109 protein-coding genes (2 of these 109 only partly in view) are annotated in these 115,343 nt (G+C 35.4%); 32 read left to right on the forward strand and 77 right to left on the reverse strand.

The genetic code is table 11. The features are described 5' to 3' along the window. The 4 genes from BLT48_RS06945 to BLT48_RS06960 form a co-directional block, all read right to left on the reverse strand. Positions 1 to 89, reverse strand: the 5' end (the start) of a protein-coding gene (locus BLT48_RS06945; RefSeq protein ID WP_035020381.1) for a MurR/RpiR family transcriptional regulator. The gene continues 691 nt to the left of window position 1, outside the view; the window shows 89 of its 780 coding nt (coding positions 1-89); it begins with the start codon at positions 87 to 89; its stop codon lies beyond the left edge, outside the window. A gap of 89 nt (positions 90 to 178) precedes the next feature. Beyond that, positions 179 to 1,522: a 6-phospho-alpha-glucosidase gene (locus BLT48_RS06950; protein WP_035020383.1), complete on the reverse strand. Its 1,344-nt coding sequence runs from the start codon at positions 1,520 to 1,522 to the stop codon at positions 179 to 181. 29 nt (positions 1,523 to 1,551) lie between these two features. Next, a complete protein-coding gene (locus tag BLT48_RS06955; protein ID WP_089976541.1) occupies positions 1,552 to 3,177 on the reverse strand; it encodes an alpha-glucoside-specific PTS transporter subunit IIBC in 1,626 nt (541 codons plus the stop codon). A gap of 338 nt (positions 3,178 to 3,515) precedes the next feature. Continuing rightward, on the reverse strand, positions 3,516 to 4,952 hold the full coding sequence (locus BLT48_RS06960) for an MDR family MFS transporter (RefSeq protein WP_089976545.1): 1,437 nt from the start codon (positions 4,950 to 4,952) through the stop codon (positions 3,516 to 3,518). 202 nt (positions 4,953 to 5,154) lie between these two features. On the opposite strand from BLT48_RS06960, the gene BLT48_RS06965 reads away from it, so the two are divergent. After that, positions 5,155 to 6,042 carry a fructose bisphosphate aldolase gene (locus BLT48_RS06965; protein WP_035020387.1) on the forward strand — a complete coding sequence of 296 codons (888 nt, stop codon included), beginning with the start codon at positions 5,155 to 5,157 and terminating at the stop codon, positions 6,040 to 6,042. Positions 6,043 to 6,210: 168 nt separating this feature from the next. On the opposite strand, the gene BLT48_RS06970 is transcribed toward BLT48_RS06965, so the two are convergent. The 3 genes from BLT48_RS06970 to gnd all read right to left on the reverse strand — a co-directional run bounded on the left by BLT48_RS06970 (position 6,211) and on the right by gnd (position 9,820). Then, positions 6,211 to 7,164 (reverse strand): metallophosphoesterase, encoded by a 954-nt coding sequence (locus tag BLT48_RS06970; protein ID WP_244885812.1) that lies wholly within the window; start codon positions 7,162 to 7,164, stop codon positions 6,211 to 6,213. Between the two features lie 448 nt (positions 7,165 to 7,612). Next, positions 7,613 to 8,686 carry an SDR family oxidoreductase gene (locus tag BLT48_RS06975; protein WP_089976548.1) on the reverse strand — a complete coding sequence of 358 codons (1,074 nt, stop codon included), beginning with the start codon at positions 8,684 to 8,686 and terminating at the stop codon, positions 7,613 to 7,615. Between the two features lie 237 nt (positions 8,687 to 8,923). Next, on the reverse strand, positions 8,924 to 9,820 hold the full coding sequence (gnd, locus tag BLT48_RS06980; RefSeq protein WP_089976553.1) for a phosphogluconate dehydrogenase (NAD(+)-dependent, decarboxylating): 897 nt from the start codon (positions 9,818 to 9,820) through the stop codon (positions 8,924 to 8,926). 131 nt (positions 9,821 to 9,951) lie between these two features. Between gnd and BLT48_RS06985 the strand changes: the two genes are divergently transcribed. From BLT48_RS06985 to BLT48_RS07000, 4 genes are all read left to right on the forward strand, one after another. Further along, positions 9,952 to 10,800: a MurR/RpiR family transcriptional regulator gene (locus BLT48_RS06985; RefSeq protein WP_035020391.1), complete on the forward strand. Its 849-nt coding sequence runs from the start codon at positions 9,952 to 9,954 to the stop codon at positions 10,798 to 10,800. 216 nt (positions 10,801 to 11,016) lie between these two features. Further along, positions 11,017 to 11,973, forward strand: a complete 957-nt coding sequence (locus BLT48_RS06990) for a DUF2382 domain-containing protein (protein WP_089976555.1) — start codon at positions 11,017 to 11,019, stop codon at positions 11,971 to 11,973. Positions 11,974 to 12,087: 114 nt separating this feature from the next. Then, positions 12,088 to 12,885, forward strand: a complete 798-nt coding sequence (locus tag BLT48_RS06995; protein WP_035020395.1) for an SDR family NAD(P)-dependent oxidoreductase — start codon at positions 12,088 to 12,090, stop codon at positions 12,883 to 12,885. A 295-nt stretch (positions 12,886 to 13,180) separates the two neighbouring features. Next, entirely contained in the window at positions 13,181 to 14,410 is a 1,230-nt protein-coding gene (locus BLT48_RS07000) for an NAD(P)/FAD-dependent oxidoreductase (protein ID WP_089976560.1), read from the forward strand. A gap of 63 nt (positions 14,411 to 14,473) precedes the next feature. Here the strand turns inward: BLT48_RS07000 and BLT48_RS07005 are convergent, their stop codons facing one another. Both BLT48_RS07005 and BLT48_RS07010 read right to left on the reverse strand, forming a co-directional pair. Then, positions 14,474 to 14,812, reverse strand: a complete 339-nt coding sequence (locus BLT48_RS07005) for a thioredoxin family protein (protein WP_035020397.1) — start codon at positions 14,810 to 14,812, stop codon at positions 14,474 to 14,476. Between the two features lie 90 nt (positions 14,813 to 14,902). Further along, the gene (locus BLT48_RS07010) at positions 14,903 to 15,454 is read right to left on the reverse strand and encodes a GNAT family N-acetyltransferase (protein ID WP_089976562.1); all 552 of its coding nucleotides are present in this window, start codon (positions 15,452 to 15,454) and stop codon (positions 14,903 to 14,905) included. 219 nt (positions 15,455 to 15,673) lie between these two features. Between BLT48_RS07010 and BLT48_RS07015 the strand changes: the two genes are divergently transcribed. Both BLT48_RS07015 and BLT48_RS07020 read left to right on the forward strand, forming a co-directional pair. After that, the gene (locus BLT48_RS07015) at positions 15,674 to 16,639 is read left to right on the forward strand and encodes a glycosyltransferase family 2 protein (protein ID WP_176944090.1); all 966 of its coding nucleotides are present in this window, start codon (positions 15,674 to 15,676) and stop codon (positions 16,637 to 16,639) included. Between the two features lie 198 nt (positions 16,640 to 16,837). Then, positions 16,838 to 17,632 (forward strand): 2-keto-4-pentenoate hydratase, encoded by a 795-nt coding sequence (locus BLT48_RS07020; protein ID WP_226776565.1) that lies wholly within the window; start codon positions 16,838 to 16,840, stop codon positions 17,630 to 17,632. A gap of 490 nt (positions 17,633 to 18,122) precedes the next feature. On the opposite strand, the gene BLT48_RS07030 is transcribed toward BLT48_RS07020, so the two are convergent. The 9 genes from BLT48_RS07030 to BLT48_RS07070 form a co-directional block, all read right to left on the reverse strand. After that, a complete protein-coding gene (locus tag BLT48_RS07030; protein ID WP_051923331.1) occupies positions 18,123 to 18,404 on the reverse strand; it encodes a YkvA family protein in 282 nt (93 codons plus the stop codon). 154 nt (positions 18,405 to 18,558) lie between these two features. Next, positions 18,559 to 19,266: a VIT1/CCC1 transporter family protein gene (locus BLT48_RS07035; RefSeq protein ID WP_218123360.1), complete on the reverse strand. Its 708-nt coding sequence runs from the start codon at positions 19,264 to 19,266 to the stop codon at positions 18,559 to 18,561. A 79-nt stretch (positions 19,267 to 19,345) separates the two neighbouring features. Then, complete coding sequence (locus tag BLT48_RS07040; protein ID WP_143019107.1) at positions 19,346 to 19,642, reverse strand: hypothetical protein; 297 nt, start codon at positions 19,640 to 19,642, stop codon at positions 19,346 to 19,348. A 158-nt stretch (positions 19,643 to 19,800) separates the two neighbouring features. Next, entirely contained in the window at positions 19,801 to 20,466 is a 666-nt protein-coding gene (locus BLT48_RS07045; protein WP_035020411.1) for a uridine kinase family protein, read from the reverse strand. Between the two features lie 220 nt (positions 20,467 to 20,686). Next, positions 20,687 to 21,577, reverse strand: coding sequence for an SDR family oxidoreductase (locus tag BLT48_RS07050; RefSeq protein WP_089976573.1), 891 nt, complete (start codon positions 21,575 to 21,577; stop codon positions 20,687 to 20,689). Positions 21,578 to 21,862: 285 nt separating this feature from the next. Next, the gene (locus tag BLT48_RS07055; RefSeq protein ID WP_143019108.1) at positions 21,863 to 22,366 is read right to left on the reverse strand and encodes a DUF3592 domain-containing protein; all 504 of its coding nucleotides are present in this window, start codon (positions 22,364 to 22,366) and stop codon (positions 21,863 to 21,865) included. Positions 22,367 to 22,624: 258 nt separating this feature from the next. Continuing rightward, positions 22,625 to 23,593, reverse strand: coding sequence for an electron transfer flavoprotein subunit alpha/FixB family protein (locus BLT48_RS07060; RefSeq protein ID WP_035020415.1), 969 nt, complete (start codon positions 23,591 to 23,593; stop codon positions 22,625 to 22,627). Positions 23,594 to 23,609: 16 nt separating this feature from the next. Further along, positions 23,610 to 24,398 (reverse strand): electron transfer flavoprotein subunit beta/FixA family protein, encoded by a 789-nt coding sequence (locus BLT48_RS07065; protein WP_035023970.1) that lies wholly within the window; start codon positions 24,396 to 24,398, stop codon positions 23,610 to 23,612. Positions 24,399 to 24,409: 11 nt separating this feature from the next. Continuing rightward, positions 24,410 to 25,540 (reverse strand): acyl-CoA dehydrogenase family protein, encoded by a 1,131-nt coding sequence (locus tag BLT48_RS07070; protein ID WP_081896445.1) that lies wholly within the window; start codon positions 25,538 to 25,540, stop codon positions 24,410 to 24,412. A gap of 198 nt (positions 25,541 to 25,738) precedes the next feature. Between BLT48_RS07070 and BLT48_RS07075 the strand changes: the two genes are divergently transcribed. Together BLT48_RS07075 and BLT48_RS07085 are read left to right on the forward strand one after the other, a co-directional pair. Continuing rightward, positions 25,739 to 26,440, forward strand: a complete 702-nt coding sequence (locus tag BLT48_RS07075) for a Crp/Fnr family transcriptional regulator (RefSeq protein ID WP_089976582.1) — start codon at positions 25,739 to 25,741, stop codon at positions 26,438 to 26,440. Positions 26,441 to 26,853: 413 nt separating this feature from the next. Further along, on the forward strand, positions 26,854 to 27,558 hold the full coding sequence (locus tag BLT48_RS07085) for a Crp/Fnr family transcriptional regulator (RefSeq protein ID WP_035020419.1): 705 nt from the start codon (positions 26,854 to 26,856) through the stop codon (positions 27,556 to 27,558). Between the two features lie 111 nt (positions 27,559 to 27,669). On the opposite strand, the gene BLT48_RS13860 is transcribed toward BLT48_RS07085, so the two are convergent. From BLT48_RS13860 to BLT48_RS07095, 3 genes are all read right to left on the reverse strand, one after another. Further along, entirely contained in the window at positions 27,670 to 27,846 is a 177-nt protein-coding gene (locus BLT48_RS13860) for a hypothetical protein (protein WP_176944093.1), read from the reverse strand. A gap of 171 nt (positions 27,847 to 28,017) precedes the next feature. Continuing rightward, positions 28,018 to 28,401, reverse strand: a complete 384-nt coding sequence (locus BLT48_RS07090) for a VOC family protein (protein WP_089976585.1) — start codon at positions 28,399 to 28,401, stop codon at positions 28,018 to 28,020. Continuing rightward, the gene (locus BLT48_RS07095; protein WP_089976588.1) at positions 28,398 to 29,048 is read right to left on the reverse strand and encodes a sugar O-acetyltransferase; all 651 of its coding nucleotides are present in this window, start codon (positions 29,046 to 29,048) and stop codon (positions 28,398 to 28,400) included. The genes BLT48_RS07090 and BLT48_RS07095 overlap by 4 nt, the downstream gene beginning before the upstream one ends. 536 nt (positions 29,049 to 29,584) lie before the next feature. On the opposite strand from BLT48_RS07095, the gene BLT48_RS07100 reads away from it, so the two are divergent. Together BLT48_RS07100 and BLT48_RS07105 are read left to right on the forward strand one after the other, a co-directional pair. Continuing rightward, positions 29,585 to 30,685, forward strand: a complete 1,101-nt coding sequence (locus BLT48_RS07100; protein ID WP_226776564.1) for a YibE/F family protein — start codon at positions 29,585 to 29,587, stop codon at positions 30,683 to 30,685. After that, positions 30,682 to 31,464, forward strand: a complete 783-nt coding sequence (locus BLT48_RS07105) for a YibE/F family protein (RefSeq protein WP_089976592.1) — start codon at positions 30,682 to 30,684, stop codon at positions 31,462 to 31,464. The genes BLT48_RS07100 and BLT48_RS07105 overlap by 4 nt, the downstream gene beginning before the upstream one ends. A gap of 277 nt (positions 31,465 to 31,741) precedes the next feature. On the opposite strand, the gene BLT48_RS07110 is transcribed toward BLT48_RS07105, so the two are convergent. From BLT48_RS07110 to BLT48_RS07160, 11 genes are all read right to left on the reverse strand, one after another. Beyond that, positions 31,742 to 33,532, reverse strand: coding sequence for an ABC transporter ATP-binding protein (locus tag BLT48_RS07110; protein ID WP_089976595.1), 1,791 nt, complete (start codon positions 33,530 to 33,532; stop codon positions 31,742 to 31,744). After that, the gene (locus BLT48_RS07115) at positions 33,532 to 35,286 is read right to left on the reverse strand and encodes an ABC transporter ATP-binding protein (protein WP_089978699.1); all 1,755 of its coding nucleotides are present in this window, start codon (positions 35,284 to 35,286) and stop codon (positions 33,532 to 33,534) included. Before BLT48_RS07115 ends, BLT48_RS07110 begins: the two co-directional genes overlap by 1 nt. A 118-nt stretch (positions 35,287 to 35,404) precedes the next feature. Then, on the reverse strand, positions 35,405 to 37,069 hold the full coding sequence (locus tag BLT48_RS07120; RefSeq protein ID WP_089976598.1) for an FAD-dependent oxidoreductase: 1,665 nt from the start codon (positions 37,067 to 37,069) through the stop codon (positions 35,405 to 35,407). Then, on the reverse strand, positions 37,066 to 37,368 hold the full coding sequence (locus tag BLT48_RS07125) for an ArsR/SmtB family transcription factor (protein ID WP_089976601.1): 303 nt from the start codon (positions 37,366 to 37,368) through the stop codon (positions 37,066 to 37,068). The genes BLT48_RS07120 and BLT48_RS07125 overlap by 4 nt, the downstream gene beginning before the upstream one ends. Positions 37,369 to 37,946: 578 nt before the next feature. Beyond that, a complete protein-coding gene (locus BLT48_RS07130) occupies positions 37,947 to 40,085 on the reverse strand; it encodes a type IA DNA topoisomerase (protein WP_226776563.1) in 2,139 nt (712 codons plus the stop codon). Positions 40,086 to 40,464: 379 nt separating this feature from the next. Then, positions 40,465 to 41,250 (reverse strand): hypothetical protein, encoded by a 786-nt coding sequence (locus BLT48_RS07135; protein WP_089976606.1) that lies wholly within the window; start codon positions 41,248 to 41,250, stop codon positions 40,465 to 40,467. A gap of 243 nt (positions 41,251 to 41,493) precedes the next feature. Continuing rightward, complete coding sequence (locus tag BLT48_RS07140; RefSeq protein WP_051923333.1) at positions 41,494 to 42,327, reverse strand: glycerophosphodiester phosphodiesterase; 834 nt, start codon at positions 42,325 to 42,327, stop codon at positions 41,494 to 41,496. A gap of 29 nt (positions 42,328 to 42,356) precedes the next feature. After that, positions 42,357 to 43,466 carry an ABC transporter ATP-binding protein gene (locus BLT48_RS07145; RefSeq protein ID WP_089976609.1) on the reverse strand — a complete coding sequence of 370 codons (1,110 nt, stop codon included), beginning with the start codon at positions 43,464 to 43,466 and terminating at the stop codon, positions 42,357 to 42,359. 109 nt (positions 43,467 to 43,575) lie between these two features. Next, positions 43,576 to 44,955: an ABC transporter substrate-binding protein gene (locus BLT48_RS07150; RefSeq protein WP_035020442.1), complete on the reverse strand. Its 1,380-nt coding sequence runs from the start codon at positions 44,953 to 44,955 to the stop codon at positions 43,576 to 43,578. Between the two features lie 45 nt (positions 44,956 to 45,000). Then, positions 45,001 to 45,897 (reverse strand): carbohydrate ABC transporter permease, encoded by an 897-nt coding sequence (locus BLT48_RS07155; protein ID WP_089976612.1) that lies wholly within the window; start codon positions 45,895 to 45,897, stop codon positions 45,001 to 45,003. Continuing rightward, the gene (locus BLT48_RS07160; protein ID WP_226776562.1) at positions 45,898 to 46,872 is read right to left on the reverse strand and encodes a carbohydrate ABC transporter permease; all 975 of its coding nucleotides are present in this window, start codon (positions 46,870 to 46,872) and stop codon (positions 45,898 to 45,900) included. Between the two features lie 235 nt (positions 46,873 to 47,107). On the opposite strand from BLT48_RS07160, the gene BLT48_RS07165 reads away from it, so the two are divergent. Then, on the forward strand, positions 47,108 to 47,977 hold the full coding sequence (locus BLT48_RS07165; protein ID WP_035020447.1) for a glycerophosphodiester phosphodiesterase: 870 nt from the start codon (positions 47,108 to 47,110) through the stop codon (positions 47,975 to 47,977). Positions 47,978 to 48,036: 59 nt separating this feature from the next. Here BLT48_RS07165 and BLT48_RS07170 read toward each other — a convergent pair whose 3' ends face one another. The 10 genes from BLT48_RS07170 to BLT48_RS07215 all read right to left on the reverse strand — a co-directional run bounded on the left by BLT48_RS07170 (position 48,037) and on the right by BLT48_RS07215 (position 60,255). Further along, positions 48,037 to 48,915 (reverse strand): MetQ/NlpA family ABC transporter substrate-binding protein, encoded by an 879-nt coding sequence (locus BLT48_RS07170; RefSeq protein WP_089976615.1) that lies wholly within the window; start codon positions 48,913 to 48,915, stop codon positions 48,037 to 48,039. 23 nt (positions 48,916 to 48,938) lie between these two features. Next, on the reverse strand, positions 48,939 to 49,709 hold the full coding sequence (locus tag BLT48_RS07175) for an SDR family NAD(P)-dependent oxidoreductase (RefSeq protein WP_089976619.1): 771 nt from the start codon (positions 49,707 to 49,709) through the stop codon (positions 48,939 to 48,941). Positions 49,710 to 49,735: 26 nt separating this feature from the next. Beyond that, positions 49,736 to 50,200: an S-ribosylhomocysteine lyase gene (locus tag BLT48_RS07180; protein ID WP_035020453.1), complete on the reverse strand. Its 465-nt coding sequence runs from the start codon at positions 50,198 to 50,200 to the stop codon at positions 49,736 to 49,738. A gap of 28 nt (positions 50,201 to 50,228) precedes the next feature. After that, positions 50,229 to 51,347 carry a 5-methyltetrahydropteroyltriglutamate--homocysteine S-methyltransferase gene (locus BLT48_RS07185; protein ID WP_176944095.1) on the reverse strand — a complete coding sequence of 373 codons (1,119 nt, stop codon included), beginning with the start codon at positions 51,345 to 51,347 and terminating at the stop codon, positions 50,229 to 50,231. A gap of 510 nt (positions 51,348 to 51,857) precedes the next feature. Next, positions 51,858 to 52,928 carry an FUSC family protein gene (locus tag BLT48_RS07190; protein WP_089976624.1) on the reverse strand — a complete coding sequence of 357 codons (1,071 nt, stop codon included), beginning with the start codon at positions 52,926 to 52,928 and terminating at the stop codon, positions 51,858 to 51,860. A 438-nt stretch (positions 52,929 to 53,366) separates the two neighbouring features. Then, positions 53,367 to 53,870, reverse strand: a complete 504-nt coding sequence (locus BLT48_RS07195) for a cupin domain-containing protein (protein WP_089976627.1) — start codon at positions 53,868 to 53,870, stop codon at positions 53,367 to 53,369. A gap of 39 nt (positions 53,871 to 53,909) precedes the next feature. Beyond that, on the reverse strand, positions 53,910 to 54,758 hold the full coding sequence (locus tag BLT48_RS07200; protein WP_089976632.1) for an aldo/keto reductase: 849 nt from the start codon (positions 54,756 to 54,758) through the stop codon (positions 53,910 to 53,912). 277 nt (positions 54,759 to 55,035) lie between these two features. Then, positions 55,036 to 57,117 carry a DEAD/DEAH box helicase gene (locus BLT48_RS07205; protein WP_089976636.1) on the reverse strand — a complete coding sequence of 694 codons (2,082 nt, stop codon included), beginning with the start codon at positions 57,115 to 57,117 and terminating at the stop codon, positions 55,036 to 55,038. Beyond that, complete coding sequence (locus BLT48_RS07210) at positions 57,117 to 58,445, reverse strand: ATP-binding protein (RefSeq protein WP_089976640.1); 1,329 nt, start codon at positions 58,443 to 58,445, stop codon at positions 57,117 to 57,119. Before BLT48_RS07210 ends, BLT48_RS07205 begins: the two co-directional genes overlap by 1 nt. After that, positions 58,438 to 60,255 (reverse strand): tellurite resistance TerB C-terminal domain-containing protein, encoded by a 1,818-nt coding sequence (locus BLT48_RS07215; RefSeq protein ID WP_089976645.1) that lies wholly within the window; start codon positions 60,253 to 60,255, stop codon positions 58,438 to 58,440. Before BLT48_RS07215 ends, BLT48_RS07210 begins: the two co-directional genes overlap by 8 nt. A gap of 269 nt (positions 60,256 to 60,524) precedes the next feature. Here BLT48_RS07215 and BLT48_RS07220 point away from each other — a divergent pair, with 269 nt between their 5' ends. The 4 genes from BLT48_RS07220 to BLT48_RS07230 all read left to right on the forward strand — a co-directional run bounded on the left by BLT48_RS07220 (position 60,525) and on the right by BLT48_RS07230 (position 63,979). Further along, positions 60,525 to 61,379, forward strand: a complete 855-nt coding sequence (locus BLT48_RS07220) for a DegV family protein (protein WP_035020464.1) — start codon at positions 60,525 to 60,527, stop codon at positions 61,377 to 61,379. Between the two features lie 268 nt (positions 61,380 to 61,647). Continuing rightward, a complete protein-coding gene (locus BLT48_RS07225) occupies positions 61,648 to 62,616 on the forward strand; it encodes a ZinT family metal-binding protein (RefSeq protein ID WP_035020466.1) in 969 nt (322 codons plus the stop codon). Between the two features lie 110 nt (positions 62,617 to 62,726). Next, positions 62,727 to 62,978, forward strand: coding sequence for a metal ABC transporter substrate-binding protein (locus tag BLT48_RS14325; protein WP_218123361.1), 252 nt, complete (start codon positions 62,727 to 62,729; stop codon positions 62,976 to 62,978). 35 nt (positions 62,979 to 63,013) lie between these two features. Next, entirely contained in the window at positions 63,014 to 63,979 is a 966-nt protein-coding gene (locus BLT48_RS07230) for a metal ABC transporter solute-binding protein, Zn/Mn family (protein WP_267462112.1), read from the forward strand. A 139-nt stretch (positions 63,980 to 64,118) separates the two neighbouring features. Here the strand turns inward: BLT48_RS07230 and BLT48_RS07235 are convergent, their stop codons facing one another. Further along, on the reverse strand, positions 64,119 to 65,009 hold the full coding sequence (locus BLT48_RS07235) for a LysR family transcriptional regulator (protein ID WP_035020470.1): 891 nt from the start codon (positions 65,007 to 65,009) through the stop codon (positions 64,119 to 64,121). A 345-nt stretch (positions 65,010 to 65,354) separates the two neighbouring features. On the opposite strand from BLT48_RS07235, the gene BLT48_RS07240 reads away from it, so the two are divergent. From BLT48_RS07240 to BLT48_RS14060, 3 genes are all read left to right on the forward strand, one after another. Next, positions 65,355 to 66,473 carry a lactate oxidase gene (locus BLT48_RS07240; RefSeq protein WP_035020472.1) on the forward strand — a complete coding sequence of 373 codons (1,119 nt, stop codon included), beginning with the start codon at positions 65,355 to 65,357 and terminating at the stop codon, positions 66,471 to 66,473. A 162-nt stretch (positions 66,474 to 66,635) separates the two neighbouring features. Continuing rightward, on the forward strand, positions 66,636 to 68,183 hold the full coding sequence (locus BLT48_RS07245; RefSeq protein ID WP_218123363.1) for an L-lactate permease: 1,548 nt from the start codon (positions 66,636 to 66,638) through the stop codon (positions 68,181 to 68,183). A 187-nt stretch (positions 68,184 to 68,370) separates the two neighbouring features. Continuing rightward, positions 68,371 to 68,514, forward strand: coding sequence for a hypothetical protein (locus tag BLT48_RS14060; RefSeq protein WP_218123364.1), 144 nt, complete (start codon positions 68,371 to 68,373; stop codon positions 68,512 to 68,514). A 297-nt stretch (positions 68,515 to 68,811) separates the two neighbouring features. On the opposite strand, the gene BLT48_RS07250 is transcribed toward BLT48_RS14060, so the two are convergent. Further along, positions 68,812 to 69,339, reverse strand: coding sequence for a GNAT family N-acetyltransferase (locus tag BLT48_RS07250; RefSeq protein WP_089976648.1), 528 nt, complete (start codon positions 69,337 to 69,339; stop codon positions 68,812 to 68,814). 426 nt (positions 69,340 to 69,765) lie between these two features. Here BLT48_RS07250 and BLT48_RS07255 point away from each other — a divergent pair, with 426 nt between their 5' ends. After that, positions 69,766 to 70,458, forward strand: coding sequence for a hypothetical protein (locus BLT48_RS07255; protein ID WP_089976657.1), 693 nt, complete (start codon positions 69,766 to 69,768; stop codon positions 70,456 to 70,458). Between the two features lie 351 nt (positions 70,459 to 70,809). Here the strand turns inward: BLT48_RS07255 and lacD (BLT48_RS07260) are convergent, their stop codons facing one another. Genes lacD (BLT48_RS07260) through pfkB form a run of 4 tightly spaced genes read right to left on the reverse strand, consistent with a single transcriptional unit; the run spans position 70,810 to position 74,665 of the window. Beyond that, on the reverse strand, positions 70,810 to 71,796 hold the full coding sequence (lacD, locus tag BLT48_RS07260; RefSeq protein ID WP_089976660.1) for a tagatose-bisphosphate aldolase: 987 nt from the start codon (positions 71,794 to 71,796) through the stop codon (positions 70,810 to 70,812). 23 nt (positions 71,797 to 71,819) lie between these two features. Continuing rightward, on the reverse strand, positions 71,820 to 72,272 hold the full coding sequence (locus BLT48_RS07265; protein WP_089976663.1) for a PTS sugar transporter subunit IIA: 453 nt from the start codon (positions 72,270 to 72,272) through the stop codon (positions 71,820 to 71,822). 20 nt (positions 72,273 to 72,292) lie between these two features. Next, positions 72,293 to 73,723, reverse strand: a complete 1,431-nt coding sequence (locus tag BLT48_RS07270) for a PTS fructose transporter subunit IIC (protein ID WP_089976667.1) — start codon at positions 73,721 to 73,723, stop codon at positions 72,293 to 72,295. 12 nt (positions 73,724 to 73,735) lie between these two features. Then, positions 73,736 to 74,665, reverse strand: a complete 930-nt coding sequence (gene pfkB, locus BLT48_RS07275) for a 1-phosphofructokinase (RefSeq protein WP_089976671.1) — start codon at positions 74,663 to 74,665, stop codon at positions 73,736 to 73,738. A gap of 143 nt (positions 74,666 to 74,808) precedes the next feature. On the opposite strand from pfkB, the gene BLT48_RS07280 reads away from it, so the two are divergent. Beyond that, on the forward strand, positions 74,809 to 75,585 hold the full coding sequence (locus tag BLT48_RS07280) for a MurR/RpiR family transcriptional regulator (RefSeq protein WP_089976675.1): 777 nt from the start codon (positions 74,809 to 74,811) through the stop codon (positions 75,583 to 75,585). A 140-nt stretch (positions 75,586 to 75,725) separates the two neighbouring features. On the opposite strand, the gene BLT48_RS07285 is transcribed toward BLT48_RS07280, so the two are convergent. The 6 genes from BLT48_RS07285 to BLT48_RS07310 form a co-directional block, all read right to left on the reverse strand. Continuing rightward, positions 75,726 to 76,400: a DUF4867 family protein gene (locus tag BLT48_RS07285; protein WP_089976678.1), complete on the reverse strand. Its 675-nt coding sequence runs from the start codon at positions 76,398 to 76,400 to the stop codon at positions 75,726 to 75,728. Between the two features lie 73 nt (positions 76,401 to 76,473). After that, the gene (gene lacD, locus BLT48_RS07290) at positions 76,474 to 77,454 is read right to left on the reverse strand and encodes a tagatose-bisphosphate aldolase (RefSeq protein WP_089976681.1); all 981 of its coding nucleotides are present in this window, start codon (positions 77,452 to 77,454) and stop codon (positions 76,474 to 76,476) included. A 15-nt stretch (positions 77,455 to 77,469) separates the two neighbouring features. Beyond that, positions 77,470 to 78,417, reverse strand: a complete 948-nt coding sequence (locus tag BLT48_RS07295) for a hexose kinase (RefSeq protein ID WP_089976683.1) — start codon at positions 78,415 to 78,417, stop codon at positions 77,470 to 77,472. Between the two features lie 18 nt (positions 78,418 to 78,435). Continuing rightward, entirely contained in the window at positions 78,436 to 78,954 is a 519-nt protein-coding gene (lacB, locus tag BLT48_RS07300) for a galactose-6-phosphate isomerase subunit LacB (protein ID WP_089976687.1), read from the reverse strand. A 34-nt stretch (positions 78,955 to 78,988) separates the two neighbouring features. After that, positions 78,989 to 79,417 (reverse strand): galactose-6-phosphate isomerase subunit LacA, encoded by a 429-nt coding sequence (gene lacA / locus BLT48_RS07305; RefSeq protein WP_089976691.1) that lies wholly within the window; start codon positions 79,415 to 79,417, stop codon positions 78,989 to 78,991. Between the two features lie 18 nt (positions 79,418 to 79,435). Then, positions 79,436 to 80,209, reverse strand: a complete 774-nt coding sequence (locus BLT48_RS07310) for a DeoR/GlpR family DNA-binding transcription regulator (protein WP_089976694.1) — start codon at positions 80,207 to 80,209, stop codon at positions 79,436 to 79,438. A gap of 339 nt (positions 80,210 to 80,548) precedes the next feature. Here BLT48_RS07310 and BLT48_RS07315 point away from each other — a divergent pair, with 339 nt between their 5' ends. From BLT48_RS07315 to BLT48_RS07325, 3 genes are read left to right on the forward strand one after another with little or no spacing between them, the layout of a single operon-like run. Next, the gene (locus BLT48_RS07315; protein ID WP_089976697.1) at positions 80,549 to 81,055 is read left to right on the forward strand and encodes a PTS sugar transporter subunit IIA; all 507 of its coding nucleotides are present in this window, start codon (positions 80,549 to 80,551) and stop codon (positions 81,053 to 81,055) included. A gap of 47 nt (positions 81,056 to 81,102) precedes the next feature. Continuing rightward, a complete protein-coding gene (locus BLT48_RS07320) occupies positions 81,103 to 81,405 on the forward strand; it encodes a PTS sugar transporter subunit IIB (protein WP_089976700.1) in 303 nt (100 codons plus the stop codon). A 30-nt stretch (positions 81,406 to 81,435) separates the two neighbouring features. After that, entirely contained in the window at positions 81,436 to 82,893 is a 1,458-nt protein-coding gene (locus tag BLT48_RS07325; protein ID WP_089976703.1) for a PTS galactitol transporter subunit IIC, read from the forward strand. Positions 82,894 to 83,180: 287 nt separating this feature from the next. Here the strand turns inward: BLT48_RS07325 and nagA are convergent, their stop codons facing one another. The 7 genes from nagA to BLT48_RS07360 are packed head-to-tail and all read right to left on the reverse strand — an operon-like array spanning position 83,181 to position 89,977. Continuing rightward, entirely contained in the window at positions 83,181 to 84,335 is a 1,155-nt protein-coding gene (nagA, locus tag BLT48_RS07330; protein WP_089976706.1) for an N-acetylglucosamine-6-phosphate deacetylase, read from the reverse strand. 22 nt (positions 84,336 to 84,357) lie between these two features. Further along, positions 84,358 to 85,539, reverse strand: a complete 1,182-nt coding sequence (locus BLT48_RS07335; RefSeq protein WP_089976708.1) for an SIS domain-containing protein — start codon at positions 85,537 to 85,539, stop codon at positions 84,358 to 84,360. A 17-nt stretch (positions 85,540 to 85,556) separates the two neighbouring features. After that, positions 85,557 to 85,964, reverse strand: a complete 408-nt coding sequence (locus BLT48_RS07340; RefSeq protein WP_089978709.1) for a PTS sugar transporter subunit IIA — start codon at positions 85,962 to 85,964, stop codon at positions 85,557 to 85,559. 24 nt (positions 85,965 to 85,988) lie between these two features. Next, positions 85,989 to 86,798 (reverse strand): PTS system mannose/fructose/sorbose family transporter subunit IID, encoded by an 810-nt coding sequence (locus BLT48_RS07345; RefSeq protein ID WP_089976713.1) that lies wholly within the window; start codon positions 86,796 to 86,798, stop codon positions 85,989 to 85,991. Beyond that, positions 86,785 to 87,672: a PTS mannose/fructose/sorbose/N-acetylgalactosamine transporter subunit IIC gene (locus BLT48_RS07350; RefSeq protein ID WP_089976716.1), complete on the reverse strand. Its 888-nt coding sequence runs from the start codon at positions 87,670 to 87,672 to the stop codon at positions 86,785 to 86,787. The genes BLT48_RS07345 and BLT48_RS07350 overlap by 14 nt, the downstream gene beginning before the upstream one ends. A 30-nt stretch (positions 87,673 to 87,702) precedes the next feature. Beyond that, positions 87,703 to 88,188, reverse strand: a complete 486-nt coding sequence (locus BLT48_RS07355; RefSeq protein ID WP_089976719.1) for a PTS sugar transporter subunit IIB — start codon at positions 88,186 to 88,188, stop codon at positions 87,703 to 87,705. Position 88,189: 1 nt separating this feature from the next. Continuing rightward, a complete protein-coding gene (locus BLT48_RS07360) occupies positions 88,190 to 89,977 on the reverse strand; it encodes a glycoside hydrolase family 35 protein (RefSeq protein ID WP_089976723.1) in 1,788 nt (595 codons plus the stop codon). 172 nt (positions 89,978 to 90,149) lie between these two features. On the opposite strand from BLT48_RS07360, the gene BLT48_RS07365 reads away from it, so the two are divergent. From BLT48_RS07365 to BLT48_RS07395, 7 genes are all read left to right on the forward strand, one after another. Then, the gene (locus tag BLT48_RS07365; RefSeq protein ID WP_089976727.1) at positions 90,150 to 90,863 is read left to right on the forward strand and encodes a GntR family transcriptional regulator; all 714 of its coding nucleotides are present in this window, start codon (positions 90,150 to 90,152) and stop codon (positions 90,861 to 90,863) included. A 32-nt stretch (positions 90,864 to 90,895) separates the two neighbouring features. Beyond that, entirely contained in the window at positions 90,896 to 91,429 is a 534-nt protein-coding gene (locus tag BLT48_RS07370; RefSeq protein WP_089976730.1) for a 5' nucleotidase, NT5C type, read from the forward strand. Positions 91,430 to 91,584: 155 nt separating this feature from the next. After that, the gene (locus BLT48_RS07375; RefSeq protein WP_089976735.1) at positions 91,585 to 92,763 is read left to right on the forward strand and encodes a galactokinase; all 1,179 of its coding nucleotides are present in this window, start codon (positions 91,585 to 91,587) and stop codon (positions 92,761 to 92,763) included. Beyond that, positions 92,760 to 93,758 carry a UDP-glucose 4-epimerase GalE gene (galE, locus tag BLT48_RS07380; RefSeq protein ID WP_089976738.1) on the forward strand — a complete coding sequence of 333 codons (999 nt, stop codon included), beginning with the start codon at positions 92,760 to 92,762 and terminating at the stop codon, positions 93,756 to 93,758. The genes BLT48_RS07375 and galE overlap by 4 nt, the downstream gene beginning before the upstream one ends. Before the next feature lie 15 nt (positions 93,759 to 93,773). Beyond that, the gene (gene galT / locus BLT48_RS07385; RefSeq protein WP_089976740.1) at positions 93,774 to 95,294 is read left to right on the forward strand and encodes a UDP-glucose--hexose-1-phosphate uridylyltransferase; all 1,521 of its coding nucleotides are present in this window, start codon (positions 93,774 to 93,776) and stop codon (positions 95,292 to 95,294) included. Next, a complete protein-coding gene (locus BLT48_RS07390; protein ID WP_089976743.1) occupies positions 95,278 to 96,327 on the forward strand; it encodes an aldose epimerase family protein in 1,050 nt (349 codons plus the stop codon). Before galT ends, BLT48_RS07390 begins: the two co-directional genes overlap by 17 nt. Positions 96,328 to 96,376: 49 nt before the next feature. After that, positions 96,377 to 97,378, forward strand: a complete 1,002-nt coding sequence (locus BLT48_RS07395) for a LacI family DNA-binding transcriptional regulator (protein ID WP_089976747.1) — start codon at positions 96,377 to 96,379, stop codon at positions 97,376 to 97,378. A gap of 62 nt (positions 97,379 to 97,440) precedes the next feature. Here the strand turns inward: BLT48_RS07395 and BLT48_RS07400 are convergent, their stop codons facing one another. The 16 genes from BLT48_RS07400 to BLT48_RS07475 all read right to left on the reverse strand — a co-directional run bounded on the left by BLT48_RS07400 (position 97,441) and on the right by BLT48_RS07475 (position 114,953). Then, the gene (locus tag BLT48_RS07400; protein ID WP_089976752.1) at positions 97,441 to 98,778 is read right to left on the reverse strand and encodes an acetyl-CoA hydrolase/transferase family protein; all 1,338 of its coding nucleotides are present in this window, start codon (positions 98,776 to 98,778) and stop codon (positions 97,441 to 97,443) included. Positions 98,779 to 98,813: 35 nt separating this feature from the next. Continuing rightward, positions 98,814 to 99,599: an enoyl-CoA hydratase-related protein gene (locus BLT48_RS07405; protein ID WP_007721919.1), complete on the reverse strand. Its 786-nt coding sequence runs from the start codon at positions 99,597 to 99,599 to the stop codon at positions 98,814 to 98,816. Between the two features lie 15 nt (positions 99,600 to 99,614). Beyond that, positions 99,615 to 100,469: a 3-hydroxybutyryl-CoA dehydrogenase gene (locus BLT48_RS07410; RefSeq protein ID WP_089976754.1), complete on the reverse strand. Its 855-nt coding sequence runs from the start codon at positions 100,467 to 100,469 to the stop codon at positions 99,615 to 99,617. A 43-nt stretch (positions 100,470 to 100,512) separates the two neighbouring features. Beyond that, entirely contained in the window at positions 100,513 to 101,634 is a 1,122-nt protein-coding gene (locus BLT48_RS07415) for an acyl-CoA dehydrogenase family protein (RefSeq protein WP_089976758.1), read from the reverse strand. 54 nt (positions 101,635 to 101,688) lie between these two features. After that, positions 101,689 to 102,867, reverse strand: a complete 1,179-nt coding sequence (locus BLT48_RS07420) for an acetyl-CoA C-acetyltransferase (protein WP_007721923.1) — start codon at positions 102,865 to 102,867, stop codon at positions 101,689 to 101,691. A 266-nt stretch (positions 102,868 to 103,133) separates the two neighbouring features. Next, complete coding sequence (locus BLT48_RS07425; protein ID WP_089976763.1) at positions 103,134 to 104,024, reverse strand: LysR family transcriptional regulator; 891 nt, start codon at positions 104,022 to 104,024, stop codon at positions 103,134 to 103,136. 171 nt (positions 104,025 to 104,195) lie between these two features. Further along, the gene (gene fadE, locus BLT48_RS07430; RefSeq protein WP_007721927.1) at positions 104,196 to 105,416 is read right to left on the reverse strand and encodes an acyl-CoA dehydrogenase FadE; all 1,221 of its coding nucleotides are present in this window, start codon (positions 105,414 to 105,416) and stop codon (positions 104,196 to 104,198) included. Positions 105,417 to 105,659: 243 nt separating this feature from the next. Next, positions 105,660 to 106,526, reverse strand: a complete 867-nt coding sequence (locus BLT48_RS07435; RefSeq protein WP_007721929.1) for a YtnP family quorum-quenching lactonase — start codon at positions 106,524 to 106,526, stop codon at positions 105,660 to 105,662. A 158-nt stretch (positions 106,527 to 106,684) separates the two neighbouring features. Next, on the reverse strand, positions 106,685 to 107,611 hold the full coding sequence (locus tag BLT48_RS07440) for a 2-dehydropantoate 2-reductase (protein WP_089976767.1): 927 nt from the start codon (positions 107,609 to 107,611) through the stop codon (positions 106,685 to 106,687). A 39-nt stretch (positions 107,612 to 107,650) separates the two neighbouring features. Further along, complete coding sequence (locus tag BLT48_RS07445; protein ID WP_007721933.1) at positions 107,651 to 108,697, reverse strand: PTS sugar transporter subunit IIC; 1,047 nt, start codon at positions 108,695 to 108,697, stop codon at positions 107,651 to 107,653. A gap of 530 nt (positions 108,698 to 109,227) precedes the next feature. Then, a complete protein-coding gene (locus tag BLT48_RS07450) occupies positions 109,228 to 110,706 on the reverse strand; it encodes a carbon starvation CstA family protein (RefSeq protein ID WP_089976771.1) in 1,479 nt (492 codons plus the stop codon). A gap of 168 nt (positions 110,707 to 110,874) precedes the next feature. Beyond that, on the reverse strand, positions 110,875 to 111,603 hold the full coding sequence (locus tag BLT48_RS07455) for a LytTR family transcriptional regulator DNA-binding domain-containing protein (protein WP_007721936.1): 729 nt from the start codon (positions 111,601 to 111,603) through the stop codon (positions 110,875 to 110,877). Between the two features lie 2 nt (positions 111,604 to 111,605). Continuing rightward, positions 111,606 to 113,354, reverse strand: coding sequence for a sensor histidine kinase (locus BLT48_RS07460; protein WP_089976776.1), 1,749 nt, complete (start codon positions 113,352 to 113,354; stop codon positions 111,606 to 111,608). Positions 113,355 to 113,467: 113 nt separating this feature from the next. Then, positions 113,468 to 113,680: a helix-turn-helix domain-containing protein gene (locus tag BLT48_RS07465; protein WP_035020493.1), complete on the reverse strand. Its 213-nt coding sequence runs from the start codon at positions 113,678 to 113,680 to the stop codon at positions 113,468 to 113,470. A 15-nt stretch (positions 113,681 to 113,695) separates the two neighbouring features. After that, entirely contained in the window at positions 113,696 to 114,172 is a 477-nt protein-coding gene (locus BLT48_RS07470) for a DUF2975 domain-containing protein (protein ID WP_035020494.1), read from the reverse strand. A 280-nt stretch (positions 114,173 to 114,452) separates the two neighbouring features. Next, positions 114,453 to 114,953 carry a DUF5067 domain-containing protein gene (locus BLT48_RS07475; RefSeq protein WP_035020495.1) on the reverse strand — a complete coding sequence of 167 codons (501 nt, stop codon included), beginning with the start codon at positions 114,951 to 114,953 and terminating at the stop codon, positions 114,453 to 114,455. 278 nt (positions 114,954 to 115,231) lie between these two features. On the opposite strand from BLT48_RS07475, the gene BLT48_RS07480 reads away from it, so the two are divergent. Continuing rightward, positions 115,232 to 115,343: the beginning of a helix-turn-helix domain-containing protein gene (locus BLT48_RS07480; protein WP_089976781.1), read on the forward strand. 404 nt of this gene lie beyond the right edge of the window; only the first 112 of its 516 coding nucleotides appear in the window; it begins with the start codon at positions 115,232 to 115,234; its stop codon lies beyond the right edge, outside the window.

Raw genomic sequence — 115,343 nt, forward strand, 5'->3', positions numbered from 1 at the left:
TTTTTATGTTTCATAATGTATGATATAATTTGCAAGTCATTTTCATTTAATTCATGAAAATGCTGGTTCACGAGCACTTCTAAATCCAAGTAAATCTCTCCCTGCTATTTGCAATGTATAAAAACATGAAGAATATCTTTTCTCCATGTTTTTATATACACTATTATAGCATAGCTGATTAACTTAATTCAGGCCAAAATCCTTTATTAGCTACTATCAAATCATCTAGTATTTCTCGTGCTACACGAGCATTAGGTACAATTTTAGATACTGTCAGTGCTTGCCACAATTTTTGGTAAGATTTTTCTTCCCAAGCTTCAACGACTAATTTTTCAACAGCTACTTGTTGTTCCATCAATCCTTTTTGGAAACGTGGAATTTCTCCTTGATTGATTGTTTCAGGGCCATTTGATCCTACGATACATGGGATTTCTACCATTGCTGTCGGATCGAAGTTAGAGATAGCGCCATCATTTGGTACGATTAATAACATTCTTTCATGAGTATTATAAGCAATCGCTCTTGCTAAATCGACAATATATGAAGCATGATCATCTGTTACTAATTTTGCATCTTCAGCTGTCTTGATAGTTGAAATACGGTTACACTCAGAAAACACTTGTTTTTCACGGTTATCCATTACTTCATTCGCACGAGTGTATTCAGGATTGGCTTTTTCAGCTTCATCTTGCGGGAACAAGTAGTACTTCAAGTACGTATTTGGTAAAGTATTTGGATCCAAAGCAAATGTTTCTTTTGCTTTGCCATATGTGTGCATCCAGCTCGGTTCAATATCTTCACCTGGAGTACCTTCTAATTCACCTGGAGTAACATATCCATGTTCTGCAACGTGTTTTTTGATTGCCGGCATCAAATCGTTGCCATCTTTATCACGAATATCTGTCCACCAACCAAAGTGGTTCAAGCCGTAATATCGAACTGTCATATCTTTACGGCTTTTCAGTCCTAAAATCTCCGCCATACGGTGTTCGATTCCAACCGGCATATCACAAATATTAATAATTTTGCTATTTGGTTTTAGCTTACGAGTCGCTTCTGCCACGATGGCTGCCGGATTCGAATAGTTCAGCATCCAAGCATCTGGTGAGTATTGTTCCATATAATCAATTAATTCTAATACGCCTCCAATTGAACGCATTCCATAAGAAATCCCACCTGGTCCACATGTTTCTTGTCCAATTACACCATATTTTAAAGGTATCTTTTCATCTTGCTCACGCATAGCATATTTTCCAACTCGGATGTGTGCCATCACAAAGTCGATATCAGTAAAAGCGGTTTCTGGATCAGTAGTTGCTAAGAATTCAATTTCTGGCGCACGTTCTTTTAATACGATTTCTACAGCATCTGCAATTTGCTTTTGTCTTTCCTCATCATTATCATAAAATTTTATTTGACGGATTGGAAATATTTCTAAATTTTCTAATAACATCATAATGATTCCCGGTGTAAATGTGCTTCCGCCACCTGCTACTAAAATTGATTGTTTTTTTAAAGTCATATTTATCTTCTCCTCTAATTTTCTTATTATTAAACCATTGGTTCTGTTTGACTATCAGTATCTGCTAAAACTTCATTCCTTTTCATTTCATCTTCAAATGCATCTCTTACTTGAGGCACATCCAATCCAACGATAACCTGGAAGGCTTTTCCTTTACGAACGACCCCATGAGCGCCAGCTGCTTTAAAGAAACTGTCTTCTTTGACTAGAGTTTCATCTTTAACAGACACTCTTAATCTTGTAGCACAATTATTTACATCCGCAATATTGGCTGTACCGCCAAGCCCTTCTAAATAATGAGCTGCACTACTTGCATAAGCTCCACCATTTGCAGGAACTGTCTTTCCATTTGCTTGTCTTTCACGGTAATCTTTTTTAGAATACATCTTAACTTCTTCTTCTAGTTCTCTACCAGGTGTTTTGATATCAAATTTTAAAATAGCAAAACGGAATACAAAGAAGTAAATGACACTAAATGCTAACCCAGTTCCAACCAACGTTAATACTGTTCCGAGATGATTGATTGACATAGGTATGATAAATTGTGTCAACATCGTAATCAATCCACTACCTACATCACCCACAACACCAAATGCATAAACGGTTGCTCCTAAAGTTGCTGCTAAAGCAGCATGTACTAAGAACAATTGTGGTGCAATAAACAAGAACGTAAATTCAAACGGCTCTGTAATACCAGCAAGAACAGCTGTTAAAGCTGTTGGGATCAATAAAGCCAACGTTTTTTTCTTTTTAGCTGGATCTGCTGTTGCGTAAAATGCTGCTGCTATGCCAAGAGGAGCAAAGATTTTCGAAACATTGTGCAATCCAAACCCACCAGCCGGGAATAACTCTTTAAGTGGAACTGTTGATGAAGCAAAATCGCTTAAATTGTTTAACCAATAAGCTGTGATCCCGCCTTCTACAACTGCTGGTCCATAAATGAACGGTTGATAAATGAAATGATGCATTCCAGTTGGTATCAAAAGTCTTTCCAAGAATACATATAACCATACACCTAAAGTTCCTGATGAAGCTAAGAAACCTTGCATTGAACTAATCAAACCTTGAATGATTGGCCAGCCCCAAGCTGTTAAAAATGCTAACGGAAGCATTAGGAAAAATCCGATCATAACAACCAATGAAGAACCTTGGAAAATACCTAAGAAATCTGGTAGTTTAGTTTCAAAGAAACGGTTATGCAACCAAACAACAATAGCTGCAACTAATATAGCGCCAATTAGATTGGTATCCAATGTTTTAATTCCAGCAATCATTTTTATCCCACTGTCTCCGCCAGCTTCTTGTGTAAAGTCTACACCAAAAGTTGGACCCATCAGATCAAGAATTTTTCCAACAAAGTTGTTAAAAGTCATATAAACAACGACTGCTTCTAAAACTGCTCTTCCATTAGCTTTTTTAGCTAATCCAAGAGGTAGACCAATAACAAATAGTAATTCCATCTGATTGAAAACAGTCCAACCACCAGATTCAACAATTGACCAAAAGTTCGCCCACATTGTACCCGCGGTTGCGATATCTCCCATAATTAATGTATTTTGAAGCATAATAGCAATAGCTAAGATAATACCTGAGAAAGCAAATAATAAAACTGGAGTAAACATCGCCCCACCAAATCGCTGTAGTTTTTGCATCATTATATTTTCATCTCCTTATTCTTTTTATGGAATCGCTTCCATAAACAAACTATACCACCGACTATTTTTTTCTTCAATCCTCTGACCGTCAAAAAAGTCTGCATTCCTTAATAGGTACTTTTTTCATTTCCTGGGAAATTTCCCATTAAAAAAAGGCTGAAATAGCTCCCAGCCTCTTTCCTACGCATCAAATGTAAAAAAGGATTTTATTCAAGTTTATTGATTATATAGTCATAGAATAAGGTTCTATTTAACTAATAAGATACCTTTATTGATTATGCAAGTGCAAAGTACTCGTTTTAGTTAAAGTGATTTTAGCCTATCTGCTTTTTTAAACATTAATTATTTTCAATTAATTTTCCTTTAGGTAAAAACGGTTTTTCCTTGATAAACAATGTCATAATGAAAGCTACTAATGATAGTAGTCCAACTAATTTAAAGACCATTTGAAAACCAGCTAAATCAGCTAGTTGTCCTGTAACATGTTCTGCTAGTTTATTTTGAGAAACAAGCATCATCACAACAACAAACAACGCTGTTCCCATTGATCCAGCTAATTGGCGTTGAGTATTAAACATTGCTGCAGCATGGGAAGCTAACTCTAGAGGAACAGCATTGAACGCTGCTGTTTGAATAGGCATCAACGTTAATGCAAAACCTAACGTACGAACCATTTGCAGTATTACAATAATATAGATAGGTGTATTAATATTTATTAAACCAATAACAAAAGTTCCAACTGTGACCAACATTAATCCACTCATAGCTAATTTTTTAGAACCATATTTATCAAACATTCTACCAGTGATGGGACTCATAACAGCCATAACGAGTGAACCTGGCAAAAGAATCATTCCTGATTCCATCGGTGTCATTCCACGTATCGTTTGGAAGTAAATGGGCAATAAAATTATAGCCCCATACATTCCCGCTGTTAATACGAATGAAATAATGATGTTTAAACGGTATCCTCTGTATTTAAATATACCAAAGTTTAATAAAGGCTCTTTTGAATGATTGCATCGGTTAACCAGTAAAATTAAAGCTATAATCCCAACAACTAAAGGTAAGGCTACATTAATACTCATGAAATCATGTGAAGATGCATTGCTAAGACCGAATAATAGACCGCCAAAACCTAATGTTGAATAGATGACACTGATTAAATCTAATTTAGGGCGACCTACTTCACCAACATTTTTCAAGACGAAGAAGGCAACTACAACATCTAAAATGGCGAATGGTAAGATAAAGTAGAACAACATATTCCAGTGGTAATTTTGCACTACCCATCCAGAGAATGTTGGCCCAATTGCTGGAGCGAAGTTCATCGCTAAACCAATCAACCCCATTGCTGAGCCTCTTTTTTCAATTGGGAAAAGATACAATACCACAATCATTTGTAGCGGCAAAATAATTCCTGCTCCTATTGCTTGAATCATTCTTCCAACAATCAATACACTATAAACACTAGAAGTGGCAGCAACAAGTGTTCCGATTGAAAAAACAATCATTGAAAAGAGATACAACTGACGTGTGGTAAATCGATTTACCAGATAGGCTGTAATTGGCACCATGATTCCATTGATTAACATATAAGCAGTTGTTAACCACTGACCTTGTGTAGCTGTGATTGAAAATTCTTTCATAATACTTGGTAAAGCTGTACTCATAAGAGTTTGATTTAGTATAGTCACGAATGACCCCATCAAAATAACTCCTAAAATTGATATAACATGTCCAAATGACATATCTTGATTTTCTTCTTGAACCATTACTATTTCCCCTTTATTTAATGTTTGTAAGCTAAACCTTCTTTATAAATCGAATATCTAAAAGGAAGGTGCTCTAAAATAGCTTATTTTTTCAATTTAAATCCTGTAGTGCTATACTAAATAGTGAAAGGTTCACTGCCCATATAATTGGGTTGAGCTTTCCTATTTACTGTTCTTAAAACTAATCTAAGGAGCTGAAATTATGCAAAAAGAACAATTCGAACGAATGAAAAACGGACAAGGATTTATTGCAGCATTGGACCAAAGTGGCGGAAGTACTCCAAAAGCTTTAGAACTTTACGGCATTGCACCTGACGCATATTCAAATGAAACTGAGATGTTTGATTTAGTCCATGACATGCGAACTCGTCTCATGACTTCTCCAGCTTTTAATTCTGATTCAATCTTAGGTGCTATTTTATTTGAGCAAACAATGGATCGCAAAGTAGAAGACCTTTATACAGCCGATTATTTATGGGAGAAGAAAGGCGTAGTTCCTTTCTTAAAAGTCGATAAAGGTTTAGCAGAAGAAACTGACGGTGTTCAGTTAATGAAACCTAACCCTAACTTAGATGAATTATTGCACAGAGCTAATGAACGCCATATTTTCGGAACAAAAATGCGTTCATTAATTAAAGAAGCTAACCCTGAAGCTATTAAAAAAGTTGTTGACCAACAATTCGAAGTTGGAAAACAAATCATTGCAGCAGGTCTTGTTCCAATCATTGAACCAGAAGTGGATATTAACAGCAAAGACAAAGAGAAGTCTGAAGCTCTCTTAAAAAATGAGATTCTATCTCAACTAGATAATTTAAGCGAATCAGATAATGTCATGTTAAAACTCTCTATTCCTACAATTGATAATTTTTACGAAGAATTGATTGAACATCCTAGAGTTGTGCGAGTAGTCGCTCTTTCAGGTGGTTATACACGTGAAAAAGCTGATGAAGCTTTAGCACGTAATCATGGATTGATCGCTAGTTTTTCAAGAGCTTTATCTGAGGGGTTAAGCGCTAGTCAGTCAGACGAAGAATATAATGCCTTATTAAAGGAATCCATCAAACAAATTTACAACGCCTCTATCACTTGATTATAAGTGACGCGAAGCAATAGAATAAACACAACGCTTAACAGAGGAAAGCCCTCTGACTTACGCGTTGTGTTTTTACTTTGTATACTATACTCTTGTTTATATAAAAAATCAAAAAGCTAACTTCAAAAATAGAAGTTAGCTTTTTAGATTTTTTATTTGAATCATTTATAATGTACTATTATTTTTGTTCCAGCCTTCCAATCGCATATCAAATTCTTCGATTGGCTCTGGTCCTCGCATCGTATCTTTTTCGATAGTTAAAACACCATTTTTATTTACTTTGGTTTCCCAACGCACTAGTTGAACTTGACCTTCAGTTATTTCAATTCCCGTAATAATCGTAGGATAAACGCAGCAACCGGTGTTGAAATAAGGAAGGTCTTTATCTTTCGGGTACTTAAATCGGTGGGTATGACCGCAGATAAGCATGATTTTGTTTTTTTTGATCCATTTTCCAAAATTTTTCTCAATTTTATGTCTTTTCGTTACATTTTTTACCGGACTTGAAGGGTTTCGAATACCAAACCCATGCAGAAAGCGCCAAAAGAATTTTAAAGATAGCATAGTGAAAAAAGCAAATTGATCATTAGGTGCATCACCTTGATGTCCATGTACCGTCAAAATTTCTTGTCCTGTTTTTTTGTATCTTAATACGAGTGATTCAACAGGTTTAAGCCCTTTTAAAAAATCAAAAAACTCTTCTGTGTATTCATCGTAATTTGTGTAATAATTCTTTTCAACAAATTTTGGATTTTTTAAAGCAATATCATGATTGCCATACAGCTTTATTAAACGATCATCATCAAAAAATTTTTTTATGAGGTCGAATACTTTATCATGCGCATTTTTTGTATAAGTAAAATCAGAATATTCAAGCATCTCATCTCCATCTCCAGCTTCAATATAAGTAAATCCGTTATTATAATAATAATTTAATGCATGAAGAAAGGTATTTCGATTTCGCGTGAACTCATCTGATATACTTCCATTACCTCGATGGATGTCACTAAAAAAAATATATTTAGAATTCTCATCAAATTCTTCCACTCTAGCCTTTTCGTATGCTTCAGTTAATCGTCTATCTGTGAACATTTTTTTCACCCCATAATCAGTTGTCATCCTTTTGCATAAGCAACTGAATTGATATCCCTCTTATCAGTATACTTTATCTGGTCTAGTAAAAAAAATAATTGCTTTCCAATTTTTTATAGACTAAGAATTTGAGCCTATGCAAAAACGCGCGGATGTATGTTTACTTGAAACAGGCATCCGCGCGTTTTTTATTATTTTGGTCCTATATTTTTTAGTGTTGATAGCTTAGTTAACTAATTGACACGCAATTTCTGGAGGAATAGGGTTTGCTTGTAGCCATGTAGAGGATTCAATGCGAATTACAAAGCGTTAGCGCTTCGGCGTTTACGCTTTGTTTAAGGCTTGAAAGTCTGAAGACTATGAACTTTAGGCTTCAGGCGTTCCCATGGCTTTCCACAAGCAAAACCGTCTATTCCAGAAGAAATTTTATTTTGTTCTATCAATACCATTTGACGAAGAGCCATTATTTCCATATTCACATTTTCATTTTCTTTTTCTTTTTAGCTGCCATTAAAAGCAAAGCTCCTGCGCCAGTAATTGCCGTTGTTATGATGATGGGATGCTTAGCTGCTTTTACATAATAGCTATTTGAGCGGACCCAACCTTTTGTAGTTCCTCTCTCATGTAATCCATATCCTGCATGATACAATCCGCTTTTTTCTGGCGGATTAGACGGTCTGTCTAAATGTTGAGTAGGGTACATCACTTTTTCTACTAATTTATCTGTAAAGCGCGGAAGTGCTCTGCCCAATATGGCAAATATCTTAGCTTGAGAACCCACAAAAAGATCACGCTTTGGATTTTCTGCCGCATATAAAATAGCTTCCGCTACTGCTTCAGGCGGGTAGATCATTCCTCTATGGCCTGGTTGTTTATCCATATAACTCATTGCATGTTCATTGTATGGCGTATCAACTCTACCAGGGTGAACCAGTGTTACAGAAACAGGCGCATGTTCCTTTTCCAATTCCATACGAATACTTTCAGTCCATCCATGTACAGCAAATTTAGCAGCGGCATAGGTTGATTGAATTGTAGTTCCTCTATCACCAAATAAAGCCCCTACATTAATCAATGCCCCAGGTGTTTTACGGTCTTTGTAATGCTCTACAGCTGCCTTGCTGCCGTAAACCACACCCCAAAAATTCGTTTCAAACATACGTCTCATGTCTTCTGTGCTTACATCCATTGAATGTCCAAAAATAGAAATACCCGCATTGTTGACCCACGTATCAAAACGCCCAAATTCTCTTAAAGTTGCTTCAGCAATCGCGTTTACATCTTCTTCTTTTCCAACATCTGCTTTAACGTAAATAGCTGAATGACCTTTCCGTTGCAGTTCTTCTACTAATTTCTGCAGTGCTTCTTCATTTCTTGCAGCTACAACAACTTTTGCTCCTTTTTCCGCAGCCATTCTTGCTGTCACTAAACCTATCCCGCTAGAAGCTCCTGTAATGACAACAACTTGGTCTTTTAATTTCTTTAAATGCAAATCTTTCATGCTGCTGCTTTTTTTCCGATCCATTTGATGCATTTGCAATCTTCCCATAGCAATTCCTCCTCGTATAAGTAATTTATTGCCTTATGACCAATGATAAAATGCATGTGCTTCAATTTTTGATAGACTAAAAAAACTTGATACCGCTTACTACTTATAGTCTAATCAAAAAAAAATATTAATGCAAAAAAGCGGTACTTTTATTTATCGTTTTGTACCCTAACTTTATCTGTTAAATCAAAAAGAGGTGTTATTTCAAAATATGAAATAACACCTCTTTTTATTAACTTATTTTTTTGTGACCTCGTGTCCACCAAATTCATTTCTAAGTGCTGCGACTACTTTTCCTGTAAAAGTATCTTCTTCTAGAGAACGGTACCGCATCATTAGTGAGAGTGCTATCACAGGTGTCGGAACTTTTGCCTCCATAGCGGCTTCTACTGTCCATTTTCCTTCACCAGACGATTGCATAATTCCTTTTATTTCATCAAGATGAGCGTCTTTTTGAAAGGCACTTTCTGCCAATTCCATTAACCAACTTCTAATGACAGATCCGTTGTTCCATACTTTGGATACATCAGCTAAATCATACTCAAACTCACTTTTTTCGACAACTTCAAAACCTTCAGCCATCGCTTGCATCATACCATATTCTATACCGTTGTGAATCATTTTCAAGTAATGACCACTACCAGATTTCCCAGTATATAAATACCCATCTTTCACACAGATACCTTTTAAAATTGGTTCAATTACTGCAAATGCTTCTGAATTGCCTCCAACCATTAAACATGCACCTGCATTTGCGCCGCTCTTACCACCCGATGTTCCCATATCTAAGAAATGAATGCCTTTTGTTGCAGATACATTAGCATGTCGGATAGAATCTTTGTAATGTGAATTTCCTCCGTCGATGATGATATCATCTGGTTCCAACAACTCATTTACTTCACTTAGAACTGCCTCTAATGGGTCTCCCGCTGGAACCATGATCCAAATAATTTTAGTTTGTTTAAGACTGGCAACCATTTCTTTTAAGTCTTTCGCGGTCTTGATTCCACTTATATCCGCTTGTTTTCTTGCTGCTTCTATACTGTCGTACCCGATGACCAGATGACCGTTTTTTTGTAAGTTCAAGGCTAAATTGTAACCCATTTTTCCTAATCCAACTAATCCAATTTCCAATCTCACCACTCCTTATGTATTTATGGTTTTAGTATACGGAATATTTTTTCTTTTTACAACTATTAAAAAAAATATTTTTTCTTTATAGTTTTATGCTATACTTATTTAAACTCTTTTAAGCAGGTGAAAATATGAAAACGCAAGATATTAACTTAAAAATCAAATCGATTTACCGCGATTTAAGCAGCAAAGAAAAAACGATTGCAGATTTCATTCTTCTCCATCCTGAAAAAGTGATGCATGGGACCATCAGCAACATTTCAGATACGATCCAAGTTGCGGATGCTACTTTTTTTCGCTTTTGTAAACGCTTAGGTTATAACGGGTTTCAAGATTTCAAAATTGCCTTAGCTTCAGAAAAAGTAACAAGTTCTTTGTCTATCCACGAAAACATTTCTAAAGAAGATAATGAATTACTGATGGCACAAAAAGTTTTTGATTCTAATATCAAGTCTTTAAACGACACAAAAAAATTATTAGACGAGCAAGATCTCATTAAAGCTGTTCAGTTTTTAACGACTGCTAAAACGGTCGGTTTCTTTGGCGTTGGCGGCTCTAGTATTATTGCAATGGATGCTTATCATAAATTTTTGCGTACACCACTAAACTCTATGTATACACAAGATACTCATATCCAAATGATGCAAGCTTCTCGTTTAACAGAAAATGATTGTGCTATTATTATTTCCCATTCTGGTATCACAAAAGATACGATCCAGTTGGCTGAAATTATTAAAGAAAAAAAAGCCAAAGCGATTATTATTACAAGTTACTCCCTTTCTCCTTTAGCGAAATTCGCAGATGCTTTATTATTATCAACCGCTGAAGAAACGGACTACCGTTCTGAGGCTTTAACTTCTCGTATCACACAACTAAGTTTAATAGACACTTTATTTGTTAGTGTTATGTTCAAAACTGGTGATTTTGCCGCACATTCTCTAGAGGAAGTTCGTAAAGTAATTTCTCAAACCAAACTTTGATCATCTTTTTTATGCTTACTTGCTAAGACTTTCATTCCATTAATCCTATTATAGGTATCTTTAAGAATTTAATGCTTTATATCACTTTGTTTAAGTGATTACATTGCTTGCAATCGTTTTCTTGGTTCAAGCCCTTTTCTTTGCTTTCCGTTCTTTTTATTTTATATAATGAATACGAATCATAGAAAAATAAATCTTAGGGAGGAATAGAATATTATGAGTAAATTTGTAAAAGGAAGTTACCTCACATTTGAAGAAGCTAGAGTCGCTATTGATGAAGTTGTTGCAGAAGGTTACGATAAGAACTTAATCACACTCGTCACAAACAGAGAAACTGCTGATACTTTACCTAATGATTTAGATGTAGGTGTGTCAACGGAACACGCAGACAAGCATGATGGAGAAGATGAATCCTTCATGGATAAAGTAAAAAATGTTTTTACAATGAGCGATGATGAAGCTGAAAATGCAAATGTAGATACAACAGATGAAGGTTACGAAGCAGATGAAACGGTTTTGAGCAGCTATAAAGATGATATCAAAAATGGCTCTATTGTAGTATTAGTAGATGACTTCTCTGAAGAATCTGGAGCTGAAGACTTTGATAACAGTACTCCATTTGGAGCAACAGATACACCTACTACTCCTACTGTTCCTACAGTTCCTCCGTCTGATTCATTAGACACAGCAGATACTTTGGATACAATAGATACTACTGATTATTCAACGTTAGATGATACTGGCAAAGTCCCAACTGATACTTCATTATTAGATGATAAAGAAAATATTCAACTGAAAGAAGAACAATTAGATGTTGGCACAACAGAAGTCCAAACTGGCGAAGTTACAGTAAACAAAACAGTCCATGAAGAAACTCAAACTGTTGATGTTCCTGTTAAACATGAAGAAGTGACTATTGAAAGACATCCTGTCACAGATGGTACTCCTGTTGATGGCTCACTTGATTTGGAAGATGAAAGTATAACTATACCTGTAACAGAGGAACAAATTGATGTTAGCAAGCGTCCTGTAGTTACTGAAGAAGTGACAATTAATAAAGAAACTAAAGAAGATGTTAAAGAAGTTTCGGATACAGTCCGTAAAGAAGATCTAGATGTTCAAACACACGGAGATGTTACTGTCGAAGGCGAAGATGACAACAAACCTCTCTAGACTAAAGTTAGTTGTTTCTTATGTATAGTGATTAAATAGAAAGCATCAATATGGGAGTTTCCTTATTGATGCTTTTTAATTAAGCTAGACTATCATAGACGAGGAGGATTGACTATGGAATTAGGTATTTCAGGAAAAATCGCATTAATTACTGGAGCTGACTCGGGTATTGGTTGGGAAACCGCACGTGTCCTTTTAGAAGAAGGAGCTACTGTTATTCTTAACGATAAATACCCGGATAAATTGACTCAAGCAGTCGAGAAATTAGGACATGTAAAAAATGTTTTCAGTTATCCCGGAGATATTACAAATATAAAAGACTTAAAAACAATCCATCAAAAAATTGCTGAAGAAGTTGGAAAAATTGATATATTGGTTCAATCTTCAGGCATCACAGGTGCACAAGGGCTTTTTCATGAATTGGATGATGAAGGATGGACAAATACCATTGAAGTTGACTTGCTTGGCCCTGTTCGTTTAGTAAAGGAATTTTTACCTGATTTAAGAACTGGCGGTTGGGGCAGACTTGTCTTCCTTGCTTCTGAAGATGCGGTGCAGCCTTACGATGATGAAATTCCTTATTGTTGTGCAAAAGCCGGTATTCTAGCATTATCAAAAGGACTTTCTCGAACTTATGCTCGAGAAGGACTGTTAGTCAACTCTGTTTCACCTGCTTTTATTGAAACACCCATGACGGATTCTATGATGGAGAAACGATCTGAAGAATTGTCTGTTTCAAAAGATGAAGCTATTCAGTCTTTTCTCGATCAGAAAAGACCTTATCTTGAACTTAAGCGTCGTGGTCAAACTGAAGAAGTCGCTGCAGTTATTGCCTTTCTCTGTTCGGACAAAGCGTCGTTTGTAAATGGCTCAAATTACCGTGTAGATGCTGGTTCTGTAGCAACAATTTAGCAACTAAAGTGGGATCTATACATTTTAGAGTTAAGAGCTTAGTTCAATTAATGGCACGAAAATTCTGGAGGAATAGGGTTTGCTTGTAGCCATGCAAGGAATTCAAGCCTCAAATATAGCGTTAATGCGTTAGCAGTTACGCTATATTTCAGGCTTGAAAGCTCTGAAGACTGTGAACTTTAGGCTTCAGGCGATTCCATGGCTCTCCACAAGCAAACTCGTCTATTCCAGAAGAATTTTTATTTTCTTCTATCAACACCATTTGACAAAAAGTACTAAGTGGAGGTTATCTATTATGACAAATTACACAACAGAAAAATTAAATCCCCAAGTATCAGCTAACCATTACGATTATTTAATTATTGGTGGGGGAATGGCTGCAGATACCGCAGCTAGAGGAATCCGTGAACAAGATTCATTTGGCAGTATTGGTATCATTTCTGCCGATACTGATCAACCATATACCCGTCCCGCTTTAACTAAAAAATTATGGACGGATTCAACCTTTACTGAAGATCAAGTTGCTCTCAATACGACAAAAGAAACAAAAAATACCACACTGAGATTAAATACCACTGTCTCTTCTATTGAGCGAGACCAACATAGAGTCAAGCTAGAAGACGGCACATCAATTGGTTATAAAAAATTGCTACTCGTTACGGGTGGGGAGCCTAAAAGAATTGATGGTCCAGATGACGAACATGTGATTTTATTTAGAGAATGGTCTGATTATAGACGTCTCCGTGATTTTTCAGGAAATAATCAACATGTTCTAGTTGTAGGCGGTGGATATATTGGATCAGAATTAGCCGCTGGATTGATTCAAAACAACACGAAAGTGACGCTGATTTATCCTGATGAGGTGTTAGGAGGCAGTCAATTTCCTACTGAATTAGCAAAAGAATATGAACGTTCTTTCCGCGAAGCTGGTGTGGAACTTTTAAATGGCAGACGTGCTGATTCTTATACAAAAGAAAATGGTAAGTTTATTCTTCAACTTAATGATGGTTCTACTGTTGAAGGCGATACGATTGTCATTGGCTTAGGTGTATCACCTCGTATTTCACTAGCTGAAAATAGTGGCCTTAAAGTAGAAGATGGTGTGTACGTTGATGAACAATTGCGTACCACTGATCCAGCTATTTGGGCTGCTGGTGATATTGCTTATTATCCAGATAAAATTTTGGGCAGAACTCGTATCGAACATGTGGATCATGCCAGGAAATCTGGTAAAGCAGCCGGTAAAGCAATGGCTGGTTCAACTGAGCCTTATGCATATACACCTTACTTCTATTCTGTTGTTTTTTCTATTTCGTGGAAAGCAATTGGTACACTAGACTCTTCCTTACCTACGCTGATTGATGAAGTCGGGAATGGTAAAGTAGTTTATTACTTAGAGGATAATCTTCCCGTAGGCATTTTAACTTGGAATATAGAGCCTGATCTAGATGCAGTACGTTCTGTCCTAAGTAACCCGCCTATCGATCCACAATCTTTAAGGGGATTAATTCAAGATAAACAATAACTGCTTAAATAAAATAGTCTCCCTTTCTAGCTGATTAAATACAGCTTAGAAAGGGAGCTTATTTTATCTATTTTCAAAATTTTCAGTAACTTGTTGAAACTTCTTATGCAATTCATCCATTACAACGAACCGCGCTTCACGGATAACTTCTTTCCGTTCACTAAATAACAATAATGACGGAACAGTAAATACTGTGAATTGACTAGCCACTTCAGGAATACTATCTGCATTGACTTGAATCGGTTTAATAGATGGAAATTCTTTTAGCATGCTTTGTACTTGAGGCTGAACAGCATGACAAATCCCACAATCTTCTCTTGAAATGTAAACAAAAGCAAGAGAATTTTCATTAATAAATTGGGTAACTTGATTCATGGACGTTGCCTGAGTAAATGTATTCATTTTTAACCTTCTTTCGGTAAGCTGACTCTCTATTATAGTATTTCTTTATAAAAATTAGTTTCACAACGCCAAAACTAGTACGAAAATTGCTTAAGACAAGTAGTCTTGTTTGAGAATAGAGTAATGAACATCATCTATATAACGTTTTTTGTGGATTCTATTTTTTCTTAGCGTCCCTTCATAAGTCATGCCTAAACGTTTCATTACTTTTCCGGACATTGGGTTTTCACTATCATGGCAAGCAAAAATACGTTCCAATCCTAATGTTTCGAATCCCAGCTCAAGAATTATTTTTCCTGCTTCTGTAATATACCCATTTCCCCAGTAAGCTTTATTTAGTGTGTACCCGATCTCCGCACTATTTTTTTCTTCCTTTAACCTTAAATCAATTGTACCAATCATCTTTTCAGTTTCTTTCAATACAATGCCGTACTTCCCAAGAGGTTCTTTCATAAAATGAACAGCAATATTTTTTCTCGTTTCTGCTATATCCTGATGCTTTTCAAAAACAAAACGAACAGTTTCTTCATCAGAAGCATATTCAAACATATCTTCCGCATCCGATAAAACCACTGGTCGCAACAGAATCCGTTTCCCGTCTAAGTGATTGTGACAACTTAGTAAATAACTATATTCTTCCATTCATTTCACCCCCATTTCTTTTTAATTTAGCATGCTGGATTTAGTCAGTCAACCCTCATGGCCTTATTGCTTGTACACAACGCGATGAGGTTAACTGTTAATTGTTGACAATCGTTCATAATTTCGTAAACTTAGTGTAAGCCTTTGCGAATGGTTGGTATTTTTTCAAACCGGTTCCTAAGCTGCCTAGTTAAATTACTAAAGTTGGGAGGGTCCGTTATGATTTCAATAGTTGTCCCGATTCGTAATGTTGAAAAATCATTGACTAAGTGTTTACAAAGTATTAAAGGTCAGACCTACCATCAATTGCAAGTTATTTTGGTTGATATTGGTTCAATTGATAAAAGTGGTGAAATCTGTGAAAAATTTGCTAAAAACGATTCTAGATTCACTGTTATCCACATTCCAAACAGTAATCTTTCTGTAGCAAAGAACATAGGTCTATCGCATGCTCAAGGAGAACATATTTGCTTTATTAATGCTGTTGATTGGATTGACTCAGAAATGTTGGAACGTCTCATAACGACAGATAAATTATATAATGCTGACATGGTTACTTGCAGATATTATGAAGATACTATTTCGGAACTCTATCTCGTTCCCGGACCTGATGAAACAAAAATGGTATCAAAAAATGAAGCCATTCAACTTTGTCTAGCTCAAACTAGAACTCATGGTTTTTTATGTAATAAACTCTTTAAATTAGATTTATTTAACTCTTACCCCACCATCCGTTTTGATGAAAAAATAGGTTATTATGAAGATTTATTAGTAGTTATACAATGTTTCTTCAAAAGCCAAACCATTATTTACAGCCCGCCACCTCATTACCACTATTACTTAAGTCGGCATTTGCCAATAAGTGTGTTGCAAAACAAAGCAAAATTAACCGGTTTAACTGCACTAGAACAAGCCATTGATTTATTAGTCCAAGACCCTACAATCGATACACGCATACTTAAAGACTATTATATTAGGCTAACCCTCTCCTCTTTATTTCTCTTAGTTTCCTTAGAAAACGTGACTAGTCCACTAATAATTGAACTTAAACAAAATTTATACCGCTATGGTTTGTATGAACACAAGGACAAAGATTTAAGAAAATGTCATCTCATAACCCGTAGAAATGTTGGATTAGGCAAAATTTACTGGGATATGTTCTACAAGAAAAAGTTAGCAGAATGACCAATGTTAAAATATGGTGAATAAGTACTTTATTTTTAATTAAAAAGAGTTGCTTCTGAAAAGGAGTGATTCTTTTTCTTGCATATTATAATTTTAAAAAAATTCCCTACTTTATAAAAAAGGTACCCGTTAGGAATAAAGTATTCGTTTGTATTACCATTTTTATTTCCATGTGATATAATGGCAATCAGATTATAAATGGGTAATAAAAAGATTGGAGGAATTATCATCGTACACTCAACATTCGTAAATCATACTCTTTATCCTGCTTATCAAGACGTGGACTCTTTAGACAAAGCAATATTTCCTAGCAATATTAGTTTAGAAGAAGCCTACACTATGCAACATTTGTTTACAGCAGCAAAAGAACACAATGGCGAAAAACTTCAAGGGTATAAAATTAGTATGACTAGTCCGGAAACACAAGCTCTTTTTGATGCCTCAGAACCGTTATACGGGCAGTTAACAAGTAATCGGGTTCGTAACACCCTTTCGTTATCAAAAGATACAGCCCATGCATTAATAGAATTGGAACTAGTCTTTCTTGTTCAAGAAGAACTCTCTTCTGAAGATTCAATTGAGGATATTCTTAAAAAGACTACAGTAGCACCAGGGCTAGAGGTACCAGATTCTCGTTTTCAGGATTGGTTTCCAAAAATGTCCAAAGAACAGGTTTGTATAGATGGAGCAGTAGGTGGGTATGTTTGTTATGGTTCATCAAAAAAAGCTACATATGAAGATTTAGACAATATACAAGGTCGATTGATTCATAATAATCAAATCATTGCTCAAGACTCATCAAGAACTGTTATGGGGCATCCTGTAAAAGCAATAGAATGGTTGCTAAAAAAATTAAGTACACAAGGTCTTTCACTCCAACCTGGTATGTTTATTTCTTCTGGTACTTTTATTATGCCTAAAGTGTTAGCTGCTGGTACCTATAAAGGAGAATTTGACAATTTTGGTACAGTAACATTAACCATTTCTGAATAAGAACTTTAATAGATAACCACCTTGCGTACGGTTCCGTACACGGCGGTTCAATAATTTAAGTATCACTTACGCTCATATAGTAGGATTAAATCTTTTAATCCCCACTGTATGAGCTTTTTATTTGTTATCGAGCAGTGCAGAACTTCACTGCACGAAATACGCCAATACCCTTTACGGCTTGTGAGATCTCCTCGGGTATGAATGATAACCTTCCACTCATGTCACTGCCTCATTTATTGTAGAAGATTCGTGCAGCATTGGACTTTACTTTGTTGAGAAAGCTCGTCCTTCTCCAGTCAGCCTTATATGAGATTTCTGTCCGTCAATTCGAGTGTTTGCGTCCGACTTCCTTCAAATTTCACTTCACAATGGACACCCATGCCGAGCGTACACAAAAAGCCTTACTTTTCTATGAAAAAGTAAGGCTTAGACGTGTTGAGAGGTAGAACGTTATCCCAGTCTGCTCTCTTTTTTATAGCTAATTTAGCAGTTAAACTTTTTCAGCTTCTTTTCTTATTTGAGCAGTGTTTGTTTGGGTATCATCTGAAAGTAATTTGTTGGCAACGAGTAAAAGTATTGGAAGAATAACATCATCTGCATATCCCACTACTGGAATAAAGTCGGGGATAAAATCGATTGGACTGATTATATAGAGAATGATCCCTGCTACCATTAGTTTCTTTTTCCCGCTTGTTTTTGTATTAAATAAAGAAATTATAAGAGACTTCACTTGTGACATTGGGGTCTTATTTTGTTTTGTCTTCATTTTCATTTTTACATGACCTCCATCTTTTTTGACTACAATTAGTATAACTGTAGCCAGACTAAAATGTATCGGTCTAAAGCATGATTTTTTAAGCTAGCTCTTTAGCTTTTTTTGAAAAAACTGTCATTTCAGCTGCTAGATTAGATCGAAAAATCCTACATCAAAGACTTCCTAAAATGACACCTACAATATAGGCAACTACAGCAGCCAATCCTCCAACTACTAACATTTCAATACCAGACTTCAACCAGTTTGATTGATTAATTTTGGACTTTACTGCCCCTAGAATAAATAACGTTATTCCGGTAAGCATAGAAGCAATAAAAAAAGAATTCTGTACTAAAATTGGTAAACCTAGTGAAAATACATATGTCAGAAGTGGAACGACACCAAAGAGACTAAAAGACAAAAAAGTGGCTAGAGCATTTTTAAGAGGCAATTGTTCAGTTGAGTCAGAACCATACTTTTCTTTCCATACTTGATTTATAAAAGGTTTTTCATACTTCGCAAGTGTTTTTACGATTACGTTCGCATCCTCTTTATCCACTCCTTGGTCTACAAATGACTCCATCATTCGCTTCACTTCTTTTTCATGATGGTTTACAATCTCTAATTGCTCTTTTTGCCATGTCATTTTTTCATACTCGTTTTGAGATTTTGTTGAAAGATAATCCCCCACAGCCATTGAAAACCCGTCAGCTAACAAGTTAGAAAAACCTAGAATCAAAATAACATTGAGCGATAATTCTCCGCCAACGCTTCCTGCTACCACAGCAAAAGTTGTAACGATGCCATCCAATCCTCCATAAACAATACTTTTAATGTATTTACCATTGCTAGTTTGTCTTTTTTTTCGTGGATTAGTCATTTTAATCACTCCTTATATGTAGATTGATAAAAGATTATTCATAAAGCTTATTGACAAAAAGCGATTGATTATTAGTACTTTAATTTCCCATATTCGATGTGAGTGTTGTGATTATCCACAAACCCATGATCAAAACTAGTGAACTGATCGAACTCACAAAAATACTTAACAAAATGTATTTCATTTTTTTCTTAACTAAATAATCTTTAACAGAAAAAGCCACTATAAATAGACCTATACAACTAACTAAGATCCAACCGGCCAATCCTGTAGTTGTATAATCAATCGAGAAAACTAAAAAATACAGCATCAAAAACAGTTGGATACACAAAAATAGTTCGCGATAATTTTTCAACCATTTCTCGATATCATCCACCTTCACTTTCTTAAGAACTCATTCTTCATGTGAATATATTAACAATTAATCACTACTAATGCAATAGTTATTTAAAAGTATATTACGCATTATCTACTTAAAGACAAGATACTTTGTTCAATAAGTTCATATAAATAATAGAGTGATTTTTATGTCCTCTAATTTCCGCTCGGTTTCACTAGTTTAGTAAAAAGATTCTTTTCTATGCATACTTCTTCATTTGAATTTTTGATAATAATATCAAAGTTCTGGCTGAATGGATGCATAAACAATACGTACTGAATGCGTCGTTGTTCGTGAGACTGACTTAGAGCAGTTATATCCGTACCTCTTTCCAAAATATCCCTTCCAACTCTTCTTACTAACTCTGTTTCATCATCTGTGTAAAAGTAAATTTTCAGATCCATTAACTTAGGATCAATAAATGCGACACTCATTCCTTCTATGATCGTGACTTTTTTAGGAGATATCAACTCACTTTTTTGGTAAACCGTATCTATAGTATAAAAGTCTAATCCAGATTTGACCATTCGAATATCCCTTTCTAGAGACGGTGTATGATGAGCATCTGGATGGCAAGCAGTCATTTTTGAATGATAGCTTTTATGTTGATAGGGATAGGAAATCATGGCGTACTTCCGTAATTGTGACGGAACAATATAGGGGTCTGTATTGAGATACGATACTTCATTTAGTCCTATCAATTGAGCCAGTTTAGTAGAAAAAGTTGTTTTACCTGCAGCACCATGACCCGATATACCAATAATCACCGGCCTGTCTGATTTATTTATCCAATTTATAATTTCTTCAACTAGTAGTTTCATCCCATCACCCTTTTATCTGTCTTTTATACTTTAGTATGCATCCTTAACATTCTAGTATTAAGTAATTATGCATCAAGATATAGTCAATTTATTTTACCATTAATGAAACCGTTATTTTTACAAAATATGTACTTTCTAAATAGACTAACCTATTCAAAAAAATAAAAAAGCAGTATCCTCTAAATCAATAGATTCTACTACTTTTTATCTCGTTACTATTTTAAGCTAATTCGGTGCCGCCAGTTATTCCATAAATTTGAGCAGTCACATAGCTTGATTTCGTAGAAGCTAAGAACACATAAATATCAGAAAGTTCTACTGGTTGTCCAGCTCGTTGCAATGGAGTATCTTGTCCAAACGTTGGAATGGCTTCACTTGGCTGACCACCAGAAATTTGTAATGGTGTCCAGATAGGTCCAGGAGCTACTACATTAACACGAATGCCTTTTGGCGCTAGTTGTTTTGCTAGACCTCGGCTAAATCCATTGATTGCAAACTTAGTTGATGCATAATCTAGTAAATTTGCACTTGGATTGTATCCTTGTACAGAGGATGTTGTGATAATAGAAGAACCTTCTGGTAGATAAGGTAATGCAGCTTTTATCACCCAAAATAGAGAGAAAACATTAATTTCAAAGGTTTGTCTTAGCTGTTCTGTTGAAAGTTCTAAGATGTCTTCAACAGCCTGTTGTTTTCCAGCAATTAAAGCTAATATATCTAATCCACCAAGTTCTTTATGTGCTTGATCAACCAGTTGTTTACAAAATGCTTCATCACTTAAATCACCTGGGATAAGAATAGCTTTTCGACCAGCTTGTTCAATCAGCTGCTTCACTTCTTGTGCATCTGATTCTTCTTCTGGAAGGTAGTTCAATACAATATCGGCTCCTTCACGTGCGTAAGCAATGGCTGCAGCGCGACCTATACCAGAGTCTCCTCCTGTTATAAGAGCTTTTCGTCCAATTAATTGTTCATTGCCTTTATAGGATTCTTCACCGCAATCTGGACGTGGTTCCATTTTACTTTGTAATGCAGGAGGTTCTTGATATTGCTTTGGAAAGTCTTCAGTAAAAAATTGATTTAATGGGTTTTCTAACTTTTTATTTTGCATTTATCTCTCTTCTCTTACTAGTAATGAATAACTTTATCTTAAAATTTTTATCCTATAATTTCAACTAATATGTCTTCAGTTGAGTCGAAAGAGCTTAAGTTGTTTTTTGCCATTTTGTACCTGCTATAACTTTATCTGTCTTGAAAGTCAGTTTTTCCTGTGAAGAGAAAAAAAGAAATAGAATTTCAGATATTCTACCATCTATTACTAAATTAAAAAGATTCGTATTTTAGCTGCTATGTACCTAGAGTAGTATTAGACATTTTATTCATTGGAACTAAAAGTTTATACAACGAGGTATAAAAAAATTCCCATAATAATAAGATAAACGGCCCCGTAAAAAAATATTTGGGACAAAATACTTTTTACATAACGTTGCACGTAATTTTCTTCCGGATCTTCCGGGTTGTAATACACATCAAGAACAGATCCACGGGGAATCTCTTTTTCTAAAGGATTAAAAGAGATTCGCGGATTGCGCTTCACACGCAATGTTGGTGCAAACTTATCTCCAATAACTTCTGCTTCTCCATAAACCGTAGCCGCCTTAACTATAATTCCTCGATAAACTAATTTCCCTTTATAACTTTTTCCATCAACCTCAAATTTAACTAATGGATAAAACAAACCATTTCCACGTGCTTCATAACCATAAACCTCACCTGACGTTTTGCTCGTACAGTTAACCAGTTTCTTTTTATCGCGTTTTTTTAATAAGAACGCAACAAACATAAAAATTAGGACTAAGGCAAACAATCCTAAAGAAAGCCAAAATTTCAACACTACCATCCTATCACCTGCTTACTACCAGTATTTTGTCCATATTTTTGAGTTTTTGTTTTAGTTCATCAAATTTTCGACTCATCTTAACATCTCCTCTTTTTTCCATTTATAGGACGACTTAAGGATAGAAAAAACAAACCTAAACTTCAAGAAATTTGATTTATACTTGAACATTAAAAAAAGTAGCATCTTGAAAATCAGATGCTACTTTTCTCACTTATAAAGTTATTTCTTTTTGTTTGAATTTTTTTCTAGATTATAGACCTATTGAACAACTTTCAAAAATCCTTCTAAGAAACTAGCCGAATCACCGATATAACTGTAGTCCGAATGGTCAAAAATAGGTGCTTCTGGGTCTTTATTAATCGAAACCACCAGTTCTGCATTTCCAATTCCTGTTGTGTACTGTACTGCTCCATGGATACCTAAATTGATCAGTAATTTAGGTGCAATGGTGTTCCCAGATTGCCCAATTTGATCTTCTCCATTAAATTTAGGATGGTCTGTCAATGGACGAGTTACGCCAATCTTTGCCCCTAGTTTACGAGCAAGCTCTTCTGCCAACTCAACTGTCTTATCATCTACAGCTCCTCTTCCTATAGCGATTACTCGATCAGCATTGGCAATACTATCGCTTTTAGAAAGCAAAGGAGTCTCTTCTATAATTTTCACGCGTTTTGCTTCTTTAAAAGCCAAATCATTCACTTCTGTTACCGTAACTGTGGCGTTGTTGATTTTCTTAGCTTCAAAGGTATTAGGTCGTACAGAAGCCATTTGCGGACGATGGTTAGGACAAATGATCTCACACATGATATTATCCCCATATGATGGTTTCGTTTGAACTAACAAGTCACTGTCAAATGATAAATTTAAACAATCAGACGTCAGACCTGTATTCAATTTTGCCTGCAGGCGTGGTGCAATTGAACGACCGACAACTGTAGCTCCAAAAAGAATACTGTTTGGTTGGCGACGTTTTGCTAATTCTGCCATCAAACTAGCAACTTCAGAATCCATCGCATCTTTTAAACGGTCGTCTTTTACTACAACAATTTCATCTGGACCATACTCTTTGATATTCTCTTCTAAATTCTTGTCTGTGGCTTCAAATAGGATAACAACAACCTTTTTATCACCAGCAATTTCTTTTGCTTTGGTTATCAATTGATACGTAACCGGTTGAATGATTCCTATATGCTTCTCTGCGTATATCCAAATTTCTTGGGTAGTCATTTTTTCCTCACCTCTCTTAGAGTAAATTAGTGGCTCTTAATTGTATTAATAATTCACGAACTGCTTCATCAGCCGTTCCTTTAAGAACTTTTGTAGCTTTTGCTTCTTTTTCAGGTGCCCATACACTACGTACCACTGTAGGTGAACCTTTCAACCCAATTCTATCAGGATCAACAGATAAACTAATTTCATCCCAGATACGAATGTCTTTTTTGTAACTTTGTTGAATATTACGAGGTGTCGGATAGCGCGGTTCGTTCATTTCGCTACGCACAGTAACTACTGCTGGCAATTGGAATTCAATTTTTTGCTGCATATTCTCTAATAATCGGGTTGCAGTCATAGATTGATTAGAATGGCTATGAAGTTCACTTACAAATGTAATTTGTGGACAATCTAAAAATTCAGACACAATAGGCCCAACTTGACTAGTATCTGCATCCACTGACTGGCGACCAAACAACACTAAGTCTACATCTTTTAATTCTTTGATAGCTTGGGATAAAACATATCCTGTGGCTAAAGTGTCAGCTCCGCCAAATTGTCGAGAACTTAAAAGTACAGCATCATCACATCCCATGGCTAGACCTTGTCGTAAAGTCATCTCAAAATCTGGAGGTCCCATAGATATTAAAATGATTTCTCCACCCCATTTGTCTTTTAAGCGTAGAGCTGTCTCAATGGCATTTTTATCGTAAGGGTTCATCATTCCAGCTTCTCCAGAACGAACAAGATTTTTAGTAACGGGATTTATTTTTAAGTTATTTGAAACCGGTACTTGTTTAATACATACTACGATCTTCAAACTCATTGAACTCACTCCTCTCCCTCATTTACAACTTCTTTAGCGATTTCAATCATCATTTTTTCTAGCGATCCTTCAGCAAGTTGCAAAGCACGAGCATCGCGAATTAGATGTTCCACAGGATATTCTTGGCTATAACCATACCCACCTAATACCTGTAGTGCTTGGTCAGCTGCTGTATATGAAGCACGACTGCCGTATGATTTCGCCATGGTAGCCACTTTAGCATAAGGCTTGCCTGCCATTTTCAACTTAGCAGCCTCTTGATAGAGCAATTGCGTATTTTCTTTAGCAATAGCGATTTCTGTTATTTTCTCTTGAATAGAATACAACTGAGTAATAGGAATACCTTTTACTTCACGTTGTTTTGCATAATCAACTGCAATATTCAAAGCATGTTCAGTAATACCCGCTGCAATCGCACCCATTGAAATACGCGCGTCATAGTGAGCATTATCTCCTATTTCCACGCCTTGTCCTACTTTACCAAGCAAATGATCTTCACTGACAACCACATCTTCCAGAAAAATTTCTCCAATAGGTGTGCCATTCATCCCAATAAAACTTTCTCTCTTTCCGTGTTTAAAGCCAGGCATATCTTCATCCACAAGGAAACAAGATAATTCTGTTGGGGACGTTTTGAGAAGCACACAATAGACTTCCGCTAATCCACCATTTGTAATCATCGTTTTATTACCGTTTAGTATCCATTTATCTCCTTCTTTAACAGCTTTGGCTGTGAATCCCATTACATTAGATCCACCTTGTGGTTCTGTTGAAGAAAATCCAAAAATACGATGATTTGCTTGTGGCAAGTATTTTTCTTTCAATTCTGGTGTTGCATATTTTAATACTTGATCAACTGATTTGTAATGGCCCTCTAAAGTAAAGGCAACACTGGCATTACGGACAGCAAAATCATAGATGGTTTGTGAACTAGCAATAGCATCAAACCCGGCACCACCATACTCTTCTGGTATAGTTAAACCTAAAAATCCGGTGTTTACTAGTTTATTCCATAACTCGTTAGGGAAATCTCTTTGCTTATCAATCAACATATCCAGTGGTTTAACTTCTTTATCAGCAAAATCCGTAACCATCTGGTGTAACATTACTTGCGATTCGGTTAGTTTTATACTCATTATTACACTCCTTTTGTTCAGATATACACAAGAAAATTTTCAATTCGTTTAACAAAATTAACTATAGCCTATTTTTTTTTCGATAGAGTTGATTTAAATCAAGTACAGGTATAATTATAAAAAACATTTCCTTTTCTAAAGTCATGAAAACTGGTAAAATTAAGTAGTATTGTGAGGAATTACAGAGGAGAATACAGGATGAAAAAAATTTATTCAACATCTTATCATCATACTTATCATTGTGAAAAAACAGCGCAGTGTTGTATATCTAACGTCCCCTTATTTCAATCCCTAACAACCGAACAAAAAGAACAAATTCATTCATTAATCCATCACAAACACTATTCTAAAGGAGAAACGATTTATCGACCTGGTGAACTTGCTGATTCTCTTCATGTATTACAAAGTGGTAAAATACGTGTTTATCGATTATCAGATACGGGAAAAGAACAATTGATCCGAATGGTAACTCAAGGTGAGTTCACCGGAGAATTAGCTTTGTTCAAGAAGGGTGTTTACCAAGCATTTGCGGAAGCGCTAACGGATTGCTCGATTTGTGCTATCAAACATTCCGATTTTCGTGAGCTTCTTCTTCAATGCCCAGCTATGTCAATTGAAATGTTGGCTACAATTTCTGACAGATTGGGAACTTCTGAGCAACAAACAGCTTGGGCAACTACCGAAACTGTACGAGACCGTTTATTACACTTTTTGATTAGTTTAACTGACACTACTGAAAAAGAACCCATTGTTGAGCTAAAGATGGCTAAAAAAGATTTAGCCTCTTATCTTGGAACCACTTCCGAATCATTAAGTCGTGAACTCACTCGGTTAGAAAAAGAAAAAGTTATTCAAGAAATGGCTTATGGAAAGTTTAAACTGAATATGCATTCCCCTTAATTGATATCCAGCTTCATTTTTTTTTATGGATAAGAATACTTTTACATTTGCTACAATCTCTTTCCTTGAGAATGAACTTAACAAGACAACTTAATCATTCTTGATTGTAGTCAATTTTTTACTGTTAGTTATGAAGTAAGATACAAGTATAAAGAAACCACAATTCGGCTCTGTACTTTTTAGTGTTGATAGCTTAGTTAAATGAATGGCACGAAAATTCTGGAGGAATAGGGTTTGCTTGCTTACATTGGATTCAATGGCTCTCCACAAGTAATCTCGTCTATTCTAGAAGAAATTTTATTTTCTTGTATCAATACCATTTTACGAAGAGTCCACAATTCGAAAAAGGCAGCAAAGATTGTTATACTTACGTTATTGAATAGGCTTAAAAGTATGTTAATGGAGGGACTACAATGAAAAAAGACACTACGCACCATGATCATTCCGTTGAATCACATAAAGCTTGCGTTTCCTTAGTCCCGATTTTTAATCACTTAGAAGATGGGCAGCTAGATGAAATCATGGGAACCACTCATTCAGTTTCCTATCAAAAACATGAACTTATTTATCATGCCGGGGATGAATCTAATGCTCTTTATATTGTTAACAAAGGAAAAGTTCGTATATATAGATTATCGGAATCAGGGAAAGAACAGTTAGTTAGGATTTTAAATCCCGGTGATTTCACTGGCGAGATGGCCTTGTTTTCTGAGTCTACCCATGAAACTTATGCAGAAGCAATGGTCAATACCAAAATATGTATGATTAATCGTTTGGATTTACAAGAGTTCCTAATGAAATACCCTTCAATTTCTTTAAAAATTTTAGCTGAGTTTTCACATCGACTTGACGCTTCTGAGAAACAGTCCTCTCGCTTCGCAACAGAAAAAGTTGATACGCGCATCGCCTTATTTTTAGTAGATTATCTCGATAAAGAAATATCTGGAACAGATGAACTCACTTTACCAATGAGTAAAAAAGACTTAGCTTCTTATTTAGGAACCACACCTGAAACAATCAGTCGCAAATTTAACGAGCTAGAAGACCGAGGTTATATCAAACAATTGACGCATAAACAAATTCGAATAGTCGATTTAGACGGTTTGTTATTTGTTTAGGTTAAGCATATGAGTGATTAAAGTAAGGAGACTGGAATAATCATTCCAGTCTCCTTACTTTAATCGTTTTTTTCTATTTCAACGTATTCCTTTTATTTATTACTTTCCAAATCAGCCAAGTAGATTATCTCCAACTGTTTTTTTAGCTTCACTCATTAATTCTTTTTTCTCATTGTCATCAATTTTTCCATCCTCATGGGCTTGTTTAACTTCTTTTAATAATTGTCCTGCTTTTTTCGTGTCTACACTTTTGAGTTTTTGTTTCAGTTCATCAAATTTTTGACTCATTTTAACATCTCCTCTTCTATCTATTTGTAGTACATCCTAAGAATAAGAAAAACAGATGAAAATTTCAAGTAATTTGATTCATATAAAAACTAAATGAAAGCACTATCTCATTTCCAAAAATCAGCTTGATATTTGTTTGCAAACCAATTCCTTTGGACTTTATTATCAATTTTAAATCGTAATTTCTATCCAATTTCCTTCAGGATCGGCCACAACACTTTCGTAGTACCCGTCTCCTGTCCAACGAGGTTGACCAATAACCGTATGCCCATCATCTAAAATAGTCTTGGTTAACGCATTGACTGCTTCTTCACTACCTACGCTAATAGCTAGGTGTGCCCAACCTAAAGGTATTTCTTCTGGTTGATAAGTAATAGTGGGTTGTTGCATCAATTCTAATCGAACTTCTGATTCAGAAAAAGTTAAAAAATAACTGGCAAAACCACGATTAGCATTTTCATAACGTTCTCCTGATTGAGCTCTAAAATACGTTTTATAGAATTGACGCATACGCTCAATGTCTTTGACCCATAATGCTACATGTGCAATTTTCACTTAGAGACCTCTCCCTTAATTGTGGTATTCTGCTCATTCGCGATTTCTGACCAGTAAGCAGCTTGTTTATCTTCCCAGAAGTCTTTGTCTTCTTGGGTAATGTCTCGAATAACCCGACAAGGGTTTCCAACGGCTATCGTATTCGATGGAACGTTTTTTGTTACAACGGATCCGGATCCAATAATGACATTGTCCCCAATAGTCACACCTGGGTTCACTACGGCACTTCCGCCAATCCAAACGTTATTTCCAATAGTAATCGATGTCCCAAATTCTAATCCACTGTTGCGCACAGTTGGGTCAATTGGATGACCTGCTGTGTACAAGCATACTCGTGGCCCAAACATAGCATTATCTCCAATTTTGATTGGAGCAACATCTATCATAACGCAATCAAAGTTTGCATAAAAATTTTTGCCAATGGTAATATTTTGCCCATAATCAACTCGTAAAGTCGGCTCAATGTAGATATTACCTGCTACTTCACCAAAAATATCCATTAGCAGTTGCGTACGATACGGCTTTTCTTCTTCAGTGGTCGCATTAAATAATCGAATTAATTGTTGTCCTTTTTGTCGCATAGCTTTCAATTCTTCTCCTTGTGCAAGGTACAATCTCTCTGCTAACATTCGTTCTTTTTCAGACATTTGTGTATCTCCTCATACTCAAAATTTTATTTATACGTTCTTTTAAATACGCTTTCATTCAAAACTAAACAATGTACCTTTATCTATGTAATCTAGTAACCTTTTTATTTCTTCTATTATCTAGAAACAAAAAAATTCTCTTTAAAAATAAAGTAAAGGTACCTCTACCATTATCTTAGCATGAATAATTAAGGATTAAAAGATACAATAACACGCTCCCAAGTATCATAATACGATATCTTATTATACTTTCATTATTAACCCTAGATAATTCATAGTTCTATGAGTTTGCATTTTAAAACCTTGTTCTTTAACGTTTATAAGAAATTTCTCTTTTCATCCATTTGATGCGTGAAAAAAGAATACCTTTTTATTCATGTAGATTTGACCAAAATACCAAACAGAGGTGCTCTATCTGTCAAATTTACGCGACAACCAAATATACTTGATTTATAGCTAGAATAGTCATTAAAACAATATATGTTACAATAAGCATGCTTATTTGCTTGAATCATCTTTATACTGGAGGTATTTATTTGAATAAAAAATCTTTTTATTTATACGGCAGTATTTTGCTGTGTGTCATGCTATCTATATTATTTGTACAAAATAATTTTTATTTATACGATGACTCCATAGCAGAAGTCGTAACGGTAACCCTTAATGAACAACAAAACGCTAATGATCCAACTATTAATGATCGTTTGTTTGATCAAACTTTAGTTGGGAAACTAGTAAATGGCGAACAAAAGGGTGAATTAATCACACTAGAGAATACTTACTCTCTATCTGGGGCATATGATTACGAGTATAAAATAGGTGATAAACTCTTTGTCTCCATTCAAAAGAATTCAGGCAGTGATTTAAGAGGAACCATTGACGGTCCAAAACGAGATACCTATGTTTTAGCAGCTGCTTGGTTATTTATAGTAACGGTACTACTGGTTGGAAAGAAAAGCGGCTGGTTTTCAATAGTCAGTTTAATTATTAACGTCTTAGTATTGTTACTCGCATTAACTGTCTACACAAATTCAGAAAATGCTAACTTACTGCTTATATGCAGTGGTTTAGTCTTTTTTTTCACGATTACTTCCCTATTCTTGGTTAGTGGAAATACCGAAAAAACCTATGCTGCTATCTTAGCCACATTGACAGGAACCTTTTCTGCCCTTCTCATTGCTTTTATTGTCATGCAATTAACAGCGGAAAAAGGACTTAGATATGAGGAAATGGCTTTTATAACCAGATCTCCACAAAAAATATTTTTAGCTAGCATTCTAGTTGGTTCTTTGGGTGCTGTAATGGATATTGCGATTACAATCACCTCTTCTCTTTATGAGTTATATGATAAAAATAACTCCATTCCACTAACGGACTTAAGAGCTTCTGGAAAGGAAATTGGTGCAGATATCATGGGCACTATGACAAATGTTTTATTTTTTGCGTATGTCAGTGGAAGCATACCAATGATTCTTCTATACTTAAAAAACGGCTCTACACTAGGTTACACCTTATCAATGAATTTATCCTTAGAATTAACCAGAGCGCTGGTTGGAAGTATTGGAATTGTACTGACCATCCCAATAAGTATCTATACTGCGACTTATTTCATTCAAAAAAGGAGGTCACATAAATGAATGTCTTAGTATGCCTATCGATTATTTTATTTGTACTCATGAAATTGATCAGTGGCGAAAAAGGGACAAGATCGTTTATTGCTCTTTTTTTAAACTTTGGTATCACTCTTTTGACGGTACTCTTAATGACAAGAGAAGCATTTAATCCGATTTTTCTAACTATGATTGCTTGCATCTTTATTAGTTGCATCAACCTCTTTTATATAAATACGATAAATCTTAAATCCGTTATTTCATTTATTGCAACACTGATGACACTTTTCTTTTTAGTCGGGCTTATTTTTATATTTGTTGAAAAAGCTATGATACAGGGATTTGGTATAGAAGAGATAGAAGAGCTTTCTTTTTTCAATCTCTATGTTGGGGTAAATTTTCTTGAAATCGCTAGTTGTACAATCATAATGGGTTCTATAGGAGCTATTACAGACACTTCTATTTCCATTTCTTCTGCAATGAACGAGATTTTTATCCATAACCCATTCATGGACCGCTACAACCTTTTTAAATCCGGTATGAATGTTGGAAAAGATATTCTGGGCACCACTACAAACACTTTGTATTTCGCATTTATTGGTGGGTATTTAGCTTTAATCGTTTGGTTTAAAGACTTATCTTACTCACTTAGTGAAGTGATCAATTCTAAGGTATTCAGTTCAGAAGTCATTTCCATATTCTGTATTGGAACAGGCGCCATTTTGATCATACCGATTACTGCTTGGCTTACAGCCTTTATGTTAACGCGGCGTAAAAAGAACGTTTCTGTAAGTGAGGAAGTTTGATAAAATTAGAAAACCTGCTTCAATACCAAATTGGAGCTATTTTCAAAGGAAAACAAAGATTTTTGGCCTCACTCTTTCGTGGAGAAGTCTTTCATAGAAAAGAGTGAGACTCCTTTTTTACTCCACTTTAACGTGAACTGTACTTTCATGGAAAAGTGAACACTTTTTTTAGTCTCACTCTATTATTTGAGACCTCCCCCAAAATAATAATCCAGATGCAAAGAAAGGGCTGAGATAAACCATCTCAGCCCTTTCTTTTAGGTATTCATTCTGGTTGTTACATTTCACCAGTTTTTTCTTGATAGGTTTGCAATTCATACATATCAAAATAGGTTCCTTTTTTATCGATCAATTCATCATGAGTCCCTTTTTCCACAATTTCACCATTGCTCAAAACTAAAATTTGATCTGCATCTTTTACAGTGGATAATCGGTGAGCAATGATTAAAGACGTTCGGTTTTTGCGCATATTGGCTAACCCTTTTTGAATTTTCTCTTCTGTTTCGGTATCTATATTAGCCGTTGCTTCATCAAGAATTAGAATACGCGGCGAACGCAGAATGGTTCTAGCAAAACTGATTAATTGCTTTTCTCCGGCAGATAAACTTGCTCCACGTTCGATGACCTTTGATGCGTAACCATGCTCCATTTCAGATATAAACTCATCTGCATAAACAAACTCAGCAGCTTTTTTAACTTCAGCCTCTGTGTAGTCACTATTGTACATTCGAATATTGTCTGCGATATTTCCATAAAATAGGAAACTATCCTGCAGAACCAATCCCATTTTAGTTCGAAGACCTTCTATTGGCATATCCTTGAGTGAGTGACCATCAATGGTGATCTCTCCTTCGTGATACTCGTAGAACCGCATCAGTACATTAATAATGGAACTTTTTCCTGATCCCGTTTGACCGACTAAAGCAACTGTTTCTCCCGGCTTCACTTCAAAACTGATATTACGTAAGACTTGTTTACTTCCATCATATGAGAAGTTCAAGTTATTTACACGAATATGGCCTTCTGTGATCATACCGTTTGTGTCTGGCTTAGATTGTGGAGCAAGTTCTTCATTTTTCAACAACTCTTGAACTCTATGCCCTGAAACAATTCCATCTTGTAATGAACTTAAGCTGTTCATCATTTGGCTGATTGGTTGGAAAAATGATCGTGAATAAGCCGTAAACGCGTATACCAAACCTATATTAATGTTCCCTTGGGTCCAATCTTGATACCCAAAAATAAGCAGCACTGCTACTAGAGCGATTGATTCAATCACATTGATTGCAGGCGCCAATAATAAGGCATTCATACTATACATCGAGCGACGTGAAACGACATATTCTTCATTAATCGTATTGAACTCGTCTACTAATCGCTCTTCTTGGTTGTATTTTTGAATAATGCTCATCCCACTAATGGACTCACTTAAATTGGCATTCAGCTGACTTAATACTTTTCGCATACGACTGTAAACAAGTGTACTCTTCTTTCGATAAACACCTGCGATCCAAACAATAACCGGTGTGAATAGAAGAAAAACTAAAGCCATTCTCCAGTTCAGCGCAAACATAGCAATTGTAATCGACAATACATTGAACACCCCAGTAGCAATGGTCAAAAAGACAGTCCAAAATTCTTTAATCGTCTCTGTATCATTTGTTACTCTGGATACAACTGTCCCCGCTGGTGTCTGATCGAAATAGCGCATGCCAAGTAAAACGACCTTTTCATACAATTGATTTCGAATATTGCCCACGGTTCTTTCTGAAGCCGTGTTAAAGAGAAAGTCTTTTGCATAAGCAAATACAGCTTTAAGAAGGGTTAATATCCCGTAAAAGATTACGATACGTACTGTGATTTCGATTGTTGCTGTTCCATTTGCTAAATACGTATCGATGTAACGCTGAATAATAATGGGCAGATACGCAGCGATAGTTGAACCAAATGCTAGGAATACAAATGAAACGAGAAATAGGAATTGATAAGGCCTTGCAAACCGAAACAAGCTAAGTAAAATACGCCAAGATTCTTTAGTAGAAAAAGCCGTTTGTTTTTGGTTCTCCATTATAACCCCTCCCCATCTAATTTTTTCTCTAGCTGTTGTTTTTGATACATATCACGGTACCAACCTTTTGTTTCGATTAATTGCTCGTGAGAACCACGTTCACTAATGCTTCCTTTTTCCATGACGATGATTTCATCTGCGTGCATGATTGAACTGATGCGGTGAGCAGAAATAATCGTTGTTTTGTTGCTTCGTTCTTTTTTCAATGAATTTAAAATAGCTTCTTCTGTGTGAGCATCTACAGCTGATAAGGAATCATCTAGAATCAGACAATCTGGCTCCACTGCTAAAGCGCGAGCAATAGCAATACGCTGTTTTTGTCCACCAGATAAAGAAACACCTCGTTCACCCACTTCGGTATCGTACCCCTGTGGAAATTGTAAAATATCTTCGTGAACATTTGCTAATTTTGCATATTTTTCAACTTCTTCTTGCGTTAAATTCGGATTCCCAAATCGGATGTTTTCTCTAATGGTTGTTGAAAACAGAAAATTTTCTTGTGGGACGATTGCAATGCCTTTTTTTAGCGATTCTAAAGCATAGTCCTTTATATTAATACCGTTATATGAAATCATTCCTTCATATTGATCGTAATCGCGTAACAATAATTTATAGAGTGCACTCTTTCCAGCACCCGTTCTGCCAACGACTCCCAGCATATTTCCTTTTGCTAAGTGAAAAGAAATATTGGTTAAAACAGGTTTCTCATCATCTGGATAAGTAAACGATTGGATATCAAAAACAATATCTCCCTCTAATGCTTGACGATAAGGGTTTTCTATTTCTACAATAGAAGGGGTATAAGCTAATAAAACATCTACTCTATCATAAGCTGCACTTCCTCTTTCAAGAGTATTGATTAGTCCACCTACTGCGAGCAACGGCCATTGCATCATACCGATGTAACTGATAAAAGCTACTAAATCTCCAATTGATATCCGTCCACTTTGAACATAATTTCCACCAACTAATAAAGCAATCACATAAGTCAGCCCCATGACAATTTCTATACTTGGATTTAAAGCTGCTTTTAATTTGTAGACACGTTGATTCTCATCGACAACGTGTTGCGTCTCTTCTTTAAAAGCAGACAAATCTTCTTTTTCTTCACCCAACGTTTTTAAGACCTTCATTCCTGTTACACTTTCTTGAACATGGTCATTCATTGATGAAAAAGCTCGTAATGCACCACGATAACGTGCATGGATCATTTTCCCTAAATACGTTGAAACAATGATCAATATAGGTAGAGGTAAAACGGACACTAATGTTAGTTTCCAATCGATGAAAAAGAACATTGAAAAGAGTGTTACACCACCTAATGATAAGGCATCCGTCAACGTCAATACACCATCTGCTGCAACAAATCGGATAGCTGCCAAGTCATTTGTGGCATGTGCCATCAAATCACCTGTCCGGTATTTGTGGAAAAATTCTGAATCCATACGCGTGAAAAATGAAAACAAACGATTACGCAATATAGATTCAATCAATGTTGAATTTCCAAATAACGCCATTCTCCATCCATAACGCAAGGCGTACATAATTAGTGCAAAAATAAGGATCAAACTCACCCAAAAAATTAAAATCTTCCAATTTAACGTTCCAGCTATAAAGTGGTCAATGATGGTTCCAATAATTTTAGGATTCATCACTTGTAGAATGGCACAAATAATTAACGCGGAAACACCAAAGGAATAGCTTTTCCAACGTAATTTAAAAAACCAGCCATATTTTTTTAACGTATTAAACATCATTTCGTTCCTTTCTTTTACTTACTGAATTTTTAGAAGTCATTATATTTCAAACCACAAAAAAACAAATAGAAAGGAAACTTCCTATTTGTCCCGAATAGTAGTTATGAGTGGTGTATTATTTTTTTAGTTTCATCATTTTGAGATAATTTTGATAATTTTTATTTCCACCTGATAAGTTGTACACTTTTGTAAATCCATGATGGATCAGTACATTTTGAGCAGCATTACCTGTAACGCCTTTATTGCAGTAGGTAATTGTTACTAAAGATTGATCCAACTCTGCACTTCTCTCTCTTAATTCAGCCAGAGAAATATGAATCGCTCCTTTAACATGAGCCTTTTCAAAATCCTTTTTTGAACGTGTATCAACGATTTGCAGAGTCTCACCTGTATTTTGAAGTTGCACTAAATCAGCTGGTGTCATCAACGGATTACGTTTTAAGGCATTATCTAACGCCATGCCCGTATAAAGAATAGGGTCTTTCGTTGTCGCAAATGGTGGAGCGTAAGCCAAATCTAAATGGAATAAATCTTCAGCTTTTGCTTTAAAGGTAATGGCTGTTGCGATGACGTCGATTCGTTTGTCGACGCCACCTTGACCAATAGCTTGCGCACCTAGAATGCGACCGTTTTTTTTATCTGCTAATGCTTTGATGGTTAATTCTTTCCCACCTAAATACTCGGCATGGTCTGGCTTGATATTATATAAAATTTCAACATCATAACCTTCTTTTTTTGCTTCTTTTTCGGTTAATCCTGTTTGACCAACATGTAGATCAAAGATTCTAAAGATCCCTGTTCCTAATACTCCTCGATGCTCTAAATCGCCACCAGTAATAACATCTCCAGCAATCCGACCCATTTTATTAGCCGTTGAGCCCAGTGGACGATAGATAGGTTTTCCTGTAATAACGGAGAAGCTTTCGGCTACATCTCCAACTGCATAAACATCTGGAAGATTGGTTTGCATTTTTTTGTTGACCGCAATGGCTCTGGAAGCTCCAAGTTCTACTCCCATTTCTTTAGCTAATTCTGTATTGGGGCGTACACCTGCAGATAAGATAACGATATCCGGTTCAATTGTAACGCCATTTGTCGTAATAACTTTCTCGATTGTTGTTTCTCCTTCAATCGTTTTTACAGTATCACTAAGGATCAAATTCACGCCTTTCTCGCGCATATGCTCCTCTACACGGAAAGTCATGTCCGCGTCCATTGGGGGCATCACTTGATCTTCTAATTGAACAACTGTTACTTCCAGTCCTTTATGAATCAATTGTTCTGTCATTTCTAAACCAATAAATCCAGCACCAATAATCAACGCTTTTTTTGGTTGTTTAACAGAATAAGCTCCAATATTTCGGGCGTCTTGAATATTTCGAACTTGGAACACATTATCATACTCTTTTTGATTAAATGGAGGTGGAGTAAATGGAGAAGCCCCAGTCGCAAAGACTAATACATCGTAGTTTTCTACTTTCTTTTCTCCAGAAACAAGATTTGTCACTTCTACTTGTTTGTGGGTATGATCAATCTTTGTTACTTTATGCTCTGTGAAAACTGAGACATTGTATCTCTTTTTGAACCACTCTGCATTTCTAGGCGTTAAGTCACTTAATTCTTCCACTTCTCCACCAATTTGATAAGGAATTCCACAAACTGAATAAGAAATGTCTTTTCCTTGATCATAAACGACAATTTCAGCATCCTCTGTATTTCTTCGAGCTTTAGCTGCTACAGATGTACCCGAAGCAACGGATCCAATCACAATAATTTTCATGAATTTTCTCCTCCTATTTGCTGTGTAGTTGCAGAAGTAAGTTGACTAGTATCAGATACTAGTTGATCAATACACTTTTCATTTAATGAATAGTGATGCCATGTTCCAATTTTTTCTACTGTAACTAAACCTGCATTTAAAAGAACTTTTATATGATGAGATAACGTAGGCTGTGTAAAATCAAATTGCTCCAGAATATCGCAAGCACATAACTCACCATTAGAAAGCATATCTATTATTTGTACACGTTTAGGATCAGACAAAGCTTTCATCACTTTTGCATAAGATTCATAGTCCATAGTTAAACCTCTTTCTTTTTTCTACTCTTACTAATATAGATGACATTCTATCTATACGCAACTATTTTATTTTGAAAGAAAGAACTTCATGTGGCATTCCTTATGTACATGAAACTCTATCTTTTTTGTATTGATGAATGAACATCACAAACTTTTTGAGCAGTTTAGGATGAGGTAAGAGAGTTCTATCTCACAATTTTAGATAGAGAAAAGGATTTAGTATGATTTATATAGATTCTACTTCACAAAACTGTACGAAAAGAAGAAGAGATTATGAGCTAAAGCGGTTGTAGGTCATATTTGTATCTAAAAAATAGACTGAATTATGAGCTAACAGAGGTCTATCTCACAATCTCACACAAAAAAGTTCCGTTTTATTCACTAGACGAAGCCTAGCTCATAATCGGAACTTAAAAACAGCGAGGATTATAGGGTAAAAGAGTTCTGGCGCATTACGGGAAAAATTTTAACTACTAAAAGAGTCAAAGCACTACTCCCGCTTTGACTCTTGGTAGATTCATCCATATCAATTTGTTTAATCATTAGTTGCAACAAAACGAACTGCTTTTTCCTTGCTTTCATTTCTTTTCTGTTTTTTCATAAGGTTTAAACAATAACTTGTTGTCTTCTGTCAGTATAAGGGCAGCTGAAAATGTTTGACCCGTTTTTTTCTTAAATCCTTTTAAAAGCTGCGTTTCTCTCGTATTAAGTAACTTTTTAAGTGTTGCTTCAGAAAGTGTTTTCCCTACGTACCTTTTGGGCAAAGTGAAGGTGCAACCATTGCTATAGCCACTACAGCCATAAAACTTTCCTTTGTCGATCATCATCTGTCCACAAACTGGACACTTTCCAATTGCCTTCTGCGACAAATGGCTGATACTTTTGGTATGAGTTGACCAATCGTTCTTTTCAATAACTTGTGCACTTGAATCTAAGGTATGAGCAATAAATTTTTGAATACTGTCTAAGAAAGCTTGTTGGGTGCCATCTTCATTTTTAATTTTCTTTAGATAGGTTTCCCACTTAGCCGTCATTTCAGGACTACTTAGAAGGGTATTTTCGACAGCTTGGCACAAGATTTCCCCTTTTTGAGTAACCGTCACATTATTTTTTTGAATCTCTATATAGTGCTGCTTTTTAAGGGTTTCTAAAACATTCGCTCTTGTTGCTTCTGTTCCAATACCTTCTGTTGCCTTTAAGATCTCTTTTTCTTCTTCATTCTCTAATTCTTTGCCGCACGTTTTCATTGCGGTAATCAACGTACCTTCTGTGTAAGTTTTCGGTGGCGAAGTAAATCCCTCTGAAGTATTTAGATCTGCTTCTACTGACTCCCCTTTTTTTACTAACGGTAATTCACCAGTTGTTTCTTTATCCGACTTTTTGCTTGCACCATATTCTAATCGCTGCCAACCTTTATCCAATATCACCTTTCCTTTGCTTATAAACGGAACAGTTTTAATGTCTACAGTGACAGTTGTTTCATCATATTTATAGTCTGTCTCAAACATAGCCATTGTTCGCTTTAAAATAGTAAAGTAAATTTCTTTTTGAATAGATGGCAGCTTCTCCAATGCTTTTTGTGTAGGTACTTTTTTAGTTGGAATAATAGCATAATGCTCTTGAACCTTTGAACCGTCTACATAGCGTTTTCGTTTGCTTGTATTTGGCTCTTTAATGGTGTGGTTTAATATACCTTGATACCCTTCTATTCTTTCTAACAAATACCGAAACTCTGAATCAGTGATGTATCTGCAATCACTTCTGGGATAACTGACTAATTTAGCCTCATAAAGCGACTGTACATGTTTCAATGTATCTGAAGGGCTCACCTTATATTTTTTGTTTACTAAACTTTGTAAATCACTTAATGAAAACAGAAATGGCGAAGGCTGTGATATCCTTTTAGTTTCAACAGAAGAAATCACACCAGGATTGCTAGCCAGTAAACCGTGTTTTTTGATTAATTCTTGCAGTTCTTTTTTCGTTGAGAATTTCTTACTGTACTTGGCTTTAAATAGTCCATTTTCAGCTTTTACTGTTGCATGTAATTCGAAAAATGGTTCTGGAATAAAGTTTTCAATCTGTTTCTGGCGCGTATAAATCATATAAAGCGTCGGTGTTTGAACGCGTCCGACACTGAATACTCCTTCGTTGATGCCTTTTTTCTGCAAAGAGAGAGTATACATACGAGATAAATTAATCCCCACCAACCAATCACTTATTTGCCGTGTTTGGGCTTCAACGTAGGAAGAATAAAATTCTTTTCCATCTCTTAAATCAGAAAAACCTTTTTGGATTTCATCAGATTCAAGTGAATTGATCCATAATCGTTTAATTTCTTTATTCCCCGCTTTTGCCTGATTGATGATCGAACGCGCAATATTTTCTCCTTCGCGATCACTATCGGTAGCGATGATGATTTGATCAGCTTCTTTTAACAATTTTTTTACGACATTAAATTGCTTGGCTTTTCCCTGTCCCACTTTAAACTTAAATGTTTCTGGAATAATAGGCAGCTCTTTCATGTTCCATTTCTTCCATTCATCCTTGTATTCCTCTGGAGAAGCCAATTCGACTAAGTGTCCAAATCCCCAAGTAATCACGTCATTAGATGGGTTTAAAACAATATACCCGTCTTTTTTTGAAAATTTTCCAAAAGACTCCGCATAAGCCTGCGCTTGGGAAGGTTTCTCTGCAAGTATTACTGTATGTCCCATTGACTGATACATCTCCCTTACTGCTGTATTTTAGCGGTACCAAACGTCTATTTCTTTCCTTATTTTGGAAGATTCCTCTTTAAAAGTCAATCTATTAAAAAAATCAAATCAAGTATTTTTACAAAAATTAGAACTACTGAAATAAAGCAATCGTTACTGTAAATGAAGTTTTTCATAACTCAAAAAGCTTGGTTTCTCAAGCTGGTATGCTAAGAAATCAAGCTTTTTTATTAATTAAAAAATAATATAAGTCCTTTAAATTTAGAGTATTTTTATATACCCTTCTGTTCCGTTCACTTGGTTTCTTTGTCTACCTTGGATTAGCTTAATGACCTTATCAACACTAAAACGAGTGCTCTACTAAATTTTATTTCTTCACCTATTTCGGGTAACGAATGTATTTTTTTTGTTTTGCAATTCCAATACGAAGATCACTTTTTGCTTTCTCTAAATTTAATGCAATCATTTTTTCTGGATCGTTCGATTCAATAAGATTTAAAGAGCGAAGATTTTCTTGCATTTTAGCAATATTCTTGGTAATTCCGGTAACAAATGTACGCTGATCACGTGATAAAGATCTCCATTCTTTCGTTGTTTCTAAATAGCCAAAATACGCTTGTAACATGCTATTTTGATCCACCAAGATAGACAATGTTTCGTATTGATAAAGATTGACCCAATTGACTATTTCGATATTATGATCAATATCTTTTTGTGTTAACTGTTCTCTTAACAACAATCCCTCATGATAACGGTGATAATCGTTTGTCAGCAGGTTGAATTTCTGTTGCACCTCCCATAGGTGCTTGAATGATTTATACCCTTCAATTACAGCAACTTCTGTTGAATTTACCGGAATTTCCAACGGTTTCGTATAATAAGCGGTATCTATTTTTAAATGTTCACCGCCAACACGGAAAATATTATTACTCGTATCTGCAAAAAGCGATAAATAAGACTGGGCAATTTCTGCTTCTTCTCTCTCTTCATCCCCAACTGTTGTAAAATAAGCGCTGGCTTTTGGTGCATTTCCTACTGTGAACCCAGCCATATAATAATGTTTTCCATTTACTTCCCAAAAGATAGGATTTACAAATACACCTTCATACCACTTGCTGAGTTTCTTTGCTTTCTTAATCAACAACTTTTCTGTTTTCTTATCCATTTTTTCCTCCTAATAGTGACAATCGCGTTATAGTCATATACTACGCAAAGTATTTCATATAAAGTTTTATTGCATCACTATAAAGTATATAGAGTTATTTCTGCATCTGCAAATGAAATCCTTTAAAGCGAAGGGCTATAAACTCATTAGCTTAGTTCAGTAAAATAAATCGATAAAAAGCCGCATCAGAAACCTTTATTAAGATTTTCTGATACGACCTTTTATTTGCTAAAGTTATATTACTCAACATATCTTATTTTTTGTGGGGATAACTATCGCTTTTTCTTTATTCATCACACTTTTCAAGCGATCAGGATAGTTAGTGATAATGGAGTTTACATTATCTGTCAATAATTGTTGCATATCTGATTCTTCATTGACAGTCCAGATATTTATACCTAGACCTCTATCCGTTATTTGCTTCGCGGTGTCGGGGCTAAAGCTGCGATAATTCGGGTGCAAATATTCAACCCCTAAAGCTTCAGCATAATCAATCAGTCTTGAAGGAACATTCAGTGTAAGCTGTTCAATCAATAAATCTGGGATGAATTCTTTTGCTTGTTCCAGAGTTTGATAATCAATTGTCAAGAATCCACATTTTAATCTAGGAGCCAAAGTTTTAACTCGCGCAATTGTTTGATAATTGAAAGAAGACAACACAATTTTTTCTGCCATATCGTATTGATTGATAAGTTGAATAACTTTTTGCTCAATACCTTCATACTCATCTTCGTAGGTTTTTAATTCAATATTTGTTATGAATCTTTTATTTTGCACCCATTCAAAATATTCTTCTAAAGTTGGAATAGTTTGCTTACCGAATTGAGTAAAAGTAGCAGCTGCATTTAAAAACCGTATTTCTTTGAGGGATAAGTCAGAAATTTTACCTGATCCATTGGTCGTTCGGTCTACTGCAGAATCGTGAATAATCATTGGTATCCCATCTTTAGACAGTTGTACATCCAATTCTACTCCATCGGCTCCATATTCATATGCTTTTTCAAAAGATAACATCGTATTTTCAGGGTATTTTCCGCTGAATCCACGATGAGCTAAGATTAATGGTTTATTTTGCATAAAGCTACTATCTTCCTCTCTTTTTCTGGTTAGACATACCGATTTAACAACGTTTGTTCCGTTTCTGCATCAAATAAATGAATATTATCCATATCAACTTGCAAATGAACCGTGTCCCCGTATTCGATTATATAACTAGGGTCAATACGGACATTAAGTGCAGCTTCTTCGATACTAAAGTAGATATGTGTGTCGCTTCCCATCATTTCAGTGTTTTCGACTAGTGCATGAAGTGTGTTGTCGTCAGTTGCATGGGCAACTTTAAAGACTTCAGGTCGTATGCCCACAAAGACTTTATCTCCACTTTCAAGTGGTCGTCTTAATCGATTTACCACAGACTGTCCAATGGCCATCTTTTTTCCATCCATTTGTATCGCGATTTCGTCTGCTGTCCTTTCAATTGTTGTTTCGAAAAGATTCATTTTTGGACTTCCGATAAATTCAGCAACAAATTTTGTTTCTGGAAATGCATATAAGTTTGTCGGTGTATCCACTTGCTCGATAGCACCATCTCGCATCACAACGATCCGGTCTCCCATTGTCATCGCTTCAGTTTGATCATGCGTCACATAAATAAATGTTGTTTGCAATTTACGGTGCAACTTCACAATTTCCGTTCGCATGGCTACTCGCAATTTGGCATCTAGATTAGATAAGGGTTCATCCAGTAAAAACACCTGTGGTTTACGTACCATTGCTCTTCCTAGAGCGACCCGCTGCCGTTGTCCACCAGATAAAGCAGCCGGTTTCCGGTCGAGATACTCTTCAAGTTCAAGGACTTTAGCTGCGCCGCGAACCAGATCATCAATTTCTGCTTTTCTCTTTTTTTTCATTTTTAAAGAGAACGCAATATTATCATAGATGGTCATATGAGGATATAAGGCATAATTTTGAAATACCATGGCGATATCACGATCTTTTGGCGGTATATGATTGACTAGCTTATCTCCAAAGTACAATCCGCCACCAGTTATCTCTTCCAGTCCGGCAATCATTCTTAAGGTGGTCGATTTCCCACAACCAGATGGTCCAACAAAGACAATAAATTCTTTATCTTTAATTTCCAAATTAATACCCTTTACGGCTAATACGTCCTTATCGTATTTCTTTTCCACTTGTCTCAATAGTACCTCAGACATATTGAACCTCCTCATTTGTCAGTAAAAGTAATGCTTTTTTTAAACTGCAGTTAATAATTGAATAAAGAGTTACCGCTGTCGCGAAAACTCTTTATTCAGAACTACTTCTTTATTCTGCTTCATTTACTAAATTGTAGTTTTCAATGGCGGTATTAATTTGTTCTTCCATTGCTGTTGCAGCTGCTTCAGGTGTAACTGCCCCATTCAACATATTTTCAATTTCTTTTTCAACGATTTGTCTCGCTTCAGGATAAACACTTAAAAATGCGCCTTGTGATTCTGGATTAGAATCATGTAATTGATCAATAGCTGTTTGGAATTGTGGGAATTCAGCAATATTATTTTTGAACACTTCTTCTTCATGTGCTGCAGTTGTGATTGGGAAATAACCAGTTGCTTTGTTCCATTCAGCTTGCACTTCTGGTGAAATCATGTATTTAGTGAACTCCCAAACAGCTTGCGCCTTTTCTGGATCTTCATTGTCTAGCGCCCAAAGCGATGCGCCTCCAATAGAAACGCCGCCTTCGTCTGTTTCAGAAATAGCTGGAAGATAAGCCGTACCAACTTCAAATTCTCCATCAACTTCATTCAAAATGGTTTTCAGACTGGCTGTTGATCCAATCGTCATCGCAGATTGTCCTGCAACAAATTCTGGTTGTCCACCTTGACGTCCTACATTAGGAGCAGCACCAGATTCATATAATTCATTCCATTCTGTTAAGATATTCACCATAGCGTCATTTTTGACGAATTCAACTTCTGTCGCTGCAGCATCACGTCCATTGCCATTATTAACAAATTCTAATCCTTGTTTTGAGGTGAATTGTTCGATGAACCAACCATAAATTTGTAATGAAATAGCCATGTCAGCTCCGCCATCAGTTGTTAGAGCTTCTTGCATCTCTCCGATTTCTGCTAACGTTTCAGGAGCATTTTCAATCCCGGCATTCTCGAACATATCTTTGTTGTAATAAACAACCGGTGTTGAGGAGTTGAATGGCATTGAATAAAGGCTATCATCTACGGTGTAATAAGCCGCAATATTCGGTTCAATTTGAGAAAGATCATATCCTTCATTATCAACAAATTCTTGCATCGGAATAATGAAATCCGAGTCCATCATATACCGTGAGCCGATTTCATAGATCTGTACTAAATCTGCCCCCATATTACCTAATGAAGCACTTTTTAATTTTGTGATTGTATCATCATATGTTCCTTGAAATTCAGATGTTACGGTAATCCCTTTATCATTTTCTTTATTAAAATCTGCTACAATTTCTTCAAGAGCAACACCTGCTTCTCCACCCATCGCATGCCAGAAAGTAATCGATTGGCCTTCACCAGTAGCTGTTGTTGATACCGTTGATTCATCCGTTGTTTTTGCTGTTTCTTCTGAATCAGCAGTTGAAGTTCCTCCGCAAGCTGCTAATGTTAGTGCAGTTGTTGCTGTTAAAGCTAATAAACTCATAAATGATTTCTTTTTCATCTCTTCTAATCTCCCCTAAATCTAATTTTTTTTATTCTTTATTTTTTATCCTTTAACTGAACCTGAAAACATTCCTTTAACCAATGACTTTTGACCAAAAATGAATATAACTAATGATGGAATCAAACAAATAACGACACCAGCCAACATGAGTACAATGGATTGAGAATCAACGCTGTTCATCATACTGACCCCGATTTGAACCGTTCGATAATTGTCTGATCCTGATACAAGCAGCGGCCACATATACATATTCCAAGCATTGATGAAACCATTTACTGCTACTGCACCAATTGCCGGCTTGGTCAACGGCAACAAAATTCGGAAGATAAAACCGATATTGCTGCAGCCATCAATTTTAGCTGATTCATATAATGATATTGGGAAACTTTTGTAAAATTGCCTGAATAAAAAGATAGTCGTAGCTGAAGTTAAATACGGAATAATCAAAACCTTATAACTATCCAGCCAACCCCAATTGCTTACTTGGAGATAATTTGAAATAATGGTGGCTTCACCAGGCACCATCATAGTTGCCATAACTAAGGCAAATAGGATTTCTCCCCCTTTTATTTTTAAAAAGTGGAAAGAAAAAGCTGCTAATGCACCCGAAACCAATTGTCCCGCTGTTATCGCTATCGCTACTACAAAAGAATTGAAAATGTATTGTCCTAGTGGAGCAATAGCAAAAACATCCTTGTAATTGGAAAATTGTAGTGCACCAGGGAAAAAGTTTAGTTCAGATGTGTAGATTTCACTTGGCGCTTTGAGTGACATACTGACCGCATACAACAGCGGAAACAATACAACCACAACAACCATCAGATTTGCACCTAATAAAACTGTTTTTTTAATTTTTTGGGTCCGTTTGTGTTTCCTCAGTAAGGACTCCTGTTCTTCATCCAATGTAAATGAGTTGTTTTCTTGAACATTCGTGGCCATTTAAGTATTCCTCCTTTGAATTCTGAACATGATGACGGTCAGAACGCTGATGATAAGGAAAAGCAGTACAGATTCAGCCGATGCCAGCCCAAATCTGAAATTGGAAAAGGCGTTTCTATAGATATCATGCACAATAACGTTCGTTGATTCTCCTGGACCGCCTGCCGTCAATATTTTAATTTGTCCAAACGACTGGAACGCACCAATAATATTGATCACTACTGTGTAAAATAATATGGGCTTCAAACTTGGAATGGTAATATGGAAAAACTGGTTGATACTATTTGCCCCATCCACCGATGCACTTTCATAAAGAGATTCATCAATAGCTGACAATCCCGCACTGAAGTAAAGGAAATTTATGCCACTGTTCAGCCAGCCGGTTAAGACAGCTACACTAAAGAGTGCCCATTTTGGATCGGCTAACCAGCTAATGTCTGTCCCCAATAACTGATTCACAATTCCGATATTCTGATTCAGCATAGTTTTGAAAACCATGGCGATCCCGCTTGATGCAATAGCCATTGGCATAGCGTAAACGGTAGAAAAGAAACGAATACCTGGAAAGGTTCGGTTACACAATATGGCAGTCAAAAAACCGAATCCCATGCCTAAAACCAATACAATTCCGACAAACTGAACTGTTGCAAGTATGCTGTTCATGAATGAAGCAGAGGTTAATAGATCCGTATAATTTTTAAACCCGACAAAAACTTTTTCTATTCCCCGATTGTCCGTTAAGAATAAACTTCTATAAATAGTCCTAAAAAAAGGCCAATACGTAAAGACAATAAAAATAAGAAAGGCTGGAACAAGATATACGTAAGGTTCGATATATATCCTTTTTTTCTTGCTGATTGTTTGATTTGCTGCCATCAGACTCCTCCTAATGAATGACTCATAAACATTTGTACTTTCATAACAAATTTCTAACGAAAGGTAATTTTTTTGTTTCAGCTTTGCACTTATCGGCAAACCTCCTTGGCTTCTTTTACTCTTTGTTACATATTCTATGCTAGCATCCACATGTTAATTTTCAGTAATCCAATAGATAAGTTTCAGAAAATTTCATGTAAATTTTTTTGCTTTCATTAATTATTTGTAATGAGTTGATTGAGTTTGTAATTTTCCTGTTATTTGTTTACAATATGGCATTCATTCAAGTACTGGTTTGGTAGACTTAAATTATATTTAAAAAGGAGTTAAAAACATGACAAAACGAGTTGCCATAAATTCACTAATTATTATTGTCCTACTTATTGCAGGGCTTGCTTATCTAGACACCAAATCTTTTAGTTCTGCGAAAAAAATAACTCTTCCTGAAGAATTCATGGTTATTGGTCATCGTGGTGCTAGCGGTTATGCCCCAGAACATACTATTGAAGCCTACCACCAGGCTAAAGAATTGGGTGCTGATTATATCGAACTAGACCTTCAATTAACAAAAGATGGGGTCTTAATAGCTATGCATGATGATACACTTGACCGTACAACAAACGGAATAGGCTTAGTTAGCGACTATACTTTGGAACAGTTAAAAGAATTGGATGCAGGGTCTTGGTTCAATCAAAAGAACCCTAAAAAAGCTAAAGAAAATTATGCAGGATTACAGATTCCGACATTAGAAGAAATTTTCCAAGAATTTGGCAATACTGTAAACTACTACATCGAAACCAAATCTCCTTCAGAAAATAAAGGAATGGAACAAGAATTATTTTCTCTATTGACTAAATATGATTTATTGGAAGATGTTGCAACTCATCAGCAAGTCATCATTCAATCATTCAGCGAAGAAAGTTTGCACTTGATCCACGATTTAAATAAGGATATCCCCCTTATTCAGTTGTATAATTTCGATAAATCAGCTGTTCTTTCAAATAATCAGCTTGATGCTATCTCTAAGTATGCGGTAGGAATTGGTGTTAACTATGCCTCCTTGACAAGTAACTTTGGAGATCAGATCCGTCATACCTCATTGCTGCTCCATCCGTATACCGTAAATACTGCCAAAGAAATTGCATCAGCTATTGAAATGGGAGCAACAGGTGTTTTTACCGATTACATTAAGGAAACAAGATAATCCGCAAAAAATACAGCAGGCTATCAATTAATGATAGACTGCTGTATTTTTTTTATTGATTATTCTTCTAAATAAGAAATGTCTTTTTGGACTGGGACTTTTGTACCGTCAAATTGTTTCTCAATGTACTCTTGGACTTCTTCATCATGATACAGTTCTCCTAATTTCAGGATATCTTCATTATCAGCATTCTCTTTTTGGGTAACGAGAATATTAACATTGGCTTTTGTTTCATCTGTAATCTCTTCATGGAAAATGGAATCTTCTAAAACATTCAACCCGCCTTCCATGGCAATTGTATTTCCTATTAAGACTAGGTCTACATCTTGTATCACTCGTGGACCTGTTGTGTCATCGATTTCAACGAATGTTAAGTTTTTAGGATTGTCGATAATATCACTCGTTGTTCCTAATACATCAAAATCATCAGGTAATGTAATCAGCCCTGCCGCTTCGAGCAATAGCAAACCTCTTGAAGCATTAGAAGGGTTGTCTGCAATCGCCACAACCAAGCCCTCAGTCACATCTTCAACCGAATCAACTTTATCCGAATAAATTCCCATTGGTTCTAAATAAGTTGTTGCGAAAGCCGCTAAATCTGATCCACTTTCTTCATTAAAAGATTCTAAGTAAGCCCATGATTGAAAGGCGTTAACATCCACTTCACCTTCGACTGTTGCGGTGTTCAATTGAGGACCACCATCTACCTCTTCAACTTCTAATGTGATTCCTGCTTCTTTTGCAGCATCAGATTGAGCAATGAATTCCCAAATCTGAAAGTCTGCCGCTTGGGATCCGACGACTATTGGTTGTGATTCATTTGAACCATTCTTTTTTGAAGAAGCGTTTTCCGAAACACCTTCCGTTGAACTACAAGCACCTAATACGAGAGTTGTAGTAATTAAAATGAATGAGAGAATACTTTGTTTTTTTTTCATACCTAACCGCCCCCTCTTTTATTTTAATGCATGGTCATACCACCAGTAACATTAATAGCCTGTCCAGTCATGTATGCAGACAAATGACTGGCTAAGAATAACACGACGTCTGCAATTTCCGATGCTTTTGCTGTGCGAGCAAGTGGAATTTGCGAGCAATCTTCGTCATAAATTTCTTCAGGCGTCATACCTCTAATAAGACCGCCTTCTACTCTTTCACGATGTTTCATTTCTGTTTCGACAACTCCAGGACAAACAGCATTGACCAAGATATTGTCCTTTGCCAATTCTTTTGCCAAGGTTTTAGTGAGTCCTAAAACAGCATGTTTAGATGCCACATAAGTTCCTAATGCGGTATAGCCATTTTTACCAGCTTGTGAAGCAATCTGAATAATACGACCACCGTTTCCTGCTTTTTGCATCAGTTTCCCAACATTTTTTGAAGTCAAATAGACCCCTTTTGCGTTCACATCCATAACCTTGTCCCAATCTAGAACTTGACTATCTACCATTAAATCCATAGTTGAAATACCTGCACTATTTACTAAAATATTAACTTTTCCGAATGCCTCTAACGTGCTTTTCAACAAATCATTAACAGATTCTTCTGAAGCAACATTCAATTTTGAAACGGCAAACCGCCCTGTTTCCAATTTAAAGCCTTCTTCATAATTTAAATCTCCAGAAACTACAATTGCACCTGCTTCCAAAAAAAGATCTACAATTGCTTTTCCTATCCCGCTTTTTCCACCTGTAACCAGAGCTACTTTGCCAGTTAAATCAATTTCGATCATTAGTGCTTACCTCCTAAGAGTAGACGTTAGGCAAATGTACGTTCAAACGGGTCTCTACTGAGGCCTTTTTCCAGTACGTCTTTTGCATATTCTTTCGCCGAAAATAAAGAATGGTCTTTATAATTCCCACAAGAAACTTGAGATACAGCTGGAACTTCTTCTGTGTCTAAAATGCGCTGCAACGTTTTTTCTAAAGCTTCCGCTACAACCTCAGGTGAATCTTCCTCCCATTTAATGAGATAAAAACCGGTACGGCAGCCCATTGGTGAGATATCAATAATGCCATCTAGCTCATCTCGTAAGTACGTCGCTAACAAGTGTTCTAACGTATGTAGAGCTCCTGTAGGCAATGCATCTTGGTTCGGTTGCAAAAAGCGCAAGTCGTATTTTTGAACAACGCTGCCTTTACTATTCTTTTCTACTCCTGCCACACGTACATACGGTGCTTTCACCAAATTATGATCTAATTCAAAACTTTCTACTTTAGCCATCTTGAGTTCCTCCTCATATTTTCTTTTGTTATTTACCCCAAACTTCTTCAGCAACTTCTAGTACTAGTTTCACTTTTTGCCATTGTTCTTCTTCAGTTAAATGGTTTCCTTCTTCTGTTGAAGCAAAACCGCATTGTGTACTTAAACAAAGTTGCTCTAACGGAACATATTTAGCAGCTTCTTGAATACGTGCCTTAATATCTTCTTTTGCTTCCAATTCACCAGTTTTGGAAGTTACCAAACCTAAAACAATTTGACCGTCACCTTTATAAAAACGTAAAGGTTCAAATCCGCCAGAACGCTCGGTATCGTACTCTAAGAAATAACCATCATAATTGGTTTGCCCAAATAGTTCTTTAGCTACGGGTTCATAAGCTCCGCTCCCAGCGTAAGTAGAAGCGTAATTTCCACGACAAATGTGTGTGGTAATGACTAAGTCAGCTGGTTTGTCTTTCAAAATGCTTTGCACATTTTTTGCCGACAGCTCTTTTAAATACGTTAACTCTTGTTCAGAGATATCTTCTACTACTTTGTCGTAACACAACACACCCCAGAAACAATCGTCAATTTGTAAATAACGACAGCCTAAGCGATAAAATTCTTGAATCGTTTCACGATAAGCTTGTTGAACATCCTCACAAAAAGCTTCTATCGTTGGATAAACAGCTTCATCACGAATGCCTTGGTGCAATAATTGATTTGGACTTGGAATAGTTGCTTTCGGTATCGCTCTATCGCCTACCGCTTCTTTTAAATATGTAAAATGTTCAAAAAACGGATGATTCGGATTAAAGGCCACTTTCCCTGTATTTCGAACATCGTATTTCTCTGTTTCTACTCCTTCAAAAAAATAGCCATGTTCTGGTACATAACCATCAATTCCTATTAAACCTTCCAGAAAATCTAAATGCCACCAGCTTCTGCGGAACTCACCATCAGTTATTGCTTTGAGTCCCACTTCCACTTGTTTATTCACTAGCTTGTCAATTTCATTGTCTTCCACCTTACGTAATTCTTCTAAAGCAATATTTCCTTCAGCAAAAGCCTTTCGAGCTTTTTTCAACGCTTTTGGACGTAAGAAACTCCCAACTTGATCTCCTCTAAATGGTGCATCTGTTCTAGTTAATCTCTCTGTAATTACTGACATTTTCATTCCCTCTTTCTATTTAGTATTTAAAAGCAAATAAAAAATCCGCCCTCACACAAAAGAAAAAATCTTTTGTGCAAGGACGGAATCATTGATTTCGTGTTACCACCTTGTTTTATGAAAACCTCACAGTTTCCACCTTTTCCAGTACTAAAGCAAAATACTACTATTTATACTGTAGCACTATAACGGGTGCACCCGTAACAACCTAAAGTTCTGTAATAAATTCTCCAAAACGTTCAATTGTTCCACTCAAAGACCATTTTCCATTTAGTTTTCTCTTCCCATTTTCAGCTACCAGGGTTCTCTGTAAAGATTCCACTTAAATGTACTTTTCTTATCGTTGCGTTTCATCCAATTCAAATTGTTTTATAATCTAAATTTAACGTAACATCAATTTAACATTCTACTATTCCATTGTCAATCTTTTTTATTTTATTTTTTATAATCTAAAGCAACTAATACAATTGATTCCATTTTCGAGCAATAGACTCTGCTTCTTTTGGAGTATTAAGACATTTTTTCTGGAACCTTTTCTCCCTTTTTAATCAAATTGATTGCACCAGCTATCATTGCTGCTCCGGCAAATCCAATAATACTTCCTACTACCAATCCAATGAAACGATTTCCTACTAAATCACTCACGAAAGCGCCACTTGATAGATTTGCCAGCAACAAAGCCAGGGGATTTTTAAAGAAATTAGCCAGCCCGTAATTGCGCACCATAGTATATTCCACAAAAAAGTTCAAAATCGTAATAACAATAATCGTTTGAATCACGTTAAGATCTAACGAGAATAGAAACATTCCTACTAACAGTCCAAAAATACCGCCAACTATCCGTTGAACGTTTCGATACATAATGACATTTAGCTTTCTTCCTTGAAGCACAGCCGCACAAGAAATCGTTATCCAATATGGATTACCCAATTCTAGTGCTAAACCCAGATAAGTAGCAAAAAAGATTATTCCTGCATGATGAATAGAAGACAATAGTAATTCTTGATCGTGCTTTATAGCATAGAGAAATTTCGTCTTAAATGATTCAGATTTATACTCTTCTTTTTCTTCAATAAGCTTTCTGTGCAACACACCAACTAAACTAGCCATTAAAATCGCAACCAAAACTCCACAAGCTACATAAATCGTAGCCCAAATAATCCCCGCAAGAGGCAATGTTAAGCCTGTTCCCATAGAACCTACCATAATTACAAAGAAGGATCCTGGATTTGGCAAATGAAGGATTCTGAAAATTAAAAGACTAATTAAACTGATTATACTAATCGTAATAGGGATCATCCAAGGTACAAAGGTTGATAAGGCTCCTGCCATAAAACTCAGCACTAAACAGATCCCAACTTTAAAGATCCGTTGCATCAATGCTTTGGTCGGAATTGGCTGGTAATACAAAAATGCGAAAGCTCCCAGTGCTCCGAACGTTCCAATTTGCATATTATTTAGCAAGTAGCCTGCCATAAGCATAATTCCAGTAGTAAATCCCGCACCAAAAACACGCAACAAAGAATCTTTTGTTTCTTTTATAGTGATGATTTCTTTAAAAAAGCTCCTTTTCTTTTCCAATATAAAAACTCCTGATCCATAATTGATTTTTTGCAGCTTTTATTCCTTCTCTCAAGTATACCGCCTTTGCAAATTTAAAAAAGGGCGTTTGTTATGGTAAATCCCTCATAATTTTGCTCTTAGTATTAAAATAATAATACGATAACAACTATGAAGGGATTTTTTTTGTTTACGATGATAATAATTGGAAAAGCCTATAAACAATTAAAAAAGCTATAGAGGTAATCATACTAACCGATTATTCTTTTAAGCTATTAAAGTATTTCTTTATACAATTTTTGCTTACTTCTTGTTTCTATAAATACTAAGTATTTACTTTCTAACTTCAGTACTAATTTTCCTTCCATTTTATCTATTGCACTTTCCAATCATACGCTTACATTCATTTGTTAACAATCGACTGAAAATTAATGCGAATAAAAAAGACCTAGAATAATTCTAGGTCCAATACTTTAGTACTGCTCCATTTTTTCCTTCAACCGGATCATTTTCTGGTTGACCAACACCTGCAACTGCTTGTTTGATTGCCTCGTAATCCTCTGCTTTATCTTTTTGCATACCTGGTTCTAGTCCATCAGGATAAGCACCCACTATTTTAAAATCATAACTTGCATCAATTCTTTTATGGGCTACACCTGCAGGAAGAAATAAAACATCCCCTTTAGAAAAAGAATAGCACTGAGCATCAGGACCTCCAAGTTGCACAGTTGCTTCACCAGCAATACAAGCCAATACTTCATGAGTATTAGAATGAAAATGATGATAAGAAAAAATACCGTTTACCCATCCATTGGTATACCCGTTTTTTTCAAATAGATCCTGCACATTCTGTGCTGGATCAAATTCGTTCAATAAATGAGCTACTGCTTTTGGATAGTAGAGAACAGGCAATGGATTGTTAGGAAATGGTTTGTTTTCTTCGGTATAAATAGTCTCTACCATAAGATTTTCTTCCTTTCACTTCTCTAATCCAAAATTAGTTTAATCAAACTCTTCGTATTCATTTGGATGTTGCGCTTCTACTCTGCCCTCTTCACCTTTATCTAATGCATCGATTTCTTGAATATCTTCTTTTGATAATTCAAAATCAAACACATCTAAATTAGCTTTTTGATGACTAAAAGAAGAAGCTTTTACAATTGGCATGACGCCATTTTGTAAGTTCCAACGGATGATGATTTGTGCAGGTTCTTTTCTATATTTTTCGGCTAACTTAACAATCGTTTCATTTTCTAACACATCATTGATCTCACGACCGAATGGACTCCAAGCTTCCGTTAAGATGCCTAATTTTTTGTTGGCTTCCACTAATGCATTGTTATTAAAGTATGGGTGGCGCTCAATTTGATTGGTTGCAGGAGTAACGCCCGTCTTTTCAATGATACGTTCAAGGTGTTCTTGCAAGAAATTCGATACACCAATCGTTTTTATCAATCCAAATTTTTGTGCATCAACTAGTGCTTGCCATGCTTCTTCATATTTATCTTGTTTAGGCAGTGGCCAGTGAATCAAGTATTTATCAAAGTAATCAATACCAATACGATACAAAGATTCCTGAATCATCTTGATGGCCTTATCGTATTCATGCGCTTTTCCTGGTAGTTTTGAATTGATCATCAACTCTTCACGTGGAACAGATGAACGTCGAATTGCTTCCCCTACCATCCCTTCATTCATATAGTTGGTTGAAGTATCGATAAGTCGATAGCCCGCATCAATTGCTGTGAGAACACTATTTACACCTGTATCTCCTTGGATATTTACCGTCCCAAATCCAATAGCCGGCAAACTCGTTCCATCATTTAATTCGAATTTCTCAATTTTTGTCATCTTACTTCCATCCTTTCTATGAATCATTACACTATTTAGTATAAAGGAATAAGGATAGAGTATCATGGAATACGTCTTCAATAGTTGAAATGTAGAAAACAATAATCGAAAAAAATTTGCTAAAAAATACCGTAAAGGATATTAACCTTTACAGCGTTTTAAATAGCATTATAAGTTTATTCGTACTTTCAATAGCGAATCTTTATTTACTTAGGCATTTTATACTTCCTCTAGTTTAAGAACATATAAATCCCATATTTTACGCCCAGTTGAACCTTTATGCTTCAGTAGAAAAAAAGTTCTTCAAAATCCACTTTATTTTCAATGTTTTAGGTACTAATTGCATAAATTTTTGATTAATCGTTAATTCTTCGATAACCTTTTCGTTTTTCTCTAAATAAGCTGCGACCGTATCCAAAGAGCCTTCATTCTTGTTCAACCGTTCCATGATTATTTTCAAATTTGGACCGGTGATCAAAGAATGCTTGTCCTGTAATTGGTATTTTTCTCCTTCATCCGCAATACTCTTGATAAGCAGCAACAAGGCGATATTGAATCGGGTCCCTTTAAAAGTCACGATTCCAATGTTTGCTTGGTTATCCTCATACCAATAGTTGCCGTTATCATGGAACAGTTCACTTTTCATAAACTCAAAATCTTGATTGATTTTCTCGTTGTTCAAGTTTAAATAGGTCTCATTTTTTAACAGCATCTCCATGTTTTCCCGCACTTCATTAGAAACGAATCCTGCATCACTGATAAATTTAGGAGCCTTTCCTTCTGTCGTCTTATCGACCATAATACGTTTTGCTTTAATGTCTATATCTTTTACATTCCAAACTCTACCTGCCAATAAAATTTTACTTTCGATTTGGATATCCGGTGTAAATGGCAAGCTACCGATTCGCTCATGCTGGTAATGAACGGAAAAGTCACTGGTTGTCAAAAACATGGCGTAGAACTCTCTGAAGCGTAACATCTGTTCCCCTTCTAAACCCACAATTGCTTCTTCACCCATGATTTCAATGAACTCTTTTTCTACCATATAATCAATTAGGGTAGCCAAATCGGCATCTGAAATCTCTGCCCATACCGGGAAAAATTTATTCATTTGTCTTAATTGCTCTAGTGGTACACTTGTTTTTTGGAAAAGTGTGGCCATAATCTGATGCGCCAATGCATTGTACGGCATCACAATCATTTCCGTAGCGTCCATTTCTTTTCTTTCCAATAAATCCAAAGCCGAATAAGTTTGCAGCATGTCCCAAGGATCATCTTCCACAATATGTAAGATGCTTTGGTGCGTTCTACGGCCACTTCTCCCTAAACGTTGGCTAAGAGAAGATGTGGATGGAGGTGAGCTATACTGTACCACGCTATCGACTGTTCCAATGTCTATTCCCAATTCTAACGTCGAAGTACAAGTAATCGTAAACAAATCCTGCTCGTTGTTTTTCGCAAAAAATTCTACTTCTTCACGCAAGACTTTATCCACTGATGAGTGATGGGCAAAGTAACGAATTGGAAGATTCTCTTTCGTAGCCATTTTTTCCAATTTATGAGTGATTTCTTCTACTTTATTCCGCGAATTTGGAAAAACCAACATCGTTTCTTTTTGGGAATACTGATAGATAGCGGCTAAAGATTTTCTTGAAATAAATGGACCTGCTTCGCCACTTGTATAGTCTATTGTAACGAGTAGATCATTTTTATCAGAATCTACGAGAATATCTGTGTGGCGATTGCTTCCAAAGAAATTTTTTGCATAACTAAAATCAATCTTGCTTAAGGTTGCGCTCATTGCAATGAATCGTGGATTCTGCATGAATAGACTGATCCTCTGTATCAGGGATTGAAGATGAATTCCACGTTCTGTCCCTAAAAAACTATGCAGTTCGTCAATGATGATCCATTCTACTCCTTGAAATAGTTGTTGTGCTTCTTCAGAACGATTCACTAGCATGCCTTCAATGGATTCGGGTGTAATCAGTAAAATACCTTTTGGGTCTTTTATAATCTTTCTTTTTTCTGATTGGGATGCTTCGCCATGCCATCTGGTAATTGGAACATCCAAATACAGACATAATTCGCTAATGCGTTGGAATTGGTCATTTATTAAAGCTTTTAATGGTGAAATATACACTATTTTAAGTCCAGTATTCCAATCTTCCACACCATTTACTGCTGGAATAAAAGCTGCTTCTGTTTTCCCGGAAGCAGTCGGCGCAGACAAAATGAGATTATGATCCGTATTAGCGATTTGTTTGATAGAAGCATTTTGTATTCTAGTTAATTTTGACCAGCCTTTATCGTATATATAATGTTGGATATCTCTTTTCAAACTATCAAAAGCTTGCATCAGTAAACCTCTATTTCGTCATGGTCATCCATGTCTTGTTCCACCATGGAAGACTTTCTTCCAAAGCGCTCAGTAAGAATTTGAGTAAAGGAGTACTCCTGGTTTTGACGTAGTAGAGATAAAATTTCAATATAATCTTTAATAACCGCACGCGGTGTCAAGAAAGCCTCTGCACCTGGACGGTTTAACTGTGATTCCATGTATTCTTCAATATCGCCATCCTTTACAACTAAAGCCGTTTGATTAGCGACATTGTATATTTCCGACAGCTTTTTCAACAGAATAAAAATTTCTTCAGGCGTCAGTGGTTTCAAATCGATTACGGTACTGTTTACATTAATATAAGCTTTGTTTTTCATCAGTTCATTACCAAATCGAGTCTTCAATGCACCGTAGCTTGCTAATCCTCTTCGCTCATCATAAACCGTATTTTTTGTTGCTCCAAAATTGATGAACAAGCCTTTTGCTTCATTGGTTTTAGTTTCGTTGTATAAATTAAGGATCATCTCGTAATTTTTTTCCCGTGTCAACGATCGAGGTAATTTGTACAAATTAACGGATTCATCAAAATTGATGACAAATCCTTTATAACCAATTTTCAAAAACAATTCTGCTAGATTTTTTAATGCAATCAGATAATTCGAATCATTGATGACATTTTTGATGCCTAATTCTTTAGAAGCTTCGGTTTTGGTCGTGATATCCCCGCGAATCCAGCGAATAGCTTCGATTTGGAGAGAAACATTGTCTTCTGCAACTCCTTCAAAATACTTCATCAGCGCTTGGCCAAACTCATAGGATAACCCCGATGAGTAGAAAGAATTCGTTGTCTTCAAAATGACATTCTCCACTAATTTCCAATTGCCTCTTTCAAGTAGTTCCGGAACACTGAGGTTGTTTTCTTCAGCAATCTGTTCAAGCAACCCTTGGATCCATTGTTGGACAATCGTTTCGATGGCATTCCCATTGCGGTTGTTCTTGATTGTTATTTTATTGACGACTTCATTATAAAGCGCTAATGCTTTTCCTGACGAATCATAAAAACGGCGTGTCGGAGTTAAATCAATGGTGGATACCACGAAATTCTTTTGAAGTGCTAACGATTCGATCGTCCGCAAAACGAAACTTTTTCCAGATCCAAAATCCCCCACCCAAAAACGCAAGTCACTATTGCCGTCTTCTAATTTTTGTAAGGTAGCAATGATTTCCTCGACCTCATGGCTTCTCCCCACCAGCACGTGCTGTACTCCTTTGATCGGAACAACACCTGCTTCCAAAGAGTCAATAATGTCCTGGGCATCCTTTTTTCTCAGTTTCTTTTCAACCATCAATCCATTCCCTCATTTCTTCCATAAAATCTTCTTCAATAATAATTTGGTGTTGATAAATTGTTAGTACTTGATCATCAAATACATCGTATAAAATTTCATTTAGTTCATTAAGATAGGCTTGATAAAGCTTACCTTTTTTAGCAGCTTGTTGTTTAAACTCTTCTAAAGATAGTCCATTGTTTCGCACTAAATAGCTCAAGAATGCCATTTGGTCCGATGGTTGGCTTGCTTCTTGTTCCTCCGCTTCTGCTAAACTAGAGACAGACACAGCATGACTAGATTCCAACTGCTTTGTTGCCAACACGTTCTCCTTGTGAAAAAGAGGGTTAGAAACTGTATCTGGATTTATTTCTTCTTCACCCAAATAATCATCTACCCTATCAATGATAGCATATAGCGCAGAATTGGATGCGGTGATTAATTCATTGTCCAACTTGATTTTTCTTCGTGCCGGCTGTGCTAGTTTATCCAACAGTGCTGGCAGATTTTCGTACACTAACTCTTTGGCACTCAACAACTCTTGGTACTCTTCTTGTCGAGTTGAATGAATAAATTCATCACGTTGCTTTTGTTGTGCTTTTATTAATGGCAATGCCCTCTTCTCCATTAAGAAAATAACTAGTCTGTGTTTATTCGAATCCGTGCTGTTTTTGATGACTTTAGTGCCTATTTTTTTCAAATCTGGATCTTTGGCTATATCTACAAGAAACTTACTAACACTTTCAAATGGTTGATCAATAATAAAATTAGCCGCTTCATTCCATGCAGTCTTGTACACCGTTCTCAAACTCATTATGGTCGGGTAGTCAAAATCTAATTCCGTTTTTGTATCTAGATACGCTTGAATTTTCTGAACCGTTTTTTTCGGCAGATATTGCTGCAAGCTTTGCCAGCTCTGTTCATCTGCTGCCAATCGAAACCCTTCGATTTCTTTGCGAATGCTGTTTTCAGCGAGTAGATAGAGATCCGTTGGCAGACTGTTTGTTTCTTTCCAGATACGAACATCATATAATGGCAAACGAAAGAATTGTCTGAAATAATTATTTGGTTTTACTTTCCACTTAATCGTTTCATCTTCTAAATCAGCTAATACAATGTGCAACAAGTCTGCATACTTCTCCAAACAAAGAGTCATCAAAGCTGGAACTTCCGTAAATTTAGTGACTCGTTTGTTTACACGATTAAAATAGTCCATTTGTATACTTTCAAATGCCTGTTTATTCCGTAACTCTCCTGAAGGATCCCACCAGATAATTTTTGTGCCAAAGGAGGTTAATTTATATTCTTCTCTCGTTTCTTCATCCGGAAAAGGAAGACTTTCGCGGCATTCATCGATTTCTTTTCTCACTAACAAACAAATCTCACTAGCTAGCATGGATTCCAACACAAATGAAATAAAACTAGTCGCTTCTTTATCCTCTTGTCTATAAAAGGAAGTAACTACATTTCTAGCTACCCGATAGATTTCGTCAATAGCAGATTCTCGAGAGTAGTAATAAGTAGCCTTCACATATTTGATATTTTGATGCCGTTTTTTCAATTCCACATCTACAACATCACACACTCTGTTAAATAATGCTTCAATTTCCTGTTCTACTTGATAGGTAAAATCATCATTAAATCTTATATATGGTGTAATGTAACTGAGCCAGGCTTGTTTAACAGCCCTCCTAGAATGTTTTTTTTCTACAATAACATCTCTTGGATTAATAAACGATTCTTCATTATCTACTAACTCGATGATGGAGAGTTTTTGTTGTTCAGTTAATTGCTTTTTTTGAAATAAATTGTTTAGAAATTCAAACATTTTTAGAACTCCACCTTCCTAATTTACTAGTTAGAATGTCCTCTAAGTATACGGCTACTGACAGGTAGATTCAAGAACTCAAATCCCGTATTTTAAGGAATACATCCCTTTCTATTAATGTCCTAATAGAAAAGTACAGACCACTAATTTGTCTGACTATTACAATGACCAAAAATCGAAAAAAACGCTTAATATCAGTATAACTTCTTCTTTGCTTATGATATGATTGTCATAACTATGTGTACTAGAAAATAAAACAGGGGGTAAATATGACAAAATTTATTATCACGACTGAGAGCGGGTCCGACTTATCTTCAGAACTTATTGAACGCTACAATGTTCATGTTATTCCCATGCATGTTACTATGGGTTCGGAGACTTTTGATGACGGAAGCTTTGACGTTGAAGACGTTTATCGTTTTTATGATCAAACAGGTTCCTTGCCAAAAACTGCTGGAACGACTCCACAAGATAACAGTGCTGTTTTTGAGCAAATCTTTGCAAATTTTCCAGAAGCTCATATTATTCATATTGCGTACTCAGCAGTCACAACAGTATCTTATACTTCTTGCACTATTGCAGCTAAAGATTTTAATAATATCCATATCGTTGATAGTAAAAATGTTTCCGGCGGCTTAACTGCTGTAATTGTTGCAACTGCAAAATTCATTGAAAACAATCCTACTACTACGGCTGAAGAGATTGTTGCTTTTGTGGAAGATGTCCGCGAACGCACTCGTTTTGTTTTCTTGCCTCAGTCCTTACTTTATCTGAAAGCTGGAGGACGAGTTTCAAATGTAGCCTATCTTGGTGCCTCTCTTTTGAACCTTCACCCTACTATTGTTCTTAAGGACGGCTATTTAGTGGCTTCGAAAAAATATCGTGGGTCGTTTGATCGCTGTTTGAAAAATACCGTTAAAGATTTCATTAAAAACTATGACATTGACCCAGAGACAGTGATTATTGGTGGAACAAAAAGATTGAGTGAAGACCATAAACAACTCGCTAAATCTTTGTTGCAAGAAGCAGGTTACAACGACCCATCTTTGTTCTCAGCTGGTGCTGTTATTTCAAGCCATGGTGGACCTGGAGCTTTTGGTATTATCGGAATCGAAAAGAAATAGCTCACAATTTTTCTATTTAAATTCAAATTATTTGTTTTAAAAAAACTTAATTTATCGAAACTGTTTGCCTACAGTTTCCTTAAATTAAGTTTTTTAAATTGTTTCTAAATGCTTCCTTTCCCGTTCTGTTAGTAATTATAAAGGATAATCCTTCATTTTTTCTTAGACTAAAACAAAAGATTATATAATTTTGTTGACAATATATATAGAAGCATGTCAAGCTTTAAAACGTAATGATTACGATTTAAAACAATTGGAGGACGAGAAAATGAAAAAAAAGTTAAGTCAGTACATAGGATTGGTTGCTGTTAGTATTCTATTAGTAGCATGTGGAGACACTGTTGCTTCCGACCAAGAGTCACAAAGTAGTATGAGTGATCTAGCTACTGAAAGTTATGAAAATCAAATTATTGAAATCAATGGTTTAGCAGATCATTACCATACAGGTGATTCTGTTGAACTAAGTGCTCTGCCAGAAAAAGAAACTGAAACAACTCAGTGGCAGTGGTATACAAGAGAAAACGAAGAAAGCGAGTGGAAAGTTGTTTCTGGTCAAAGAACTAAAGACTTTATTGGAGAAGCTACTGCTGATGGGTTAGAAATCAAAGCTGCCTTAGTAGATGATAATGATGAGCCTTATGCTGAATCGGAACCTGCTAAAATTGTTATTGATGACCACCATGGTCATGATGAAGCGAGCAAACAAATCTATGCAGGCTATTTTGAAGATGATCAAGTAGAAAATCGCGAACTATCCGATTTTGAAGGAGAATGGCAATCTGTCTTTCCTTACCTTCAGTCTGGTGATTTAGATGAGGTCTTTGAACATAAAGCAGAAGAAAGTGACGCTATGACTGCTGAAGAATACAAAGACTACTACACTATTGGATATGAAACGACTGTTGATCAAGTTGTTATTGAGGGAAATCAAGTTACTTTTTCTGATGATGAAAAAGAATATTCGGGAACTTACGAAAATGATGGCTATGAAATACTTAATTACGAAAAAGGAAATAGAGGCGTACGTTTTGTCTTTAAATTAGTTGACGGTTCAGACGAAATGCCTGAATACATTCAATTTAGTGACCACAATATTTTCCCGGAAGAATCTCACCATTATCATTTATTCTGGGGAGATGACAGAGACACAGTTTTAGAAGAAATGGATAACTGGCCAACTTATTATCCTGCTGAGCTAGATGCAACTGGACTTGTTCAAGATATGTTAGCGCACTAAACTATTTTAAACTCACTTTTTTTAAATGTACTATCCATAAACAAATTTCAAATTAATTGATAACGATCCATTTGTTGAATGCGTTTGTCAAATGGATTCAGGAGGAAAATATGAAAAGAAAATGGTTTGTTTCAAGTATGCTCAGTTTGTTTGCAGGTGTGACTCTTTTTGGATGTGGACTAGAGCAATCTGACAGCGAAACAAAGAATAGCCCAGAATTATCAGTTGTTACCACTTTTTACCCAGTTTATGAATTTACAAAAGAAGTCGCTGGTGATCGCGCTGATGTTTCTATGATCATAAAACCTGGAACAGATGCTCACGGTTTTGAACCAAGTGCTCTCGAGACGTTGCTGCTATAAATGATGCAGATGTGTTTGTTTACAGTAGTGGTGAAATGGAGCCTTGGGTTGGTAGTCTGATGAGTTCACTTGATAGTGAAGACCTTATTGCTGTTCGTACAGCTGATGCTGATAATTTTATTAGTACTGAAACGCATGAACATGAGCATACAGATAGCAGTGACCACAGTGATGAATCGCTTGAAGTGGACGGAGATCTACCTACTACTGTTGAAGTTAATGGACTAGCTGGTCACTACCACACTGGAGATATTGTACAACTTGTTTCCAATTCAACTGAGATGAAAGATTCAACTAAACTGCAGTGGTATATTCGTGAAGCTAACGCAGACTGGAAGGCCATTTCAGATCAAACACAGGAAACATTTGAGTATGAAACAACTGGCGAAAGTTTTGATGTCAAAGTTGTCTTTTCTGACAAATCAGGTACAGCATATGCTGAATCAGCTCCAGTTGAGATTGTTATCGATGATCATGAAGGTTCAGACCCTCATATCTGGTTAGATCCAGTATTAGCTCAAGACCAAGTGACAGTCATCAAAGAGGCATTGATTCAAGCTGACCCTGAAGGAAAAGTTGTCTATGAAGAAAATGCTGAAAAATTTATTTTAGAACTTCAAAAATTAGATCAAGAGTATAAATCAGCTTTATCTTCAGCAACTAATCGAGTGTTTGTCGTTCAACATCAAGCATTTGGATATATTGCTCAACGTTACAACTTAGAACAAATTGCTGTTGGAGGCATTTCTACTGAAGTAGAACCTAGCCCCTCACGTATTGCAGAGATCAGCAAATTAGTTAAGGAATATGATGTTCCTGTGATTTATTACCAACAAGGTGCAGATTCATCTATTGCACAAACAGTAGGACAAGAAACAGATACCGATATAGAAGTTTTATATGACCTTGAAAGTGTTTCTCAAGAAATGCAAGACGAAGGCATGGACTATCTAAGTTTAATGCGTAAGAATTTGGAGGCTTTACAATTAAGCATTCATTGATTGGTGATTGAATACTTGTAATAGATGATTATTTTAAGAGAGAGAACTCCCCTTTTTTCACACGGGAGTTCTCTCTCTTTAATAGTTAAATTCTAAGCAACTATTTAATTAATTTGATCAATCAATCCGTTTAAATTCACTAATTATTAATTGTTTTAACGATTTCAATCATGGCTTCGTTAAATTCTTTTTGAAAATATGAAGTATTGTTGTAGTTCTTATTTACGATAAGGCTAATGTAAAAGTGAGGTGCATTTTCAATGGAAACTCTGACCAGTCGCGGGCGATCTTTTACTAAAATAGGACTCATAAAAGCAACCATGCTAGTGGATGAAGCAATGGATAATGCCGTTTGGATTTCCTTGGTATAAAGAGTCTGTAGCTGTTCAATCTGGTTGTTTTTAGTCCATTCTTCAAAAATACGCTGATGGGTGTAACCTTGTGCTAAGGAGATAAATAGTTCATCTTGAAGTTCAGTTGCCGTGATGATGCTTTTCTTTGCTAAGGGGTTATCAGGAGATACCCACAGTGCCATTTCCTCTGTTTTCAAAGGAATCTGTAATAAGTTTTCTTCTGAAAAAGTAGGACGGTCGCTTCCAATAATGGCCAATGGAACTTGACCTTTACACACCAAATCCAGCATCACATCAGAACTTTCTTCTTCAATGAATTTCATAGAGGCTGAAAACTTTGTCAAATGTGGCATCAGCTGGTTTAGAAAATGTCCTCCAATAGTTGGTAAGAAGCCAAAGTAAACAATTTGGTTCTTCAAATCATGAATTTCTTCTTTAACTTGTTCTACTGTTTGTAAAATATGGGTTGAGTGTTTAAGCAATATCTCACCATTTCCCGTCAAACGCAGATTCTTGTGAAGTCTTTTCCTATCTATTAATACCGTATCTAGTTCTTTTTCAAGGCGCTTTAAAGCCATTGAAATAGAAGGCTGAGAGACGTAGAAATGCTCTGCTGTTGCAGTAAAGTTCAAGGTTTCAGCTAATTGATTAAAGTAAACTAAATCTTGTAGGTTCATAGTGTCCTCCTATAGGATGTTGTGAATTTAATAACATAAACAAAACGTATACTAAACTGTATTTCTATAAATTTTATTTATCATACCATAAAAAAACGATATTTTCTAAGTAAAGCAGAACGTGATAAAGTAATGTATGTGCCAAAGCGCTTACAAATAATCGTGAAAGATGCGGTATTTTTAACGGGATGAACTAGTTTTCAAATGATTCAAAATTGATGATTCAGTCGTTCAAAGGGTGTAGTCGTAATGGTAGTTCCGTTGACTGTACTAATCGCCAATTGGTTGTTTTAAAAGCAGGTATTAAAATTAAACTCATAATATAAAAAGGATGGTTGGAAAATTATGACAGATGAACAAACGATTAAATATGATGCGCCGACAATAGAGCAAGAAATTGACGTAATAAGCACATATCGACTTGAAGACAGAGCTCGCGAAGTCGTTCCTCATGGCGGATTTGATTATATGTCCGGGGCTTCAGGAGATGAGTTCACATTGAAACAAAATAATGAAGCGTGGACACACAAAGGAATTTTGCCTCGTGTATTAGCTGATGTAGAAAATCCAGACACATCGACTTCTATTTTAGGTCATGACATCAAAGTACCTTTTATTATGGCACCTATTGCAGCTCACGGGTTAGCTCATGCAACCAAAGAAGCTGGAACAGCTAAAGGAATTGCTGAATTTGGCGGAACAATTATGTCTATCAGTGCTTATTCAGGAGCTACATTTGAAGAAATCGAAAATGGCTTGCAAGGCAATCCTCGTTGGTTCCAAATTTATATGAGTAAAAATGATGAAATGAATAAAAATATTCTTGATGAAGCTAAAGCAGATGGTGCGACAGCGATCATTTTAACTGCTGATGCAACTTTAAGCGGAAACCGTGAAAAAGATATGCTGAACAAATTTGTTTACCCATTTGGCATGCCAATTGTCTCTCGTTACTTGACTGGATCAGGAAAAAACATGTCTTTGAACAATATTTATGCTCAATCTAAACAAAAGATCTGTCCAGAAGATGTTAAATTCATCTCTGAATACTCAGGATTGCCAGTCTTTGTTAAAGGAATTCAAACTCCTGAAGATGCTTCATTGGCAATTGGTGCTGGAGCAGCAGGTATCTGGGTTTCTAACCATGGTGGACGTCAATTAGATGAAGCACCAGGTTCATTTGATACATTGGAAGGCATTGCTGAAGTTGTTGCCGGTCGTGTTCCAATTGTATTTGACAGTGGTATTCGTCGTGGAGAACACATCTTCAAAGCCTTAGCAAGTGGTGCAGACATCGTGGCTGTAGGTCGTCCAGTATTATTTGGACTTGCTTTAGGCGGATGGAAAGGCGTTAAATCTGTTTTAGATTACTTTGAAACAGACTTGAAACGTGTTATGCAATTAGCAGGAACTCAAACAATTGAAGATGTAAAACAGGCTCGTTTGTTTGATATGAAAAAATAAATTTGTGTGAATTTGGAGTAGCGCTGATGTTCTTTAATGGACATCAGCGTTATCTATTCAGTAGAGCAGAGGATTTTTGGACAATAAAAAATTGCACTTATAAGAAAGAATCTAGCTATAATACGCACTTATTAAAAAACGGATAATGGAAGGAAAAAAATTATGATATTACAGACATTACTTGCAGTATTACCTATTGCATGGCTGATTATCTCACTTGGCGTACTAAAGATGCCAGGTACAAAAGCCTGCTTGATTGGACTGCTTCTTACACTGGGAATTAGCATTGTTGGTTTTGATTTCCCGGTCATGAATGCTTTTACAGCCACATTAGAAGGTGTTATTAATGGCATTTGGCCAATCGTTTATATTATTATAGCAGCATTGTTTACGTATAATCTTGCTACTTATTCTGGAAGCATGAAAATTATCAACCAAATGCTGACAGGTGTCTCCAAAGATATGCGAGTATTAGTTTTATTGATTGCTTGGGGATTTGGTGGATTTTTGGAATCAATCGCTGGTTTTGGTACAGCCGTTGCGATTCCAGCTGGGATTCTAGCTTCATTAGGTGTAAGCCCAATTATGGCAGCCGTTATTTGTTTGATTGCAAATACTACTCCAACAGCTTTTGGAGCAATAGGATTACCTGTAACCTCATTAGCTCAAGCAGGAGGATTAGAAGTAATGCAGACATCTTATATAGTCTCATTACAGTTATTCTTACTTATTCTAATTGTTCCTTTTATTTTGGTTATGCTATCAGGCGAAAGTATAAAAGCATTAAAAGGCGTCACTCTAATTACCTTATTGTCAGGACTTGCCTTTGGTTTACCTCAGATTTTTGTAGCTCGCTATATCGGCCCTGAGTTACCGGCTGTTATTGGTTCTTTAATTTGTATTTTAGTCACAGTCTGGGCAGCACGTTTAGTAAAAACACCAGCAGATTCTCCTTACTTAGTCAAAAATAATGACCAAGTAGGACAATCATCCGTTACCTTATCGGTAGCCTTTAAGGCTTGTCTGCCTTATATTTTTGTTTTTCTATTTATCATTTTATCTTCATCCTTATTCCCAGCCATCAGCGGTACATTAGGAAAAATACAATCTTCGTTTGTAATCTATTCTGGCGAAGGTGCTAAACCTTATGTGATCAAGTGGCTAACTACTCCAGGAACATTGATCATCTTAGCTACTTACCTAGGTGGATTGATTCAAGGGGTTTCCTTTGGCAAAATAACAAACATTTTTTGGAGTACAATCAAGCAACTTAAAAATACTGCGGTTACTGTGAGTGCAATCGTAGCTCTCTCCAAATTAATGGGATATAGTGGTATGATCAGTGTACTATCAACTTCACTTGTTTCTTTTACCGGACCTTTATTCCCACTGATATCTCCTCTAATTGGAGCTGTTGGGACATTTATTACCGGTAGTGATACGAATGCGAACATTCTTTTTGGAGCGTTGCAAGTTAATGCTGCTCAATCATTAGGTGCAAATGAATACTGGTTAGCTTCAGCTAATATGGCGGGTGCAACAGCCGGTAAGATGATTTCTCCTCAAAGTATAGCTGTCGCAACTGCAGCTACAGGTCTGATTGGACAAGAAGGAGCAATCACTAAAAAAGTATTTAAATACTTCGCTATGTACTTAGGTGTTATTTGTTTGATTGTATTCTTCTTAGGCAAACTGTTAGGTATGATTTAAGTTTAAAATTAGGCAATATCATTTACAAGAAGCTATTAAAATCAACTCTGCGTCAAAATGGTGTTGATAGAAGAAAATAAAATTTCTTCTGGAATAGACGGGTTTGCTTGTGGAGAGCCATGGGAACGTCTGAAGTTGCTGTATTCTAGAACGTGTTTCAAAAAGCAAACCTGACGTCCACTTTGTCATGGCTGTAGTTGCTTTAGCTACGTACAGACATGATACACTTAGGCGCAAGCCTACAGTGCTTCTATATAATGCTCGATGGTCGGTGACCATACTGCGCTTATTCGCTCCAGTTGCCCTAGCTCTTGCGGCTTTAGTCGCTTAGAGATAAGGTATGCGTTAGAAGTTTCAGGTCTAAACGCTTTTAGTCACACTCCCAATGAAGCGCTAACGCTATATAATTCGCATTGAATCCAATGCATGGCTACAAGCAAACCCTATTCCTCCAGAATTTTCGTGCCATTAATTTAACTAAACTATCAACATTAAAAAGTATAGAGCCTTAAAAACGACCTGTTGTACATTTCTAAAATGTACAACAGGTCGTTTTTTTTGTTTGCTCTCAATTGAGGCTTGTTAAAAAAATTTCTTCAGATAAAAGTAGAAATCAACTGTTTATTAGTTAGTCAATCGGGGGATAAAGATTAGCATTTATTCTCGCCATTAAATATTCATTTTCATACTTTCCTTCTCTTATTGCTGCGAGCTGTTTAAGTCCCTCTTTTTCAAATCCAAATTTTTCATAAAGATGTATAGCTCTTTCATTGTTCTCAAACACAGTAAGTTCGAGCCTAACGAGCATTAACCAATTATCTGCCATATCTATAAGTGCAGCTATTAAAGCAGTACCAACACCTTTATTTTGATAATCTTTATGAATCATTATACCTATGTTTCCGCTATGTCGCATGCGATGACTGCCATTTACAGATAACCCAGCGGTTCCTACAATTAGTTCCTCATTATCTTGTCCCTTTGAAATAGCGACAAATTGGTGCTGATTAGCATCCATATTAGCAACAAAATTTTCATTTTGTTTTATTCTCTCTGACGGGATACCTAAAACATTTTCAAATACCCCTGGCATACGTCTTAATTCGTTTAAACCTTTACCATCCCCACTATTAATTGGTCTAATATAAAATTCCATATGTATTCCTCCTTCAAAGGATATAAACTGCTAGTTAATAATTTCATTATACAGTTTATTCTCTTTTTAAATTCTATAAATTGAATTTATTTTTAAATTGTATCGATGCTAACACTCTAGAGTGTTAGCATCGATTGATCGTCACTTACCAATGAACTTTTCCTGAAAAGTGACACTTCCTTTCCACATATTTTTATTTGTTGGTTTATGCTTTTTTCTAAATTAAAGTTATTCAAAGTCCATTAGCTGTGTTGACAGTTCACCTGAATCTTTGTTACTATAGCTGTTAAATTGATAACGTTTGGTTTGCTGCCGAGTAAACCTAGGATATACGTATTTTCTACTCCGATAGGCCCTGCAGGAGTAGAAGTTATGTGTATCCTTTTTTATGTTTAGGGGGAGATTATTATTTTTTCACTTATTAGTTTGACCGTTGTTACTAGTTTTATAGATTCTTTCAACCCATTTGCTATCGCCCAACAATTTACTTTACAAGGTTTGTTAAAAAAGACACATCACATTTGGTATTATATTGTAACGTTATTTTTAACAAACTATTTAGCTAGTTTCATTTTCTATACCGGTGTATCGATTTTAAATGAACAGTTTTTGACAACCTATTGGACAATACTGGCATTCCCAACTGCTGTCTTAGCCTTTATTGCTGGTAATATTCTTATTTGGTATAGTATTCGTTCTTTTTTAATCAATTGGAAAACTAGAAAGTTTCTTATGGATAAGAGTGATAATGAGACAAAAGAGCTAGAGTTGAAGTTTTCTGAAAAAAAAGTCACTCCAACTTCTTTGATAGGTATTGGTTTTACAACTACGGTCATTGAATTTTCAACAGCTGCTCCTTTTATAGCCTATTTGACAGTTGTTCAGCAATTTCAACCGACATTTGGCCAATTATTATTGCTACTACTAATCTACAACCTTATTTTTTCTTGGCCGTTATTTGCCTTGTATTTTCTATTTGTCGGTTTTCAAACAACTTTTGAAAAGATATACACACGCATGAACGTTGTGCTACAAATGGTTTCAGCTTTTTTATTGCCTATTTTATTTTTCATTATTGCGCTTTTATTACTAACATATGCGGTAAATATTATCTTTTAACTAATCAACTTTAAGATTACTTTTCATTATTTTAGGTATTATGAATTTAATTTATGTTTAACCCTTAGATAAAAATATTTATTGTTAACTATTTCTTCTAATAATTATTACTTATATAAATAGATATCGTCTTTGCTAAACCAAGGTGTATATTAAACTATACACATTTCTTATTTTTTTTATTAAAATATATCTTTTCTTTCTAAGTGCAAAGATATACTTTCTGAACTAATATTTTATATCAACAAATAAAAGAAACACTTTCTAATTTTGTTATGATTTTTAGACATAACAATTATAAAAAGTGTTTCTTAATTATTTACTTTTAAAATTTTACAGCTTTTTTCCTTATTAATTTGTTACCTTACTTTCCCATGATGTAGCCGTTTCCATCAACACTTCATTTAATTCTTCAATATTTTTCTTCCCTGTTTCTTGTAACCAATCACGACTTACTTGTTCTCCATTGCTAGCAAAAGGTAATACCCCCTCTTTCCATGTTGCTCGTCCGCATAAAACTCCATTGAAAGTTGACCCTGCTTCTTTGGCAAATATTAACGTTCTTTGGAATAGTTTTGCACTAACTCCAGCACTTAAGAAAATAAATGGCAATTTCGTTGCTTCACTTTGTTCTTTAAAGTATGCAGATGCTTCTTCTTTACTATAAACAGATTTTTCTTCGGTATACCCTTCGACAAAATTCATATTAACTGGAACTTCAACTTTCAATACATCCACATTATATTGTACCTTAGAAAATTCTTTCATAGCTTCGATAACTTTATGGGGTTTTAATTTAGCGTATTCTTCACTTTTTACGTTATCATTTTCTGCATCATATGTGACAATTTCTAAGAAGAAAGGTATATCTTCAGCCACACATTCAGATCCTATTCGCTCCATAAAAACATGTTTATATTCATTGATCTTTTGATCTTCGTCTACATCATAATATAATAAAAACTTAATCGCATCTGCTCCAACTTTCTTTAGTCGCTTTACAGACCATTCTGGTAGTAAGTCTGGCAAACGTCCAGGCTCAGTTGCATCATAACCTGTTTTTTCATAGGCTAATAATAAACCGGCTTCCTTATCACGTACTTTTGCAGCTGGCAATCCATATTCCGGATCTAGAAGAATAGAGGTTGCAAAAGGAGTTAATTCTTCAGAAACTAGTTTTTTGAAGTGAATAATGCCTTCATCCCCAATTTCTTTGGTGCTATTGTCAGCGATCATTTTTTTTAAAGATCCACGCTGATCAATAGCTAATGCGCCAATTACTCCATGGTCATTTGATAAACGTTTTAAAGCTTCTTTTTTGCTTTTTGTTAACTTCATTGTCTCTTTACCCCATTTTCATTTTATTTTGTAATATATTTCGTTAATATAGTGTCTATTTCTGAATCACTCTTTGCTTCTTTTAGTAAGTTCTTTACTTCTTCTTTCATTAATAATCTTGCCACTTTTGAAAGTAGCTGCAAGTGTGTGCTGCCTTTTTCTTCTTCAGGAATCAATAATGAAATTACAAAATCTATTTTCTTTCCATCCATAGAATTCCATTCGACACCTTCTGTTAACTTAAAAATAATCAGTGCTGGTGCTTTAATTGTATTGCTCTTAGCATGTGGAATAGCAAAGCCATCCATCATTCCTGTTGTACCCTCATCTTCACGATTATTTAAGGCTTCTAACAAAAGATTACTATCTTCTGCATAACCTCTATCAACTGCTTCACGTGAAATTAAGTTAAAAACATCTTCTTTACTATTTGCAGAAATACCTACTAAAATAGATTTTTGAATATCCAATCCCATTCTGTTTCGCCTCAATTCATTTATTTTTTCTTTTCTACTGTTGGTTGTGATTTTTCCATACTATATTTACGAATCATTCCTAAAACAACCCCGCCGATAATTGATCCTATGAGTATTGCAACTACCCATAGTAAACCATTCGTTACTACTGGTAAAACTAAGAAACCACCATGTGGAGCGGGTACTTGTACTTTAAACATATACGTTAGGATTGCTGCTATAGAAGAACCTAACATCAAAGTAGGAATTACGCGTAATGGGTCTTTAGCAGCAAATGGAATAGCACCTTCTGTAATATGTGTTGAACCTAATATAAAGTTAACTAAACCTGAATTACGTTCTTCCTTATCATAGTATTTCCCGAAGAACAATACGGAAAAACCAGTGATTAGAGGAGGTGCCATGCATGCTGCTGAAACACCAGCCATAAAATATGAATTTCCTTGTGCTAATAACGCAGTACCTGTGACGTATGCAGCTTTATTAATAGGGCCTCCCATATCAAATGCTGACATACTGCCTACAATCAACCCTAATAAAATTGGGTTAGAATTTTGAAAACCTGCTAAAAAGTCCATCATTCCGACATTAACCGCTTCCATTGGTTGGGAAATCGCAACCATTAGCAAACCTGTAACGAATACCCCAATAACTGGATATAAGAAAATTGCTTTTAATCCATCTAGAGATTTCGGCATTCCTTTTAGTACTCTACTTAATAGCAAAATAGTATATCCTGCTATAAACCCTGATACAATTCCACCTAAAAAACCTGTCCCTCCATTGTTAGCCACTAAACCTCCAACAAATCCGACAACCAAACCTGGTCTTTGAGCAATACTTTCAGCAATATAAGCAGAAAGTATTGGTACCATTAAGCCCATAGCCAAACCACCAATTTGGTTTAAGGTAGCTGCAAATTCATTGTATTGTGCGTTTGTTGGATCTGCTGAAAAAATCCCCCATAAAAAAGAAATAGCAACAAGAACCCCACCACTAACTACGAAAGGTAACATGTGTGAAACACCATTCATTAAATGTCTATAGATCAAACGGCCGATACTTGTTTTGTCATTTTCTCTTTCATTATTTGAGTTATTGACTTTCTCATTACTTTGACTTGTAACAGTTCTAAGTTTCCCTTTACCATTAATTGCATCTTGAATTAAATTATCAGCATCTTTAATTCCTTTACTTACTGAAACGTCAATAATTCTTTTCCCTTCAAATCTCTCAGCGTGTACGTCTTTATCTGCAGCAATGATTACTGCATCAGCGTCTTTAATTTCTTGGGTAGTTAATGTGTTTTCAACTCCTATTTGTCCATGAGTTTCGACCTTAATTTGAACTCCAGCTTTTTTTGCTGCTTGTTCTAGAGCTTCTTGCGCCATGTAAGTATGAGCAATTCCTGTTGGACAGCCAGTTGCTGCAATGATATTAAATTTTGACATAATTATATTCTCCTATTCTATAATTAGTTTTTTTACATTCATTTGTTTTTTTAATTCTTCAACATCAGAATAATCTGTTAAGCCAGGTGAAAAAGCTGTAGAACTTCCAGCAGCAACTGCTTCTTTAAGAGCTTCTTCTAATTTAAGCTCTTTTTTTAATGATCCTATAAATGTTCCTAACAATGTATCTCCTGAACAAGCTGTATTTATAACTTTGCCTTTAGGAGCATTTACATATAAGCTTTCTTCTTTAGTAAAAAGTAAACATCCCTCTTCACCTAGAGAGAGAAGAACTATCTCAGCACCCATTTCTACTAACTTCTTCCCATAATAACTTAGTTCTTCATCAGTTAAATTTTCTTTTTCAAACCACTTTGCTAACTCTTCATTATTGGGTTTAATACAATAAGGATTATATTTCAAACTATCTAGCACTACTTTCGAACTTGTATCAAGAACTAACTTAAATTTATTTTCTTTAGACAGTTTAGCAATTTCTATTATAACCTCGTCAGTTACTCCTCTTGGATTACTTCCAGAAACAAATAAAATGTCTTCTTCACTTAATAGGTTAATTTTGTTAAGTAATTCATCAACTTGTTCTAGTTTTATTAAAGGGCCTCTATTGACTAATTTGTACTCTGTATTTTTTGACTCAACATGAGTAAACACATTTATTCGAGTCGTTCCCTCTACATGAACAAATTCTGTTTTAATTCCCTTTTTTTCTAATTCTTCCTCAATAAATGTTCCTGTAAATCCTCCGCTAAAACCAAGAGCAACATTTTCAATACCTAACATTTTTAAAACAAATGAAATGTTTACTCCTTTTCCATTTGGTTGTATATCTTCTTCTGAAGTTCTATTAACTATTAGCGGATCATAATTATTTGTTGATACAAATAAATCTATAGCAGGATTCATCGTGCAAGTGTAAATCATCTAATCCCTTCTTTCATTTTTTTCTTATATCCTCTATAATTTAATTATGTCATAAAAAACAATGTAAAGGTTTTCAGCTTTAACTTTATTTATCAAAATAGCAAGAAAAGTTTTCCAACTTTTTGAAAGAAGGTGCCCTCTTAATGACCATTTCATATTTACAAAAAAATGAGAATAAAGAAGTCCATTTTAGTAGTTCAGAGTACTTTTTATTAGAATATATAGAAAAAAATTTAGATGATATGCCAGAAATAACTATAGTTAAATTAAGCGAATTAGCAAATGTTTCAACATCTACTATAGTTAGAACTATGAAAAAAATAGGTTATGATGGTTTTACTTCTTTTAAACATCATTTGAAAAATGAACAAGAGTATAATCCAAAGTTTGCCATTATTGACCAAGTAGACAAAAAAATTCGTGAAGCTATAATGAAAAATGAACAAGAAGTAACTAGAACCATACAAATGTTAGATAGTGGTACCATTGAAGATGCTATTCAAAATATAAAAGCTTCTGATAAAATCACTATTTTTGCACGTGGATTTTCTGAACTTATAGCTAAAGAAATGATGATTAAGTTTCAGCTTATGGGAAAATATTGCGAACTTCATGATGATCCGAACATCATAAAAAGTATCAGTAAAAAAATTGATAATAACAGTATTGTTATATTTGTATCATTAAATGGTGAAACACCTGAGCTAGTTGAAGCAGCAAATAATTGTAATCAGCATAGTATTAAAACTATTACGTTTACTGCAAATTCACAAAGCTCTCTGGCTAAATTATCTGAAATTACTTTCATCGGGTTTAAATCTTCTTTTTCTTATTTTCCTGATTACGAAGTTCGATCCAGACTTCCACTACAAATCATGACTCGGATTTTATTAGATTCGTACGCAATAAGAACACAATGACAAAAACTGAAGCTACTACTTCACTTATCATTTAGACAGAATAAAAAATACCACATTGAGAATTATCAATGTGGTATTTTTTCGATATCAAATCCTACTATTTTCAGAGTGTTAGACTGCTAAAGGTTAACGCCTATTTCTTATGAAATTGTGTTAATCTCAATTAATTCACCTGATAAGCCTACTTTTATCCCCTGCTCTATTTTATCTTGTCTTGATTCATGAACCATTTGAAACTTATTTGTTTTTATAATTTGATTGTTTTTACTCTTGAAGTTAGCATCTAAAGATTCATTTGACCCTTTTATTAGAATGACAATCACTTTGAATCCACTCTCAAAAACTTTACAAGGACTATAGTGAAGTGTTGTACCGTACATTTCAATTATACTTCCTGCAGGAACATAGAAAGCCTTAGCATCTTCTTGAGCGTTAAAATAACCATTAACTATTTGGTTTCTTTTTCCTAAAATCATAATGACATCCGTTAAAATTAAATTAATTTCACTTCCTTGATGAAATTCAAAAGCTGAAAAAGAAGTATTCTGCCCTGAACATTCGCCTGCTTCAATAGGTAATCCAGCATAAATATCTGCTTCTATTTCTTTTACAACTTCAAAATTTTCCAAATTAGGATTAGAAGGACTATAACTATTTCCTACTTTTGGGATTTCTATATTTTCTTTTGCATAATTTTGAATATCTGCCAAATCATACCCTGTAAGAACATTTCCGAACGCATTAAATTTGGGATCTGTTATATCATATATGTCATATTTTTTATTTTCCATACGAATTTTATCAATCGTTTCCATACTTCTACCCCTTTAGAAAAATATTTTAAAAGACACAATTAAAGTTAATTGTGTCTTTTAATATTTATTGAATTCATTTCACTTTATCAAAATATGAAACAGCTGTCTCATTTAAGACAATATTTAGTTCTTCTATATTTTTTTTACCGACTGTATTCATCCATTCTTTACCAGCTTTTTCACCATTTTTAGCAAATACTTCAATTCCATTACTCCATGTTGCACGACCACATAATACTCCATTGAACTGTGAACCGGCTTCATGAGCTAGTTTCAAAGTATCTTGGAACATTTTAGCAGAAACTCCAGCACTTAGGAAAATAAATGGCAAATGTGTAGCTTCACTTTGTTCAACAAAATATTTTTTTGCTTCATCTTTGGTATAAACAACTGTATTACTTGAATTATATCCTTCAACGAATTCCATATTCACTGGTACTTCAACTTTTAATACATCAACTTTATATTGTGGTTTAGAAAATTCTTTCATCATGTCGTTTACTTTATGAGGTTTTACTTTAGCATATTCTGCACTTTTAGCATCACTATTAGTTGCATCATATGAAACCAATTCTAAGAAGAAAAGAATATCCTCTGCAGCACATTCTGATCCAAGACGTTCCATGTAGACATGTTTATAGTCATTAATTTTTTTATCTTCATCTACATCGTAATACAATAGGAATTTAATTGCATCTGCTCCAGCTTCTTTCAAACGTAGTACAGACCACTCTTCTAATAAGTCAGGTAAGCGTCCAGGTTCCGTAGCATCATAGCCTGTTTTTTCATATGCAACTAGTAAACCAGTACCATCTGCACGTACCTTAGAAGCTGGCAATCCATATTCTGGATCCAATAGAATAGAAGTAGCGAATGGTGTTAACTCAGAAGAAATTGCTTTCTTGAATTCGACGATATCTTCTTCATTTGCTGGTTTATTTGCTGCTGAAGCTAACATTTTTTTTAATGAACCACGTTGGTCAATTGCTAATGCCCCAATTACACCTTTTTCATTTGATAATTTTTTTAAACTTGCTAATTTATTTGGTGTCATAATAGTTCGCATCCTTTAGTTTATTTTTTTTATAAGTACTTTTTCATAATATTCAGTAAACAAGTTCGTATTAATAAATCCAGTTTGTTTTTCTATCGTATTCAACATACCTGTTGCCATACCAGTAGTCATTATTTCTATATCACTTGCTTTTTTTGAAATTGCGCTAGCTAATCCAGCAACTGTCGAATCACCTGATCCTACTGGATTGACTACATCAATTTTAGGAATCGTCAAACGATAACATTGTGTTCCATGCTTAACCAAAGCTCCATCCGCTCCTAAAGAAACTACAATCCATTCAACACCTGAAAACAATTGGTTATCAGTTAAAATTTGTTTTAAATGCGTTAAATCCTTTATTGGTTGTTGTATCAATTGAGCAATTTCTTCCTGATTAGGCTTAATCAAAAAGGGTTTTTTATCGCCAGTTAAGCTTGCTTTTAACGTTTCACCGGAACTATCAAGTAAAACAGGAATACCTTTAGACGAGGATATCTCAATCATTTGAGCATATAATCGTTTACTTAGCCCTTCAGGTAAACTTCCTGAGATGGTCACAACTGCTATGTTTTCTAATTGTTTTTCAAAATGTACTAAAAACTTAGTTTCATCGTTACTATTTAAAATCGGTCCTTTTTCTAATATCTCTGTTTGTTGCATGTCATCATGTAAAATTGCAATACAGTTTCGGGATTCTTGGTCGATGGCCATAAATTCATGCCTTATACCTGTTTCATCTAATTGTTTTTCAATGAATTCCCCAATTGTCCCGCCCAAAACACCAGAAGCAATTACTGGAGAATTTAGTTGGTGTAGTACTCGAGCAACATTTAACCCTTTTCCTCCAGCAGTTTTAGCAACATCATTCACCCGATTAACTGTATTTAAATGCAGTGTTTTTAATGGATAAGAGATATCTACCGATGGATTCATCGTAATTGCTAAAATTGATTTAACCATAAATACAACTCCTTTAAGTTAATCGTGGTAATATCCTTCATTCCATAAATCAAGTTCTTTTTTAAAGAAATCTGGATTGTCATGTTGTTCAGGATTCTTAGGAGCAATTGCATTAATTTTTTCAATCATCTTTTTATTTTCAGGAGTTTCCTTATATTCAGTATTTAGGAAAACGGAAACGATATCTTCAGCTAAAAACTTCCCAACTGTCGTCCCACCAAATCCAATAACATTAATATCTAATTCTTCTTTCATGTATCGTGTGATTGCTGCATTGCTAACTAATGCGGCACGAACACCATCGTTTTTATTAGCTGCTACTGTAATTCCAACACCTGTTCCACATAAAACGATCCCTCTATCGGCTTTTCCGTCACTAACTAGTTCTCCAACTCTCTTGCCAAAGATAGGATAATGCGTACGGCTTGTATCGTAAGCTCCAACGTCAATAACCTCATGCCCTTGTTCTTTTAAAAAATTAGAAATAGCAATTTTTACATCTGTTACAATATGATCGTTACCGATTGCAATAATCATCGTTTAATTCCTCCTCATTTAATTTAGTCCTTTATTAAATCATTTTTTCCAACATATCAACTCGGACTTGATGGCGACCGCCCGCATATTCAATATCTAAATATGAATCAACAATACTTTTAGCTAAAGCCGGTCCAACAATTCCTGAGCCAATAGCTATTGCTTTTGCTCCATTATGTTCTGTTGTCATATGTGCGGTTCTTTCTTCTGTAACATTAGCTGTAATCATGCCTTTTATTTTGTTACTTGCCATAAACGAACCTGCACCATATTCATCAAACATTAACCCACGGTCTGCTTTTCCTTCTAAAATAGCTTTTGAAACAGCTGTTGATGAATCTACAAAGTCTTCAGCTGGTTCTTCTGTTAAGTCTAAAACACTATACTGTTTGTCTTGTAAGTATTTCTTGATGGTTTCTTTCAACTCAAATCCCTTTTCATCTGAACCTAATGCGATTTTCATTTTTATTCTCTCCCTTTATTAATGATTATTTTTTTCGTCTGTCACTTTCACTTCAGTATATTGTTGATAATGTGCTAATATTTCATCTGTTACTAAATAATTTGTAATTAAATAGTCAATATCATACAGATTATAAAATTGATAAAAGTCATCTTTATTTAATTTATGGTAATCTGTCAATATATATTTAACTTGTGCATTATTTAAAGCAGTTTTTTGTGTTTGTCCTTCTTCTGTATCTGCAGTCATGATGCTCTCATTTTTTATTCCATTAACTCCGACAAAGGCTCTATTAAATTTCAACCTTCCAATTGTCTCATTCGTTAATCCCCCTACGAAAGCTCCAGAACGTTGTCGAAAGTTTCCACCAGTTAAAATGAGTTCAATGTGAGGCTTTTCTTTCTGGAACCTTTCGAATACCGGCAAACTATTAGTAACTACTCTTAGATGATTCACAGTGATATAGCTTGCTAATTGTTCTAAGGTTGTACCGGGTCCAATAAATATTGTTTCTCCATCTTGGATCTCCTTCGCTGCCATTTGAGCAATCATTCTTTTTTCTTCTATATGAAGTTCACGCTTTTCTACATGAGAAGCTTCATATAGAATGCCACTTTTAACACTCTGCGCTCCTCCGTGTAATCGGATAATTTTCCCACTACTCGCTAGTTCATCTAAATCCCTACGAACAGTCATATCCGATACATTTAATTTTTGAATTAAATCTGATATTTTTACAGTATCATGTTTATCCACTTCTTCTAGTATGGTTAATAATCGATTTCTTTTCATTTTCCTCACCTCTTTTTCATTATCTGAATTATAGTGCTTTTTTGTTTTTTTGTTTGTTTTTATTTTATATGAACATAATCTAACATTTAAAAAAACATTTGTCAACATTAATAGAGATAAAAGTTGTTAAATCAACTCATTTATCTATCTTATAAAAATTATCTACTATTAAACATTACCTATTTATCGTTCTTTTTTTTATTTAAAATCCTCTATCCATTTGTTTTACTTTGAATTATCAGAAAGAAAGCGTTGACTTTTTATTATATGGGGTTATACTATAGTCATAACAACATTAACAAACATTTTAAACCAATAACAAACAAGGAGGCCTGCTCAATGACAAATATATCTTCTGAGAAAAAAAATAAATTGTTTCTAACTGAGGGTATTTTTATATCTGAAAACGTAACTAGAGATAGTATATTCGCAGAAGTTGCTCAGCAACTAGTTGAATTAGGATTAGTAAAAGAGAATTTCTTAGACAATTTAATTGAGAGAGAAAATAATTTCCCTACAGGACTAGATTTATCTGTAGTGCATAGTTCTCTACCCAATATTGCCATTCCACATACTGAAGGAGAGTTTGTTAACACTCGATGTGTGATCCCAGTTAAACTAATGACACCGGTACCATTTAACAACATGATTAGCCCTTCAAAATCTTTAGATGCTAGCTTTTTATTTATGATTTTAAACAATGATCCCGAATCACAAACGAATATTTTGTCTGACATAATGGGGTTTTTAAGTACCACTGATTCTAAGGAACTCAACAAATTTTTCGATTATACAAAAAAAGAAGACATCTATAATTTTTTACAAAAAAATTTCTATTTAATTTAATAAAACGACTATCAATCTATTAAATATATTATAAGGAGGAAAATATAATGATTAAAATTTTAGCAGCATGTGGAGCAGGGGTTAATTCAAGTCATCAAATAAAAGATAGCATTGAAAGAGAAATGACAAACAGAGGGTACAGCGTTCAAGCTGATGCAGTGGTTGTTAAGGATATCAATGAAGAAATGATAGCTAAATATGATATTTTCACACCAATTTCTACCCCAGATTTAGGTTTTAAAATACCTATTCCAATTGTTGAAGCTGGTCCTATATTATATAGAATTCCAGCAATGGCCGTTCCAGTATTTGATGAATTAGAAAGAACTATTAAAGAAAACAATCTTTAACAAAAAATTATTTCAAAGGAGATACGATAAATGTTAGATGGTATTGTAAAATTTGCTAATATGATTTTCCAGCCTTTAATCAACTTAGGGTCTGCACCTATGATGATGATTCTTTTAACAATCTTTGCATTAGTTCTAGGCGTGAAATTTTCAAGAGCTCTTGAAGGTGGTATGAAACTTGCTATTGCTTTAACCGGTATGGGAATTGTCATTAATATTCTAACTTCCGCTTTTTCAGGAGCTTTACAAGATTTTGTTGCTAATACAGGTATTCAACTTTCTATTACCGATGTAGGTTGGGCACCCTTAGCAACAATCACTTGGGGTTCACCATATACTTTATTTTTCCTATTAATTTTAGTAGTTATTAATATGGTTATGCTAACTCTAAATAAAACAAAAACATTAGATGTAGATATATTCAACTTTTGGCATCCAGCGTTACTTGGTATCATTATTCTATATTTCTCTAATAACCTCTTCATTGCTACTGTATTTGTAGTTTTTATTGGAGTTCTAAAATTCATAAATTCAGATTTAATGAAACCTACTTTTAATGATTTACTGAATATGCCTGAAGAAAATCCTACAACAACAACTCATTTGAATTTTATGTTAAATCCAATTATTATGTTGTTTGATACAATTTTTGATAAGTTCTTCTATAAACTTGATAAGTATGATTTCAATGCTGCAGAATTAAATAAAAAAATTGGTTTTTGGGGTTCAAAATTCGCAATTGGTTCTTACTTAGGAGTATTTGTTGGTCTACTAGGGCAACAGTCAGTGACAGAAATATTCACACTAGCCTTTACAGGTGCTGTTTCTCTAGAGCTTTTCTCATTAGTTGGATCTTGGTTTATTTCAGCTGTAGAACCTATTTCTCAAGGTTTGACCAACTTTATGGCTAAACGTTACCCTGGTCGCAAGTTATTCATTGGTATTGATTGGCCATTCTTAGGTGCACGTGCCGAAATGTGGGCAACAGCCAATATCTTAGCACCTATCTTATTGATCATGTCTTTATTTTTACCAGGAAATTCTATTCTTCCACTTGCAGGTATTATTGCTATCGGATTAACTCCAGCTTTATTGGTTGTCTGTCGTGGTAAAATGTTAAGAATGATCATCATCGGAGTTTTCATGTTGCCAATCTTCTTATGGTCAGGTACTATGATTGCACCATTAATTACAGATACAGCACAAAGCGTTGGTGCTTTCCCAACAAGTTTAGATTCAACTCAAATGATTTCTCACTCAACAAAAGAAGGCCCAGTTGAAGGTATGCTTGCAATGGTAGTTGGAAAAGCTGTAAGTAACCCACAAGTTAACTCAGTTTTATTAGCTGGAGGATCAATGGTAGCTTATCTTCTATTATTCATATGGTATGCAGGTAAAATGAAAGTACGTAATAGAATTTACGCAGAAGAAAAAGATCCTAAAGTTTCAACTACTGCAGATAAAGCTAAATTACAAAAGCATAACTAATTAAGAGAATAGACAATAAATAGCCTTAACTTTAACAAAAGAATGAGTCCATATCCCATTTCAGGGGTATGGGCTCATTCTTTTGTTTATTTATTTTTATTACTTTGTATAATTAGATCATTGTATTTCTCAAACTGATTGCCATAAGAATAACTAAGCTTCCATTTTCTTCTTTAGATAAGAGGGACCACTATTTTGTGTAATCCGATTTTTGGAATTTGTAGATAAATGATCCAAGCTTCTTTTTTCCTTTTGAAATGGTCAGTATTTTCTTCATCCCTTAGTTATCATTTTTTGTATACTGATATGCCGTTTAAATAAGTTTCGTGCAAGTTCAATTGAGAATCTATCACTAAGAAATCTGCATCATATCCAGCCTGCAAACTGCCACAACAATCATCGATATGGCAACTTCTTGCTGGAACAACGGAAGCCATTCGAATAGCTTCTTCAACTGTAGCAATATCCCAATCACAGATATTTTTAACAGCATCAAGTAATTTCAAAATACTGCCGGCTAAACTTCCATTTCCTTTTAAACGAGCTGCACCATTTTTTACTTCAACTGAAAATTCCCCTAAGGTATAGTCTCCTTCGGGCATACCACCAGCTCTCATGCAATCAGTAACTAGAGCAACACACTCAGGAGTTTTAGCTTTTATCAAAACTTCTGCAGCTGCTGGATGGACATGGTGTCCATCACAAATCAACTCAGCTACTGTGTCTTTCGTAGTCATTGCTGCTCCAACCATTCCAGGTTCTCGATGGTTCAGGCCGCTCATTCCATTGTATGTGTGAACAAAGATTGAAGCACCCGAAGAAATCGCCCTTTTCGCTTGTTCATACGTTGCAGAACTATGCGCAAGAGCAACAGCAACACCTTCTTTGACAACACTTTCTGTAAATCCAACAGCTCCTTTTCTTTCTGGAGCAATGGCTATTTTCTTTATTAATCCTCTTGATAACTTTTGCCAATGATGAAAGGCATCTAAATTGGGATCGTGAAAGAACTGAGGATTTTGTGCTCCTTTATGCTCTTCTGTAAAGAAAGGACCCTCAAAGAAAATACCTCGAATTTTAGCCCCTTGTACTTCTTGATAGTGATTTCCTATCGTCTGACTCACTTGATTCAATGTTTCAACATCTGAAGTCAAAGTTGTGGGCAAAAACGAAGTCACTCCGCAACTCAATAAGCCTTTTGACATCACTTTAATGCCTTCAAAGTCATTGTCCATTACATCATGACCCATGAAGCCGTGGATATGCGTATCCACTAGCCCAGGAGCAATCCATTTGCCTGAGTAATCAAGAATAGTTTCATTTCCATCAGGTAATTCCTTAAAATAAGCTCCAAACTTTCCTTCCCTTATGGCTAAATACCCTTCATTTTCTATTCCGCTTGGTAAGAAAAACCGGCTCGCGCGTACATAATAGTTTTTCATTTTTTTCATCCCTTTTTTCTGATTATTCCTTGTAATCGTGTATTGTTACGCCCTTGACTACTCGATTAACTGTTCCAGATTTTGAAGGAGTATCCGGTGTATTCTTGACTTTAACAGAAGACAGCAACGATACAGTTTGCGCTGCCATGATAAACGGTAAAGCAAGGTAGCCTTCTGGTAATAAAGAGTACTGTTTATCAAAACCGAATGTTGTGCCAGAAAATTCTTGTCCTTCTACAGACTGAGCAATAGCAATGGTTTGTTTAGCAATGTGATCATGTTGAATTTCTTCTAAAATATCCAAATCGTACTTGCGGGTATAGTGGTCGTTATTTACAAAGACAAAGACCAGTGTTTGTTCATTTACAAACGACTTAGGACCATGACGGAACCCCATAGAGGAGTCAAACATAGTTGCTATTTTTCCAGCTGTTAACTCCAATACTTTTAACTGAGCTTCGCGTGTTAATCCGGCTAAGCTGCCAGATCCTAAATAAATGATGCGATCGAAACCATCTGCTAATAAGTTGTCCAGCTGTTCTTCGTTTTCTACCACTTCTTTACCCATTTTGACCGCAGTGGTTACATAGCTTTCTTTTTCTGCTAAAGAAGATTGATCAAAAACCAGTAAAGCAGTCAATGTCATACACGTGAAACTTCCCGTCATAGCAAAACCTTGATCATTCGAACGCTCAGGCATTAATAACAGAAGATTTTTTTCATCTTGAGAAGCCGCTTTTGCTAAAGCTCCATCTGCTGCACAAGTAATCATAATGTGTCGGATATTTTTTACGCCTTGATCAGCAATTACAACTGCTGCAATACTTTCAGGACTATTACCGCTTCGTGCGAACGAAACCAATACTGTCCAATCCTCTTCATGCAGATGATCCTTTGGAGAAACTACAATATCAGTTGTTGGAATGCTTTCAAAGATATAGGAATCAGTGTCGCCTGCCTTGTTTAAATAGGGTACAATCGTGTCACCAACATAAGCTGATGTGCCAGCTCCAGTAAAAACTATACGTATTTTCCCATTTGCCTCTTTTTTTATTTGTTCCAAAAAAGAATTGATTTTCTCTTCTTGTTTCTGATAATTTTTCCACGCTTCTTCCCAAATTTCAGGTTGTTGCATAATTTCTTGAGTAGTGATCGTCGCTCCAAGATCCTTTAATTCATTTTGTGATTTAGTAAATAGTTGCATGATTACTTCACTCCAGTCTATTCGTCTTCTTCATCAAAATCTTCAGCATCCAATAAATCATTCACTTTCACGATACTTTCTTTCGTTTCCACTATCAGAGAATGAGTGTTACCAGTTAAAGTTGCATTTACAAAACTGATAATCATCGGCAAGTTCATACCCGTATATAACTCAAATGCAGAGCCGCTCATAATTTTTTTTGAAACAATATTGCAAGGAGTACCACCTAATAAATCAGCGAATACAATATAATCTCCATTTAACGGATCAGCAACTGCATTAAATTTTTCAGTAAATTCTTTTTCACCTTCATGTGGCAATAAGGACACAGTGAAAATATTTTCTTGTACGCCTAAAATCATTTCTGCACTTTTCTTTAATTCTTTACAGAAATCTCCATGACTTACCAGTATTAAATTGTTCATATTTTTCATTCCTTTACTTGAATCTTATTTTGAAATGACTCCTAATGCGGATAAAGCAATAGATACTACTAATACAATAAAGATAGCTTTAGTAGAAGTGATGTTCTTTTTGCCTAATAACCAGTAAACAGCTCCAACGATTACTGCTGGTAAAAGACGAGGCATAATCATATCAACATTGTTTTGTACATCAACCACTAAGTCTCCGATAGAAGGTGTCCAAGATAAACGAACATTGATCATGGTTGCAACTAGAGCTCCAACCATGAATACTCCTAATAATGTAGCAGCATCTGTGATAGCTGTTAGTCGACTCTGCATTGTTGTGACAAGAGATACCCCTTCTCTATGAGCAATTTCAAGTTGTTTCCAACGGAAGAACATTACAGCAAAGTTAACGAGCATCCAAATAAATGCGCCAATCGGATTTCCACTTACAGCCATATTAGCAGCTAACGCTCCAAATATAGTAGGCAGCAAAGCTCCAAAAATTGAATCTCCAATAGCAGCAAATGGTCCCATTAAACCAACTTTGATCCCAGCGATTGATTCTTGGGCATCAATGCCTTCTTCTTCTTCAATCGCCATATCGATCCCTGTAACAATCGTATTTAAAAAGTTACTTGTATTGAAAAATTGAGAATGTGTTTTCATCATTGACTTCAACTCTGGTGTGCCATCACCATACATTTTTCTTAATTGAGGTAAGATTGTATATAAATACCCAGATCCTTGCATACGTTCATAGTTCCAACCTAGTTGAAAACCAAACAAACTTCTTCTATTGATTTGGTTAAAGTCTTTTTTTGTCAATTTATAATTAGATTTCGTCATCTTCTATTTCTCCTTCCTCTGATGCTGAACCATTCATTTGTTGAACTTTTGGTGCTTCTATAGTTCGTTTGTATTCTTTAAAGGCGAATGCAAATCCTATCAATGCGATAGCTAACATTGGCATACCTGTAAATGTATTCGCAAATCCTTCTACTACACCAGCTACAGATCCGCCAAGTAATTGAATATTTCCAAATACTGTCGTTAATAAGGCCGTAATAACAAATCCTAAAATCAAGTAAGGTAGATGTTTTTTCACTGGTAAATATCTTAATAAGATAGCGAAACCAACAGCAGGCAGAACAGCACCGGCTACAGCTAATCCGTTACCTAACCACAGTAATTGGTTGTTTAAGACACCAACAATAGAATTGACAAAGCTTCCGCCAAAACTTAATGCTAGCAATACTGGGACAGCTCTAGATAATGACCAAGATAAGGCCCCCATAAGAAAGTTTCGTTCAATTCCTTTGTAATCCATCTCTTCAATCTTTGTATCAATGCGATGTGCAAAAAATGTATTTGCAAATCTTCCTAAAATATCCATTTGAATCATTAATCCTGCTACTGGAACTGCGATTGCAGCGATTGCTTGCTCTGGGTTCATACCAATTCCTACTGAAAAAGCTGTAGCCAAAACGGTACCAGAGTTAGCATCTATTTTTGAAGAACCTCCAAATGTACCTATACCTAAAACAGTTAATTGCATACTACCACCAATAATAAGTCCAGTTGTAACATCACCCATAATTAAACCAGCTATTAATCCAGCGAATACCGGTTGAGCAAGACCAGTATAAACTTGTAATTCATCTAAAATTTGATACCCTGCGTAAAGCGTTAACAATATAATTTGCCACCATGCAACTGCCATTATTTTTTCCTCCTCTATCTTTATCTATTTTTAAATATGTTGTTTTAACAAACCAATAAAGTTCTCTTCGCGATCGCTTGGAACCATTTGTGATACCAATTCCACGCCTTTTTCATTAAGTTGCTTGAAGTTCTCAATATCTTCTTCTAGAACGTTGATCGATCTTGTAATAGATTTTGATTCATCCGATTGAGACATATTTCCAACGTTGATTTTTTTAATTGGTACTCCCAATTCAACTAGCTTTAATAATCTGTCTGGTTTTTTTGCAATGATCAGTAACCGCTGTGAATCATATTTTCCAGCTAGAATATTTGCAGCTGCTTTTTCGATTGATAAAATACTTAATTTGACCCCCGCCGGAGTGGCCAATTTCAACCCGCTCTTTTCGATTGCATTTGTTGTTACGCTATCATCTACCACCATAATTCTGCTGATACCTAGTTTTGTGGTCCAAAGATTTGCTACTTGTCCGTGAATCAATCTTCCATCTATTCTTACTGCTGTAATACTCATATTACTCTTCCTCCTTATCCATTTTTTTAAATTTTGGTTCCATTTCCAAACTTATTGTCTCTGACCAAATGCCTTCTGTTTCAAAAACAATAATCTCATTTTCTCCCTTTTTAAAGAGAGCTTTTGGAACATATAACGATAGAGTTGGTCCCTCATTCCAAAATCGCCCAATGTTAAATCCATTTACTAGAACGATTCCTTTGCCAAACGACTCCATGTTGATAAATGTATCTTCTGGTGCATCGATTTCCACTTTATACTGGTAAAACGATGGCGAATGCTCTTCCCATTCTTTATCAAAGTCAATAGACAACGGTTCTGAAAAGTCTAAGCTGTATTGCTCCCAATCGGTAATAAAATGCAGATCAGACATGACTCCTCTTCGGATCCCTTTTTGTTGCGTATCTGCCAATAACTTGTGTCCGTAATTGACACGCCCCATATTTTCTACTAGTACATCCAGTTGGTTAGAGCCCGTTATAGGTGAAGCGTATATTTTTTCTCCAATCTCTTCTTGATATTGTGTGGCTATTTTTTCTTCATTAAAGAAAAACTGGAGACGATCGCTGCCATCAATTACACGATAAAATTCTTTTTGACTGTCTTTTTCCACATAACTTCTGTAAAGCGTATACCCATATTGTTGACCTAGTTCTTCCATTGTTTTTGGGTACTTAGATTCTTGTTTTTTAGCGATACGATCGACAATAGAAAGCAGACTTACTTTTCCAGTGACCTTTATATCCTTAATGTTCATGCTTGTCTTTAACAAAGGGCTATGTTGTTTAATATCAGGAAAAAATTCTTGCATCATTTTTTGTAAAGCATAATATTTCTCTGTCGGATTGCCTTGTTCATCTAAAGGAGCATCATAATCATATGAAGTTACTTGCGGAAGATCTTTCCTTAACCTTGCCGAACTTCCATTCATGAAACCAAAGTTCGTTCCACCATGAAACATATAAAGATTTAAACTTCCTATCTCTAAAGCTTCTTTAACATCGCGAGTTAAATCATGAGCTTCTCTCTTTATGATTGGATCATTCCAGCGATTAAACCAGCCGTCCCAGTATTCCATACACATCAATGGCCATTTTTTTCCCTTTGATTCGTGAAAATCTTTTAAATCTTTAAAATTCTCTTTTGAATGCGAGCCAAAATTCCCAGTTGTTAAAATATCTAGGTCAGTCATTGTTCCTGCTTCTTGCGTAGCTTTCCATGCCCCATCTGATGTGAAAATAGGAACGGTTACACCAAGTTGTACCATCAATTCGTAAAGCATTTTTAAATATTCTTTGTCTTCGCCATATGAACCGTATTCATTTTCTAGCTGCATCATGATCACAGGTCCACCCTGGTCTACCTGTAAAGGTGTGATTTGTTTAAGAAGCTTTTTATAATAGCGAGAAACTTTTTCAATAAATGCTGGATCTGAAGAACGTATTCGCATATTTTTATACGTTAGGAGCCAAGCCGGCAATCCGCCAAATTCCCACTCAGCACAAATATAAGGAGACGGGCGCAAAATAACAAACAAATCTAATTCCTCTGCTATTTGAACAAACCTTTTGATATCAAATTGACCTGAAAAATTGTATTCTTCTTCTTTTTGTTCGTGTACATTCCAAGGAATATATGTTTCTAATGTATTAAAACCCAACGCTTTTAAATTATATAAGGAGTGATACCAATCCTCAGGAAGAACTCGGAAATAGTGAACGGCACCAGATATGATTTTGAACGGTTCACCATTTAGTAAAAATTCTTCTTTTATTTCAAATGTATTCATTTAAGTACTCCTCTCGTAAAACGTTTACATTCAATATATTAATATACTAAGTTGACATCTGTCAATCTTTATTTTAGTAAAAATAGAAAATATTTACTAAAAAAGAAATAAATGGTAAAATTCCTTTTTTTAAGTTAGTATATTAAGTAAATGGTATAGAAAGGAGATAGGAATGAAAATCCCAAAGTATCAACAGATTAAAGATGATTTGCTCAAAAAAATTGAAGTTGGAGAGTTTAAACATGGCGATCGATTTTACAGTGAAGCGGAGTTAGTTAAACTTTATAATGTTAGTTCAATCACTGTTATTAGAGCTGTTCAAGAATTAGTTAATGATGGTTATCTCTTACGGTTCCAAGGAAAAGGTACCTATGTTTCTCGCTCCCGTAAACGGAAACTTGTGGAGTTTTCAGACATTGAAATTTATGCTGGTGAACCAGAAACGGTAGAGGTTTTAAGCTTAAAAATTCAACATAATGAAGAGAAAAGAAAAGAATTAAAACTAAGAAAAAAAGAAGACTACTATGAAATTGTTCGGTTAAGAAAAGTTAATGAGGATCCATTTTTGTTGCATCTTTCTTATATTCCTAGCCAATTTATTAAAAATGATGTTCCTAGCCTTGATTATTATGATTCTATTTATAACCGTTTTAAAAGCGACTTTAACATCTATATGTATGATGAAGAATCAAAAGAAACTAACGAAATTTGCTTCCCTACAGATGATTGGGTCGCAAAATTATTACAAATGAACACTAACGAGCCTACTATCAGACAAGAAAAGAAAACTATTTTACAAGATGGAACTGTTGCTGAAGTAGTAGTCAGCTACAAAAAGTGGAACTACTACAAGATAGAGTTATCGTCGTTTAAAGATCAATATTAAACAATAAGTATACTAGGAGGCATACAAATCTTATGGCAAGAATTGCAATTGATATGGATGAAGTTATCGCTGATTTTTACAGCAATGATTTAAAGGTATACAATGAACTTTATGAAGCTGAGTTGACTATTAGTGATTTAAATGGACAGTATGTAAGTGAGCTTTACCCAGAAACGGATAAGATCATGCGTTATATACGTAATACTAAAGGCTTCTTTAAAGATCTGCCTGTCATTGAGAATGCTCAACAAGTGATAAGTGAATTGATGCAAGAGCATGAAATCTTCATCACTACAGCAGCTATGGACTTTCCAAATAGTTTTGATGATAAATTTTATTGGCTTCAAAGTCACTTCCCTTCTATCCAAAAAGAAAATATTGTTTTTTGTGGCAATAAAAGTATCATACATGCTGATTACTTAGTTGATGATAACATTGGTCATTTCAGCAACTTTTCAGGAATCGGATTGCTATTTACTGCCCATCATAATAAAAAAATTGATTTTCCCAATCGTATGGAAAACTGGAAAGCTGTTAAAGATTTTTTCCAACAACTTACTGAATAATTTTTAAAACTGTCTTAGTTTTTCTCGGGACAGTTTTTTCTATTGAACTATAAAAAGTAATCTTTATTTTTAGGTTTTACTAAATTTTACTTGTATTTATTTACTAAATTAATTACACTAAGAATATCAAAACATTATTAAGGAGGATATACAAAATGAATTTAAACAACTTGAAAAAAAAATTCACCGAACTTTTTAAACAAACTGATATGGAAGCGTTTTTTTCTCCTGGGAGAATTAACTTGATTGGAGAACACACTGATTACAACGGTGGGAATGTTTTTCCATGCGCAATTACTTTAGGGACATACGGTTTAGCAGCAAAACGTGAGGATAAAACGCTTAACTTCTATTCTGAAAACTTTGCTGAATTAGGTATTATTTCTATTGATTTAGATAACTTAGAATACAATGTAGCAGATAGATGGACGAATTATCCTAAAGGAATGATCAAGTTTTTAAAAGAGTCTGGATATGATATCAATCAAGGACTAGATATTCTTTATTACGGTAATATTCCAAATGGAGCGGGTCTTTCCTCTTCTGCTTCGATTGAATTATTGACAGGATTTATAGTACAAACACTATTTGGTTTAGACATCGATCGATTAGAGTTGATTAAAACTGGTCAACGAGTGGAAAATGAATTTATTGGGGTCAATTCAGGTATTATGGATCAATTTGCAGTAGGTAAAGGCAAAAAAGATACAGCTATTTTACTAGACTGCAACACTTTAGAATATGAATTGATTCCAGTAGTGTTAGAAAATCATTCAATTGTTATCATGAACACTAAAAAAAGACGTGAGTTAGCTGATTCTAAATACAATGAACGACGTAGCGAATGCGATCAAGCATTAACAGAATTGCAAAAATTTCTTACTGTTTCTTCATTAGGTGCGTTGGATGAACAAACATTTGCTGACCATCAATCTATTCTTTCAAATGAAACCATTCTAAAAAGAGCACGACATGCCGTAACTGAGAATCAAAGGACACTTAAGGCAGCCGTAGCTTTAAAGGCTGGAAATCTAAAAGAATTTGGTCAATTAATGAATCAATCACATATTTCTTTGAGAGATGATTATGAAGTAACTGGACCAGAATTGGACGCAATAGTTCAAGCTGCCTGGGATCAACCAGGGATTTTAGGTGCACGAATGACGGGTGCAGGATTTGGCGGATGTGCCATCGCAATCGTTGAAAACGATAAGATAGATGATTTTATTGACCAAGTTGGAAAACAATACCTAGATCAAATTGGCTACCCTGGTGAGTTTTATATCGCTCAAATTAGTGATGGTCCTAAATTGCTTGAGGAGGAATCAGTATGACAGTCTTAGTCTTAGGAGGAGCCGGTTATATCGGTTCTCATGCCGTTGATCAATTAATTGAACAACAATATGACGTCACAGTAATCGATAATTTACAAACTGGACACCGAGGTGCGATTCATAAAAAAGCACGTTTTTACCAAGGAGACATTCGTGACAAAGCCTTTATGGAATCTGTTTTTGAAAAAGAATCGATTGAAGGAGTTATGCACTTTGCAGCAAATTCTTTAGTGGGAGAATCAATACAACAACCGCTACAATACTTTAATAATAATGTCTATGGAACTCAGGTCACTTTAGAAGTTATGCAGAAATTCGCTGTTAAATCCATTGTCTTCTCTTCTTCAGCTGCTACTTACGGCGAGCCAAAAGAAGTTCCAATTAAGGAAACTGCAGACACCAATCCTGAAAGTCCGTATGGAGAAACAAAATTGATGATGGAAAAGATATTGAAATGGTGCGACAAAGCTTATGATATGAAATTTGTTGCTTTACGGTATTTTAATGTAGCTGGAGCAAAATTAGATGGCAGCATCGGTGAAGATCACTCGCCTGAGTCACATTTAGTTCCTCTTATTTTACAAACGGCTTTAGGACAAAGAAATGAATTAACCATTTTCGGAGACGATTATGCTACACCAGACGGTACTTGTATCCGTGATTATGTCCATGTAGTCGATTTAGTTGAAGCACATATCTTAGCACTCGAGTATTTGAAGGCTGGAAATCAAAGTACTGTTTTTAATTTAGGCAGCAGTACTGGTTTTTCAGTCAAAAAGATGCTGGATACTGCACGTGAAGTTACTGGAAGAGAAATCCCTGCAACAGTAACCGTACGTCGAGCTGGAGATCCTAGTACATTGATTGCTTCAAGCGAGAAAGCAAAAACTATTTTAAATTGGAAACCTCAATACACAGATATAAAAGATATCATAGCATCAGCTTGGAATTGGCATAAAAACTCTCCTCACGGTTATACAGACACACACAATTAGAAAGGATGAATGTATATGATCGATCAATCAGTAACCGACTTTATTCAAATCGGTTATCAAAATCAAGAAATTCATCCGTTAGATGTTCTTCTTAAACAAAATCAATTGCTCGCCTTGATTGGAAAACAAGCTTTAGATTCAGATATAAAAGCTTCTATGCCATTACCAAATCGTTTGGAAACATTGGATACACTAGTAGATTATGCTATTCAAGAAAATGTGATTAAAGATTTGGAATCTGAAAGAGACATATTATCCGCAAAAATTATGAATCTCATCACTCCTTTACCTTCTGAAGTAAACTGGAAATTTTGGGATCTTTATCAAGAAAGCCCTAAATCTGCTACAAATTACTTTTATCACCTTAGTCGGGAAAATGACTATATTAAAACAAGGGCCATTGAAAAGAATATCGAATTTACCAAATCTACTGTTTATGGTGATTTAGAGATTACAATCAATTTATCTAAACCAGAAAAAGACCCTAAGCAGATAGCTTTGGCTAAAACAGCTCCTACTTCTTTCGGGTATCCTACTTGTCTATTATGTATGGAAAATGAAGGTTACGAGGGACATATAAATCATCCAGCTAGGAGCAATCATCGTATTGTCCGTTTAACTTTAAATCAAGAAAATTGGGGGCTGCAATATTCACCTTATGCTTATTATGAAGAGCATTGTATTTTCCTGTCACAAGAACATAAACCAATGAAACTAGAAAAAGCAACATTTGAGAAGCTTTTAAATATAGTAGAACAATTTCCACATTACTTCGTAGGATCCAACGCTGATTTACCGATAGTTGGAGGCTCTATTCTTTCTCACGATCATTACCAAGGTGGCCAGCACACATTTGCAATGGCAAATGCAGCTACAGAGCATTCTTTTACATTAAAAGATACTCCTTCTGTAGAAGCTGGAATCGTCAAATGGCCAATGTCAGTCATCCGCCTAAGAAGCGCTAATCAAACAGAATTGATAACTGCTGCAAATCTTATTTTAGATCAGTGGCGTTTGTATTCAGATAAGTCAGTAGATATTTTAGCTCAGACAAACGGTGAACTTCATAATACGATTACGCCTATCGCAAGATATAAAGAAAAAAAATATGAATTAGACTTAGTATTGCGCAATAATCGTACATCACAGCAATATCCTGAAGGAATTTTCCATCCTCATCCTGATGTTCAACATATTAAAAAAGAAAATATTGGGCTGATTGAAGTAATGGGCTTAGCTATCTTGCCACCAAGACTAAAAAAAGAACTTGTTGAAGTTGAGCACTACTTATTAGATGAACCTCATCAGTTAGACACTTCTCATCAAGATTGGGCTGATGAATTAAAAAGAACAAAAAAAATTACAAAAGAAACGGTCGGAACAATCGTTGAAGATGCCGTTGGATCTATTTTTCTGAGAGTACTAGAAGACGCCGGAGTGTATAAACAGAATGCTGAAGGAAAAGCTGCTTTCAAACGATTTATAAATAGTTTTGCTCATTCAAAAGGAGGAGAAAAGAATGGACATTTCAATTAAAGATTTTGGAGAACTTTCAGGACAGGTTATTCAGGAATATACTTTGACGAATCGTCAAGGTATCTCCTTATCAGCCATGACTTATGGCGCAGCTATCACTTCCATTCGAGTACCAGATAAGAATGGACTGATTGAAAACATTGTGCTAGGCTACGATACTTTGGATGAATATGTATCTTATCGTCCTTACTATGGCGCAACTGTTGGAAGAGTTGCTGGACGTATTGATAAAGGCAAATTCACATTAGAAGGTAAAAACTATCAGCTTGAAACAAATGATAAAACTAACCATTCACATGGCGGTATAAATGGTTTAGATACAAAAATCTGGACTGTTAAAACAGAATCTACAGAAAACGAAGGACATCTGGTTTTTACCTATAAAAGTCCACATGGTGAAAATGGTTATCCTGGAAATTTGACTGTAAAAGTTACTTATACTTTAACAGAGTCTAATGAGTGGAAAATCAATTATCAAGCTACAACAGATAAAACCACCTTATTTAATCCAACAAATCATGTGTATTTTAATTTATCGGGAGATCCAACAAAAGCCATCAATCAACATACATTGGCTTTAACTAGCAAATACTTTGCTGAACTAAAAGAAGATTATATTCCAACGGGTACCTTGCTGCCTGTAAAGGGTACACCCTTTGATTTTACAACTGCAGACACTGTAAACAAAGGTTTTGAGAGCACACATTCCCAAAACAAATTAGTTTCTGGATATGATCATCCTTTTGTTCTAGAACATCTTGCTGATAAACCTGAGGCTACCTTGTATGACCAAAAGAGCGGAAGACGCGTTCAGATGGTGACAGATCGAGATGCTGTTGTTATCTTCGCCGTAAACACATTAGATGGGCGACACACTAATGAAGGAACATCTGAAGAACATTATGCAGGAATTACGTTAGAAGCTCAAAATTTACCAAATGCAATCAACCAAAAGGACTTTGGTAAAGTGACCCTCTCACCTGATGAAATTTTTCAATCTGAAACAACTTACCGCTTTGATACAATGCTATAATAAAGAAAACAATAGCTTAAATGAAACAAGGAAAGAAAGTGGTGAGAAGATGGCAACAATTAAAGATATTGCCGAACAAGCAGGCGTTTCAAGCGCAACCGTTTCTCGTGTATTAAATTATGACAACACATTATCAGTAGGCGATGAAACAAAAAAACGTATTTTTGAAGTCGCTGAAGCGCTGGACTACACAAAGTATCAAAAGAAAAAAGCAAAAAAACAAGGCAAGCTTGCCATCGTACAATGGTATACAGAAAAAGAAGAATTGGATGACCTGTATTATTTATCCATCCGTTTAGGTGTAGAAAAAAGAGCAGAAGAAATGAACTATGACATTATCCGTATTTTCCAAAATAACGATTTTGAAATGAATTCAGATATAGAAGGCATCATAGCGATTGGAAAATTTAGTGACTCTCAAGTAAATGAGCTTACTTCATGGACAGAAAATATTTGTTTTGTCGATTTTGATCAACTTCACCGCAAATTGGATTCGGTTGTCATCGATTTTGAGCAGGCAGTAACTTCTGTTTTAGATTATTTTTTTAAAAACGGGCATCAAACTATTGGTTTGATTGCTGGACAAGAAAATTTTGGTGATAAATCTAAACCTATCATCGATAAACGAACCACTATTTTCGAGAATTACATGAATCAAGTTGGAATATATCAGGAAAAATATGTATTCACCGGGGCATTTAATGTTACAGCTGGTCAAGAATTAATGAAAAAAGCGATTGAAACCTTAAAAGATGATTTACCAGATGCCTTTTTTGTTTCAAATGACTCAATGGCTATCGGTTGTTTAAGAGCATTGCAAGAAGCCGGTATCTCCGTACCTGAACGAGTTAGCATCATTGGGTTCAATGATATAAGCGTAGCCAAATATATCTACCCTACATTGAGTACAGTAAAAGTGTATACCGAGTTAATGGGAGAAACGGGCTTTGATTTGTGGTTGGATAAAGTCACAAGCGAAAGAACAGTCGCAAAAAAAATCACCTTATCAACAGACTTAGTGTTGCGTGAGAGTACTAAATTAAATCTATAATTAAAAAAGGACATTCTTAGAGTTCAAAATTGAACCTTAAGAATGTCCTTTTTCTGTTATACTTAGCCTTCCATAAGAGACATCGTTTCTTCTATTTCATTTACTTTTTCTGTAATAAAGTGTTTTTCAATGGCTTTTTGTCGCAATTCTTCACGAAACTTAGGATGTGCTACTTCAATCAAAGCCTCTGCTCTTTCTTGTACTGTTTTCCCAATTAATTCAGCTTTTCCATACTCCGTTACAATTGTATCGATATCATTTTTAGAAGTTGATACAGCTGATCCTAAAGCTAATTCAGGTACAATTGTAGAGATAGTGTCGTTCTTAGCTGTTGAATACAAGCAGATGATTCCACAGCCATTTTTAGCTAGTCTAACTCCTTTAGTAAAGTCAGCTTGACCACCTGTAGATGAATAATACGAACCTTTTACCGTTTCTGAATTGCATTGTCCTAAAAAGTCAACTTCAACTGTCGAATTGATGGCTTTTAAATTATCAATTTTAGCAATTTCGCGAATATCATTCGTCATATCACAGGGCAACATCAATATATCTCTGTTGTTATTCATAAATTCATATAATTGTTTTGAGCCGATCGCGAACGTAGAAACTGTTTTTGTTGGATAAGTAGTTTTATATTTATTGTTGACAATGCCTTTTGCATAGAGTTCCACAATTTTATCTGGAAGCATCTCACTATGAACACCTAAATTTCGTTTATCCATCAAGTAGTCCATTACAGCATTTGGCATTGAACCAAAACCAATTTGAACCGTATCTCCATCTTTCACCGTTTCAGCAATGATTTTGCCGATAGCCAAATCTTTTTCACTTAATTTAGGGCTAGGTAAAGTTGGCAATTCAAAATCGTGTTCAATTAATGCTGAGACTTCACTAATATGAATGGTATTTTTGGCACCAAATGTACGTGGCATGTTCTTGTTGACTTCAAGAATGATGGTTTTTGCATCTTCAATCAATGAAGCAACATAAGAAGGACTTGTTCCTAAAGAGAAGTTACCGTCTTCATCCATTGACGATACTGTCGCCATGATTACTGGACGATCTGTACGTTTTTTTAGTAATGCCGGTATATCCGAAAAGTGATTTGGCAGTAAATCAATGTTGCCTTGATTAAATCCTTTTCTGTCCATACCTGATAAAAATATTGATACTTGTTTTAGCTTAGATGGCGAGATATCCACGGTCGGAAAGCTTGGCAGCATACGGTATAAAGTATTTCCTTTTAACGACCCATTTATAGGTAACGCTTCCAATAATGCTGGAGGTTCGCCTGGCATGATGGGGAAAATGATCCCCTCTCCTGGCTCAATCAATTGTACCGCTTCTTGTGCTGTTGTTTTTTTCTTTTCATACATTTTTTCGTATAATTTTAACATGACTACAATCCCCCAATCAGATGAATGATTCTTTTTTATTTATTTTCAAATTGTGCATTACGCTTTTCAACAAAAGCAGTCATACCCTCTTTTTGATCTTCAGTAGCAAATAAAGCTCCAAAAACTTCAGATTCCAATGCTAATCCTTGCTGTATACTCATTTGCATGCCTTGATTGATTGATTTTTTACTGCCTTCTACACCTAATGGCGAATTTTTGATTATTTTTTCAGCCATCGCTTTTGTTTCTTCTAGCAAGTCTTCAACGGCTACTACTTTATTCAGTAAACCAATTCGATAAGCTTCTGCGGCTGCGACGTTTGCTCCTGTGTAAATCAATTCTTTAGCTTTCCCAGTTCCAACCAGGCGTGGCAAGCGTTGGGTTCCGCCAAATCCAGGAATGATTCCCAACCCTACTTCAGGTTGTCCAAATTTTGCATTTTCAGCGCCGATTCGAATGTCACAAGCTAAAGCAAGTTCACACCCACCGCCTAAAGCAAATCCATTAACGGCAGCTATAGTCGGCTGACGTAATTGTTCCAATTTTGAAAAAACCGCATTGCCTAAGGAAGAAAAAATTGTTCCTTCAACTGCATTTTTTTCTTTCATTTCTTTGATATCTGCACCTGCTACAAACGCTTTAGTACCTGAACCGGTCACGATTAGCACACGAATCGCACCATCTTTCTCCACCTCATCAAGCGCAACCGACACTTCTTCTAAGACTTCTTGACTTAATGCGTTTAACATTTTAGGTCGATTAATGGTTAAAGTAGCGATTCCTTCTGCTTTTTCTAAAGTAAGTGTATTATATTCTGTCATTTCGTTGTCCTCTCCTTATGAAGCATATTCATAAAACCCTTTACCGGTTTTTCTACCTAGCCAGCCAGCTTCTACATATTTTTTCAACAACGGACAAGGACGATATTTGGAATCATTAAATCCTATATATAAAACTTCCATAATAGCTAAACAAACATCCAGTCCAATATAATCTGCTAAAGCAATTGGACCCATTGGGTGATTTGCACCTAGCTTCATTGCTTCGTCGACTTCTTCAAGTGTTGCTATGCCTTCATGCACCGTAAAAATGGCTTCATTGATCATTGGCATCAAAATACGATTAACGGCAAACCCTGGCGAATCTTTAATATCAATCGTAATTTTCCCGATTTTTTCGCTCAACGCTTTAATAGTGGCTGCTGTTTCATCATCTGTTGCCAAACCTCGATTGATCTCTACTAATTTCATAACAGGAACCGGATTAAAGAAGTGCAATCCAATAACTTTTTCAGGTCGATTTGTCGCTGCAGCAATTTCTGTAATCGAAAGAGAGGACGTATTGCTGGCTAAAATCGTTTCTTTATCTGTAATTTCATCTAGTTCTTTAAAAATAGACAATTTGATTTTTTTATTTTCTGTCGCTGCTTCAATGACTAATTGCGCTTCTTTTGCATCTTGAATATCTGTTGAAAGTGTAAAATGAACTAAAATACGTTGTTTTTCGGCTTCTGTTTTACGACCTTTTTCAACTTCACGAGTTAACCCTTTTTCGATCTTAGTGAATCCTCGTTGCACAAATTCTTCTTTTATATCGTTCAAGATAACATCATATCCAGCTTGTGCCATAACTTGCGCAATACCACTGCCCATTTGTCCTGATCCGATTACCATAACTTTTTTGATTTCCATCATCTCACTCCTCTAAATAAGTAACTAGTACTTTTCCTTGTGATCAGTTAATCCATTTTTTTGCAATTGCATCTTTTTGCGTTTCTAACGTACCACCATAAATGGCTGTTAACTTAGCATCTCTAACGTAGCGTTCGATATCGTTGTTCCGCATGTATCCGTAACCGCCAGTTACTTGAATGGCCATTTCAGTCATTTCGATACTAGTATTTGCAGCTTTCAACTTAACCATAGCGACCATTATTGAATCAAGTTGATCGTTTTTCGCTACTTGATCCAACAGTGCAGCCGCAGCTTGAAATTCTGTATACATTTCAGCGAGTTTAAATTGTGTGTTGCGCAGATCAATCAGTCGTTGCCCAAATTTACGATCTTGACTAACATAGTTTAAAGCTCGTTCAAAAGATCCTTCAGCGATTCCTATCGCTTGAGCGGCAATTGACAATCGCATATGATCACTGATAGATTGGCATTGCTCTGCTCCATTACAGCTACCACCCAATAAATTTTCTTTTGAAACGCATATCTGGTCAAACTCAAGTGAAGCCACAGGAAGAGCACGTATACCCATCTTTTCTTCTCTATTTCCTATAGTAAGCCCACGCATTTCAGCTGTTATAATAAAGATACCGTATCCGCTTGTTCCATCTTTAGCTATGGTCTTACTTCCTATTAAATAAACGTTTGCTTTTGCCGCATTTGAAACAAATGCTTTAGCCCCACTTAGTTCCCAATAATTTTCTTTTTCAACTGCAAGAGTTTCCATGTTTTCAAGATTATTGCCCATCCCTAACTCATTTAGTCCAAATGCACCAAAGGTTTCTCCACTTAGCATAGCAGGCAGATGCTTCTGTTTTTGTCGTTCAGTGCCATATTGATAGATTGGCCAAAGGCTCATAGATGTTTGAGTCAGTAAAATACTAGCTGTTGAAGCACAATCTCTTGATACGATCCGAATGACTTCCAACAAATCTTTAAATGATCCCCCAAGTCCCCCATGCAACCGATCAAATGGCATCCGTAAAACGCCCATATCACTTAATTGATTTAGTTGTTCTTCAGGAAATGCTTCTGTTTTATCATATTCAGAAGCATTTGGTCGTATGACTGTTTTAGAAAAATCAGCTACTCGACTGATCAAATGGTTCATTGTTTCATTCATCATGTTTGGATACTCCTCTTTGAATTTTCTACTAGCTAGCCATACATTTTTTATTTCTTAACGTTCAACGATTAGTGACATTCCTTGTCCTCCGCCAATACATAACGTTGCTAATCCACGTTTTGAATCGCGTTTTTCCATTTCGTGAAGTAAAGTGACCAAGATACGAGCACCACTAGCTCCAACTGGGTGTCCTAAAGCAATCGCACCACCATTGACGTTAACGATATCCGTGTTGAATTTTAAATCTGTTATGACACTTAATGCTTGTGCCGCAAAAGCTTCATTTGCTTCGATCAAGTCTAAATCTTCTACTGTTAAACCGGCTTTTTTCAATGCTTTTTGAGTTGCTGGAATTGGACCACATCCCATAATTTTTGGATCTACACCTGCACTTGCATATGACTTGATTGTAGCTAGAGGTTTCAATCCTAACTCATCTGCTTTTTCACGGCTCATAACGATCAAGACTGCTGCACCATCGTTCAATCCTGAAGCATTTCCTGCTGTTACTGAACCATCTTTTTTGAAAGCGGGTTTTAATTTCGCCATTGCTTCATTTGTTGTACCAAAACGTGGGTGTTCATCTGTATCGATTACTTTAGGTCCTCCTCTGCGTTGAGGTACTTCGATTGGAACGATTTCTTCTTTGAATCGGCCAGAGGTTACAGCCTTCTCAGCATTATTTTGACTGCGAACCGCTAATTCGTCTTGTTGCTCACGAGTAAATTGATATTTTTCAACAATATTTTCAGCTGTTATGCCCATATGAATATCGGTAAAGGCATCCGTTAAACCATCCTTCAACATTGTATCGATCATTTGACCATTACCCATTCGTTTACCCCATCGTGCATCAGGCAATACGTATGGTGCTTGACTCATACTTTCGGTTCCACCAGCAATAACAATTTCATTGTCTCCTGAAAGAATTGATTGCGCTGCTAAAGCGACCGTTTTCAATCCCGAACCACATACTTTATTGATAGCAAAAGATGGAACGTGTTTTGGGATTCCAGCTTTTATTGCTACTTGTCTAGCAACATTTTGACCTAAACCTGCACTTAAAACGTTTCCAAATATCATTTCATCAATTGTTGCTGGATCTAATCCAATACTGTCAATTGCTTTTTTTACAACAGCAGCTCCTAAATCAACGGCTGATACATCTTTAAAAGCTCCTCCAAATGATCCAACTGGCGTTCTTAATGCTGACACGATTACTGCTTCTGTCATTTAAATTACCTCCAAATAATTTCCCTGTTTTTATTACGTCTTCAAGTTTACGTGAAGCGTTTACATTGTTATCATAAATGGATTGATTCTAAACGTCTAACAAGTATATATTACAGATTCAATAAGTTTTATTAATACCTTTGTGAAAGGGTATTCAAAAAAAACAAAAATACGAAAGAACCGGATAAAAACATCGGGCCTTTCGTATTTGAGTAAAGAAATTTCTTGCACAATTTCAAGCTAATTTGTACTGCTTACTTCATGAATCAGTAAAAATAACTTAAAACAGATTCATGTAAATTTGTTTCAACAACTGAATAATTAGTTTTTATCGGACGGCACAATAGAACATTAAAAGGAATCGGGTTCTTAAATGTTTTTTCCACATAATCCTCACTGTTTAAATAGCGTCCAATAGGTGAAGGTAAAATAGCAATTGTATCTGAGTAACGAGTTGTTTCAATTAAAAAATCCCACGAAGAAGAAGTAAAAATAATTTCTGCATTAGAATTTTGTTCCTTAAATGTTCGTTTAACTAAATCGTTGGTCACAAATGATTCATTAAATGTAGCAATTGGGTAATCATCAATTTCTGTCCAATTGATTTTATTCTTCCTGCTTAAATCATGAGTTGTTGACATAAAAGCTGTTAATTCATCAATTTGAATCACATGCTCTTCATAGGCTTTCGGATCAAGATTCGTTGGTTCGATCAATACGACATAATCTAAATCTTTTTGCAAGAACATCCTTCTCAACTCATTACAGCTATCTTCTACAATCTCTATTTTAATTTCCGGGTTTTCCACGATGAATTTAGAGAAGAAGTTGGAAAAGAAAACACGTAAAATTAAAGAAGGTACACCTAAACGAATCGTTCCTTTTTGTTTGGATGATTCTTTACGAATCATATTTTTCATTTCATCATGCATTTTCAAAATATCTAAAGCATATCGGTATAACTTAATACCACTTGGTGTCATTTCTTCTAATCTTCCATTTTTACGATAAAAGAGACTTAATTCTTCATCTTTTTCAAAATTAGTAATCATTTGGCTTAAAGCTGACTGCGAGATATGAATTTTTTTTGCAGCTAACGATAAATTGCAACCGCATTCAACAATGTTGATAAAATAATTCAATTGTGTAATATCCAATTCCAGTTATTCCCCTTTTTTTTGATTATTCCTTTTGAGACCAGTTTATGTCATAAGAAATAATTATATCTATATATAGAATACCATGGTTAAAGATGTTTGTGCAAAAGGAGACAAAAAAACTCAGAAAACAAGGATCATTGATCCCGTTTTCTGAGTTTTTAATAACATTTAAACAAAAGCGCCTACACCTGTCAAATATCTTCCAACAATTAAAGCATTGATTTCATGTGTTCCTTCGTAAGAGTAGATAGCTTCTGCATCTGCAAAGAATCGAGCAACATCCGTTTCCAGTGTAATTCCATTTCCACCGACTACTTCGCGAGCTAATGCAACAGTCTCACGCATGCGTAAAGCATTATGCATTTTTGCCATTGAAGAATTCACTTCGCGGTAATTGCCTTCTTCCTGCATTTGAGCTAAACGTACAGAGAAACTTAAATTAGCCGTTACGTTTGCTTGCATGATAGACAGTTTTTCTTGAACCAATTGGAATGAACCTAAATTCTTACCAAATTGTTCGCGTTGTTTGACGTAACGTAAAGCAGCTTCAAACGCACCTGCTGTTAATCCTGTCGCCAAATGAGAGATATCTGCACGCGTAATCCGTAGAATACCTGCTACATCTTTAAATGAATTCACGTTTTGCAATCTGCGATCTTCTCCAACTTTCACATCCGTAAACGTGATATGCCCATTTTGTGTCATACGAAGTGAAATTTTTCCTTCGATTTTTTGAACATGTACCCCTTCAGCTTTACCAGGAACCATAAAGGCTTTAACTTTTCCATCCGCTTCATCACGAGCAAATACAGCCATTTCATCTGCTGATCCAGCTCCACCGATCCAACGTTTTTCTCCATTGATGATCCAAGTATCGCCTTCTTTACGTGCAGTAGTTGCTAGTCCGCCAGCAATATCTGAACCGTGTTCGGGTTCGGTCAAAGCAAAACACCCTTGAATTTCATACGAAGCTGTTTTATCAGCCCAACGTTCGATTTGTTCTTCATTTCCGCCTTGTAACAACGTTGCGTAGAATAATCCGCCATGAACCGTGTAGAAGGTTGCGATAGAAGCATCTAGTTTAGCTAACTCAAAATATCTAAAAACGTTGTATAATTCGCTTGGTTTACGTGTATTTTCACGACCTTCAAATAACAATGGATTATCCATCATTCTTACTTTTCCGATTTTCTCAAAAGCTTCAAAAGGAAATTCGGCTTTTTCCCAATACTCACTTAGTACAGGACGTAAATTTATTTCAAGAGCCTCACGCAACTCTTTTAAAACTGTTAATTCTCCATCTGTTAATGCACTTGAATACTCATAAAGATCTGATGGATAAAAAGTAGCTAAATCAACTGGTCTTTCCATTGTCTTTGTGTTCATCATTTTAATCGCCCCTTAATTATTTTTAATTTTTAATAGGTTTTATTTTATCAAGCGCTTACAATGCTTAATTTAAGCCATTTATAAATTTTAGTCTACTTACCATAAATTATAGAAGGTATAAGAAGAACTTAACGTCATTCTACAAACCTATAGTTTATTGCTTTTTTCAAAATAAATGACAAAAATAAAAACACTATCTAAAAACAGATTCTTAAAATCAGCTTTTAAATAGTGTTGTTTGTTTTAGTTAAAGGTAATATATGCTTGTTTACTTCGCTTCAATGAATCTACTACATTTTTTCCAGTCTCATCCCATTCAATCATACGATAATACGCATCGTGGTAAAAAATGAATTTATACTGGTTTTTATAAGCTTCTTTCATCCATTTTTCTTTACTGAATATAGACGTCATTGGATAATCATCGTAAGCCAAGACCCATAAAGGATTTTGATGTGCATGTGTTGGCATGATGTCGGCCATATGCACTAACGTTTCACCATTTTGTGTTAGTTTGATTAATGCATGCCCTACACTGTGTCCTCCAGTGTGGATCATATCAATTCCAGGCACTACTTCAAGCGATTCCTGATACGTAATGATTTGATCCTGAACTGGCTCCCAATTTTCTTTCCAATACGTGCTTTTGGAACGAATATTTGGATTTCTCATTTCATCCCATTCAATCTCGTTAACGTAAATAGCTGCACTTGGAAAAGTAGAAACGAGCTTCTCATTTTCCCAATGTGTTAATCCGCCGGCATGGTCAAAATGTAAATGTGTCATTAATAATACATCAATGTCATTCACGGTCAATCCAAGTTCTGCTAGACTTTCCTTTATCTTTGTCTCTTCCACAACTCCATAATTGCGTCGTTGCTTATCTGATAATTTCCCTTGCCCTACTCCAGCATCAATCAAATAATTCTTATTTTGATATTGGATCAGAATCGAATCCGTTGGTAACTCGATTTGATTTTTTTCATTGACCGGATATTTACGTGACCATAATGGTTTAGGCACTACCCCAAACATTGCTCCTCCATCCATAGAAGTGATTCCACCATCCATCCAAGTTAACTTCATGTCATGAAATACTAAACTATCCATCTTCTTCCTCCTTCTATTAAAAAAAGCGTTTCCATTCATTCCCAATTGATTATACGCAATCTTTCGTATTTATTCAAAATTAAGAAAAACATTTAATAATTTGATCAACAAAAAAAGATTCAAAGTTTTTTACTTTGAACCTTTTTTTAAAGTCGTTTTTAACTTTTAATTCCTAGGATATCTTCTTTTGCATGGATTAACTGCGTGATTTGTTTGCTATATGGTGCTTCAAAACCTCTACGTTCAGATTCTTTTGCTACCATGCCATTCAAAAAGTCGATTTCAGTTGGGCGTTTATTCTTTAAATCTTGATGCATTGATGGATAATGTCCACCAACTTTTTCGGCAATTCCTTTCAAGTAATTAATCGTTTCTTCAACATCTAATGTTACACCTTCCGTTTCTGCTACACGAGAAAATTCACTAACAATTCCTTGATTTAATTCGTCAATTTGAGCCACATCAAACAATTCTTTGATATTGCAGTCCAATAAAGAACAAAGGGCATTCATTGTTCCATTAACACATGCTTTTCTCCAAGTTGTAAAATGGACATTTGAACTATACACTCCGTTTAGTCCACAATCTGCCATCATTTGAACAACTTGACGTGTACCTTCTTCTTCGTTCTCATCACTATTTTGAACTTCAACAGGACCTTCTCCCATAAAATGCGTTTTCCCAGGTGCGTCTAGACCACCTGTCCACACTGTTGTTCCCATGATGATATTCTTTTTAGGAATATATTCAGAGATGGTATTCGCATGTCCTAATCCATTTAATAAGCACACCACTTTTGTGTCTTCTGTTAACGTGTGTTTGATTTCTTCCAACATATGTCTCAAACCCATTGATTTAGTAAAGATAAAAATAGTATCAAATGTATCCTTGATCTCTTCCGGTTTGCCAATTGAAATATTGATAGTATCTTCTTTGCCATTTACTGTAACTGACAATCCATTTTCTTTAATGGTATTGATATGTTCGTCCCAAAAATCTAATAATGTAACATCATTTCCACCTTTTTGCATCATGTAACCAAATCCACATCCTAAAGCTCCTGAACCTGCAATTGCTATTTTCATTATAAAATTCCTCCAATTTAATTTAACGTATCTTTTGTATTAGTTTGATGCAGGGATAAATTTAAAGATTTCATCCTCATAAACATGTAAGAACTTGCTACATACCAAGTCAATAATATATCCTCCAACGAAAGGAATTACAAAATAGGCTAATAAAACATTTAACAACCCAGTTCCCATATTGAAAGCTTGAATAGGTCCAACTAGTCCCACGATTCCAAAACCAGCTGTTTGCGGAGTTCCATGAATCGTAAGAACATAAACCCCTATACCTGAAACAATGGCATTCAGCACAACAGGAATCATGATTTTTGGGTACTTAATTAAGTTAGGAATCATCATCTTCATAGCACCAAGTAAGATGGCCAAAGTGGTTCCTGTTTGATTAATTCGGATAGAGCCGATAACAAGAATAGCTGTACATGCTGTCACTCCTACTGCTGCAGCACCAGCTCCTAAACCAGATACGCCAATAGCAATTCCAATCGCTACTGTTGAGATCGGTGAAATAATTAATACTGAGAAAGCCACCGAAATCAAAATAGCCATCACTAATGGTTGAAGAGTCGTGAAGCTATTGATTAAATTCCCTATTGTAGAAGTAATCATTCCAACATATGGTAACATAATCAAACCAATTGTTCCTACCCCAGCACCAACAATAATTGGCATCAAGATCAATGTCAATGAGCCTAATTTGCCTTGCAATAAACGGGTAACAAAAACGGCAATAGCAGAAACAAGCATAACATTTATTAAATCTCCGATGCCAACTAATTGAACACCCGTTTCGGTAACTTTATAAGCACCAGATCCTAAGAATGTTGCTGCTCCAATAACGACACTTTCCATTCCGTTCATTTTAAACTGTAAAGCTACAAGCACACCAATAATAGCGGGTGTAATAAATTGCATAACCATAACCACACTTGATAGCAGTGCAAATATAGATCCATAAGGAATAAGAGCTTTAAATATCGACCCTAGTATCGCATTAGCAATCAATCCGATAACAATACCCGATGCCGTTCCTCCTAAAACCTTGTTTAAATAATCTTTACTCGTATATTTTACTGTATCTCCCATTAAACTCAACCTCTCTTGTTTTATTAAATGAATAATTAACCCTTTTTTATATTTGTTAAACTATTCACTAATATTTACTACTAGTTAAATTTATCACAAAGCCTTTTTTATTTCAACATAAATATCATTTTCTCATTTTTTGCTCATCTAATTTTTTCGCGGCAACGATTGGTATACTTGCATAAATCATCATCTTTCCTCTTAGATATAACGTATATAAAATCTCGTTTTAAAAATTGACTATACCTAAAGGAGTAACTGAGTTCAAATACAAATTTAATTTTTCCAATTATCACCTATCTATTCGCTCAACAAATAACAAATACAACTATTTAATTACTTAATTACCAATAAAAAAAACCAACCCAACATTTTTGTGCATAAAAAAACAGTTTAACGATTTTGAAAATTACAACAATAAAAACACTATCAAATGTTAACCAACCCATCACAAAAAACAGAGAAAGAAAGAAAGAAAGAGCAAAACTTCAAAATTGAAGGATTCGCCCTTTCTTGTTTAAATAATTACATTAATTATTTGATGCAAATGTACCGATTGGCAATTGATCGTTTAACAATTCGTCTGATGGATCCAGACTTCTTTTTTGCTTTTTACCCGTTTCCCAATAAAGAATCATTATACCAAGTGTTAAAATTGAGCTTAAGATATATGTTAATGTGCTCAATCCCATACCCAAGCCAATTGGTTCACTAAATATATAAACCACACAAGCATAGAGCATGAATATGCCTGGAAGAAGAGTCACAAAGTAATTTTTATTTTTCAAATACAAGTAACGTGTTGAGACTAATAGAGAAATTACTGCCGTAACTTGATTTGCCCAGTTGAAATATCTCCATAAGATATTAAAATCAACTTGCGTTAAAACTAACGAGATTGCGTACAAAGGAATGGTTACCATCAATATTTTTTTCAGTGTATCTTGTTTAATGTGCAGATAATCTGCAGCTATCGTCCGTAAACTTCTAAAAGCAGAAAGTCCTGAAGAAATCGGTAAAACAATTACGCCGATAATCGCAACTGTCCCAAAGACACTACCCAAAAGCATGTAAGATACTTGGTTAACTACAAGTGAAGGAGTCCCATTATTGATCATTTGGCTGAGTGTTTGCCCGTCAAATAAAGACATTGAAGCTGCAGCCCAAATCATTGCAATCACACCTTCAGCAATCATCATGCCATAAAAAGTAAATCGTCCTTCTTTTTCATTTTTAGATGTTCTAGAAACCATTGGTGCTTGTGTAGCATGGAACCCAGATAAAGCTCCACAAGAAATGGTAAAGAATAGAGCAGGAAAAATTGGTGTGCCTTCTGGATTGAAGTTTTGCATCGTACTTGGTGTTAAGTTCGGAATAGTGTGTCCGCCAAAAATCAAACTTAGTCCAATAGCAAGTGTACTGATAATCAGAATTGCTCCAAAATAAGGATAGACTGCTCCCATCGCTTTATCGATTGGCAAAATAGTTGAAATAATATAATAAAGAAAAATTAATCCAATAATTACCCCTAAAGTTAACCAATTTGGTGTAATACTTTCAATTAAGTTAGCTGGTGAAGTAACAAAAACGGTACCCACTAACATCAACAGTAACATAGAGAAAATATTTACGACATGCTTTACCGGTTTTCCTAAGTATTTGCTGGCTAATTCTGGCAGATGGGCACCATCATTTCGTAAAGAAATCATACCTAGCATATAATCGTGCACTGCTCCTCCTAGAATACAACCTACGATAATCCAAATGTAAGCAATTGGCCCATAAAGCGCTCCCATTATTGGTCCGAAAATAGGGCCTGTTCCTGCAATATTTAATAATTGAATAATAGCATTTTTAGATTTAGACATTGGGACAAAATCGTAGCCGTCTCTCAATGCTTCTGCAGGCGTTGTACGATCCGGATCAATACCAAAATTCTTTTCAATATACTTTCCATAAATAAAATAACCTAAAATTAATAACGCGATACCACCCAACAACGTAATCATTTTTCCTACCTCCTTATAGTATTAAGCAAAAAATTGGCGTTGCCAATTTTTTTATAGCCCTACTGTACTATAAAAAATGAGGTTTAGGATCCAAATCAAGCTGACATAGCAAAACTGCTAGCTAAAGTGCCCGCCAGCAGTTCTCAAATTCATTTAATCAATGAGCCATTACAATCCTACTTCTTCTTTAAATTGTTTCATATAATGTCTACTTACCGGGATTTTCACTTGATTGCTCATCGTAACGAGAAACGTATGGTTAAACCACGGCTGTATTTCTAGGATCTCTTTCATGTTAAGCAAATAAGAGCGGTGTACTCGCAAAAAAGCATGCCCTTTCACTTTTTCTTCATAGGCGTTTAAAGGTTCAGTCGCAGTGTATTCTTTCTCATCAGTATAGATAGTTGTAATGCCGTTTTCCACAGCGATAGCAATAATGTCTTCGATTTTAACAATGTAGATACGCTCGTCCATTTGAATAGGGATCGTCTTTAAGTATTCTTGTTTGTCCTCCGCTTGCAATTGTACCCGTTCTTTTTGATATCTAGTGTACGCTTTTTGGACAGCATCTTGAATTCGAGGCAATTCAAACGGTTTTAAAACGTAATCCGTTGCATTTAATTCAAATGCTTTTATGGCATATTCATCATAAGCGGTCGCAAAAATAATCATTGGCGGATTCTTTAACTGGTTGATTTTATTCGCTAACGTCAGTCCGCTTTCACTGGTCAAATGAATATCTAAGAAAATCAAATCTATTTCATGCTGCAGCATTTTTTCCAAAGCTTCTTCAATAGATTCGGCTTCAACGATAGCTGTAATTCCTTCACAACGTTCCAATAAATACGCCAGTTCATTTCTAGCTAATGGTTCATCATCCACTATTAAGGTATACATTTTTATCCCTCCATTCCTTGGTAAGGTATCTTGCAAAAAACAACGGTTCCTTGTTCTGAAGATTTAAAGTTCAATTGAGCTTTATCCCCAAATAAACTGATCAGGCGCTTATTTAAATTTTCTAAAGCTGATCCGGTTCCTTTTTCAGAAGTAACACTTTCTTTGCCTAATTTTCCAAGCCTATCCTCTTCTATCCCATAACCATTGTCTTGTACACTTACGAGAATGTCCTGATCCATCTTATTGACCGTTACTTGGACTATATTATCCACTTTCCGGTTTTTAAATGCATGTTTAAAGGCATTTTCTACCAATATTTGAATCACAAATGGAGGCAATAAAATATTCTTCAACCCATTTTCTATGTTCATTTCGACCTGATAGCGATCTGGAAAGCGCGCTTGTTCCAACTTCATATAAGCTTCTACTTGAAGCAGTTCTTTTTCTAAAGGAATCACATTCGTTCTGGCACCTTGCAGATTAGATCGGAAAAAGGTACTCAACTGCAGCAACATTTCGCGAGCTTTCTCACTATCCACTCGAATCAATGCAGAAATGGTATTGATGGTATTAAAGAAGAAATGTGGGTTTACTTGAGCTTGCAACGATTTGATTTCTGCATCTTGCAATAGTTGACTTTGCAATTCCATTTCGCCAAGTTCAATTTGACTGGAAAATATAGTAGCCAAGCCTTCCGCTAATTGTCTTTCAACAAAGGTCAACTTTGAGGCGTCAGTGAAATACAACTTTAACGTTCCAATCGTTTTTTCCTTTGACTTTAACGGAATAACGATTGCAGCTTCTAATGGGCAGCCAGGGTGATCACACCCGATTTCTCCATGAGAATGTGCTTCTTTGATCTCTCCCGTTCGCAAAACTTCTTTAGATAAGTTGGTCACTATTTTTTTTGACGGAAAATGATGATCACTGGCTGCACCAACATGTGCTAAAATGCTATCTTTGTTGGTGATGCTTACAGCTGAAACTTTGATCAGCTTCTGAATGATTTTTGCTGCTTGCGTACAGGATTCTTCATTCATGCCCGAACGAAAATAAGGCATCGTTTCATTGGTCAATTGGAAAACATCATGGGTTTGGACGGCTCTTGTCTGTTCTTCCTGCCGCAATGTTGAGTCAATGATCGACAAGAAAATCCCTGTTCCAATACTGTTCGTCAAAATCATGGGCAACCCAATAAATTTGACTAAATTTACAGCTTCTTGGAAGTTTGTACTTAATAAAATAATACACACCATTTGGACAGCTTCCATTGCTGCACCAAAGACGAGTCCCTCTCCAACTTTTGGATAAGTATTTTCCCGAATAGACTTCAACCCATATAACCCGGAAAATAATCCAACTAATATAGATGAAATCACGTAAATATAAGCGTCCATTCCGCCTTGAAGATAGCGGATAGCTCCCGAAATGATTCCTACACTCACACCTATGATCGGTCCTCCTATCAATCCTGAAACACCAATCGTCAATACACGTGTATTAGCCAGCGAAGAATGGGTGGCTAAGTCAGTAAATGGTTGATCGATCATAATTTGATTTCCGTCAATTTCTATACCGGTAAAATTAGAAATAATAGCAAATATTCCGAAGACTATAATTAGCTGAACCATCGTACTTACTTTTCTTCGATTTCCTAAAAGGTTTTTAAAATAAGGGATATTCATTAGTATATAGGCCAAAATAATAATTAATCCGCCACGTTCAAGCATTAAAATAAATAAGTTGAACATCTTTTCACTTCCTATAGTTTGATATCTTTAGTTTACCTTACAAAAACTAGTTATGCACACAAATAAATAGAGCTCTACATCACTTGATGCAAAGCTCTGGTGTCTCATCTATTTTATTGTTCCTCATTTTTATATTCTAGAATATCTCCTGGTTGGCAATCTAATGCTTTGCAGATCGCCTCTAACGTTGAAAATCGAATAGCTTTCGCTTTCCCATTTTTCAATATAGAAAGGTTCGCCATCGTAATACCTACTTTATTTGAAAGTTCTGTTACGCTCATTTTGCGTTTGGCCAACATCACATCAACATTAATTATAATTGCCATAGTACTCACCTCAGATCAGACTATTAAATCATTTTCTTTTTTTATATCAATGGCTTCTTGTAAAAGTCTTTGAAGAACTGCAGCAAAAACTGTGATAACAAATGATGCAAAGACTGGAATCATTCCGACTAAAATAAGCCCAGGTGCATCATCCATTTGTGCTACACCAAAAACAAATGGCAATATCATCACGTATAAACCACAGATTACTAAAGCACAAAACTTGATAGTTTTAAGCGCTTTAACAGATAAATCAGAGAACGCTTGGTTCCTATCAATATAAGTTAACAGTTTAAAAGCTTGATATAAAGCTATGAAAAAAGGTATGGCAGATACATACATACCAATTATAATAGGATAAAGTAACTGATCATAATTTGGATTTGCCGGATTTCTCATTAACCAAATAAATCCAACTATACTCAAAACAAGAACAGGAAGACCAATTAAAATTAATGCTGCTTTTAAAAAAAATGTTGTACCTCGTTTCATAAATAATACCTCCCTTACTTAGTATAACTATTATTTTAGTACATATTTTATTGATTAACAATAAATAAATATCATTTTAAAATATATTTAAGTTGTTTGGTACTTTTCAATTTATCGAAACTATTGTTCCAAAAAAGTAAGCATACGTAAATAAAAAACCTATAAAAATTTATAGATTTCTTATTTTGCTATTAAATTATTTGTCAAAATTCCTGCTATCTTCTACCCTACATACTCAGAACACCTAAAAATGGGAAGTTGATTCATTCTAAAATAACAATTATTCTAAATTTAATAACTTTTCTCCTATTACATATTCATCTACCAAGGACATCATAGTCAGTTTAACTGAGTTAGTATTTTTTAATTTTAAAGAATAAATAAATTCAACGGTGTCTCCAGGATCAACCTCTGATACCTTATTGCCTAACGTCTGGCTATACTTGCTATCCTTAGCAGTTTTTTCTGAAATAACTGCTTGCTCTTCTAAAAAGACCTCTTGTTGTTCCAACGTTTGACTAACAGTAAAATACCCAAAATCTTGTATTGGTATTCTTTTTTCATCAGAAAGATTGGTATATTCAGCCAATATCAAAAGGCTTAGATCCCCTTCTTTATCATCTCTTACTTCATAAGAAAGAAATTTGATAGTTGCATCAAAAGTGACTAATTCATCATCTTTATAATAGGGTATGGTAAGTTCTTCAATACTTTCAGACTCTTGAGAACTCGTACCTATGGAACTCTCGTTTGTAGTTTTACATGCTGCTACACTTATCATCGCTAACGTTATTAAAAAAAAAGTTTAATTTTACTTTTCATTTTATCTCTCCTCATTTTGATTTTATGTCAATATACCTCTATTCTGGGGATGGCTAATAATTTGATTACCTGTCCAAATAACCTCTAGTTATAAATTGAAAATTACATCTTAACATCTACATTTTCTCTTTTATTCTCTATGTAAACCAATAGGTGCTAAAAGCAACCAATAGTTGATAGTCAACAACCGTTATTTTCGGTATGATAGAAGAAAATAATCGAAAAGGAGAAAAACAGATGGCCTTAGGAAAACGCTTGAAAGAAAGTAGAGTTAACAAAGGATTTTCGCAAGGAGATGTTGCTGAATATTTACAAATTTCTAGACAATCAATTTCAAAATGGGAAACCG

This window comes from Carnobacterium viridans, assembly GCF_900102725.1.
GTDB lineage: Bacteria > Bacillota > Bacilli > Lactobacillales > Carnobacteriaceae > Carnobacterium_B > Carnobacterium_B viridans.

Excerpts from the sequence above, each read along its gene's own strand:
- BLT48_RS07110 (WP_089976595.1), bottom strand. The coding sequence starts at position 33,532 with ATGGAGAACCAAAAACAAACGGCTTTTTCTACTAAAGAATCTTGGCGT.
- BLT48_RS07165 (WP_035020447.1), top strand. The coding sequence starts at position 47,108 with ATGACAAAACGAGTTGCCATAAATTCACTAATTATTATTGTCCTACTT.
- pfkB (WP_089976671.1), bottom strand. The coding sequence starts at position 74,665 with ATGATTTACACTTGCACGATGAATCCTGCTATAGATTTATTTGTATCA.
- fadE (WP_007721927.1), bottom strand. The coding sequence starts at position 105,416 with ATGATGAACACAAAGACAATGGAAAGACCAGTTGATTTAGCTACTTTT.
- BLT48_RS07020 (WP_226776565.1), top strand. The coding sequence starts at position 16,838 with ATGGGTAATAAAAAGATTGGAGGAATTATCATCGTACACTCAACATTC.
- BLT48_RS07015 (WP_176944090.1), top strand. The coding sequence starts at position 15,674 with ATGATTTCAATAGTTGTCCCGATTCGTAATGTTGAAAAATCATTGACT.
- BLT48_RS07470 (WP_035020494.1), bottom strand. The coding sequence starts at position 114,172 with ATGAAACGAGGTACAACATTTTTTTTAAAAGCAGCATTAATTTTAATT.
- BLT48_RS07175 (WP_089976619.1), bottom strand. The coding sequence starts at position 49,709 with ATGATCGAAATTGATTTAACTGGCAAAGTAGCTCTGGTTACAGGTGGA.
- BLT48_RS07350 (WP_089976716.1), bottom strand. The coding sequence starts at position 87,672 with ATGGCAGTTGCATGGTGGCAAATTATATTGTTAACGCTTTACGCAGGG.
- BLT48_RS07445 (WP_007721933.1), bottom strand. The coding sequence starts at position 108,697 with ATGGGAGATACAGTAAAATATACGAGTAAAGATTATTTAAACAAGGTT.
- BLT48_RS06960 (WP_089976545.1), bottom strand. The coding sequence starts at position 4,952 with ATGGTTCAAGAAGAAAATCAAGATATGTCATTTGGACATGTTATATCA.
- BLT48_RS07130 (WP_226776563.1), bottom strand. The coding sequence starts at position 40,085 with ATGGGACATACAGTAATACTTGCAGAGAAACCTTCCCAAGCGCAGGCT.
- BLT48_RS07235 (WP_035020470.1), bottom strand. The coding sequence starts at position 65,009 with ATGAACCTACAAGATTTAGTTTACTTTAATCAATTAGCTGAAACCTTG.
- BLT48_RS07390 (WP_089976743.1), top strand. The coding sequence starts at position 95,278 with ATGGACATTTCAATTAAAGATTTTGGAGAACTTTCAGGACAGGTTATT.
- BLT48_RS07225 (WP_035020466.1), top strand. The coding sequence starts at position 61,648 with ATGAAAAAAAAGTTAAGTCAGTACATAGGATTGGTTGCTGTTAGTATT.
- lacA (WP_089976691.1), bottom strand. The coding sequence starts at position 79,417 with ATGAAAATCGCATTAGGTTCAGATGAAAAGGGATTTGAGTTGAAAGAA.
- BLT48_RS07415 (WP_089976758.1), bottom strand. The coding sequence starts at position 101,634 with ATGATGAATGAAACAATGAACCATTTGATCAGTCGAGTAGCTGATTTT.
- lacD (WP_089976681.1), bottom strand. The coding sequence starts at position 77,454 with ATGACACCAAATAAATTAGCAAGTTTAAAAAAATTATCAAATGAAAAA.
- BLT48_RS06990 (WP_089976555.1), top strand. The coding sequence starts at position 11,017 with ATGAGTAAATTTGTAAAAGGAAGTTACCTCACATTTGAAGAAGCTAGA.
- BLT48_RS07135 (WP_089976606.1), bottom strand. The coding sequence starts at position 41,250 with ATGGATAAGAAAACAGAAAAGTTGTTGATTAAGAAAGCAAAGAAACTC.
- BLT48_RS07420 (WP_007721923.1), bottom strand. The coding sequence starts at position 102,867 with ATGACAGAAGCAGTAATCGTGTCAGCATTAAGAACGCCAGTTGGATCA.
- BLT48_RS07215 (WP_089976645.1), bottom strand. The coding sequence starts at position 60,255 with ATGTTTGAATTTCTAAACAATTTATTTCAAAAAAAGCAATTAACTGAA.
- BLT48_RS07185 (WP_176944095.1), bottom strand. The coding sequence starts at position 51,347 with ATGTCAGTAATTACAGAGAGATTAACTAGAACAGATGCACCATTTAGA.
- BLT48_RS07295 (WP_089976683.1), bottom strand. The coding sequence starts at position 78,417 with ATGGTTAAATCAATTTTAGCAATTACGATGAATCCATCGGTAGATATC.
- BLT48_RS07410 (WP_089976754.1), bottom strand. The coding sequence starts at position 100,469 with ATGGAAATCAAAAAAGTTATGGTAATCGGATCAGGACAAATGGGCAGT.
- BLT48_RS07465 (WP_035020493.1), bottom strand. The coding sequence starts at position 113,680 with ATGGCAATTATAATTAATGTTGATGTGATGTTGGCCAAACGCAAAATG.
- BLT48_RS07370 (WP_089976730.1), top strand. The coding sequence starts at position 90,896 with ATGGCAAGAATTGCAATTGATATGGATGAAGTTATCGCTGATTTTTAC.
- BLT48_RS07010 (WP_089976562.1), bottom strand. The coding sequence starts at position 15,454 with ATGGAAGAATATAGTTATTTACTAAGTTGTCACAATCACTTAGACGGG.
- BLT48_RS07460 (WP_089976776.1), bottom strand. The coding sequence starts at position 113,354 with ATGTTCAACTTATTTATTTTAATGCTTGAACGTGGCGGATTAATTATT.
- BLT48_RS07335 (WP_089976708.1), bottom strand. The coding sequence starts at position 85,539 with ATGCAACTATTTACTAAATCACAAAATGAATTAAAGGATCTTGGAGCG.
- BLT48_RS07245 (WP_218123363.1), top strand. The coding sequence starts at position 66,636 with ATGATATTACAGACATTACTTGCAGTATTACCTATTGCATGGCTGATT.
- BLT48_RS07250 (WP_089976648.1), bottom strand. The coding sequence starts at position 69,339 with ATGGAATTTTATATTAGACCAATTAATAGTGGGGATGGTAAAGGTTTA.
- BLT48_RS07200 (WP_089976632.1), bottom strand. The coding sequence starts at position 54,758 with ATGACAAAAATTGAGAAATTCGAATTAAATGATGGAACGAGTTTGCCG.
- BLT48_RS07240 (WP_035020472.1), top strand. The coding sequence starts at position 65,355 with ATGACAGATGAACAAACGATTAAATATGATGCGCCGACAATAGAGCAA.
- BLT48_RS07455 (WP_007721936.1), bottom strand. The coding sequence starts at position 111,603 with ATGTATACCTTAATAGTGGATGATGAACCATTAGCTAGAAATGAACTG.
- BLT48_RS07115 (WP_089978699.1), bottom strand. The coding sequence starts at position 35,286 with ATGTTTAATACGTTAAAAAAATATGGCTGGTTTTTTAAATTACGTTGG.
- BLT48_RS07345 (WP_089976713.1), bottom strand. The coding sequence starts at position 86,798 with ATGACGAAATCTAATTATAAATTGACAAAAAAAGACTTTAACCAAATC.
- BLT48_RS07035 (WP_218123360.1), bottom strand. The coding sequence starts at position 19,266 with ATGACTAATCCACGAAAAAAAAGACAAACTAGCAATGGTAAATACATT.
- BLT48_RS07285 (WP_089976678.1), bottom strand. The coding sequence starts at position 76,400 with ATGGAAACGATTGATAAAATTCGTATGGAAAATAAAAAATATGACATA.
- BLT48_RS07205 (WP_089976636.1), bottom strand. The coding sequence starts at position 57,117 with ATGCAAGCTTTTGATAGTTTGAAAAGAGATATCCAACATTATATATAC.
- lacD (WP_089976660.1), bottom strand. The coding sequence starts at position 71,796 with ATGAAGTTAACAAAAAGCAAAAAAGAAGCTTTAAAACGTTTATCAAAT.
- BLT48_RS07230 (WP_267462112.1), top strand. The coding sequence starts at position 63,014 with ATGGAGCCTTGGGTTGGTAGTCTGATGAGTTCACTTGATAGTGAAGAC.
- BLT48_RS06950 (WP_035020383.1), bottom strand. The coding sequence starts at position 1,522 with ATGACTTTAAAAAAACAATCAATTTTAGTAGCAGGTGGCGGAAGCACA.
- BLT48_RS07360 (WP_089976723.1), bottom strand. The coding sequence starts at position 89,977 with ATGAATACATTTGAAATAAAAGAAGAATTTTTACTAAATGGTGAACCG.
- BLT48_RS07125 (WP_089976601.1), bottom strand. The coding sequence starts at position 37,368 with ATGGACTATGAATCTTATGCAAAAGTGATGAAAGCTTTGTCTGATCCT.
- BLT48_RS07280 (WP_089976675.1), top strand. The coding sequence starts at position 74,809 with ATGACCATTTCATATTTACAAAAAAATGAGAATAAAGAAGTCCATTTT.
- BLT48_RS07140 (WP_051923333.1), bottom strand. The coding sequence starts at position 42,327 with ATGCAAAATAAACCATTAATCTTAGCTCATCGTGGATTCAGCGGAAAA.
- BLT48_RS07435 (WP_007721929.1), bottom strand. The coding sequence starts at position 106,526 with ATGGATAGTTTAGTATTTCATGACATGAAGTTAACTTGGATGGATGGT.
- BLT48_RS07060 (WP_035020415.1), bottom strand. The coding sequence starts at position 23,593 with ATGACTACCCAAGAAATTTGGATATACGCAGAGAAGCATATAGGAATC.
- BLT48_RS07355 (WP_089976719.1), bottom strand. The coding sequence starts at position 88,188 with ATGAGTATTACAGCAGTAAGAATAGATGGAAGATTGATTCACGGACAA.
- BLT48_RS13860 (WP_176944093.1), bottom strand. The coding sequence starts at position 27,846 with ATGAGTCAAAAATTTGATGAACTGAAACAAAAACTCAAAAGTGTAGAC.
- BLT48_RS07320 (WP_089976700.1), top strand. The coding sequence starts at position 81,103 with ATGATTAAAATTTTAGCAGCATGTGGAGCAGGGGTTAATTCAAGTCAT.
- BLT48_RS07145 (WP_089976609.1), bottom strand. The coding sequence starts at position 43,466 with ATGTCTGAGGTACTATTGAGACAAGTGGAAAAGAAATACGATAAGGAC.
- BLT48_RS07310 (WP_089976694.1), bottom strand. The coding sequence starts at position 80,209 with ATGAAAAGAAATCGATTATTAACCATACTAGAAGAAGTGGATAAACAT.
- nagA (WP_089976706.1), bottom strand. The coding sequence starts at position 84,335 with ATGAAAAACTATTATGTACGCGCGAGCCGGTTTTTCTTACCAAGCGGA.
- BLT48_RS06965 (WP_035020387.1), top strand. The coding sequence starts at position 5,155 with ATGCAAAAAGAACAATTCGAACGAATGAAAAACGGACAAGGATTTATT.
- BLT48_RS07085 (WP_035020419.1), top strand. The coding sequence starts at position 26,854 with ATGAAAAAAGACACTACGCACCATGATCATTCCGTTGAATCACATAAA.
- BLT48_RS07405 (WP_007721919.1), bottom strand. The coding sequence starts at position 99,599 with ATGACAGAATATAATACACTTACTTTAGAAAAAGCAGAAGGAATCGCT.
- BLT48_RS07195 (WP_089976627.1), bottom strand. The coding sequence starts at position 53,870 with ATGGTAGAGACTATTTATACCGAAGAAAACAAACCATTTCCTAACAAT.
- BLT48_RS07050 (WP_089976573.1), bottom strand. The coding sequence starts at position 21,577 with ATGCAAAATAAAAAGTTAGAAAACCCATTAAATCAATTTTTTACTGAA.
- BLT48_RS14325 (WP_218123361.1), top strand. The coding sequence starts at position 62,727 with ATGAAAAGAAAATGGTTTGTTTCAAGTATGCTCAGTTTGTTTGCAGGT.
- lacB (WP_089976687.1), bottom strand. The coding sequence starts at position 78,954 with ATGATTATTGCAATCGGTAACGATCATATTGTAACAGATGTAAAAATT.
- BLT48_RS07440 (WP_089976767.1), bottom strand. The coding sequence starts at position 107,611 with ATGAAAATAGCAATTGCAGGTTCAGGAGCTTTAGGATGTGGATTTGGT.
- BLT48_RS07170 (WP_089976615.1), bottom strand. The coding sequence starts at position 48,915 with ATGAAAAAAAAACAAAGTATTCTCTCATTCATTTTAATTACTACAACT.
- BLT48_RS07105 (WP_089976592.1), top strand. The coding sequence starts at position 30,682 with ATGAATGTCTTAGTATGCCTATCGATTATTTTATTTGTACTCATGAAA.
- BLT48_RS07075 (WP_089976582.1), top strand. The coding sequence starts at position 25,739 with ATGAAAAAAATTTATTCAACATCTTATCATCATACTTATCATTGTGAA.
- BLT48_RS07265 (WP_089976663.1), bottom strand. The coding sequence starts at position 72,272 with ATGGGATTGGATATTCAAAAATCTATTTTAGTAGGTATTTCTGCAAAT.
- BLT48_RS07220 (WP_035020464.1), top strand. The coding sequence starts at position 60,525 with ATGACAAAATTTATTATCACGACTGAGAGCGGGTCCGACTTATCTTCA.
- BLT48_RS07180 (WP_035020453.1), bottom strand. The coding sequence starts at position 50,200 with ATGGCTAAAGTAGAAAGTTTTGAATTAGATCATAATTTGGTGAAAGCA.
- BLT48_RS07365 (WP_089976727.1), top strand. The coding sequence starts at position 90,150 with ATGAAAATCCCAAAGTATCAACAGATTAAAGATGATTTGCTCAAAAAA.
- BLT48_RS07375 (WP_089976735.1), top strand. The coding sequence starts at position 91,585 with ATGAATTTAAACAACTTGAAAAAAAAATTCACCGAACTTTTTAAACAA.
- BLT48_RS07340 (WP_089978709.1), bottom strand. The coding sequence starts at position 85,964 with ATGAACAATTTAATACTGGTAAGTCATGGAGATTTCTGTAAAGAATTA.
- BLT48_RS07150 (WP_035020442.1), bottom strand. The coding sequence starts at position 44,955 with ATGAAAAAGAAATCATTTATGAGTTTATTAGCTTTAACAGCAACAACT.
- BLT48_RS06995 (WP_035020395.1), top strand. The coding sequence starts at position 12,088 with ATGGAATTAGGTATTTCAGGAAAAATCGCATTAATTACTGGAGCTGAC.
- BLT48_RS07395 (WP_089976747.1), top strand. The coding sequence starts at position 96,377 with ATGGCAACAATTAAAGATATTGCCGAACAAGCAGGCGTTTCAAGCGCA.
- BLT48_RS07315 (WP_089976697.1), top strand. The coding sequence starts at position 80,549 with ATGACAAATATATCTTCTGAGAAAAAAAATAAATTGTTTCTAACTGAG.
- BLT48_RS07155 (WP_089976612.1), bottom strand. The coding sequence starts at position 45,897 with ATGGCCACGAATGTTCAAGAAAACAACTCATTTACATTGGATGAAGAA.
- BLT48_RS07400 (WP_089976752.1), bottom strand. The coding sequence starts at position 98,778 with ATGTTAAAATTATACGAAAAAATGTATGAAAAGAAAAAAACAACAGCA.
- galE (WP_089976738.1), top strand. The coding sequence starts at position 92,760 with ATGACAGTCTTAGTCTTAGGAGGAGCCGGTTATATCGGTTCTCATGCC.
- BLT48_RS07210 (WP_089976640.1), bottom strand. The coding sequence starts at position 58,445 with ATGGTTGAAAAGAAACTGAGAAAAAAGGATGCCCAGGACATTATTGAC.
- galT (WP_089976740.1), top strand. The coding sequence starts at position 93,774 with ATGATCGATCAATCAGTAACCGACTTTATTCAAATCGGTTATCAAAAT.
- BLT48_RS07450 (WP_089976771.1), bottom strand. The coding sequence starts at position 110,706 with ATGATTACGTTGTTGGGTGGTATCGCGTTATTAATTTTAGGTTATTTT.
- BLT48_RS07325 (WP_089976703.1), top strand. The coding sequence starts at position 81,436 with ATGTTAGATGGTATTGTAAAATTTGCTAATATGATTTTCCAGCCTTTA.
- BLT48_RS06955 (WP_089976541.1), bottom strand. The coding sequence starts at position 3,177 with ATGATGCAAAAACTACAGCGATTTGGTGGGGCGATGTTTACTCCAGTT.
- BLT48_RS07005 (WP_035020397.1), bottom strand. The coding sequence starts at position 14,812 with ATGAATACATTTACTCAGGCAACGTCCATGAATCAAGTTACCCAATTT.
- BLT48_RS07045 (WP_035020411.1), bottom strand. The coding sequence starts at position 20,466 with ATGAAACTACTAGTTGAAGAAATTATAAATTGGATAAATAAATCAGAC.
- BLT48_RS06975 (WP_089976548.1), bottom strand. The coding sequence starts at position 8,686 with ATGGGAAGATTGCAAATGCATCAAATGGATCGGAAAAAAAGCAGCAGC.
- BLT48_RS07270 (WP_089976667.1), bottom strand. The coding sequence starts at position 73,723 with ATGTCAAAATTTAATATCATTGCAGCAACTGGCTGTCCAACAGGAATT.
- BLT48_RS07070 (WP_081896445.1), bottom strand. The coding sequence starts at position 25,540 with ATGAGTATAAAACTAACCGAATCGCAAGTAATGTTACACCAGATGGTT.
- BLT48_RS07475 (WP_035020495.1), bottom strand. The coding sequence starts at position 114,953 with ATGATAAGTGTAGCAGCATGTAAAACTACAAACGAGAGTTCCATAGGT.
- BLT48_RS06970 (WP_244885812.1), bottom strand. The coding sequence starts at position 7,164 with ATGACAACTGATTATGGGGTGAAAAAAATGTTCACAGATAGACGATTA.
- BLT48_RS07000 (WP_089976560.1), top strand. The coding sequence starts at position 13,181 with ATGACAAATTACACAACAGAAAAATTAAATCCCCAAGTATCAGCTAAC.
- BLT48_RS07055 (WP_143019108.1), bottom strand. The coding sequence starts at position 22,366 with ATGGTAGTGTTGAAATTTTGGCTTTCTTTAGGATTGTTTGCCTTAGTC.
- BLT48_RS07120 (WP_089976598.1), bottom strand. The coding sequence starts at position 37,069 with ATGAAAATTATTGTGATTGGATCCGTTGCTTCGGGTACATCTGTAGCA.
- BLT48_RS14060 (WP_218123364.1), top strand. The coding sequence starts at position 68,371 with ATGGCTGTAGTTGCTTTAGCTACGTACAGACATGATACACTTAGGCGC.
- BLT48_RS07030 (WP_051923331.1), bottom strand. The coding sequence starts at position 18,404 with ATGAAAATGAAGACAAAACAAAATAAGACCCCAATGTCACAAGTGAAG.
- BLT48_RS07095 (WP_089976588.1), bottom strand. The coding sequence starts at position 29,048 with ATGTCTGAAAAAGAACGAATGTTAGCAGAGAGATTGTACCTTGCACAA.
- BLT48_RS06985 (WP_035020391.1), top strand. The coding sequence starts at position 9,952 with ATGAAAACGCAAGATATTAACTTAAAAATCAAATCGATTTACCGCGAT.